The organism is Alteromonas sp. KUL17 (genome assembly GCF_006538305.1).
Lineage (GTDB): Bacteria > Pseudomonadota > Gammaproteobacteria > Enterobacterales > Alteromonadaceae > Alteromonas > Alteromonas macleodii.
On record NZ_BJKJ01000001.1, the window covers coordinates 288,357 to 403,699 of the forward strand.

Consider the following 115,343-nt stretch of genomic DNA (forward strand, 5'->3'; position numbering starts at 1 on the left):
GTGGCTATAAATATCAATTGTGTCAGAGAACAACGTCATAATAGAACGTTTATTCGCGGCTACGGCCATTCAATTTCCTCCGTCGAGAAACAAGTTTACGCTTACAAACGGTAAGCTTATTACGTTAACTCGTGCTACCTGAAGACCCTATTTACTAGGATTTTCAGATAGCACGAGTAAATACCAAAAAAGGGGGCGAGAAGCCCCCTTTTCATATTATACATAAATCTGTGCGATTAGTGCACTTCTCGCCAGTATTCTTTCTTCAGTAAGTAAACAAATACAAACAATACTGCGATAAAGATAAGTACCCACTTACCGATTTTGTGAGATTCAAGTTTAGAAGGCTCACCTGTGTACTCTAGGAAGTTCACGATATCGGCAACGGCTTGGTCGTACTCGTCAGGAGACATTGCGCCAGTACCATCTGACTTAATGCCTACATAACGCTTAACCATCTCTCCATCAACCATTTGCTCTTCATAAGTACGTGTTGGCGTACCTTGAAGAGGTTGAAGTACGTGTGGCATACCTACTTCTGGGAATACTGTGTTGTTCACACCAAATGGGCGGCTTTCGTCAACATAGAAAGAGCGCAGGTAAGTGTAAATCCAGTCTTCACCACGAACACGAGCCACTAGCGTTAGGTCTGGTGGAGCAGCACCGAACCAGCCAGCAGCGGCTTCTTCTGGCATTGCACGGGTAATGTAGTCAGACACTTTTTCACCCGTGAACTGCAGGTATTCTTGACCTAGTTCGTCAGGAATACCCAAGTCTTGGAATGAACGCTGATAGCGCTGATACTTCATTGAGTGACAGCCTAAGCAGTAGTTCATGAACAATTGTGCACCGCGCTGTAAAGACGCCTTATCGGTTAAATCGATAGGCGCTTTATCTAGGTGTACGTTCCCGCCTGCCGCAAGCGCTACGCCAGGTAGGAAGAAGGCTAAAAAGCACATCATTTTTTTCATTTAGAAATCCTCTCTGGCACAGGTTTAGTGTTTTCGTTTTTGCTGTACAAGAACAGTGCTACGAAGAAACCGAAGTACATTACCGTTGCAACTTGCGACGCAATGATTTTCCAGTTTTCTTGCGGTGTACCACCTAGGTAACCTAGGAAGATAAACACAATTGCAAACACGATAAGGTTCACTTTGTGTAGGCCACAACGATAGCGCCATGACTTAACGCGACCACGGTCTAACCAAGGCAGGGCAAATAGCGCAGCAATTGCACCGAACATTGCTAATACACCGAATAGCTTATCAGGTACCGCTTTTAGTACCGCGTAGAACGGTGTGAAGTACCAAACAGGGAAGATATGCTCTGGTGTTTTAAGTGGGTTAGCAATTTCAAAGTTAGGGTGCTCTAGGAATTTACCGCCCATTTCAGGGGCAAAGAACAGCACGTAAGTGAACAATGCTAAGAATACACAGAACGCCACAAGGTCTTTAAGTACGATGTGTGGGAAGAACGGCAATACGTCATCAGCAATGTCGTACTTGCTTGTGTAGTATTCATGAATTTCATACTTCGTCTTTTCAGACTCAGGTAGTGAACCTTTCTTGTGCTTGATAGCGATACCATCAGGGTTGTTAGAACCCACTTCGTGAAGTGCAATAATGTGAAGGAACACAAGAATAACGATAACCAACGGCAACGCAATAACGTGTAATGCGAAGAAGCGGTTTAGTGTTGCGCCAGAGATAACGTAGTCACCTTGTAGCCAGATAACAAGGTCAGGACCAACAACAGGAATAGCACCAAATAGTGATACGATTACCTGCGCACCCCAGTAAGACATTTGTCCCCAAGGTAGTACGTAACCCATGAAAGCTTCTGCCATAAGCGCTAGGTAAATAAACATACCAAACACCCATAGAAGCTCACGAGGCTTCTGATAAGAGCCGTAAATCATGCCACGGAACATGTGTAGATATACCACAATAAAGAACGCTGATGCGCCAGTACTGTGCATGTAACGAATGATCCAACCGTAGTCGATCTCACGCATGATGTATTCAACAGAAGCAAATGCGCCTTCTGAAGATGGAACGAAGTTCATGGTCAACCAAATACCAGTAACAATCTGGTTTACCAAAACAATAGTTGCTAGAAAACCGAACACATACCAGAAGTTCATGTTCTTTGGAGCAGGATATTGAAGAGCGTGCATATTCGCAACGCGCATCATTGGGATGCGTTCTTCAATCCAACCTAGGAAAGCATTCATATTACACGGCCTCCGCTTCTGAACCGATGATGATGTTATTGTCATCAACGAATTGATATGGCGGTACAACCAGGTTCAACGGTGCAGGAACGTTTTGGAATACACGTCCAGCCATGTCGAATTTCGAACCGTGGCACGGGCAGAAGAATCCATCTGGAACGCCTTCAACCACTTCTTCAAATGCACCGTCTTTAAGATGCTGTGGAGAACAACCCAGGTGAGTACAGATACCAACAAGGATAAGGTACTCTTCCTTCATTGAACGGAAACGGTTTTGAGCAAAGGCAGGCTGCTGCTCAGCTTCAGAGTTAGGATCTTTCAGCTTATCTTCGTGCGCGCCTAATTCTTCAAGAATTTCAGGCGTACGACGTACAATCCACACAGGCTTGCTTCGCCACATCACACGTACTAACTGTCCAGGCTCAATCCCGCTGATATCTACTTCAACGTCAGCACCGGCGGCTTTCGCTTTGGCGCTTGGATTCCAGGACGCAATAAAAGGCACAGCAGCACCAACGACACCTACACCACCAACTACCGACGTGGCAACGGTCAAGAACCGACGACGAGTGTTGTTTTCTGGCTGGTTTTCATTGTGTGCAGACTCTGTTGCATCTACAGATACATTGCTCATCCACATTTCTCCAGGTTTGGATAATTATGATGTGTAACCCAAGCTTATACTGGTTTTATCACGCTTGCGTCATGCATCATATGGCTTGTCATGACAGCAACGTAACAGTAAAAATTTACTGGTTTACGAGGTCACGAAAGTTTTCAAAATTTTCGACCGCAAATGATAAAAGAAAAGCCCTTATAAACACAAGGTTTTACTGATATTTAAGCGATAATTTAATTCAATTAGTGTGTTTAGGTTTAGTGAGGGAAAGGCCTAAAATCAAGGTTTTGAAGAATATTTGGTAAGATAACCCGCACAAATTAAACCTTTGTTATGAATTATAGAGGCTCGAAGACTTTACTGAATGTGGGACGCAGACAACTTGTAATAGAAAAAAGCAATAAAAAACCCGGCATAAGCCGGGTTTTTGCAATACAAAAAACGTAAAAATTAACGCTTTGAGAATTGTGGACGCTTACGCGCTTTGTGTAGACCAACTTTCTTACGTTCAACGCGACGTGCGTCACGAGTAACGAAGCCAGCTTTACGAAGTGCTGGACGTAGTGCTTCATCGTACTCCATAAGAGCACGAGTAAGACCGTGACGGATTGCACCCGCTTGACCGTTAGAACCACCACCTTTAACAGTGATGTATACGTCAAACTTTTCAGTCATTTCAACAAGTTCAAGTGGCTGACGAACAACCATGCACTCTGTTTCACGACCAAAGTACTCGTCAAGAGCGCGTTGGTTTACTTTAATGCTACCTGTGCCTGGACGTAGGAACACACGAGCAGTAGAACTTTTGCGGCGGCCTGTGCCGTAGTATTGAGTATCTGCCATGTTAATAGCTCCTTAAATGTCCAAAACTTGTGGTTGCTGTGCGGTGTGCTTGTGCTCTGCACCTGCGTAAACTTTCATTTTACGGAACATTGCGCGGCCTAGAGGGCCTTTTGGCAACATGCCTTTAACTGCTTTTTCAATAACCATTTCTGGCTTGTGAGCAATTAGTTTTTCAAAGTTTGTCTCTTTAAGACCACCTGGGTAACCAGAGTGCGCATAGTACATTTTGTCTTGCGCTTTACGGCCTGTTACCGCAACTTTCTCAGCATTGATTACTACGATGTAATCACCAGTGTCCACGTGAGGCGTGTACTCTGGCTTGTGCTTACCACGAAGGCGTAGTGCGATTTCAGAAGCCAAACGGCCTAGAGTTTTGTCTGTGGCGTCTACCACATACCAGTCACGTTGTACCGTTTCTGGCTTAGCAACAAAAGTTTTCATTTTCAAATTCACCCGAATAATATCGTCGTTACTGATTTCTGAACACCAGAAATCACCATAAAATCAACACAATGACCCCTTCGAGCCGGCTGATTCTTCCACCTTCCCAAAGGTGGGCGTAACTGGGCAGGGCGCGAATTATACAGGAATTGAAGGAAATGCGAACCCCCAAGAACAAAAAATATGGATAAAATTCCATCATCTGCCGATGACATAGAAACAGATTTAAGGTAACGTCAAAACGTTGTATTTGGAACCGTCATAAAAACAAAATGAAAATCTCTCGCTTCGTAGCTTCAATGATGATGCTACACACGCTACTTATAGCCAGTGTAAATGCTGAGGAGTTAGTATATACACGTGCGTTTGCCGATGGTGATTATGGCAATTATCATGTAGCTGTGCTTCATGCCTTATTGAACGCAACAAAGGAATATGGCGATGTAACCCTTGTCCCTCATCCTCAGCCCATGACGCAAAGTCGACAGATGCTATCCTTACTAAAGGAAGAAGCAGACGTAATGTGGAGCGTAACGAACCAAGCTCGAGAACAAAAGCTCATTCCTATTAGGCTTCCTTTACTCAAAGGTTTTGCTGGATTCAGAGTACTAGTCATTAATCCATCACGGCGAAAAGAGCTTACCAAAGGCGCCGATAGCCGAACCTTAAAAAGCCTTACGATGGTTCAAGGCAGCGATTGGCCCGATATAGACGTGTTAACGGCAAATGGGTACAAAGTTGAAGGGGAAGATTGGAGTTTGTGGTTTGACTCAATGTACTCAATGGTATCTCGCAATCTCGTCGACGCCTTTCCCCGCAATATCATCGAAGTACACCGCGATCTAGAGCGCCACAAAAATAAGGATGTCGCTTTAGAGCAGTTTCATTTATTAAAATACCCCAACTACGAATACTTCTTTGTTAGCCCGGATAACCCTGCCCTCGCGAATAGATTGAGATTAGGTCTTATCAGGATACTAGACAATGGAGAACTCGAACGCATCTTCAATAATTTCGAAGGGCACAGAAAAGCAGAAATACTTGCCAATGATAAAAATAGAAAAGTACACGAACTCGGCAACCCAACAATACCTTACAAATTAGATTACGCGCGGTGGGATAAATACAAAGATTTAGCAATACGCGCGCTCGAAAAAGAGATGTCAGAGTAAAACACTAAGCACTTAAGGTTTTCTTAAGGTCTCTCGTTTAGTGTTTTTATTTGTTTTTTATCAATGAGTTTTTTATGCGTGTACTGCTTGTAGAGGACGATAGGCCGTTGTCTGACGCCCTCGCCCTTTCACTAAAGAATGCCAACTTCACGGTAGACTGTGTTTATTCAGGCGCAGATGCCCTTGCAACGCTTCGAGCGGGCCAAAGTGACATTGTCATTCTTGATTTGGGTTTACCCGATACAGATGGCCTCGACGTACTAAAATCTATTCGAAAGAAAAACGCAACGCTTCCTGTGTTGATATTAACTGCACGGGATAAAACGCTAGACAAAATCTCTGGCTTAGATGCAGGCGCCGACGACTACTTACCTAAACCGTTTGAAATAGAAGAACTGTTAGCTAGGATTAGAGTACTTGAGCGTCGTCTGAGCACAGCATCTCACACTATTGTTAGTGTTAAGAATGTCAGCCTTGATACTGCCCATCATACGCTTACTATCGACAATCAAAACGTTCACTTACCTCGACGTGAACTCATGCTACTAAAAGCGCTTATTGAAAACGCAGGGCGCATACTGAGTAAAGATCAGCTGGAAAATAAACTTTATGAGTGGGGAGAGGAAGTGGCAAGCAACACAATAGAAGTACACGTGAGTAATTTGCGAAAGAAAATGCCTCCTGAGTTTATTAAAACTATTCGAGGCGTCGGTTATTGCATTTCAAAATCGGGGGAGTGAATTGTCTTCAATTCGCCGCTTTTTAATTCTTACACTGATCAGCGCGCTTGTTTTAGTGATATTTAGTGCAGCACTTAAAGGTTACCGCGCAACGCTGGGTATATCGAATACCTTGTTAGATAACGAGTTAGTTGAGCTATCCCGCGCAATCTCATATGTAGATAGTGGCACCCGCACACAGCAACAGACACTTTTCTTCCAGGTATGGAAACAAGGTAAGCTGGCCAGCTCATCTACTGATGCGTTAAGCACGCCATTAACCAGCTTCTCCGAGGGCTTTTCTGAAGTAAACGCACTGGGCACACGCTGGCGGGTACATACCCGGTTTAACCCGAATAATGATAGCTGGTATATGGTGGCTCAACCCGTAAGTAGTCGCTTCACTTTAACTGACTCGCTAACTGTAGCAGCCATCACCCCTTTTATAATTAGTGTGCCTATTCTTGCGCTCATTCTCTTTTTTGGCATTACTTGGGGACTATCGCCGTTAAAACACCTTTCAAAACTCCTTGCCAGCCGGCAGGGTAATGATTTTTCTACCATTGCGTTATCCCGTGAGCCCAGTGAACTTAGTCCCGTGGTCACTACGTTAAACACCATGTTCACACGACTGAATTCAGCATTCGAACGAGAGCAGCAGTTCGCATCCAATGCGGCGCATGAGCTTAGAACTCCGCTCAGCGTGATGAAGATAAACATTCACAATATAGCGAACGAGCTAGGTGAGAAAGGCCACGTGTTGGCTCCCCTCAAAGCAGACACCGACAGAATGATCCACGCGGTAAATCAATTCCTTTTACTGACTCGCACCAGTCCAGAAACGTTTGCAGATCAGCGAGAACCTGTAAATGTGCACGTGGTCGCGCAAGAGGTGATTAGTGACCTATACGGCGCTATTGAAAATAAAAACCAAGAGATAGCACTGGAAGGAGAAGAGGCTTGGTTGCTAAGTTCTCAATTTGTCCTTTACACCTTGCTTCAGAACTTAGTGAGCAATGCGAGTAAATACTCTCCTAGCGGTGCACAAATAATAATTAGGATCGAACGACGGAAAGACAAGCTTTTTTTAAGCGTCTGCGATTCTGGGCCAGGCATCCCTGCTGACCAGCGCGCTGTCGTGTTAAACCGGTTCAAAAGAGCATCTAACAGTTCCCCTCATTCGGGAAGCGGCTTGGGGCTAGCTATTGTAGAACAAATCGTTGTATTACACGGGGCTGAGCTCTCTTTAGATGAAAGTTCGCTCGGGGGATTAGAAGTTAGGGTGGCATTTTCCAATGACTGCATACTCTAAAATTTCTTTATTCTTTTTTTCAGCCCTTTGTGCTTTTTATACGCCCCTTGCGTTCGCTTTACCTGAAGTGGTGGTGGAAATTAAAGAGCACTTATTCTTTCCTCAGGAAGTGATTGTGCCTGCAGGGCAAAAAGTAAAGCTAACCTTTGTCAATTTCGATGATACTCCCGAAGAAATAGATAGCTTCTCTTTGAACAGAGAAAAAGTGATATTTGCGAAAAGCCGAGGAACCATTTTTATTGGCCCATTAAAAGCCGGTGAGTATCCTTTTTTGGCGAGTTTCATCCTAATAGCGCAGTAGGAAAGGTAATAGTTAAAAACAAAGAGGACACGCTGGATGCTAATTAATACTGTCGTTCTCTTCTTGCGTGATACCTTGCCCATATTCCTGCTCATTAGTGTATTGCTGGCGCTGCCGCGTGTGTCTACGCTTGCCGTTGCGTGGCGGGTGTTGTTGCTGGTATTGCTTGCTATATTTATATATCCCCAGCTAGGACTGGTATCGCAGCTATCAGAAGGTGCCGGATTTGAGTATCTCAAATCAATACTGTTTTTTATTGCGTGGTTGGGTATGTGCCTTGTTGTACTTTTGCCGTCACGTATCTCAAATAGGTTCAGTCTAGGCCTCACCCTGCTAGTAATAGGTATTGGCTTACCCAATTCGCTGCACTTTTTAGTTTATTTTGTTTCCGAGTTATCACGTAATAGTGATAGTACGTTATTACTCTTGGGCACTATCATTGGTCTGGGTATAAGTATTAGCATCGCTATTCTGCTTAATATTTTGCTCACCCACTTTGTAAGCATGCGAGCAACATACTTTTTTGCAACCACGTTTGTGGCAGCTCAAACCGCTAATATCGCATTATTATTGGAACAAACTGACACATTCCCATCGCCAAGGCAGCTATGGGATAGCAGCACAATAATTAGCGATAATAGCGAATATGGTCATCTTCTGAATTCTCTCGTTGGCTATGAGGCTACACCCTCGACGAGCTATTTATTGGTGTTTTTCTTCGCACTTATCGTACCTAATTTAATTGCTTTCCTTTCTTCAAAAAAGAGATTCTCTGATGAAATTCAGGAGGTCGCACAGTGAGACGTTTTCTCCTTACTGCTATCGCATTATGCGCCGTGTTTTCAAGTAACGGTTATGCCGATAATTTTACCGTAGATAAGGTTTATCACCCTTATGTATTACCCTTTGAACGTGAGTTTGAGTGGCGACTTACCTCAAGACAAAATGACGATGGCAATGTTTTAATGCAGCGCTTCTCATTCGGACATGCACTTTCAGAGTTTATGATCCTCGAGACATACCTTGTCGGTGCGCGGGATGAAAATGAAGATTTTGGCTTAGAAAGCTACGAAGTAGAGTTACGCTGGATGATGACTGAACAAGGGCGATACTGGGCTGACTGGGCAACGCTGTTTGAGCTGGAAAAGCAGCACAATAGCGATGACTGGGAAGTTAAAGCGGGGATATTAACAGAAAAAGAATTTGGCCAATTCAGTTTAACAACTAACGTTAGCTTGGTGTACGAGTGGGGTCAAACTGTTGAGAATGAATGGGAAAGCGAATTTAAAGCCAAGTATAGGTATCGCTGGATCCCTGAAGTACAACCTGGATTGGAAGTGTATGTTGCAGAGGACTTTATCGGCGTTGGTCCAGCATTCATGGGTATAAAACGCTTTGACCGACAGAAACAGTTAAAATGGGAACTGGGCTTCATTGCCGGACTAAATGGTGACAGTAAAGATCACACACTTCGCATGTCGTTGGAATACGAATTTTAATGCAAGTTTGCACTTTAGCGCCTAACTTAAGCTTTCCTTAAGCTTCAACATTTAAAGTGCACGTCATTCGATGATTTACCCAATATTCTTATGCACCAGTTTGACGTCAGTGTTGTTTTACCTGCTAAAAATGAAGCTAAAAACCTTTCTACTTTGTTGCGAGAAATTTCAGAGGTGGTTCCAAGTACAACAACAGAAATTATTGTTGTTGATGACGGTAGCAGCGATGACTCCCTAGCCTTGCTGAATAACCTTTCAAGCACCTTGCCGGTAAGTTGTCGTGTCATCGTCCACCCTATGAGCTGCGGTCAAAGCACTTCGGTTTTTCACGGCGTTTTACAGGCAAAAGGAAAGTGGATCATCACCCTTGATGCTGATGGGCAAAACGATCCTGCTGATATACCGCGACTTATTCGCGCAGCTAAAGAGACTAATGCAGCGCACTTCTGCGTTATCGGACATCGTAAAAAGCGAAAAGATACCCCGTGGAAGCGATTTCAGTCTAAAGTCGCCAACCGTGTTCGCCAGTGGATCCTTCAAGACAACACACCAGACACGGGCTGTGGCTTGAAACTCCTCCCAAGAAGTACCTTTTTACTTTTGCCCTACTTCGACCATATGCACCGATATATTCCCGCTTTAACCAAAAGGCTTGGGGGAGAAGTGGTATGTGTATCGGTCAATCATCGCGCGCGCTTAGAAGGTAAATCAAATTACACAGCGTGGAATCGTGGCTGGGCAGGGATCATCGATATGCTTGGCGTCAGATGGCTAATGTACAGAAATAAGCTTAATCACATTGCCAGCGGAATTGGTCATGAAGACTAATATTCGCCGCCTCAAAAGATTCATACAGTTTTTCATCGGGGCAGCAAGCATCGCGCTTGTCTGCTATGTGTCGCTTGAGGTCACTGGTGAAGTATGGAAGCACGGTGATGATACAGATTGGTTGAATACCTATATTTCAAATTTAAATTGGCAATCACTGTGCATGACACTGAGTGGTTGTGTTGTACTTTTAACCATGGGTTTTCCCCGTCAGGCTGTCAGGTTTTTTTTGCGGAGTGTGCTTTGGCGCATTGCAGGGGGGATTAATTGCTTTGTTGCTAACGGTGTTGTCTGCATGTATAGCCTATGCATTAGCAAATGGCCCTCTGCGCTCACTCGCCGTCCGTTTATTAGGCACAAAATTAAAGCCTGTTGAAAACAAACTGGCCAAGCGAAGTTTTCGCAATGTGCTAATTGTTCGTTTATTCCCTGTTGGCTCTAACTTAATCACAAACGCCGTCGCAGGTGTGCTAAGCGTTCCGTTTGCCCCGTTTATTGTTGCAAGTGCAATCGGCTTTGCGCCTCAAACTTTTTTGTTTACCTTGCTTGGAAGCGGTTCTCGATTTGTCAGCTCCCTCGAACAGCCTTTACAAATTGGTGGCTTAATCATTAGCCTTCTTCTACTTCTATCCTTATCAGGCATTGCTCGTAGGAGTGAGCCGTCGTGAGGCTTGTGCTTAATTCAAATAGCCATGCATCTACCCTGTTCTTTTTTGCCTGTGCTCTGATATTTGTTGGTCTGGGTTTCAGAGATGCTTGGCCCCCCGATGAGCCTCGATTCGCATTGGTCGCAAAAGAGATGGTGAACAGCGGACAGTGGCTTGTGCCCATGCGCGGTGGCGAAATTTATCCTGACAAGCCCCCTGTGTTTATGTGGTGTATTGCCTTTTTTTACCTTATAACGGGTAGCCTGAAGGTGGCTATGCTCCTGCCTAACGCTATCGCAAGCCTTGTCACTTTGGGATTAACCTACAAGCTATCGCTAAGACTTGCCAGTGAAAAAGCGGCAATGTTGAGTATGCTCGTACTTCTACTGAGCCCTCAGTTTCTTATTCAAGCCAAATTTGCTCAAATAGATGCCCTTGTCGCCTGCTTTATCTGGATTGGCGTCTACGGACTCATTCAGCACTTTTATGTGCATGTTAATTGGCGGTGGTACCTTGCAGCATGGTTCTTTATGGGGCTTGGGATCATAACCAAAGGCGTTGGCTTTTTACCTGTTCTTTTATTTATCCCCATTGCATTTTTCGCATTTACCAGCGGCTCACATCGCGGCAAGTGGTCATTGCGCATGTTGTTTGGCCCCTTAATCATGCTATCAGTTGTGGCGATGTGGCTTGCACCTCTGGTTTATCTTGGTTTGATAAAACAAGAGCCTCAAATACAACAATACTTGTCGAATATTTTGTTTAAACAAACGGCTGAGCGATATGCCAATGCCTGGCACCACATAGAGCCTTGGTATTACTATATTGTTGAAGTTATCCCTGTGTTTTGGGCAACTCCAATTGCCATACTTGTATCAAAAGCTAAGTCGTTAAAAGATGTACTTACTCACAACCCCGCTTACTCATCGCTGTTTATATGGGTAATGTTGGTTGTCATTTTCTTTAGCATCAGCCCAGGTAAACGTGGTGTTTATGTTTTACCGGCACTGCCTGCGTTGAGTATGGTTGCAGGTCTGGTACTTGCGAATTCAACTGTATCAAGAGGGTTGGTGCTTTTTGCGCGCGCAGTTACTTCGTTAATCTCTGCCGTTTTATTGATTGCTGGCTTAGCACTGCTATTTCACGAGCCCACTGCTGTTAAGCTGATGACGCACTTTGACAGCGACAGCGAAACCCTTGTTCGTTTAAGCATAGTATTACTTGTACTCGGATTCGCTGGGCTTTGTACTCATATTGTCTACTATGTTTACAATAAAAAGCGCAGCGCAGGGGGTGGAGAATTACTCGCACGCCAATTACTGGCATGGCTTTTCATTTTAACTGTAATTCCTTCCACATTCGGTGCATGGCTGCTAAACGACTACCGTACTCCCCGTATAGTCCTTCAAAATGCAGAAAGCCAAATAAGTAATATGTTGACGAAGGATTCAACTGCCTTCGAGGTAGGGATAGTCAGCTTTAAAGAACAGTATTTGCTTTATTCACCCTTTAAAATGGCTCATTTTGGTTACCATACTCCGAAAGAAGTAGAAAACGGTACAGCGTGGGCTTGGTTGACCGATACTTCCGAGCCTTCCCGCGAGCAGACAAAGGTTTCAGGCCAGCGGGTTAAACAGACAGCGCGTCAACGCTTTTTGTTAGTTCCAAGTGACTACAAATTTCAATGTGTAGACTTATCACAAGCCACTTCAATGGGTGTAGCCCACCGTGACGAATGGTTATTGCTTCCTGCCACTGCTGCGAACGCTACCTGTGATTTACCGGCTAACGGCCCAGTTTTTAATCGCTATGACGGCTAAAGCGATTAATTAGCTTGAGCGTTCTTAACATTATGGACTGACATTTAAAAAAGTTTTTCCCACTTAAGGTTCTCTTAAGGTCTCGCGTAAATACTCATAACATCGCAAAACCAATGAGCATGTTTATGAGTTACGTTTTAGCTTCAGTTCCAACCCAAGTTGCGAGTCAGCAATCTGCGATTGTCTCAAAGGAAAAGTCCGCTATAACCTTTATCGCGGCAAAACATGGACATAATGCCCGCCGCCGTATTGAAGCGTTTATAGCGAGTGGTTTTAAAGCTCGCTACAACGCAAGAGTGACTTCCTTTATGCCTATGCTGTTTGCTCTTGACGCTAAGGGAGTTAAAGCCGCCGCAGGCGCAAGATTTGCCGCCTATGATGGTCAGTATAATTCTCTTTTTATAGAGCAATACCTTAACACTTCGGTAGAAACTGCCCTCACCCTACAAGGGTTGACCGTAAACAGAGCGCATATTGCTGAAGTTGGTAACCTTTTTAGCAGTGCATCGCGCTATACCCTCCCCTTGTTATTTGCCCTGTTCTTCGTTTTAAAACGATGTGGTAGCAAATACCTGGTTTTCAGTGCGACCTCACAGCTCACCTCTTTACTCATGGGCGCGGGTATTCAACTCCTCCCCCTTGTTAAAGCCGATGTGTCAAAACTTAAAGGGAATAGCGATGATTGGGGCACCTATTATGACACCGCTCCTCAGGTTACTGCCCTGTCGCTACATCACGTAACCCAACACATTATTGGCTGCCCTGAGCTTAATGCTCATTACCAACGTGCAATTGAGCTTATTTCCGCAAATGTGGATGCGTTAACGCAAAATATCTGCACAAAAAAGGAAACAGCGTATGTTGCTTAATCAGTATATAAATGGGCACGATGATGACGTTGCGCTGAAATGCAAAGACGGCTCAATGACTTACCGTGCCCTTTTGAGCGCCGTCGAGAACCTCGCAAGCTGGATAACAAACCACAATGCCGAGAGGGTGGGCATTGCATTTGACAATAGCTTTGCATGGGTGATTGCTGATTTAGCCTGCCAACAGGCTAACGTCTGCTGCGTCCCCGTTCCGCTATTTTTTAGCGCTTCCCAACAAGAACATGTATTAAATGAGAGCCAGTGTCACTTTTTATTGACCAATCGCGGTGGTGAACTAAGTGAATGGAGTAATTCACCGACTGTTATTGATAGCGAAAACGACATTGTCGCTCATCCACTCAAACATGACACTCGTGTATACACACCTGTAGGTACTAACAAAATAACCTTTACTTCTGGCTCTACGGGCTCACCGAAAGGCGTGTGCCTGTCAACTGAATCGCAATGGAAAGTTGCCCATTCTATTGAGCGTGCTGTTCAACCAGAAATAGTGAACCACCTGTGTTTACTGCCATTGTCCACCCTACTTGAAAATATTGCAGGTGTATACGCCCCTCTGTACCACGGCGGCACGGTTTATTTAGCCACGGCATCTGAACGCGGATTTCAAGGAAGCAAACTCGTCAATCCAAACGCACTGCTGTCACTGATAGACCGCGTTCAACCAACGTCTGTGATCCTGGTGCCCGACTTGCTAATGGTGCTAGTACAGGCATGTAATCAGGGCTGGACACCACCTTCATCACTAATGTTCATTGCTGTTGGCGGTGCACATGTAGCGCCCACTTTGCTGGCGCAAGCTCAAGCGAAGGGACTACCAGTATTTGAAGGTTATGGCTTATCTGAAGCGGTATCAGTATCAACATTGAACACGCCCAATTGCAATACAATGGGCAGTGCCGGAAAAACGCTTGGTCATAATCAACTGCACATCGAAGAGGGTGAAATCGTAGTTACAGGCAACCACTTTCTGGGCTATCTGAATCAACCTTCCTCATTTTATCCGACCCAGGTCAGAACCGGCGATTTAGGCGTCTTTTCTGACAACACACTTACCCTGAATGGGCGTATAAAAAACATAATGGTGAACAGCTTTGGCAGAAACGTATCGCCAGAGTGGATTGAATCTTTATTGCTGGGAACGGGACTGTTTAGGCAGGCTTTGGTGTATTGCGAAGCTAGACCTTACTGTGTCGCGCTCCTCGTACCCGCTTCCAATACTCTTTCTAATACACAGATTCAAAGCACCGTGGCGCTTATCAATAAGCAGTTACCTGACTATGCGCAAGTTGTTAATTTCGCCACCATCGGTCTTTGTACGCCAGAAAACCAACTGCTTACCCCAACGGGAAAACTGAAGCGTGACGCAATAATTACCCGCTATGCGACTGACTTAGACATGCTCTACCAGGGCCAAGACCAACACCAGTACAGCGTTCAAAGTACAACAGCATTTTCTTCTCAATTTGTTATCAAGGAATAATTTATGAATTTCTATCAGCAACTTCAAAGCAACACCGAACATGCCAGACAGTCATTCTTACAGGCGCCGATTATACAACGCTGCTTTAACGGTGATTTTAACCTAAACGACTATATTGCCTTTCTTCAACAAGCCTATCATCACGTTAAGTTTACTGTTCCCCTGCTTATGGCTACAGGTGCCAAACTTAACGAAGATAAGGAATGGCTAAGAGAAGCAATTGGTGAATACATTGAAGAAGAAATGGGTCACCAAGAGTGGATCCTTAACGACCTTGCAGCCTGTGGCGTTGATAAAGAACAGGCGAGGAAAAGTCAGCCTGCACCCGCCACCGAATTAATGGTTGCCTATGCTTTTGATGCAATAGCGCGCAAAAGCCCACTGTATTTTTTTGGCATGGTATTCGTTTTAGAGGGCACAAGTATTGCGCTTGCCGACGCGGCTGCAAAACAAATCAAAGACAAGTTATCTCTGCCTAAATCAGCGTTTAAATACCTTACCTCTCACGGTGCGCTAGACCAAGAGCACATTGTTTTCTTTGAAGGGCTTATGAACAAAATTACTGACCCCAAAGAGCAGCAAATGATCATTCACAGCGCGAACATGTTTTATCGCTTATACGGAGATATCTTTCGCGAATTAACACCTGAACACGGCTTGGAACAGGTTGCTTGAATTCAAGGGTTTACCTCTGGTGCTTATCCCTCGAGGTAAACTGCTAACACGTTAAGGTAAATACAATGAATATTCAGTGGCGTAATCAAGTGGTACTTCTTACAGGTGCAACTGGCGGTATTGGTCAAGCAATAGCCAAGGCGCTTGATGAAAAAGGCGCGCACATTATCCTAACTGGCAGAAGTAAGGCGAAGCTCGAACAGCTGCAACAAAATTTAACCCTTCATCATACTGCCATTGTGGCTGACATTACGTCAGATGAAGGCAGAGATAGAGTAGTAAGTGCCTGCCAACGACTTCCTTTAAGTATTCTGGTTAACAATGCTGGCATTACCTATGTGGGCGAGTTTGAGGGCACCCCAATCGAGTCAATTGTGTCGACAAATATGCTGGCTCCGATGCTACTAACCCAACGCCTACTGCCGTTACTCGAACGTAGACCGTCTGCGCACGTTGTGAATGTAGGATCTGCTTTTGGAAGCATAGGATTTGCTGCGCACGGGACCTACTGCGCAACAAAATTCGCTTTGAAAGGCTGGACGGAAGCGATGCACAGAGAATTCAGCGATAGCAAAATTAAATTTCACTATCTAGCGCCACGCGCAACGCGTACCGATATAAATGACGAACGCGCTAATGCGCTAAATGAGGCATTGGGCAACCAGACAGACGAGCCTGATGCAGTAGCACAAGCATTCATTAAACAGTTAGAAAACAATTTGCCAAGGGTCGCGCTCGGACGCGCTGAACGCTTTTTTTGCCAAACTTAACGCGCTAGTTCCCAGTGTTGTTGACAAAGCGTTGGCAAAGAAACTTCCAACAATTAAACGCTATGCCTTTCAAAAAACGCAATCACAAGACAAACAGACCAGCGCTCAAAACGATACCTGCCTGGGTAACAAGCTGGTTTAACACGAGGACATTATTATGAAGAAATTAACCACGCTTAGCACCACGGTAATTCTGGGACTCGGTCTGGCATTAAGTCACACTGCTATGGCTCAAGCTAACGAAGTCACAGAAAGTACAGCGCCGACATCAGCCTTAAGCGAAACAGCTACCAGCCCTTTAAAGACACTTCAGCATCAATGGGCACATATTAACTATGAACTTGATGACGCAGAAAAGGAAAAAGCATTCGTCGCCCTTATTAATACCGCTAAATCTTTCGTAAAGGCAGAACCCAATAACCCTGAGCTATTGATTTGGCAAGGCATAATTCAATCCAGTACAGCCGGTGCCAAGGGGGGACTTGGTGCTCTGGACTACGCAAAGGATGCTCGTAAGAGTTTCGAACATGCAATGCGACTAGATGAAAATGCACTCTCGGGCTCAGCGATGACCAGTCTAGGCGTGCTGTATCATAAGCTTCCGGGTTGGCCTATTAGCTTTGGTAACGACAAAAAAGCTGAGAAATTGCTGAAGCATGCACTTGAAATAAACCCTGACGGGATAGACCCCAACTATTTCTACGCCGAGTACTTGTTCGATAACGGAAAATACGAGCAAGCGCTCAAGTTTGCCAAGAAAGCGCTCGACGCCCCAGCGCGCGCTGATCGTCCTATTGCAGATTCAGGTCGCAAAAGAGAGATAGCTTTATTGGAAGCGAAAATAGCGAGAAAAAGTTAGTCACTCCAAAGGTATACAGGGAAAGGCAATGCTCTTATTGCCTTTCCATTTTCAACAAGTATTAGATTTTCGCTGCAAATACCGTTAGATTAGCCGCCGATTCAACGATAATTCATGAAATTACTAACAATTTCGTCGAGTTATCTCGTTTATTCCTAACTACCTCTATCTTATAAAGGCGACTTTTCATGCAGAAAAAGAATTTCTTCTCTCCTTTTCTATTCATCCTTATTACTACGTTGTCGATATCTAGGGTTCATGCAAACACCCCTGATTTGCTACCGTTACAACACGCGTGGGCAAAAACGAACTATGAGCTTGAAGGTGAAGCCCAATTAGAGGCATTTTCTACACTGATAGCACAGGCGAAAGTGTTAGTCGAGCAATCAGAAAATAGCGCTGAAGCACTGACCTGGCTGGCTATCTCTCAATCCAGCGCCGCTAGTGCAAAAGGCGGTTTAGGTGCCCTAGACTTTGCTGAAAGTGCGAAGGAAAACTTAGAACGTGCCATTGAAAAAGAGGAAGCGGTATTAGAGGGGACGGCACTCACTGTATTAGCGGCACTTTATCATAAAGTACCAGGCTGGCCTGTTAGCTTTGGAAGCGATAAGAAGGCAAAACAATTATTTAAGCGTGCATTGGAAATTAACCCTGAAGGTATGGACCAAAACTTCTTTTATGCTGAGTTTCTTTTCGACGATGGTGAATACGAAGAAGCCCAAGGGTTTTTAACTCGCGCTCAAAACGCGCCTGAAAAAGCCAATCGCCCACTAGCAGATAAAAAACGCAGAGAAGAGATTGCTGCGCTTCAAGAAAAGCTAGACTCTAAAGCTTAGCTCACCTAAACAGTAAAGGTGGTCCAGTTGACCTTAACGTTCCACCTTTACTTCAAACACTTCCCTTACCAGCTTAAGCTTATCACTTTTGCCTTGTTGCCTTTTCTAGACAGCACCTTTCTTAAAAGTGGTTCTTAATTATCACTTTCTTATCAGCTTCAACTAACCACCAAATTTAATGCGTACACCTGCATTGGCAATAAAACCATCGTTGCGTGACCAGATGTCGGTTGTCCAACGTCCACTTGGCGCTTGTGACTGCAACAATAACGGGTGCTCATCGGTTTGCTGAACATCAAGCAAGTTTTCTAAGTTTAAGAACCAGCTGTAGCAACCTGTCGTTATTTGTCCGAGTAAACCTAAATGCCAATAAGGCTTGGTATGGGTTATGTACGGGTTATCGTCTACACGCTGAACGCCAGTATAGTACGCCTCAAAACCTAGCATAAACTTGCCGTGTTGCTCCCACATAGCTACAAAGCCAGCTGAATGCTGAGGTGTTAGCGCGAGCTCTCGCCTACCACTAGCATTGGGCACTTCTTCTGTCGCGTCTAAGTAAAGATAGCTTGCGGTCAACTTCAGGTCTTTCCAATAGTAGCGAAGTAAGACTTCAGAACCTCTAATTTTCGATTCACCTTCTGCGTTTACCAAGCGGACATTTGTAGACGGTGTTCCGTCGCTCGTTTCTGCAGTTTCTAAGCGAGTCACGTTATCAACGTTAGAGCCGAATAGGGTAAGACTGGTTTCAATATCATCAAAACGATAAATAATATCTAAAGATGCGGTTTGCGCCTGCTCTTCTTTTAGCCCTTCTACAGGAAGTAAGCGTAATAACCCTGCCGCCTCAATTTCCTCAACAAACGGCGTAGGGGCGAAATATCCTTCGCCATAAGAACCTCTTATGGTGACATCACTAGGGCGATATAAAAACGATACTCGTGGGCTAAATTGAGTACCGTATTCACTGTGATCGTCTAGCCTTGCACTCGCTGACGTTGTGAATTCATCGCTTATTTGATAATCCACCTGGGTAAAGATACCCGGAACCTCATAACTGTAATCAAAAGATTCAAAGGTATCCGAATCGTAAATATTAGATTGATAGGCAACTCCCACCAACCAATCACTCTTGTCTGTGTATCCAGCCAAACTAGTCTCAGCGAGGTAACTTTCGTGTTGATCACTTTCTACGCCTGATAACTCGTTGCCGAATTGATGCGTATGTTCTTGCGACATTGCTGAAAAGCGTGAATTAAGGGTAAGTGTATCGCCAAGGGGCTTTTCAAACACAAGACCACTGTCAATACGCTCTGACTCAAGCCCACGAATAAAAGAGACAGCATTTTCTCCGGCTCCTACAGTTGCGTCACCTACGGTGCCACCTTGGCGATTTTCCGTCATATAACCGGTTGTAAAATAAAGGCGCTCGCCCTCATCTCCTTCCCAGAAAATACGCGGTCTAACCGTGTAGCGCTCATAACCCGCTAAATCGGCCCAGCCGTCGTTATCGAGATCTTTCTCACTTTGATGATGCGCGCCTGCTGTTACTGAGCCGCTTACGCTGTCGATAAAAGGCGTGGCCATATATGTTGTGAAATCTTGCCCGTCACGGGTGGTGAAATTTACCAACGCTTCTCCTTCAAACTCATCTTTTGGACGACGAGAGACAAGGTTGATAACACCACCAAGCGCTGAGCCACCATAAAGAGATGAAGCAGAACCTTTGATAATTTCAACGCGCCCTAAGTCTGTAGGGGGAATTTGAAGTAAACCAATGGACGCTGATTGATTACCGTAAAGCGGCAACCCGTCAGATAAAAGCTGAGTATAACGGCCATACAGACCTTGAAGGCGAATATTTGCACTGCCTAAGGCAGGTGATGTGGTTTGCATTCTGACACCGCCAGTCTCGGCAACCAGCATTGAAATGTTACCAGGTCGCATCGCGGCTTTTTCTTGAATTTCTTCTCGGTTAATCAATTCAACCCGAACAGATTGGTTGTCTGCTATGCGGCCCGAGCGGGTGGCTTGAACTACTATCTTTTCGACACTTTCTTCTTAGTGCGCTTCATGTTCGCTATGTTTGTCTTCATGGGCGTGTAACACGGAAGAGGAAGAATAAAATGCAGTTAACGCTAAAAGGTAAAGCGAGGGTCTCAAAAACGTCTTTGGCATGACCGTCCATAAAATCCATTGTATGCAGGACGTGCATTACATCATAGTCAGCCATTAAGCTCACACCAATTTGCCTTGTGAAATCATACATTCAAAGAATCCCCCTTTATATTCGCTGGTATTCTTTTACTAGCGTATACCCTTTTTAATTCCAAAGTCCTTTTTATAGGCTTCGTTTATCCGCATGTATAAATTGCAAACAGTTCTCATTCGGTAACAGCACTCCTATTATGAAAGAAAAAAGGAGTGGCCCAATGCCTAAGATCCCGCGTTCCTCAGACAACGACTATACCCATAATATGAGCCAGACCCGCCGCAAATTTATTTCCCGCGAAACCGGTACTCAACTCAAACACTTAGCTCACTATTCCATACCGCCCGACTCACTGTCAGGTAATATCGAGAATTTCACCGGTGTTGCACAGGTACCTATTGGCTTTGCTGGCCCAATTTTGATAAATGGAGAGTACGCCAAAGGCGAATTCTATGTTCCGATGGCAACAACAGAAGGTACGCTAACAGCCAGCTACAGCAGAGGTATGCGTTTAACAAGAGAAGCAGGAGGCGTAACCACCACAGTCATTGACGATGCCATGCAGCGAGCGCCTATGTTCGCGTTTTCTAACGCAAGAGAAGCCCTCGAATTTGGCAAATGGGTTGAGCAAAACTTTGAAGCCATCAAACGCGCCAGTGATAACACCACCAGCGTGGGCAAACTAAGGGATATCGAGCAGTACGCTGCGTCTAAGCTTCGCTGGCTCAGATTCAATTTCACCTGCGGCGATGCGGCTGGTCAGAACATGGTAAGCAAAGCCACTAAAGCGGGTTGTGAGTGGATACAAGCGAACTACCCACGTCCTATCGAGCACTTTGTACTAGCCGCTAATCTTGATACCGATAAAAAGCACTCTCACTTAAACTCTCTGCATACCCGCGGAAAGCGCGTTGTAGCAGAAATAACCCTGCCAAAACAACTTATGACGGAGATTATGCATTGCCCACCAGAGGCTTTATTTAAACAGCGCCAATACTCAAATATGGGCGCATTGATGGCAGGTAGCGTTAACAATGGTGCGCATTTCGCTAACGGCATTACCGCCATGTTTATCGCTTGCGGGCAAGATGTTGCCAATGTGGCAGAGTCGTCTGCAGGGTTTACCTACGCTGAGATTACGCCAAGTGGAGATTACTACTTCTCTGTTACGATTCCATCATTAATTGTTGCTACGTACGGTGGTGGAACTGGTTTAGCTACACAAAACGAATGTTTAAGCGTACTTGGCTGTACAGAAAAAGGTAGCGTTAACAAGTTTGCCGAGATTGTTGCAGCGACCGTATTGTGTGGGGAGCTATCTCTGGGTTCTGCAGTCGTCGCAGACGAATGGGTAAGCAGTCACGAGCGACTGGGTAGAAACCGTTAAAGGTTTTTGAACCTGTCACCTAACGCTTAGCAATGTAGTTCGAATAAACTGTGCGCTACTGCCGAAGGTAAGTAAATTCTGTATAGAGAATTTATACAGCAGGCATGCTGGGGCGCGTAACAACAAAGTACGCGCCTATTCCCATGAATAGACCTATGCCTATGTACGCTGGAATAGGCATTGAGGCGAACAGGCAAACCAGAATAAAGCTCACCAACATACTGCAGCACGCTATGCATTTCACTTTTTTCGAAATTGCACCATGTTTTCGCCACGCAACAAGACTGGGGCCATATTTAGGGTGTTGAAGTAACCAGTTTTCAAGGCGCGGTGAAGATTGAGTAAAACAAAAAAGCGCACCTATCAAAAAAACAGTTGTTGGCATTACCGGCAAGAATGCGCCAATAATACCTAGAAGGGTAAAAAACAACCCAAGTGATAAATACAGTACTTTTTTCATGAAGTAGTAACGCCCAATTCAGTCCAACTCCTTGGTAAGTGTCATGACTTAACACCAGCGACACACCCTTCCAATATGCCAATTTTATACTCAGATATTAGATAAAGTGGATCTACATTGCTTTGTCGTAAATCGAACCTACTCTATAACCATACGCCAAAATAATGAAGTTTCCATCTACATTGGTCTAATTTACTTTGATGCGAATTGACACCTATCCATCTACGTTGCTGCACACCATAACTCTCGCTTACTGATATTGATTACAACACGACAAATGGCATACAACTATAGATAAACGATAATAAAAACTGTTATCATTTACACTAAAGTATTGGCTTTTCATCACGCTCCTTTTATCACACAACACTTGGATTTTTTTGCAATGAAATATTTAGCCGCGTTAATAGCTGCTTCGTTGACCTCCCCTGCTTTATCACAAGACATTGAAACCTCTTCGGATACACGTGAAATATCACCCGCGAAATCCGATCAAGTAGAGCGTGTGGTAGTGACTAGTAGAGCGATCAATCTATATCGCAATGGTAACTCATCTACAGGTAAGTTAAGTGTTGACCCACTTAATTCGACCCAACAAATCACTACAATCAACGAAAGCTTGATACGCGATCAGGGTGCGCGCAATGCAAAAGATATTTATCGTAACATTGCTGGTGTTAGCCAATTTAGCTATGCCGGTGTAACCGCCAGGGGTTTCAGACAAGAGGAAATCTTCTTCGATGGCTTACGCGGAGACCCTTATGTAGGTTTTAACGTACCTCAACTATTTAATATCGAGCGCGTAGACTTTTTAAAGGGCCCTGCCGGAATGCTCTATGGGCCGGGGGCGCCAGGTGGCTTGTTCAACTACGTCACAAAAAAACCTACGTCAGAATTCGACGCCAACGCTAGAATAATTGCTGGTTCGCATGCTCGCTTTGGAGGCTCAGCAGAAATAAATGGGGCAATTAATGACGACCAAAACGCCCGTGCAGGTGTTTTTTATGAGCAGCAAGATACTTATCGAGACAACAGCGACAGTGAAGTATTTATCTTCGATTCTGGCTATACATACGACCTTCAAGGCCACCTACTAACGCTTCAGTACACTCATTACTCACAGGATTTGGGCGCTAATCGACTGCGCGGCGTGCCCGTCGACGACAGCGGTAACTTTCTCACAAATCCAGACTGGAATCATAATGAAGCCAGTGACTTCCTAAATTTGCGCTCTGACTCTGTTCAGCTCTCTCTAGAAGGACAGCTTAACGATGCAGTAAGCTACAATACACGTTTGCGCTACATAGATAATGAACAAGAGCAGAACTACCATGAGCCACGTGCTCTTATTGATAGCGATGGAGGTGGGAACATAGACCTTGTCGGCCGTGAATTTAGAGATCAGTTACGCGAACAAGAGCAACTTAGCTTTGGCGCCAACTTTGTATATTCAGGTGAGTGGTTGGGTGCAGACCATAGAACGGCGTTCGGCATTGACCTTTATAAAGGAAAAGAGGACGCACTTTTAGGTGCTGCGGCTTTTCAGCAGGATTTCGTTCTTCGTTATCTAAGCGGGACTTCACTTGAATCAGATATCATTCCACTAACGCTTACTAACCCTAACTACGGTATAACGCAGCCTGAAAACTACAATGTACAATTCAGACCATTGAGCACAACCAAGCAGACGCGAAAAGGTGCCTATATACTGAATGAACTTGCTTGGGAGCAGTTTACCTTTGTTGCTGGTTTGCGCTACGACCAGTTTGAAGATGAAACGTCTAGTGCCATTTTCGACGATTCAAACGTAAGCTTCAGGGTTGGTGGTATTTATAAAATTAACGCTAATGTTTCACTTTATGGTCAATGGGCAGATTCATACGAACCACAGTCGGTAAGTAGTCAGCAAGTTCAGGCGGGCGGACCATTTGAACCAACGACCGGAGATATTATTGAAGGTGGTGTGAATGCAGAGTTGTTCGATGAAACCACCTTACTGCGATTGGCTGTGTATCAAATCACTAGGCAAAACCTCCTTCAGTCTACCGGCGAAGACCCTGAAGGCGACGGCATTGATAATGTCGCGCCCGTGGGTGAGGTGACCAGTGACGGATTTGAAGTTGAGGTTATCACTGACATAACACCAAATTGGATCTTGAGCGTAGCTTATGGCTATAACGACGCAAGAATCACCGCTGATAATGGCGGTGGCGGTATTAGCAATAGTGTCGGCGACCGCTTCGCTAATGCGCCTCAGAATCAATTTGGTTTCTGGACGCGTTACCAAATACCTGAGTGGGATCTTGCCTTTGCCTTTGGTGGAAACTATGTTGACGACCGACTGAGCCTGTCAGGTCAGAACGTGAAGTCATATTTCATTGCAGATGCTTCGATAACTTGGGAAGTAGACAACTACAGCGTACTATTTAGAATAGATAACCTATTTGATAAAGAGTATGCAGAATCAGGCTTTATAGAGCGCACAGGTCACTTCCCCGGAAACCCAAGAAACGGTTTTGTAGAATTCACCTACAAGTGGTAACCACTGCGTTTTTTAAAATTCGGGATTGGCTATGCGCATGAATTCTGCTTAGAGTTCTGTTTATAAGTAGCGCTTTTGAGTTAAATGCTTGCGCTTAGCCCTTCTTTCTTTCAATTATACGCCATGCTTTTTACTATGTTCCCTGCACCATGCAGGGCTTGTCTTTTACCTTACACAAGTATTTCATGACTAACGATAAAACCGCGCAAAGAAAGTACCTAAAGAAGTTATATAACTTGCACGCGTGGGTAGGTTTTCAGCTCTCACTTGTGCTTTTTATTATTGTTGCAACGGGCACTATTGCTACGGTATCCAATGAAATTGATTGGCTTGTATTTGAGGAAATGCGCACGTTTAATACGCCTTCTAGCAGCCTAGACAACGCCGATGATGAAATTGTTAAGTGGAACAGTATCTATGAGGCTACGCTTAACTATGCAGAACAAGCTAAGATAAAATCAATCTCGACCATGGGTCATGAAAATTTCACTTACCGTGTCAGAGCAGAATTCCCCGATGGTCATGACCGCTTTATCCACGTGGATCAGTACACCTATGAAGTGACAGGCGATATTCCTATTTTAACGATTCAGCGGTTCTTCCGAGACTTTCACCGCTATCTGTTTATGCCTAACTATCTTGGCTTACCAACGGTTACCTTTTTCGCATTCATTCTTGCTATCTCGCTGTATACGGGCCTAAAAACAACCCGAAACTGGAAAACCGCCATTACTCGACTTCGCCTAAACCAAGGCCCAAGAATACTACTGAGCGACCTTCATAAACTACTTGGGTTGTGGAGCCTCTGGTTTTTCGTTGTCATTGTTATAACCAGTTGGTGGTATTTATTTGAATTCGGCGCCGCTGTTACAGGCAATCGATTTGAACCCCGCGCACCTAAGGCCACTGTCATTTCAAATTATGAGCAAGTTAACCCTGTATCAACCACGCAGTTTTCCAGTGCGTTTCAGAAGGCATCGCAAGCCATTGAGGACTGGCAGATCACCAGTGTACTATTTCCTAACTCAGACACAGCAACACTGCGATTCACAGGTATAGGCAATAACCCTTTGCTGCGTGAGCGCGCGCATAAAGTAGATATTGATATAACCAATCAGCGTATTGTTGGTGTACAAGAGCCCAAAAGTATGGCCTGGACTAACTACCTGAATGAATACGCAGACCCGCTGCACTTTGGATACTTCGGTGGGCTTTTAACTAAGCTAATTTGGTTTGTATTTGGTGTTGGTTTAACAACGCTTTCTGCAACAGGGGTGATGATGACATGGAAGCGTACGAAATCATCTGCTCTAACCAAAACACAAAAGCGTACTCTGCTCATCTTACTTCTGGCACTTGTCTATTTTGCTTTTTGGCTGCAGCGGTATTTGCAATTCGTTCTAACTTAAGACTCACATACCTCTACACCAGCGCGGCATTCACGTTATCAGTCTACGCAGCGCTTTTAGTATGCTGCTACGTACAATTACTTAGTGTTAGACGACTGCTTGACCTGCTGCCACAGCGCTTCCATTTCATCGAGCGTCAATGCGTCAAGCTTCTTGCCCTGTTCAGCCGCTAAGCGCTCTACGCCTTTAAAACGGTTAGCAAACTTGTTACTGGCGTTTCTAAGTGCGGTATCAGCATCTACCTTGCAATGTCTTGCCAAGTTAACCATGGCAAAAAGTGCATCACCAATTTCTTCTTCAATTGCTTGTTGGTTGTCGGGCACGCCACTGTTTAAAGGTGCAACACCCGCATTCAGTGCCCCTTGTGCTCGCTGTTTGAAATCCAGCTCTTGCTGAATCTCTTCCACTTCCTCGCGCACTTTATCTATGACAGGTGCGGTATCAGGCCAATCAAACCCTACCTTTGCGCAGGCTTTCTGCAGCTTTTGCGCGTACATGAGTGCCGGCATACCTTTAGGCACATTATCTAAAATACTGTTTTCTATTGCTTCGTTGTCTTGCTTTAAACGCTGCTTTTTAAGCTGCTTTTCCTGGGCTTTGATAGCATCCCACTGCGCGTTTAAAGCACTGTCGTTCAATTGGGTACGCTCGACTGTGACGTTTTCATTTGTATCGCCAGAACCCTCAGATGCAAGCGCATTCGCAAACACATGAGGGTGACGACGCACCAGCTTATCGCTAATGCTTTGCGCTACATCGTCAAAAGAAAATGCACGCGATTCACTGGCTATCTGCGCGTAAAACACCACTTGAAACAGCAAATCACCCAATTCATCTTTGATATCGTGCATATCACCCGTGGCAATAGCATCAGCCACTTCGTAGGCTTCTTCTATGGTGTAGCGAGTTAGGCTTTCCATGGTTTGTTTTACATCCCACGGGCACCCAGATTGCGGGTCGCGCAGCTGCGTCATAATGTCTAACAGCCGCTGCATTTCGCTAAGCTTAGCTTTGTTTGCGTTTTGCATCTGTCACGCCTTTAAGCTGTCGCAATCGGGTTAACACTTTAGACACCGTATCGAGGTCCTGAACCTCTATCGAAATAGTGATAAGCGCCGTCTGCCTATTTTTATCACTTAGGCTGTTCACGCCTAAAAGCGGCACGTTTTCATTCGCCAATACCGTAGTAATATCGCGCAACAGGCCAGTTCTATCGTGACAAAATATATCAATACCCGTCTCAAAACCTACTTTAAGCTCTTGTGACCAATTCACTTCTATCTGACGCTCAGGGTGCTGTGACAACAAGTGTTGCAGCTGGTCGCAGCTTTCTTTATGAACGCTTACACCACGGCCTTGTGTGATATAGCCTAAAATCGCTTCGCCGGGAACCGGCTTACAGCAGTTCGCCAGCTGGCTCATTAAGTGACCCACGCCCTGCACCACCACTGCATCTTTTTTGCCTGATCCGGCAGCAGTTTTGCGCGTTTTAACCTTAGGGCTAATTTCGGGTTCTGGGGCTGGGGGCTCCTGCAAGTGATGAATAAAGTTAATCACCTGCATAACGCGTACATCACCGGCACCTACCGCAGTGTACAGGTCATCAAGGGTTTGTAAGTTAAACTTCTCAAATGCCTCATTAGGTACTTTAGCGGGCAAGTGGGCACGCTGAAGTTCACGTTCTAGCAGCTCTTTACCAGCAGCAAGGTTTTTGTCTCTGTCCTGCTTTTTTAAAGAAGGAATGGATAGTGGCACGGGCCCGTGATGAATGCACATAGCCAAGACCTGGATGCATCCAGTCGCGGCTTGGGTTTGGCTCTTTTCCGGTGAGTACTTCTATCTGATCGCCACTTTGCAGTAAATAAGTGAAAGGCACTATTCGCCCATTCACTTTTGCGCCAATACAGCGATGTCCCACGTTACTGTGAATGTAGTAAGCAAAATCAAGCGGCGTAGCGCCTTGGGGAAGGTCAATAACATCGCCTTTTGGTGTGAACACATACACCCTATCGTCAAACACCTGGCTGCGAAGTTCTTCAACCAAATCGCCAGACTCAGCCACTTCCTCTTGCCACGCTAATATGCGACGAAGCCAGTTTATACGCTCGTCATAGCCTGACTGCTTGCCCGTACTGCCCTCTTTATATTTCCAGTGAGCAGCCACACCCAGTTCTGCATCCTGATGCATTTTCTGCGTGCGAATTTGAATCTCAACCGACTTCCCTTCAGGCCCCACAATAACGGTGTGAATAGACTGGTAACCATTAGGTTTGGGGGTTGCAATATAGTCGTCGAACTCATTAGGTAAGTGCTTATAGCTGGCGTGAACCGTGCCAAGCGCGGCGTAACAATCTTGAAGTCGCTCGGCAATAATACGCACTGCACGAATATCAAAAAGCTGCTCAAACGTAAGGCGCTTTTTCTGCATTTTCTTCCAAATGCTGAATATGTGCTTGGGACGGCCGTAGACCTCTGCGCGAATTTCTTCGCTATCAAGCAAGCCTTGCAAGTCGCCTACTATGGTTTCTATGTACTCGGCGCGCTCTCTGCGCTTACCATCTAATTGTTTTGCAATTTGTTTATAGGTGATGGGATGCAGATAGCGAAACGCGAGATCTTCAAGTTCCCATTTTAACTGGCCTATACCCAAGCGGTTTGCCAATGGCGCATAAATGCTGGCACACTCGCGGGCCACCATAACGCGGGTTTCTTCATCGGCTTTCTTAACCTGTTGCAATGCACAAATGCGCTCTGCCATTTTGATCACAACGGCACGCACGTCTTCCACCATCGCAAGCAGCATGCGGCGAATACTGTCGATATGCTGTTCGTCTGACCTTTCGGCAAAGCCGGAGCCGTTCACTTTACGCGCATGTAAAGACTTAATGGCATCCATTCGGCGTACGCCAACGATTAGGTCGCGTATTTCTTTGCCAAACTCATCAACTATATCCTCTTCACTTAAAGCGTGCTGTTCGCAATAAGGGAAAACAAGGGCTGCCTGAAGCGTTGCATCATCCATATTAAGCTGGCACAAAATTTCGACCATTTCCTGGCCGACCAATAACCGTTCAGGAATGGCTGATACTGCACTTAGCTTTTCTTTTGTTTCTTCACTCAGCTCAAGGCTATCTAACCAGGCTTCAAAGGGGGGCCGGTCTGCTTCGTGGACCTTTCTTGTTGATACCATATCCTTTACTCGTTACTGCTGCTTTCGCGTAAACAAGGCCATCATTTCCATGTGATGGGTGAAGGGGAACATTTCTGCTACGCCCGCTTTTTCCATTTCATAACCTCCGTCTATCAACACCTTTGCGTCTCTAGTAAACGTACTTGGGTTGCAAGAAACATACACTATCGTTTTTGGTAGTGCTTTTACAAGCGCATGACAAACGGTCAACGCCCCTTCTCTTGAGGGGTCTAGTAATACCTTATCAAAGCCCTGCTGTAATGAAGCCTCGACATTGTTCTTATCAGACAAATCTAAATGCAACCACTCTACATTTTCAATGCCCTGTCGCTGTGCATTATCTTTGGCGCGGCGCACCATCTCTGCCACACCTTCTACCGCCTGAACCTTTGCACCTAACTTAGCAATAGGTAAAGTAAAATTACCCAGCCCGCTAAACCAGTCGGCGATACGCTCGTTAGGCTTCGGGTTTAGCCAACCTATTGCCTGATTAATCATTTTTTCGTTAACCACTTTATTTATTTGAATAAAGTCGTTAGCACTTGGGGAAATTGAGCAGCCATTTACTGTGTTAATAATTATGTCAGTGTCATGGCCCACACTGCGAATTTGCCCCTGCTTATTTTCAAGCTTTAATTCAATACCGAAGCCGTTAGCCGATGTACTCTTGTTCACCAATTCGCTCACTGCATCAATAAGCTCAGCCTCGAGGGCTTTGGTGTGTTTAATCACAAGGTGCGAGATATTGTCGCCCGCAATAAGGCTAATATGTCCAATATGGCGTGCTGACTCAAACCCTGTAAGCGCATCACGTAAAGGGCCAATAAGTTTAGATAGCGGGTCGACCAGTATTGGGCAGGTTTCTACATTGATAACGTTACTGCTATTTGCTTCACGAAAGCCCAACTTAATTTGATTGGGGTTGCGGGCATCTATAGCCAGTCTTGCTTTCCTGCGATATTGAGGGCGCGGCCCTGCTAAAGGTGCTTGCCAAACATTTGGCTTCATTGCAAGGTGACGTTCCATCATCACTTTAAGAGCACGGTCACGTTGCTCAAGGGCAGCGTCAGGCTTTATGTGCTGTAGCTGACACCCACCACATGCATCAAACACAGGGCAAAAAGGCGCTTGTCTTTCATCACTTGGCGAATGAATATTTGTCGCCTTGGCGTTAATGACTTTCTTTTTGCTAGATAGCACCTCTATGTCGCAGGTTTCTCCTACAAGGGCACCTTCAACAAATACCATCGGATTGCCGCGCACTACGCCATTGCCCATCCAGTCCAAATCTTCAATGGTGATCGTGTTAGGCTTTTGACTTTCACTGGTATCCGCTGCTTTTTTGCTTTTCCCAAATCGAAGTCCTGCGACCTGCGCGTTGGCTCTGGCATTCCCTTTTTTTGAAGCGCCACGCTCAGTAAGCGACGTTTTGCCTTTTTGCTTGCTACGAGATTGTTTAAAAAGGTTTGCCAAGTGTGACTCCGGTTACTTGCTTTACGTGGTTTGATGTTAGTAGAGGTTTTTGCGCGCGCTCACCAAATAGAAGTCGCCTGCGTGGGTTAGGGGCAGTTACTCTATTCAGACTCTAGTATAACGGTGGCGACAGCATAATGCTGCTCATCTGAAATACTGACCACGCTTCGCGTGATACCTCGGTTTTTGCACATTGCAGCAAACTCGCCAGAAAAATGAAGCTCTGGCGCACCTAAATCGTTATTGCGCACTTCTATATGCTGCCAGCTGATCCCGTTTCCAATCCCTGTACCAAGGGCCTTCACTGCCGCTTCCTTGGCGGCAAAACGTTTGGCTAAGAAGCGAACCGGCGTACCGTGTTCGCTGAACTGCTGCCACTCGGCAGGCGTAAGTACTCGCTTGGCTAAGCGTTCATTAGCGCCATCGCCTTTACCAAGTCGCGCTATCTCTACAATGTCAGTACCTAGCCCTGCAATCGCCACGTTATCTACACTCTTTTGAATCTAAGGTTAAATGCCTGCTCGTGCTTCTAGCATAAGTTTACGCATATCAGCTACAGCCGCATGAAGGCCATCAAACGCGGCGCGAGCAATGATAGCGTGGCCAATATTAAGTTCGATTAACTGAGGGATAGCCGCAATAGGCTTAACATTGTGATAGTGCAAGCCATGACCGGCATTCACTTTAAGCCCTAAGCTATCGGCGTACTCGATACCTTCAACTAAACGCGCTAGCTCTTTATGCTGCTCTTCTTCGCTGGTGGCTTCTGCATATTGGCCTGTATGAATTTCGATGTAAGGAGCGTTACATGCTGCGGCCGCGTCAATTTGCGCTTTGTCGGCATCAATGAACAACGACACCAAAATGTTCGCATTAGCGAGTCGCTCGCACGCCGCTTTGATGTTTTCAAAATTCCCTGCCACATCAAGACCACCTTCGGTAGTCAGCTCTTCGCGCTTTTCAGGTACTAAGCAACAAAAAACAGGCTTCACTTCTTCGGCAATTGCCAGCATTTCATCGGTTACCGCCATTTCCAAATTAAGTCGGGTATTAATGGTTTGCGCTAAAATGCGTACATCGCGGTCTTTAATGTGACGGCGGTCTTCACGCAAATGAACCGTAATGCCGTCTGCACCTGCACGCTCGGCAATATCCGCTGCGTGCACTGGATCTGGGTAATGCGTACCGCGCGCATTGCGTAGCGTTGCAATATGGTCGATGTTAACGCCTAATAAAATCGTGCTCATTTCACCACCTAACCTGTAAGAGCGATAGAAGAGGCCAGCTCTTCCTGATTAATACGTTGCTTTGAGGGTAAAAATACCCTTTTAAGGAAAGTCGCAATTGTAGCAAATTTTTTTGTAGAACGTGCTTATTAAGCGTTTGAGTTAAGAGAAAATAATTTAATGCTATTACCGCGGCTTGGGCATAAAAAGCTCGCGGCTTTTAAGTGGCTTGTCACCAATTAGCGGTTTCAGCAAGTCCCGGCAAAGCACCTTAGCCACCTTTTTACTGAGCGGCGTAAATTCCCCCTGTGATAAGCTAAGCAGCGCTTGTCCAGGAAAGCCTCGCATTCCGCGGGTTCCCGCCATATCGTCAGGCAGGCGCACAAAGCCCGCGTCTATCTGAAAATGATAGCTACCGGTTTCTTCTATGGGCAATTCGTATTCGACGTCGGTGGTGAAGTCGGGTAACAGCCCCATTTCATCAAGTAATGCAAATTCAAACTGACGTAAGGTCACTTCTATGTCGCTTTCATCTCGAAGAGACAGCAGCGCATTTTCATAAGCATTGTGAACGCCATCGCTGGCAAGCCCCGCCGGCATAACACGATTAGTTAGTTCGTTAACGTACATGGCGCAAAATAACGCCGTTCCCACAAGATTGATGGAGGGTGAAACACTTTCAACGTGACGTAAATTTTTTAACTCCGACTTTCCGCTTAACTGTAAGCGAAGATGCTGAAAAGGTTGAAGCAGGCTTTTCTTATCTGATTTGCTGTTTTTTACCCCTTTCGCCACGGCACTAACACGCCCTTCTTCTAGGGTAAAAAAGTCAACAATATAGCTGGTCTCCCTGTAAGGGCGTCTATGCAGTACATAGGCATTTAACCATTCATTATTCATTGTTGTTCACTGTGTTTTGATTGTGGCCAAAGTGTTACCGCTGGCAACGTTAATATCAGCTGCGCTTAATTCGTACCACTTTCATGGTTTCAAACTCAATGCCAGCCACCTCTTCAACGTGGCGATAGTAGGTTACGTTCACTCGCGCGCCTTTTAAGCTTTGGTATTGCTGTTTACGCCGATAGATAAAAGGGACATCAATACCTTCTAGCATAATGGTGTGGCGAATCCAGTCGCTGTCTTTCTCTTCTCGCTGAACGTGGGAAATCACTTTTGCATTGTCGGTTTGATTCAGCTGACTATGCTTATCCACCAGCTTTTGTCTTTCGCTTTTCACCTTTGTCCCTTCTTTCCACAACTTTACGCTTATTGCTCGTTAGGCTGACTGGCCATCCGTCTGCGTGTGAACTCGCTCCTGCTAACGCGCTTCTATTTGCTCTACAATAAGTTGCACGGTTTCCTGACCGCGAAATACGTTGATATCAAGTCGATAGGCAATATGCACGCGTTTGACCATGGCATTCGGCCATGATTTTAAATCAACGTTAAACGCAATAGCATCGACCTCGTTAGCACCGTCACTTTTTAACACCATTTTTAAGTGCTTTTGGCCAACTAAGCGCTGGTCAAGTAGTGCAAATTCACCATCGAATAGCGGTGATTCAAAGCCCTGTCCAAACGGACCTGCTTGACGCAGTAAATGCGCAAAGGGTAAACACAGCTCTTTCGATGACAAGTCACCGTCGGAAAGTAAAGCATGATTTCCATCAAGCTTTGCCATGTGCGCTCGCGCAATATCAACAAAAGCCCGCTCGAAGTCTTGAAGCTTAGCTACGGGCAAGCTTAATCCAGCGGCCATGGCATGCCCGCCAAATTTTTCGATAACGCCAGGGTAGCGCGTATTAACTTCATCAAGTACATCGCGAATGTGCACGCCAGGAATTGAGCGTGCCGAACCTTTAATGATCTCGTCGTCTTGATGGGCAAAAGCGATAACAGGCTTAAGATATTTCTCTTTCAAACGCCCTGCCACAATACCAATAACCCCTTGGTGAAAGTCTTCGCGATAAACCACCAGTGCGCTTGGCATATCGCCTTCATCCAGCGCCATTTGCTCTAGTACGGTTTCCGCTTGTGCTTTCATGCCGGTCTCAATTTCACGGCGTTCTTTATTAAGCGCATCGAGTTCCGCAGCGATCATTCGCGCTTGAATGGTTTCATCTTCTAATAAGCACGCAATGCCTTGTGACATGTCGTCTAATCGACCCGCGGCATTAAGCCTTGGCCCAACCACAAAGCCTAAGTCAGTTGAGGTTAAGTGAGCGCAATCGCGATTCGCTACTTCGACCAATGCTTTAATGCCAGGTCGACACTTACCCGCCCGAATCCGCTGAAGGCCTTGATGAACTAAAATTCGGTTGTTTTTATCAAGCACTACTACATCGGCCACGGTGCCAACCGCAACAATATCAAGTAGCGACGCTAGGTTTGGTGGCGCTACTCCCGCTTTTTCAAAATGCCCTTGCTGCTGTAGCTCGGCTTTAAGTGCTAGCATGATGTAAAAGGCAACGCCAACCCCAGCCAAATTTTTAGAAGGAAATTCACAGCCAGGTTGGTTAGGGTTTACTATCGCATCAGCGGGAGGTAGAACATCACCTGGCAAATGGTGATCGGTAACAACAACCTGCATTCCCAACGACTTTGCATGGGTTACACCGTCAATACAGGAAATGCCATTATCCACTGTAACAATAACCTCTGCCCCCTGTTTGGCAGCTTCATCCACAATAGGCACGCTAAGTCCGTAACCAAAGTCAAAGCGGTTAGGTACAAGAAAATCAACGTTGTGATAGCCCATGGCTCGAAGCGCCAATATACATACCGATGTACTGGTTGCTCCGTCGGCATCAAAATCGCCCACAATAATAATACGTTTATTTTGCACAACAGCATTGGCGAGAATTTGCGCGGCCTGCGGCATCCCCTTCAAGACATTGAAGTGTGTTAGCCCTTTTAGACCATTCTCCAAGTCATCTAAATTCGCAATATTACGACCGCGATAAATTCTATCGATAACAGGATGTAAGTCGGAACTAAGCGAGGCGCCGGTAACCTCACGGCGAACAATAGGCAAAATCATGAAATACCACTAACCAATACTGTAAATGCAGTTGTCGATGCCAGTTCAAATAGGCTTTAAATAAAAAGACTGGAGTCGGGACACTTGATAATTAGTGCAGATTCCAAGTAAACGCTCGTGTGAACTGCAAAGCAAAACTGTACGAAAAAACGCTAGAAAATATGAGGACGAATCATACCGCAGAAAACAAAAAACGCACAAAGCGTGCGTTTTTATCATATTTAAGGTTAAGGACTGAATGGCTATTCAGCTTCCTCCAATGCTTTAGCAAGCAACGCAGCTGGCTGATAACCAGGAATCAATGAACCGTCTGGCAGTACGATATTTGGCGTGCCATTCACGCCTAATTTTTGACCTAACATGTACTGCTCTGCCACTTTATTTTTACAGCTTGCGCTAGCTACGTCGTTACCCGCTTTAGCTTTAGTTAACGCTTTTTGCGGGTCTTTCGCACACCACACCGACACCATATCGTTGTAGTTTTCACTGTTTAACCCAGAACGTGGAAACGCAAGGTAGTGTACGGTGATGCCCGCATCGTTGAGTTCATCAATCTCGTTGTGAAATTTACGGCAATAGCCACACGTAATATCAGTAAATACGCTTATTTCATGCTTTTCGTTTTTGGCCTTAAACGTAATAGACGATGATTCCATCTCTTTTACGCCTTCTTTGCGCAGCCCAGAAAGTGCCAGCTCTGTTTCGTTACGCATCTCTTCATCAATGTTAAAAACACGAGCCTGAAGCAGATACTGCCCGTTTTCACTTACGTAAAATAAACCGCGGTTTGTTGATACCTGAACCAGCCCTGATACTGGAGAGTCAGCAATAGTTTCTACATCTAACCCTAGCATTGAGGTTAATTTATCACGGATAGCCGCTTCATCAGCCGCTTGCGCACTAAGCCCTAATAGAGAACCTGCCGCAACTACACTGGCTAACAATACTTTCTTTACTGCTTTCACTAAATACTCTCCATTTTGCCATTTAAGTTCTCTTGTACTTATTGGCTTAACATGCAACTGCTTGAATCGGTATCTTCCATTTAAAGCAATTGCTAAAAATTTTTACATTCATAACGTTCAGACCGTAAAACTTAGCAAAAAATTGCACGTTAAACGCTAATTTTCTTTTAACCTCAGTACATTTAACGTCATCATTTAAATTCAGCCGCGTTAAAGCACTAACGGAAAATGTATTTTCTAAACGTTTTGCATGGCTCGTATCCTATCATAGACCTTTTTATTTTATATACGTCGTCACTGAGCCTCGTCGTACACAGCCCCCAATTTATAGCATTCTTTATTTGTATATTTAGCCAATTTAGCCACGTGGGTGATGACTGTGGATTAAAGTTTGAAGTCGCTCTGTCGCTACATGGGTGTATATTTGAGTCGTTGACAAATCGCTGTGCCCCAACAGCATTTGTACAACACGTAAATCAGCACCGTGATTCAAAAGGTGTGTCGCAAAGGCATGACGCAACGTGTGGGGAGAAAGGTGCTGCTCAATTCCCGCTTTCACCGCATAGTATTTAATGCGATGCCAAAATGTTTGGCGCGTCATTTTCTGTCCACGCTTGCTTAGAAATACCACATCAGAAGCCTTACTGGCGAGTATCGGTCTTGCTGTTTTAATATAGGTCAGCAGCCATTCTATTGCATCTTCACCAAGGGGCACTAAGCGCTCTTTATTCCCTTTACCCACAACCCTAACTACGCCTTGCTGAAGGCTTATTTGATCCATTGTTAACCCAATAAGTTCACTTACACGAAGGCCGGTTGCGTAAAGCACTTCAAGCATGCTCTTGTCCCGACATTCAATAGGGTCGTCGGTAAGGGGGGCATTTAGCAAATCTTCAACTTGTTGCTCACTGAGTGAAGAAGGCAAAGCTTTGGGTGTTTTCGGATTAGACAGCGCGGAAACTGGGCTATCAACGCGAACCTGCTTACTAATTAGGAATACGAAAAACGCCCGGATAGCGCTAAGCGCACGTTGGGTGCTGCGTGTGGACAGCCCCTTGTCGTGTCGATAGGCTAAATAATCCTGAAGCTGCTCAGTGGTCAGCACAGCGATATCTTTTACGCCTTGATTGTTGCTGAAGATAGCAAGCTTAGTAAGGTCGGTGCGATAGCTCTGCTGAGTATGATCAGACAATCCTTTCTCAAGCCAAAGCATCTCGATAAAACCATCGATATGCGCCTGACTCGCTGCCGGCACATAAGTTAACTCACGTTGAGTTTTTGCCATCTAAAAGCCACGCTTTTGCTTAATCAGCTCGTAGGCTGATTGAATATCTTGCGCTTTCTTTTTCGCAATTTCCATTGCCTGTTCAGGTAGCCCTTTAGACACCAGCTTATCGGGGTGATGCTCAGACATGCGCTTCCTATAGGCACGTTTTATTGTCTTTTCATCGTCAGATGCCGCCACACCTAATATGTGATAGGCATCATCTAAACTTTGCTGTTCTGAATAGGCTGATTTGCTGTGCTGACGTTGACCTGAATGAGTGCGTTGTCCTGAGCCAGAGTTAGACCGCTGCCTAAAGCGTATTTCAGCTTCATACATTGAAATTAGATAATCTAAATCACGACGCCTAAAGCCTAGTGGCTTCGCTACTTTTTCAAGTACGTTGTATTCTTCCTGTGAAAGCTGACCGTCGGCGAAAGCGGCTTGAATAAGGATCTCTAAGAATACTTGAAGAATATCCCGTCTACCGTGGCTGGCGTCGTAAAAACCTTTCAAGGTATCGACTAGAGGAAAGTCTCGTGCTTTGCCTTCTCTAAATGCATCCTGAGCTTCACGACGGGCATCCCCAGTTAAACGCATCTCGTCCATTAATGCTGTGGCGATTTGAATTTCTCTGTCCGTTACTTTGCCGTCAGACTTAGCAAGATGGCCTAACGCACTAAACAAACTATGAAAGAAAATAGCTTGCTGCTTCAGATTGTCCTGATCGGTAAAAAAGCGCCCAAAGCCACCTAGCTGATTGAAGTCTTGGCGATAGGCTTTATCAAAAAAGTGCCCGACTAACAGCCCTAAGATCGCCCCAGGTATTTTAAGAAACATAAAGCCGAACAAGGCGCCGAGGATTTTTCCCCAAATTGACATCGCGTCATACTCCGTTGGTGCACTGTTTAGAAAGTTGATGTTACTGTAGTGAAATCACGCCGTGCAGAGCGCGTTATACCAATCATCATATCAAATACATAAGTTAATTAACTAGGGCTTGTGCAGCTTGAAATCAAGCTTACTGCCACTAATTGCCTCCGTCTTTGATGTGTTGTGCATATAAAAGTGCATTTTTTTGTCTGAATGGTTGGTAATTACGACAGAAGTGCTTAGAATTGAGCGCTTATATAAATAGTAATAGCGAGTGAAAGCTACATTAACTCTTTGCCAAGAAGTAATGTGCATTATCACTGTTTTTTTAAACGTTATGTCGAACTAACCGAGACGGACGTCGTCTTACTTGGGTTTAAAAGCAACATACAACAAAACAGGCCGCCCATTAACGCATGAAAAACACCTGCGCCATGCTTGTTTCCGCGACTCTTTTGCCTACAGTCGCGTTTGCACAGGAAACGACAGCTTCAAATTCTAAACCAACGTCAGATGCAGCCCCTCTTGCATTCTGCTCAGTCGAACCTGTTACTTTCAGTAGCCAAGCATTAATGCCCAAAGGCCACGTTAAAGTTGAAGCTAACCGTACTGAAATTATCCAAGATACCGTAGCGCTGTTTTCTGGTAATGTTGATATCACGTCAGATACTGCGGTAATTAGTGCATCTCAAGCACAAATTAACGGAAGTGGCAGAGACCTTATTGCGAAAGGCGACGTAACGTATCAAGACTCGCAGTTAAAAGTAGAAAGTGATGCTGTGACCCTTCGCTCTGAAGAAGAGCGCTTAGAAATGCAAAATACCCGCTATCAGCTGACGGGTTTTGTGGGTCAGGGAGCCGCAAAAGATATTGTATTAGATACAGACACGGGAATTGTGCTCAAAGAAGTTAGCTTCACTACGTGTCCTGAAGGCGATGAAGACTGGCTAATACGCGCCAGTGAAATTAGTTTGGAAAAAGGGACCGTATGGGGCCAAGCCAAACACACACGCTTCTACATTGCCGATGTTCCAGTGTTTTATTTACCGTATTTTGCGTTCCCTGTTAGCAACGAGCGCCAAACGGGCTTATTGTTTCCAGAGTTAACCAGTTCAAGCAGAACGGGCGTCGACTATACGCAGCCTTTTTACTGGAATATTGCCCCCAACTATGACATGACCATCTCACCGCGATTGATGACCCTTCGCGGTCTTCAGCTGAATACTGAGTTCCGTTATCTAACGGAGCGTAGCCAAGGCAAAGCGTACGTGGAGTACTTGCCGAGCGACTCAGATATTAGTGGGAACCCTGACCGATATTTTTATCGCTTGGAGCATCAAGGGCTTATAGCTGACAACTGGTTACTAAACGTTGATTTCAACGGATTAAGTGACGACAACTATTTAGTTGACCTTGGTTCAGATTATTATAGTCGCGCTGACACCCACCTATATCGTAGCGTTGGATTAAGTTACTACTCGCAAAATCTATCCGTAAATATGCAGATAAAAGATTTTGAAGTACTGGGTAATACTGCAGATAGCTATCGCGCCGTACCTGAGATCAAAATCAACTACAACAAAGCGTTAGGTGAATATCTAGAGTTCAACCTAGACTCAGAAGTCGCACACTTTGACAATACTCTCGATACCGCTCCAACGGCTACTCGTTTTCACGTTGCACCTACTTTAGCGGTGCCGCTTCGCGCAGCATGGGGTGAACTTGTCGCAGAAACCACGCTTTTTCAAACGGTTTATCAACAAGACAATGTTGAAGGAACTGACTTAAAAGAAGATGTTGAACGCACATTAGGACAAGCTCGCCTTTATGGCGCATTATATTTTGAAAGGGATAAATCGTGGTTCAGCGACGATATGTCGATGACTTTAGAGCCAAAGATTCAATATCTTTATACATCGTATGAAGACCAAACTGCGATTGGATTCTATGACTCAACGCCGCTGTTAACCGACGTTGAAGGATTGTTTAGAGGTCAGGAATTTACTGGCCTTGATAGAATAAGCGATAACAACCAAATCACCCTTGGCGCGACCACACGCATGTTGGATAAAAACAATCGGGAACAATTTGTTCTTAGTGTGGGTCAGATATTCTACCTTGAAGATAACAAAGTCATTGCGGCAACCAAGAATCAAGATCGTTCAGCGCTCGCCGCTGAAGTGGATTGGCGCTTTAATAAAAACTGGTTCTTCCATTCTGATGTGCAAGTGACCACTGACACAGACAAAGTTGACTTAAGCAGCGTGGGTATTGAATACCGCAAAGATGATTCGCGCTTTATTCAATTAAGTCATCGCTATGTTCGCGATCTCAGTGGTGAAACCATAGATCAAATTGGTATTTCGGCAAGCTGGCCTATTTCTGAAAATTGGCAGTGGGTTGGCCGTACTTACCGAGATCTTGAACGCAATAGAAGTGTAGAAACCTATGCAGGTATCCAGTATGAATCATGCTGTTGGGCGGTGCGATTAGTTGCGCAGCGCAGTCTGAACAACCGTTACAATGCTAGCGGCGAACAGACAACAGACGATTTTGATTCTGGAATATCGCTACAATTTATTTTCAAAGGCATCGGGTCATCTGGTACCCAAAAAAGCATGCTTCAAGACGGTATGTTTGGCTATCGTCAGCCTTATAGTTTAAATTAACCCGCAGTTGAGCGCTTACAGCGCTTAAATGCAATCAACCAATAATAAAAGAGTGTGTATGAAGTTCATTATCCGTGCATTGATGTTAGGTGCCCTACTCTCGTTTAACAGTGTTGCGCAAGAGGTCATGCTTGACCGCGTGGCCGTAATTGTTGACCAAGGTGTTGTGCTTGAAAGCGAAATTGATGCCCTTGTACAAGACGTTAAACGCAACGCAGAAGCTAATAATCAACAGCTACCGTCAGATCGTGCGCTTCGTACACAGGCAATTGAGCGTTTAATCACTAAGAGCCTTCAGCTTCAAATGGCAGAGCGTATGGGTATTCGCATTAGCGATCCACAGCTAGAGCAAACCATTAGCAACATTGCAGCGAATCAAAATGCAACGATTGAAGAACTTCGTGCCCAATTAGCGGCAGAAGGTATTGCATACGATGATTACCGCGAAGACATTCGCGAAGAAGTTATCATGGGTGAAGTTCGCCGTGCTAACGTACGTCGCCGTGTTTATATTACACCTCAAGAAATTGAAACCTTGATTGACCTGATGGAACAGCAAGGCGCTACTCAAGCTGAATATCGCTTAGGTCACATTCTTATTGGTTTCCCGCCAGAGCCTACAGATGAAGATATTCAATCGGCACGTGAGCGTGCAGACAAAGTCATTTCACTATTAGAGTCAGGCTCTGATTTTGCTAAAATCGCCATTGCGTCATCATCAGGTAACGAAGCGCTCGAAGGCGGTGACATGGGCTGGCTTAACATTAACGCCATGCCGACGCTTTTTGCTGAAGCTATTCAAAACAAAGACAAAGATGCTCTTGTTGGACCTATTCGAAGCGGTGCAGGCTTTCATATCCTAAAAGTATTAGATACGCGCGGTATTGAGAAAGTCACGGTGGAAGAAGTAAACTCTCGCCACATTCTTGTTAAGCCGTCAATCATTCTTAGCGAAGACAAAGCTAAAGCCATGCTAAACCGCTTCAAGGAAGAGGTGAAAAATGGTGAAGCTGATTTTGCAGAGCTAGCTAAAGAGCATTCAGAAGATCCTGGTTCAGCCCTTCGCGGTGGCGAGCTTGGCTGGTCGGATCCAAATAATTACGTGCCTGAGTTTAAAGACGCACTTGCACAGCTTGAGCCTGGAGAATTTAGTGAACCTGTTCGTACCGTGCACGGCTGGCATTTAATTCAGCTTATTGAACGTCGTATTGATGACGCTACCGATAAGCGCAAAGAAGATAAAGCTTACCAGCTTATCTTCAACCGTAAATTTTCAGAGGAAACCGAGAACTGGTTACGTGAGATGCGTGATGCCGCTTACGTAGAAGTTGTCGACTCGTAACAATAAGTTATTCATGAGTACACCAATTAAAATAGCAATAACGCCGGGAGAACCGGCAGGTATCGGGCCAGATTTGATCATAAAACTGGCCCAGGAAGCATGGCAAGCGCAGCTTGTCGTGTTTGCCGATGGCGAAATGCTCAAAGCACGAGCAAGCGCCTTGGGGCTGCCATTAACGCTAATCGATTACGATGCCACTAACCCGCAAATTCAAGATGCGGGTTCGTTGTTTATAAAGCAAATAGATAAATCCGTTGACGTTACGCCAGGCGAGCTTGATAGCGAAAACGGGTTATACGTAGTAGAAACTCTGCGCCAGGCGTGTCAGGCAAATATGGATGGCGACTTCGACGCCGTCGTTACCGGCCCCGTACACAAAGGCATTATCAACAAAGCAGGGGTATCATTCAGCGGTCATACTGAGTTTTTTGCGTATCAGTCCAATACCATTGATGTGGTTATGCTTCTGGCAACTGAAGGTCTTAATGTAGCGCTTGCCACCACGCATATTCCCCTTGAGTATGTAGCGAAAGCTATCACCCGAGAGCGTCTTCATAAGGTCATTCATATCATCAACACCGACCTTAAATTGAAGTTTGGCGTTAAAGAACCTCACATTTATGTGTGTGGCTTGAACCCTCACGCGGGTGAAGATGGTCACATTGGCACTGAAGAAATTCATACCATCATTCCGGCGCTTAACGAACTAAGAGAAGAAGGCTTAAAGATCACAGGCCCTCTACCTGCAGACACCATATTTCAACCCAAATATCTGGAAAATGCTGACGTAGTGCTGGCTATGTATCACGACCAAGGCTTACCCGTGCTAAAATATAAGGGTTTTGGGGCTTCAGTGAATATCACGCTAGGGTTACCTTTCGTTCGTACATCGGTAGATCACGGTACTGCATTAGACTTAGCAGGAACAGGTGAAGCCGACGCCGGTAGTTTCAGAAAAGCATTGGAAAAAGCCATCGAGCTTGCACATCATCAACAATGAGTAAAACACACTTAGGCCATACGGCCAGAAAGCGATTCGGACAAAACTTCCTTCACGATGATTACGTGATAGGCAAGATTGTTGCGGCTATCGCGCCAAAAAATGAACAAAACCTGGTAGAAATTGGACCCGGTTTAGGCGCATTAACAGATCCTGTTTGTGAAGAAGTAGATGCACTCACAGTCATTGAGCTAGACAGAGATCTTGCTAAGCGGTTGAGACACCATCCATTTAACGGCAATAAGCTAACGGTTATTGAACAAGATGCAATGACCATGGACTTTGGCGCCCTTTCTAAAGAAATGCCAGTCAAAGACAAAAAGCTTCGCGTATTTGGTAACTTGCCCTACAACATTTCGACACCACTAATGTTTCACCTTTTTGATCATGCTCACTGCATAGAAGATATGCATTTTATGCTTCAAAAAGAAGTGGTAAACCGCTTGGCAGCAGGACCAGGTTCTAAGAATTACGGCAGGCTTTCCGTTATGGCGCAGTATTACTGCCACGTCATTCCGGTACTCAATGTTCCGCCGGGTGCCTTTAAGCCACCCCCGAAGGTTGATTCTGCAGTAGTGAAGCTAGTGCCGCATCAGGCTCCGCCAGTAGACGTTGAGTCTGTAAATACGCTTGAGCGCGTCTGTGCGCAAGCGTTCAACCAGCGCCGAAAAACCATTCGCAACTCGCTGAAAGACAGTTTAAGTGAAGAGGAGATCCGTGAGCTAGGTATCGATCCTACCTCTCGCGCAGAAGTATTATCACTTAACGATTTTGCCACAATAGCAAACGCTGTGTCGGCAAAAGAGCACCAACAAGAGCAGTAAGTTCTCTATGGATGTACTTGATATTAAGGTGCGGGTGAAAACCCGTCACCTTCCCGACCACCTTCCGTCAGATTCAAAGCAATTTGCCTTCGCGTACCACATTACGATTGAGAACAATAGCGACCATACGGTGCAATTACTCAGTCGCTACTGGAAAATTACCGATGCAAATGGCAAGACATCAGAAGTTGAAGGTGATGGGGTTGTAGGCAAGCAACCTATCATGAAAGCGGGCGAGCATTTTGACTATACCAGTGGCGCTGTCATTGACACACCGGTTGGGAATATGGAAGGCTACTATGTAATGGAATTAGAGAGCGGCGAGCGTTTTCGCGTTCCTATCGACGTTTTCCGATTAGCCATTCCAAGTATTCTTCATTAAGGTTTCTATGTCGCAAGGTAACACGTACGTCATTGGTGATATACAAGGCTGTTACGAGGGTCTTCGTCGCGCGTTAGATAAAGTAAAATTCGACGAAGAAAACGATACGCTACTCGCAGTAGGTGATTTAGTTGCTCGAGGAGAAGATTCTTTGAGCACATTGCGCTTTTTAAAGTCTCTCGGCAGCCAGTTTAGCAGTGTTTTAGGAAACCACGACCTTCACTTACTTGCCGTTGTAAACGGTATTCGCAAAGCAAAAAAATCCGACAAATTAGAGCCTCTACTTAATGCTTCAGACTTGACCGAACTTATTGACTGGTTGCGTCAGTTCCCGTTGGCAATGAAGTTAGATGAGCAATCAGTAATGGTGCATGCTGGACTCTATCCTAAATGGTCTATCGATGAGTGCGTTTCACTTAGTGACGAAGTTAGCAACATCCTAAAATCCGACAATTACGCTGCTTTTCTTTCAGAAATGTATGGTAATAAACCCAACAACTGGTCAGATAAACTTAAGGGTGATGAGCGACTGCGTTTTATTGTGAATGCGTGTACGCGCATGCGTTTTGTTCATACCGATGGCACACTCGATTTTGATAACAAATCTCATCCCAGCGCAGTATCCCACAGCACTAGTTGCACGTTAAAACCATGGTTTGAAGTAGAGAATAAAAAGCTCGGTGACGATCAACGAGTGGTATTTGGGCATTGGGCAGCTCTGTCGGGCCAAACAAACAGCCATCAATTTATCGGCTTAGATACAGGCTATGTTTGGGGGCAAAGCATGACTTTGCTAAACCTGAACTTCGCTTCGCTTGTGAGTGTTTCTGCCTAAAACCAGAGTTTACTGGCTCCGCAATTATCCAATTCGCACATATTTACGTGTATAATTTTACACATCAACTGGTATTACCAGTTAAACTTTCTACACTTAAGTGCTAAATAAAATAAACATTAAGTTATTGTAGCCGATACACTTACTTACGATAGTAACGATAATGTCTCATTATCTACTCAGTAATTAAGCAAACTAGCTTCTTTAATCGCTATATTTTGTTTGCTGAGACGGGTAATATCGTTAGGGATAAAAATAAAAAACACTCATCCAGGAGTTCCGATGAAAATAACGGTAGCCACACGCGTAATCGGGGGATTTGTAGCGATTAGCGCACTTCTGATCGTCATTAGTGTTGTTTCACTTTATAACCTCAACTCAATAGGCTCAGCAACGGAAGAAGTAAATGACGTTGCATTACCCACAGTAGCAGGCAGCAATGCACTTAAAGCCAGCTTTCTCAATATGGGACGACTTACCTTCGAGAGCTACATCGAAGAAGATCTAAATGGCTTAAAAGACAAACGAGCGTCTTTTAACTCTGCCAAAGACACCTTTGAGAGTGAATATAAGAAACTGGCGCAGGCCGTTAATAACGAGCCTGAACTAAAGAGCACGCTGAATACTGTACGTGAATCATATGAAGCATATATCACCAATGTTGAAGCGATGTACAAAAATCACCAAATGTACCTTGATATACGCAACACAATTCAAGACAGACTGGGTGACGCCGAAGACAACGCAGACGATGCATCTACCTACCTTCTAGACTTCTCAGACTTAGACGCAGTTCAGCGCGACTCTAACCTACGACGTGCGGCAGAAATCGGCGGCCAACTTGAGACGTCGCTGCTTTCTTTGCTAACGGTTTCATACGAGTACATTAAAACAGAGACACTGGTTCGTTCGCAGACGCTAGGCAACGAAGTTGATTTGGTTGTCGAGAAAGTGGTCACTCAATTAAGCGACATGATGCAAACTGCGGGCGGCCGCGATGATTCTGGTACTCTTGATGACATTAACGACTTGGTTAACAATGCAATCAATGCGATTAAAGCTAGCGATGGCGTGGTTCAGCTTCATGTTGATCGTCTAGAGCGTAGAAATGATGCTGAAAAAGCGCTTAACGCTTCAGACTCAAATATCGCGCAAGCGGTTGTCGCTCTTGAAAACCTGCTCAACCTTGCAGACAAGAAAGCGACACATGTAGAAAATCAGGTTAATGGCGCGATTGCGACAGGCAACACGTTCGTTATTGTGGTCGTTATCATCTCGATTGCAGTAGCAGCATTCATTGGCTACGTGACCGTTCGCGCAATCACACGTCCGCTTTATCGTGTAAATGAACTTCTGACGGTGGCTTCATCGGGTGACCTTACGCACCGCTTAGACGATTCGGCGCAAGACGAATTTGGTCTTTTAGCTCGAAACTGTAATACGCTAATTGGAAACCTGAAGGAGCTCATTACAGCCATTAACGTTCGTGCTGAACAGCTGGCAGCCGCCTCAGAACAAACGTCTGCAGTGACGGCGCAAACGACGCATTCAATTCAGGATCAGAAATCACAAATTGGCCAAGTAGCAACAGCAACCACAGAAATGCACTCTACGTCGCAGCTGGTTGTGCAAAACGCTGAAGATACACTAAGTCAAATTCGCCATGCGGATGCTGAGGCTGAGAACGTGCGCCAAATCTCACTAGAGAATAAGAACACCATTGAGATCTTATCTCGTGACGTTCAAGAAGCGGCAGACGTTATCAATAAGCTTCATCAAGACAGCGCAAGCATTGGTGGCATCTTAGACGTTATCCGTGGTGTTGCAGATCAAACCAACCTGCTCGCCTTGAATGCTGCTATTGAGGCAGCGCGTGCTGGTGAACAAGGTCGAGGCTTTGCGGTTGTTGCTGATGAAGTAAGAACCCTCGCCAGCCGAACTCAAGAATCGACACAAGAAATCAACGCAATGATTGAAGTGCTTCAAGCGGGTGCTGAAAAAGCGGTATCGGTGATGAATCAAGGTAAAGAGCAAACTGCGGCGTGTGTGGCACAAACTGAAAAAGCTACACAGGCATTGGATATCATCTCTGACGCCGTTCACAAAGCCCATGACGTGAGCTCTCAAATTGAGCAGTCTGCCCGTGAACAGAATACGGTATCACAAGAGATCAGCGAAAAGCTTGAAACTATTGTGGGTATCGCTGAAGAGACGACAGCTGGAGCACAGCAAACGTCTGAGTCTAGCCATGAAGTGGCTCGACTTGCTGAAGAGTTACAACAGTCTATCAGACAGTTTAAAGTGTAACGCTTTTTACAAACCTGTTTTAAGAAGGGGCTTTTAGCCCCTTTTTTGTGTCTAACAATTAATCTGGGACACTTTAGGAATGCATAGATAGTTACTTAAGAACAGTTTAACTGAGCATTAATCGGCTTTAATTCGTATAAGGACTATTCGTAACAAACCACTAAAAAAGAATGATATTTTCCCGTTTTCGCTTGCCTCTTTTCATTACTACTTTATTGGCGTCAACAATGATCCAGGCTGAGCCATCATATTACAAAGATACAGAAACCCTTCCCTATTCCATTATCGAGACCCTTGATGAAGATATTGAAGTGAGGCATTACAATGAAGCGTTAGGCGTAATGTCTAGTGGGAATGAAGATAACGGAGCATTTCAACTACTCTTTAATTATATCTCTGGTGAGAATACATCCAGTAGCAATGTGTCAATGACGTCCCCCGTAGAAGTTGGAAAGCGCTCTCAAGAAATTGCAATGACCTCTCCTGTCGAAGTCTCATCTTCAGAAACAATGATGTTTTTCTTGCCCAGCAAATATGACATTAAAAGCGCTCCTGTGCCTACGCACAAAGATGTATCGCTGGTTACTGTACCAGCGAGAACGGTAGCCGCTATTCGTTATTCAGGTTTCAACAAGGACAGCGATAAGAAGCAGTATACGAATAAACTGCTTAAAGCCCTTAGGGACAATAATATTGAGCTTGATGGTGAACCTAGCTATATGGGCTACGACTCGCCTTTCACCCTACCGTGGAATAAACGTCACGAAATCATTGTACCGGTCGACATTTTGAAATCATCTACAAACTGATGTGAAATAAAAACGGCCGCCTTTAAGGCGACCGTTTTTTGGGGTCATTCAGCACAGTAGGTGCTTATTCAAATAACGCCGTGTGAAGCTTGCGAACCACGTCGTCACTGTCGGTCTCGTTAACCAAGAACGATAGGTTGTGCGGGTTGGCGCCAAAGCAAATCATACGCAGGTTGAAATCTGAAACCGCAGCTAAAATCTTGCTAGAAACACCAACAGCGGTTTGCATGTTGTTACCTACAACCGTGACTAGGTCGTAACCTTTTTCTACTTTCACATCACAGATAGTTTCAAGTTCAGCAATGGTTTCTTTGTTTAGTCGCTGAGCCACAGAGTTTGCAGGGTTATCAAGGGTAAAAGATACCGAGATTTCTGACGTGGTAACCAAATCAACACTTAGCTTGTGCTTAGCGATGATGGCAAATACCTGCTGTAGGAAGCCTTGCGCATACATCATCTTCGGTGTTTTCACTGTCACCATTACCTGCTCTTTACGGCGAGTAATAGCGCGATACGGTGGTTCGTGCTCACAATCACGCACAATCCAAGTACCGCCCTTTTCTGGCTCCTTACTAGAGCCTACAAACACCTTTATGTCCTTGCGAAGCGCAGGCTCCATAGTGGCAGGATGTAGTACCTTGGCACCAAAGGTGGCCATTTCCGCCGCTTCTTCAAAGCTGAGTTCAGGTAACGGATGAGCAGCTGGCGTGATGCGCGGGTCAGTTGTGTACACCCCTGTTACGTCAGTCCAAATCTCACACGATTCGGCATCAAGCGCTTCAGCAAGTAGCGCCGCCGTAAAATCAGAACCACCACGACCTAGCGTTGTAGTACGGCCTTCCTCATCGGCTCCAACAAAGCCTTGAGTAACCACTATCGCGTCTTTAATTTCAGGTGCCAGCAATTGTTTAGACAGCTTTTCGATTTCTTCGATTTGCGGCGCACCTTCTCCAAACTCACTGTCCGTACGTAACACCTTACGTACGTCAAAGTTCATGGTTTTTACGCCCTGCTCTGCAAGCACTGAAGAGAACATCAGCGATGACATCCGCTCACCCATTGAAAGCAGCTGATCTTTTAAATCATCACGGTGAAGGATTTCTTCATGAAACGCTAAGCTTCGCATTTCATCTAACAAGTCGTTGAGTTTTGGCTCAACCGCGTCTTTATCTTTCAACTTGTTAAGAATGGCAAGCTCAATATTGATAATGGCCTGACAAGTCTCTTCAATTTGCTGTTGCGTCATAGGTGTGTGCGCTAAGCTTACCAGGTGATTGGTTACACCTGCCGCAGCGCTCACTACCACAATGCGCGTTTTGTCATTACCGGCAACAATTCGGGCGCAGTTTTGCATTACTTCGTAATTCGCAACGCTAGTTCCACCGAACTTAGCTATCGATAAGGCATTTGTCACTATATTTAACTCCAGAATAAAACTAGCATTTCGCTAGCAGCAACCGCGCCTTTTGCGCGGTTAATCAATCGTTATTTGGTCGCCTACTTTAATATTATTCTCGGCAAACCACCCTTGGTTCATTTCCAACGCGTAAAGTACCTCTTTCGATGATCCGACCGACTCCAAACTATGCGGAGTGAGAGGTTTTATATCCGTTATTACGCCTTTTCTGTCGATAAATGCTACGTCTAGAGGAACAAAGGTATTTTTCATCCACATGCCCGCAAACTTTGGGCTAGAAAACTTAAAAAACATACCGCAGTCTTCACACAAGGCTTTGCGAAACATAAGGCCCTGTGCGCGTTGTTCAAAGGTTTTGGCATACTCAACTTCATAGTGCTTGCCGCCAATCTCAAGTGTAATGGATTCAAAGTCCACTGAATTCAGCGACGATACAGGGTCAACCTGCGCTTTTGCACACCCTAAGGTTAATACAAGTGCAGCAACAATAAAGAAAGATTTTCCCATTAGACATTCCTTTTCGCCATAAAAAAAGCCGGTCACCTTAACGGTCACCGGCTTTGTAGTTTATACACTATTTTAAGCAACATTCAATGTTGGAATAATGCGCGCTTTTGCTTCTTCCTCAGCCTTTTTAAAGCTAGGCATTTTGTCGAAGTTTAAGTAGCGGAATACTTCACCCGACATTGCGTTAATTTTGCTAGCGTATTCCATGTACTCTTCAGCAGTTGGAATGCGCCCAACAATGGCACCCACTGCAGCAAGCTCGGCTGAAGTCAAATAAACATTCGCCCCATCGCCCAAGCGGTTAGGGAAGTTTCGAGTAGACGTGGAAAGCACCGTTGTGCCCGCATCCACCCGTGCTTGGTTACCCATACATAGTGAGCAACCGGGCATTTCTGTACGTACGCCTACGCGACCATAAATGTTGTAATAGCCCTCTTCCATTAACTGGGCTTTGTCCATCTTAGTCGGTGGCGACATCCATAAACGGGTTGGCAGTGTTTTGTTGTACTGCTCAAGTAGCTTACCCGCTGCACGGAAGTGACCAATGTTTGTCATACATGAACCAATGAAGACCTCGTCTACCTTATCACCTGCAACGTCAGATAAGGTTTTCGCATCGTCAGGATCGTTAGGGCAGCACACAATTGGCTCTTTAATTTCGTTAAGATCGATTTCGATAACCTCAGCGTATTCAGCGTCTGCATCGGCGCGCATCAACTCTGGGTTAGCTAACCATTCTTCCATTTTTTGCGCTCGACGCTCTAGCGTACGAGGGTCGCCATAACCTTCGTTAATCATCCAGCGAAGCATGGTAATGTTTGAACGCAGGTATTCAGCAATCGACGCTTCAGATAGATTGATAGTACAACCTGCTGCTGAACGCTCCGCCGACGCGTCAGAAAGCTCGAACGCCTGTTCTACGGTTAAGTTCTCTAGTCCTTCGATTTCTAAAATACGGCCAGAGAAGGCGTTGATCTTGCCGTTTTTTCTCGACCGTTAATAGGCCTTGTTTGATGGCGTACAGCGGAATGGCGTGTACTAGGTCGCGTAGCGTAATGCCCGGCTGCATTTCTCCCTTAAATCGTACTAGTACCGACTCGGGCATATCTAGCGGCATAACGCCAGTAGCCGCAGCGAACGCGACCAGACCTGAACCCGCAGGGAATGAAATACCTAATGGGAAACGAGTATGCGAGTCACCACCCGTGCCTACTGTGTCTGGCAGCAGCATGCGGTTTAACCAGCTGTGAATAATGCCATCGCCAGGACGCAGCGATACACCACCGCGATTCATTATAAAATCAGGTAGCGTGTGCTGCGTTTCTATATCCACCGGCTTTGGATAAGCGGCAGTGTGACAGAATGATTGCATGGTTAAATCGGCAGTAAAGCCAAGACAGGCTAGGTCTTTGAGTTCATCGCGAGTCATAGGGCCTGTAGTATCTTGTGAACCCACGGTAGTCATTTTAGGTTCGCAGTAGGTACCTGGACGAATACCGTCAACACCGCACGCCTTACCCACCATTTTCTGCGCTAACGAGAAACCCGCGCCGCTGTCTTTTGGTTGTTCAGGTTTTCTGAATAAGTCCGTCGGGCCTAAGCCTAGTGTCTCACGCGCCTTCTCGGTAAGGCCACGGCCAATAATCAGGTTGATACGTCCACCTGCGCGCACTTCATCCAGAATCACCTTCGACTTATAGCTGTATTCTGCAAGAAGTTCACCGGTTTCATGGTTGGTGATTTTGCCTTCAAACGGATAGATGTCTATCACATCACCCATGTTCATTTTTTCCACATCGGCTTCAAACACCAACGCACCGGCGTCTTCCATTGTGTTAAAGAAGATAGGCGCAACTTTTGAACCAATGCACACACCGCCGCCACGCTTATTAGGCACACCCGGTAAGTCTTCACCAAAGAACCACAATACAGAGTTAGTTGCCGACTTGCGTGACGAGCCGGTTCCAACTACATCACCGACAAACGCTACGGGATACCCTTTACTTTTGACTTCTTCTATTTGCGCCATTGGGCCTTTAACACCTGGCTCTTCTGGCTCTAAACCTTCGCGGGGCATCTTGTAAGCTGCCAGGGCGTGCAGAGGAATATCTGGGCGAGACCATGCGTCTGGGGCTGGCGACAAATCATCAGTGTTAGTTTCACCTGTTACTTTAAACACGGTGTAAGTGATTTTATCGTCCATTAACTTACGCGACGTAAACCACTCACCTTCAGCCCAAGATTTAATGATGTCAGTGGCATGCTCGTTACCCGCTTTGTGCTTTTCTTCCACATCGTGATAAGCGTCAAACATTAAAAGAGTATGTTTCAGCTCTTTCGCTGCCAACGGCGCAAGCGCTTTATCATCAAGTAGCTCCACTAAAGTGGCAATGTTGTAGCCACCGTGCATATTTCCTAGCAGTTCAACGGCTTTCTCTTTAGAGATAAGCTCACAACTGTCTTCACCTTTTGCGATTGCACTTAAGAACCCAGCTTTAACGTAAGCTGCCTCATCAACCCCAGGCGGTACACGTTCTGACAGCAGTTCTAAAAGAAAGTCCCCTTCGCCTGCTGGCGGGTTCTTTAATAAATCAACCAGGCCAGCTACCTGTTCAGCGTTAAGCGGTTTAGGTGGAATATTTTGAGCGGCACGCTCTTCAACGTGATTGCGATAGTCTTGTAACACTGTCTCTTCCTCTAAGTTAGCTTGCGCAATGGGAGTAAACGGTCTTGTACGCACTTGACGCAAGGTGTGTTTAATAAATCATCAACAGTATAACTTCACGGGCTCATTTTTTAAATTTAGCGCCCTTTTAATTCACTTGTAATCGCTATTCATACCATTACTTTTAAATGACAAAAGCGATTAGAAAGAAATAAGCAAAGTCACTTTAGCAATTAACATGTAGTAAAGTTATAGGGCTTTATGATTTAAAGACAAGGGGTTAGCTGTACACGATGATTCTTCAATTGAAGCAAACCGTAAACGATTAATACCAGTAAGTTCATTGTGACTATACTGGCAGTAAATAATTGTTAATTGGGCAAGTCTGTCTGAGGTCTGGTGCGAAGATAGCTTGCAAACTTTGGCTTTCCATTTTTGGTTAAGCCGTAGTACTTAAAGGTTACCCAGCTGCCGATAGCGGGCGGAGATTGGCGCTCATTTTCTGAAAAGCCCGTTCCTAATTTAAATTGAATGCCTTCTCGCGTTTCTACAAGAAGCGAGCCCATCATTCCCTTAAATCGTCCTTTTCCCGGAAGCAATGCCAGTACTTTCCCTTCTGCATCTTCAAAGCGTTTTACTTTGAGCAACATGTCACTTCGCCCGGATGTGTACAGCGCTTGTTCATGATGAAGCATTAACCCTTCTCCGCCTTCCTGGGTTACTTGCTCCAGCTTTTCATCAAGTGAAGCAATAGACGTAAGCTTAAATTGAGGGATAACTGCAAACGTTGGATTAGGTGTAGATTTACTTAGGCTGTTAAGCCTGTTGAGTCGCCGACCAAAGGGCTCACCCATCATAGGCATGTCAAAGGCCATAAATCTAACTTTGGCCCAGCGTTTTGCAGATAGAGAATTGGCTGCGGCAATAGTGTCTGCTGAAGACACTTTGCTAGATGAAGCGTTAGCGACAGAATGCGGCTCGATGTTTGTCAGCGTTGAAAGCACAATAGAAGCTGTACGTTCAAACTCCCCTCTTCCTATCCAAAGTTCGCCGTCAATAGTGGTTTCTGGCCAGTTAGCGGTGAACCATGTTGGCGCGAATATCTTGTTCCCATTACGGGTAAGTAGTTCAGTACCGTCCCACCTTGCGCGAATACCGTCTAGCTTCTCACTAACCCAATAGTCAGCTACGTTGATATCAGTGCGACTTTGATCGTATTGCTTAGCAAGCTGCAGCCCTTCGACAGTATCGAACTTAGGCTTAGCACTAACGTTAGCAATAGCAGTGATTAAAAATACACTTACAGCAGTCAGAAAATATCGCATTGAAGCTTCCTCAAAATCGTTAAACCTTGCTTTAACGCTTTTAGAAAAGAAGCGAAAACAAAGAAGGCAGAGTAAATTACTCTGCCTTCAACGCTTTTTTAACTGAACAAAAGAACGTATTTGGTGAGGGGGAAACGGTATTAGTCAGTAACAATATCGAGAATGGCAAAAATTACATCTTCAACAATGGCTTCACCTGTAGTCCTTTCATTGTCACGTTGTAATTGGTAATTTTCCAAGCAAGCATTTAGCTCCTCATTGGGAGTATTAACTCTATGTACATCTGTGCTGTTGGCTTGCTTAATGCAGTGTTCAGTTTGCTTGTCAGTAAACGTACTGCAGCCGCTTATACTTGCAGTAATTACAACAATTACAGCCGCATTTACGAACCAGATTAGCTGTTCAAATACGCGCTTTTGCTTCACTTAAACTATTCCTTAAGCAACGATTGAAGGCGTTGTTGCCTATTTACATAAACCTGATGGCCATCGTGCTCAGACGTGGAAAGTGCTAAAGCTTGGTTCACGCTTTCCAGCGCTTTTTTGTACTCGCCCATCTGCTCATAACCATAAGCTAAGCCATTATAAGCGTCTGGCGTTTGAGGATATTCAGCAATATCGTATTTAAACAAGGCGATGGCTTTGTCGTAATTTTGTTTACCCACATAGTGATAACCCAATTCGCGAATAACCCATTCCGGCGCGTCGAGTCTCTCGCCTCGCTGCTTTGAAACACGGGCGTAATAGTCTTTAATACTTTTAATATCTCCACTGAACTGCTGTGGCCTTAAATAAGCTGATAAGAACAAATGATGGTAAGCGCTGAAAGTTGACGCAGCTGAGACCAAATTGTGGGTAACCCCCTCGTAGGCTTCGTTCTCCCATCTTAACCCGACAGGTTGATTTGCCCGCATTCCAGAAATCATATCGTTATAATACGGGCGCATGGGCGCGCCTTCATTGCCGATAGACGTGTAAATGAAGTGGTCTAATTGATTGGCAGATTTTAAGAATGCAACCGTACTTTTTGCAGATGCGCCATAGTTCCACCACACCGCAGCACTGTAAGTCAGCGCGGCGTTAAAAAGCTCAGGCTTCTGGGAAAGTGCGTACAACGCGAATACACCTCCGGCTGATGCACCCTCTATCACTCGAAAGTCATGCACGCGATATTTCTTCTCTACCATCGGCATAAGCTCAGTGGTTATAAAGGAAAGAAAGTTTGCACCGCCACCGCCATAGCCTACAGGCCCGTTTGGATCTTCATTTGCCGTGGGATATAAATCGCGAAGTCGGTCGGTATTTTCAATGGCGACTATGATGACTTCCGGAGCAGCATTCTGAGATTGCAGCGATTCTAGCACTGCATTCATCATAGTAAGATTTCCCGCACCATCTAGACGATAAATAACGGGGTATTTCTTGTCGGGGTTTTCGGCGTAGCCTTTTGGAAGCTGAACAACCACTTCTCGTTGCTCGTTTAGCACTTTAGATTGGAGTTTCTCTACCTTCAATTCGTAACGCTGGCTGTCGCTGCCTGTTTCGCTGTTAGCCGGAAGGCTCGTGAAAGCAAGAAATAGCAGGGCAATTATAATATGTATTTGTGACTTCAAACTTAAATCCTTTTATAAGACGCTTTGCTTTTCGCAGTAATACTATTTACTTGATTGGGCCAAGCGAGCTTTTATTATTATCTATTGTATAACAGGGGTTTATTCGGATTAATGACAATTTCTTAGCCACATTACTCTGTATATTCCCCTTTAGCAATACAGGAACTTTCTGTAGACATTTCTCCGCCCAAATATTTAGTTAGCACAGCGTGTAGTTCCGTTTTATTGACTGGTTTTGTGAGATATCCATTCATCCCGGATGCTAACGCTTTATCTATTTCTTCGGCAACCACCGCAGCAGTGAACGCGATAATAGGAATAGTGATGTTAGCTTTTCGCAACGCTAAAGCGGCTTCAGAGCCGTTCATTTCAGGCATGTGTAAGTCCATCAATATAAGGTCGAAATGCTGCTTTAGTGCAATATCTACTGCTTCTTTACCGTTATTAGCAAGCGCAACTTTCAATCCTGTGTCTTCTAACAATGATTTTGCTACGACCTGGTTAATGTCGTTATCTTCTGCCACCAAAACAGTAAGGTTTGAGAACGACGGTGTGCTTTCCTGTTCTCTAGCGCCAATTACACTATCTGCAATTTCAAACGGTAGCTCGAAATAAAATTCACTCCCCTGACCTACCGCGCTTTTTAGATAAACCGTGCCGCCCATAGCTTCAACCAAGCTTTTTACTATCTGTAAACCAAGTCCCGTTCCCCCGTGCATTCGATTAATGCTGCTGTTGGCTTGTGTAAATGCATCGAATACGCGCTCTTGTTCAGAAGCATCAATCCCGTCCCCCGTATCCTTAACTGAAAATCTGACAAATTGATGGGTCTTTGACGCTTCACCTTTCGATAGCCCTAAAGTGACACTGCCCTGATGCGTAAACTTTATCGCGTTGCTCACTAGGTTGTTTAACACTTGAGAAAGGCGCGTTGCGTCCCCTACAACACAAGTATTTAGTGTTTTATCTACTTCTATTCTCAGTGAGATACCTTTGTTCTGCGCCAATTGTGCATAAAACGCCACGCAATCTTTGGCAGTACTTTTTAGGTCAAAGGGAATGATCTCCAGCGCAAGTTTTCCCGCATTCAATTTGGAGAGATCTAATATGTCGTTCAAAATGCGGTTTAGCGAGAGTCCTGAACGCTGAATCTTCTCGAGGTTAGGCCGTGCACTTTCCGAAATATCATGAGAAAGCACTACATCGGTCAATCCCAAAATACCGTTTAATGGCGTGCGAATCTCGTGTGACATAGTGGCGAGGAATCGTGATTGTGCAGCCGACGCTTGCTTCTCGCTCGCAAGCGCCCTGTTTAGCTCAAGAGTTTTGTTTTTACTCTCTACAAGGGCTTTCTCTAATTGGCTCGCTAGAGCATAGATAAGAAGGGACACAACAAGGTTGGTCACACAAAGCCTTAGCCAAAGGCCCTTGTCATAATCCCCTTCGTAAAACGGCACAAGAAAAGTACAGCATGCGAGTACTACCATTGCACTTATTCGCCAACCATTAGAAAGCAGTAAAATGGGAAAAATAGTAGCAATTGGAACTAAGGTTGCGGGCATGAGCCCATTGCTTATTACAAGGTAAGGCGCGACGGGAATGGTGAGTATTGCCCACAATTTCGCCAAAGGTTCTTTGTAGTTAGAAAAGATAATTCCCGCTATCGAAATTGCACACCAAGACAGGCCGAAAAATACTGCCACATACACATTTTGGGGTTGTGCTATGACGATTACCGCTAAGATGAGTAAAGAAAAAACCAGCAGAATTTTGAAGCCAGCTTTTTGCAAGGCCGATGTAACTTCGCCAAATGATTCAGGCTTTGTAGAGTACTGCTTTGGCATTAGAGTTTCTAAGTATTATTAAATGACTAATAACTCAGTATAAGTGCCAAACAACAACTCTGCATAAAAATAATGGGGTACAAAAAAGCCCCAACCGAGGTTGGGGCTTTTAAATGCGTTTAAAAGCGTTAAGTACTTATACGCGCTTAACGGCTACATCTGCTTCGAACTTAGGCTTAACTGCCAAGTCTTCAGAAGGTGGAGCAAACTTAGTTAGGTCAATGCCTGCAACTGCTTGCTTGTACTCTTCTGTCGTTGGGAAACGACCAAGAACAGTTGAAAGTACTACTAGCGGCGTAGAGCCTAGTAGTGATTCACCTTTCTTCTCAGCAGAGTCAGCTACAACACGACCTTGGAAAAGACGTGTAGATGTCGCGATAACTGTGTCGCCTGGCTCAGCCTTTTCTTGGTTACCCATACATAGGTTACATCCAGGACGCTCTAGGTAAAGAATGTTGTCGTACTTAGTACGCGCCGCTTCTTTAGGCTTAGCATCATCGAACTGGAAGCCTGCATATTTCGCTAGAACGTCCCAATCGCCTTCCGCTTTAAGCTCGTCAACGATGTTATATGTAGGTGGAGCTACAACTAGTGGTGCTTTGAATTCAACAGAACCGTTAAGCTTTTCTAGGTTACGCAGCATTTGCGCGATGATTTGCATGTCGCCTTTGTGCACCATACAAGAACCAACGAAACCTAGGTCTACTGGCTTACCATCATAGTAAGAAACTGGACGGATAACGTCGTGGGTATAACGCTTAGATACGTCTTCGTTGTTTACGTCTGGGTCAGCAATCATTGGCTCGTCAATTTGATCAAGATCGATAACCACTTCTGCGTAGTACTTAGCGTTGTCATCTGGCGCAAGCGCTGGCTCTTCACCAGACTTGATTTCAGCAATACGCTTATCAGCTAGGTCAATTAGGCCTTGAAGCATGTTCGCTTCGTTGTCCATGCCCTTGTCGATCATGATTTGGATACGGCTCTTAGCAAGTTCAAGCGACGCAATCATTGTCTCGTCATTTGAGATACAGATTGATGCTTTCGCCTTCATTTCTGCAGACCAGTCAGTGAATGTGAATGCTTGGTCAGCCAATAGAGTACCGATTTGAACTTCAATTACACGACCTTGGAACACGTTCTCGCCAGAGAATTGCTTAAGCATTTGCGCTTGAGTCGCGTGAACCACGTCACGGAAGTCCATGTGCTCTTTCATGCTACCTTTAAAAGTAACTTTCACAGACTCAGGGATTGGCATTGCCGCTTCACCCGTTGCAAGTGCTAGTGCTACCGTACCTGAGTCCGCACCGAATGCTACACCTTTAGACATACGCGTGTGCGAGTCACCACCGATGATAATGGCACGATCGTCTACTGTAATGTCGTTAAGCACTTTGTGAATAACGTCAGTCATTGCATGGTAAACGCCTTTAGGATCACGTGCAGTGATTACACCAAAGTTGTTCATGAACGACATAAGCTTAGGAATGTTAGCTTGTGCTTTTTTGTCCCATACTGATGCCGTGTGACAACCAGACTGGTAAGCACCATCTACAACAGGAGAAATCGTTGAAGCGGCCATTGACTCAAGCTCTTGGCACGTCATTGGGCCAGTCGTATCCTGAGAACCTACAATGTTTACTTTAACGCGCACGTCAGAACCAGCGTGAAGCGGAGCATCTGAATTTACGCCAACTGCATTACGGTTAAAGATTTTTTCAACCGCTGTTAGGCCTTGGCCTTCGTGAGACACTTCTTTCGACGCTGCATATACGGCTGGCGCTTTTGTACCTAGAGTACGTGCTGCGAAAGACTGTAGCTGCTTACCGAATACAACTGCGTAAGAACCACCGGCTTTCATGAACTCCATTTTTTGAGGAGTAAATGATGCAGATACGTCAGCAAGTTCTTCTGAACCGTTGTAAAGCTTCTTCGCCTTAGTATCGATAGTTAGTACGGTACCAGTTGCTACTGAGTACGCTTCTTCAAGTACTGGGTCACCGTTTGCATCGCGAACAATTTCACCATTTTCATCAGTTTTCTTAACCCAGTTCTTAAGGTCAAGACCAATACCACCGGTTACGTCAACAGTAGTAAGGAAGATTGGCGCAATACCGTTAGTACCAGCAACAATTGGCGCTTTGTTTACAAATGGAATGTAAGGGCTTGTTGGCTCACCTGCCCATAGTGCAACGTTGTTCACACCAGACATACGAGATGAACCTACACCCATTGTACCTTTTTCAGCGATAAGCATCACTTTAGCATTCGGGTGCTTCTTACCAAGTTCAACAATTTCTTGCTGCGCTTCAGGAGAGATCATGCACTGGCCGTGAAGTTCACGGTCGGCACGTGAGTGCGCTTGGTTACCTGGAGAAAGAAGGTCAGTTGAGATATCACCTTCAGCGGCGATGTAAGTCACAACTTCAATTTTCTCTGGAACATCAGGAAGCTTGGTAAAGAATTCAGCTTTTGCGTAGCTTTCTAGTACGTCTTTAGCAATAGCATTGCCAGCTTTGAATGCATTTTCAAGACGCTCAGTGTCAGCTTCGTATAGATAAACTTGAGTCTTCAATACTTCTGCCGCAGGCTTAGCAACCGCTTCGTCATCAGAAAGTGCTAGGTCTAGTAGTACTTCTACAGACGGACCACCTTTCATGTGTGAAAGTAGTTCAAGCGCAAACTCAGGGGTAATTTCTTCTACTTTTTCTTCGCCAAGTACAATTTCTTTTAGGAATTGTGCTTTAACACCCGCCGCAGGTGTAGTACCTGGAAGCGTGTTATAGATAAAGAATTTTAGAGAGTCTTCGCGATGCTCGTTTGTTGTATCTTTAATTTGAGCAATAATTTCAGACAGCAGATCTGCACTGTCGATTGGCTTAGGGTTAAGACCTAGTTCCGTTTTACGGGTTTCGATCTCTGCCAGATATTCTGAATACAAACTCATATAGTTCTCTCGGTCTTAGTTTTACTTGGGCGTAGTGTTAAGTCGGTCTTAGCTATACGCATATAAAAATGAGGGATATTTTAACCGATTTTTAGCGGTTACGTAATGACTGAAAGTAAACAGTTAGGTATTCACCCGCCTAAACTGTCGTTATGTTAAAGCACTTACATTTTTACTAGAAAAACGCTTTTTAATTAAAATAAAAATTAAGCCAATTATTTCATACAGTTAGAAGCAAACCGTCTGAAATCAATGACGATATTCAGCTTGAATGGTTTGACCAATAAAGATAAATAATAGTGTTGCACTTATGACAGACATTCATTTTATTTATGGTGCTACCAGTACAAATCACCATCAATTTTGAAACAAAATTTCATTTATTAATGTTTTCTGTGCCTAATTTCCTCTTGGCGATACTTCGATCACTCTTCCATTTTCACCATCGGTCAAAAGAAGCAGGTTACCTTGATGCTCAAGCGCAATATCCCGCAGCCGTTCCCCAGGTCCCTCAAAAATTTTTGTAGAGATATATTCGTTCGATACGGCTCTAACTGCATACAAAGCTTTGGCTTTCAAGCTGGTAACAAGTAACGTATTAGCTAGCATCGGGAAACGCCCATGGGAATAGTAGATCATGGAGGATGGCGCTATAGAAGGTGTCCAGTCTACAATGGGGCCCGTCATACCCGGATAGGTCGAAAAAGGCGAAATTCTAGCGCCGGAATAGTCTTTGCCTAGTGTAACAACTGGCCAACCATAATTTGCGCCTTGTTGTAAAAGGTTTACTTCATCACCGCCATCTGGGCCGTGCTCATGCAAAAATAGGTTGCCGTCACTCCCCTCTACAAGTCCTTGGGGATTGCGGTGTCCAATACTAAAAATAAAGGGGTTATCAGGAAAAGGAGGGTTGGCCAACGGCTTGCCGTCTATTGTGAACCCTAGCACTTTTCCTAGTTGTGAACTGATAACTTGCGCTTGCTCGCGATAATCAAAGCCATCTCCTGTCGTAACCAAAAAGCCCTGTTTTGTGTTTAAAGCACTGCCCTCTAGTTGAAGCAGTTTCCCACCGTAGTGCACAGGCGTGTCTTTGGCTTGTGCCAGTGCTAACACTGGCTGAATGTTAGTAATGCCAGAAGTAAGGGAAAGCTGTCCTTTTACTATGGCAAGACGGTTTGCACTATCGCTCCCCTTGGAATAACTCAGCAACACGGTTCTGTCTTCAGGGAATTGCGAGGGTATAAGAAGATCGAGTACGCCTCCTTGCCCTTTAGTGTACAAGTCATCGAGCATTAAAGAAAACCGCGCACTTTCCCCCTTATTGTCAATAATTACCAGCTCACCATCTCGCGTTACTATCAATATATGGGTGCTTGCCTGAGCCTTATCGATAACCGTCGTTAAGGCCTTGGGAAACGCCAGTGAGGTAGCGATATCTTTTGTCACGACATGCTGGTCAAAATTTTCATAAGCCGTTAGATTTGAGCTACCTGCTTCATGTTGCTCAGAATTAGATGCGTGCTTTTGAGTGAGTTCAGTGGCAGTAGTTACGGCAAAAGCAGGAGCTAAAGCAGCTCCCAATAAAGAAAAAGCCAGTAAACCGATCATCGTACGCCATAACTTCATTGTGATTGTCCTCTTTTACTTAACATACTATGGTATACCCTATTGCCACGCTCAAACCATTTGAGGCCTGTTGAGTTTTGTTCTAATGCACTGTGCGACAAATCTTGGACTACAAAAATGAACAACCTAATACGACGCACTATTTTCCATTTTTTACCATCATGGGCCGTCGGCTTTCTACTAGCAAGTACGTTTCACTCGTGTGCCGTTTTAATCGGACTCTTTCGAATTGATGTCGATATGAATCCAAGCGATTGGTTTTTCATGATATGGCAAGATGCACTAGGCCTTTTGCCTACTTACGGCGTGATTATTGCCGTTACCTTATTGTTGGCATTCTTGGCGACACATTTCATTGTTAGACGTCTTAATCAAAATGCTAGTGGCTCTACCAACCGTACCCGATTTATTCTTTTCACAATAGCGGGAGGCCTGTCGTTCTTATTAATGCTCATTGCCATGCAGCCCATATTGAATGTGACCCTAATTGCAGGCGCTCGCACTACCTTAGGACTTGCCGCACAATGCATGGCAGGCATCTGTGCTGGTGGGCTATATAGTTACTTAAGTAATAGTTCTACAAACAATTGATAACTAAAAATTATAATACTAAATAACCCAACCCTGATGTAAATGAAAAGTTAAGTTTGCTACTGTAAGGCATAAACACCCTACTTACTTTGCCCTACTAGGAACAAGCAACATGATAACTTATCCTGATAACGTGACCTGCTTAGCCGATTATATTGAAAGCGTTTTGCAAAAATTTGCCGACAGGCCAGCGTATACGGCGCTTGGACAAACACTTACATTTGCCGAGATAGACCGTAAGTCATCAGCGTTAGCCCGCTACTTTGTTCACGAAGCTAAATTGTCTCCTGGTACCAAAGTCGCCATACAACTTCCTAATTTAATTCAAAACCCTATTGTTGTTTATGCTGCCTTACGCGCAGGCCTTGTTGTAGTAAATACAAACCCGCTTTATACCGAACGCGAGATGAAGCACCAGTTCACTGATAGTGGCGCGAAAGCTCTGGTTATTCTGGGTGATTTGCTCCCCAAATTCACAAGCATAAAAGATGATACTAGTATCGAAACCGTTATCACCACATCGGCAACAGAGCTTTTAGACCCTAACACTGCACCAAATCTCGATGGTACGGTTTCATTCACACAAGCAGTGGAGCTAGGCAATACACTGCCTGCATTTGAACGTCCTTCTATTGCTCTAGATGAACTCGCCATGTTGCAATACACCGGTGGTACTACAGGGGTATCGAAGGGCGCAGCCTTAAGTAATAAAAACGTTTTAGCTAACTGCATCCAAATGCTCGACCGTATTGGTGAGGGCTTCAAAGATGGTGAAGAAGTGTTGGTATGCCCATTACCGCTTTATCATATTTATGCATTTACGGTTGGAATGATGGCGCTCTTTGCCAAAGGTACTCAGATAATTCTTATACCCAATCCACGGGATATCGACGGATTCATTCAAACACTCAAGCCCCATAAAATTTCAGCATTCATGGGGATCAACACCTTGTTTGTTGGTCTTGGGAGACACCCTGAATTTGCAAAGTTAGACTTTTCTAAATTACACCTCACAATGTCTGGCGGCACCGCACTTACTCAAGCCGCAGTATCTATTTGGCGAGACGTAACCGGGAACACCATCACCGAGGGCTATGGGCTATCAGAAACTGCGCCAGTTGTATCTTTTAACATTCCAGGTAAAGAAGAGATCGGCACGGTGGGGCACGAACTAGAAGGCACTGAAGTTGCGTTACTGGATAGCCATGATAAGCCGGTGGCCGATGGTGAGTCAGGGCAAATTGCAGTTCGCGGACCTCAGGTTATGCTGGGTTATTGGAACCGAGACGACGAAACTGCCAAAGTCATGACCCAAGATGGCTTCTTTAAAACCGGGGACATTGGCATTCGCACCGAATCTGGGGCAATTAAAATTGTAGATCGTTTAAAAGATATGATTATTGTCTCTGGCTTTAATGTCTATCCAAACGAGATTGAAGATGTACTTACAACTCACCCTAGCGTGATGGAAGCCGCTGTTGTGGGTAAACCCGATGAAAAGACCGGTGAACGAGTATGTGCATTTATTACTGTTTCAAGCGATGTATCGACACAAGACGTCATTGATTTTTGTAGACAGCACCTCACAAATTACAAGATCCCTAAGTCGATCACGATACTTGACGAGCTACCAAAATCTACCGTCGGAAAAATTCTACGTAGAGAGCTTCGTTCGGCTTAATGACTCCCCCACTTGCGCCGCACATTCAGCGCGGCGCTTAATACCTAGTTTTACGCGTTTTCCATTGAAAAATCAGGTTATTGCTACCAAAGGATAATCTGATTTCATTGGAAATAAGCGCGGTACAGACTATAACTTATCTATACCCCATTCACTTTTGTTGCACATATGCAATTTATGACATTGTCTGTCAAAACTAGCCGTCGTTCTGTCCTGCAATTCAACATTGTTGTAGGAGAGTTCACATGAGCGCGCAGCTTTTACAGCGGCAGGCCATGGATAAACACGGCATTGTTGCGACAATGGACGTAAACGGTAAAATTCTAAGCGCTAATGACAAGTGCAGCCAACTATCTGGTTTTTCAATTGACGAGATAATTGGGGAAAATATCTCTGCATTCGATATTACCAATATGTCCGAGCAGGAAAAATCAGATATTTTTGTTTCGCTATCTCAAGGCCAAACCTGGCAAGGCGAAGTACATAGTCTGACTAAGTTGGGCGAACCTTGGTACGTATTTGCCACTCTGGTTCCCGTCATTAAGTCACCGCCGCGGGTAGACCACCTAATTGCTATTGCCACCGATATATCAGAACAAAAGCGATTAGAGAGGAGACTTTCCGAAGGGCGCGCGTTCTATCGAAGTATCACTGATAGTATCGGCGAGGGTGTGTATGCCGTAAACGGTGAAGGTACAACACAGTTTCTCAATCCCGCTGCCTCGCGATTATTAGGGTGGTCGCTTGACGAATTACAAGGCCGACGTTTCCACGACACGGTCCATTATCAAAAAGGGGATGGAACTCTCCTTCCTAGAGAGCAATGTCCAGTTAACCTCACTATCCGAAGCGGTCAGTCTTACACGTCTTATGAAGACTTCTTCACCGATAAACGGGGCCGCCTTTTTCCCATATCTATTGTTGCGGTTCCTCTGCTCGATAAAGAAGGAAAGCCCGATGGACACGTGGGCGTATTCAACGACATAAGCGGCCAAAAAGCCATTGAACAAAAACTCCAAAAGGCTTATGACGAAGCCCAAAGTGCTAACAAGGCAAAAAGCGACTTCCTTGCCACAATGAGCCATGAAATAAGAACACCGATGAACGCCATTATCGGCCTCACTCACCTTGCCCTAGAATCCACCGACAATGAGCAACGTCAGCAATATTTAGAAAAAGTGCAGCGTAGCTCTACAGCATTGTTAGACCTGATGAATAGCATTCTCGATTTTTCTAAAGTGGAAGCAGATAAAATAGAGATAGTTGATGAGCCCTTCACCTTAACAAAAACCATCGATAAACTCGCTCAAGTCTTTCAAGTAAAGGCGCAACAAAAACAGCTTCAGTTGCTTTTTGATATTCGGTGCCATACTAATTTGCAATGCCGTGGCGACAGCGAAAAGATATACCAAGTACTGCTCAACCTTTTAAGTAATGCTATAAAATTTACCGCCAGCGGCCACATAATACTGACGGTTGAAAAGCGCGAAAATCAATTAGCATTCAGTGTTTCCGATACCGGTATGGGTATCAGTGAGCATGTAAAATCAAAACTTTTCAAAGCCTTTGTTCAGGCTGATGCATCCATTTCCAGAGAGTATGGGGGAACCGGCCTTGGCCTTGCGATATGTAAGCGTCTGGTTGAACTAATGGGTGGTGACTTAACCTTGGAAAGCGAGGTAGACAAGGGAAGCTGTTTTTCCTTTGCATTGCCTGTCTGTTCTGATGAAGGCCCTGGTACAGGCCCTCAACTTCCCGTATCGGTTCCCGACAATGTACTGTGCATTCAAACACACGAAAGCGTGAGCCAAGGATGCGAAATACTTGCGGCAACATTGAACAGACATAACATTCACTGCCAAATAATCGACCAAGTTGAAGGGCTATTGCCGAGTAAAGCCTCTCAAACTATCGCATTTCTACCAGATGATGAGCAAAGCTGGAATAGCTTCATTAAATACATGCAGTTTGGTGAATATCAGTCGCTAAACCTTACTACATTAATCAGTCCCCTCAACAAGCAAGACGTACAAAAGCGAATGGGAAGTGCCCTTGTTCAAAATATAAATATCATTGAGCTTCCGTTTACCGACACAGAACTTATTTCAACACTATCTCCAGCTCAACTATCACTCAGTAAGCGGACAATAGAAGGCCTTGAAAGTCGAAAATGGCGAACCAGGCGCCTTTTAAACAAACATGTGCTTGTGGTAGATGACGACGCAATTAGTGTAGAGATTAGCCAGCAAATACTTTCTGATCTAGGTATTAATGTTGCTGTTGCTTCATCGGGTGAGCAGGCACTTGCGTTATGCGAAATGAGCAAATTTGACGCTATACTCTTGGATTGCTACTTACCCGGCGTATCGGGCTATGAAGTTGCAGAACAACTTACCCAGAAAAAAGACTGGTATACGCCAATTATTGCGCTTAGTGCCGATGAGTCTCAGGAGGCTTCTGAAAGCGCGCTTACCGCCGGTATGTGTCAGCACTTGGTTAAGCCCGCTACTGCGGATGAAATCGTTCATACCATCGATATTCACATACATTCAGGCTACATTGAAATAAACCCTCCGGACGAAATGAGCCAGTTTATCTCGTCGCTGCTAACATTTTATAAAACCTACAGCCAGCGTGGTGTTATGTCTGACTTGCTCGATATTTTTCATACACAGACGAACACGTCGAAATTGTTAACCTCTCTGCTTGAAGATGCTCAGCTTATTGGCGCCACAACGCTTGAGCAAAGCCTGGTTCCTCTTATAGAAGCACAAGAGAGAAATGAAGCTGTTAATGCAAGACACGTAACAAACTTATCGTTTCAGCTAGATGCAACGCTACGCCTAATTGCTCACACTATCGATAAAAACGACACCGACAACATGCATCAAAGCGGTACGAACTTCGATAAATCCTCCATGCTATCGACCCTACGCAACGTTGAGCAGGCGCTTCAATCTTATGACGCGAAAGCGGTTGAATACATCAACGTATTGGCAGCCAATTACAGCGAGTCGGTCTATGCACATAAGATTAACCGATTGAAACAGCTTGCTACCATTTACGATTTCGAAAGTGCTCAAGCGGTTATTACGCAACTGATAGGCGATATTACCGATGAATAATCAACGTAATGAAGCACATAGGTTTAGCATATTAGTGGTTGATGATGAGCCCGCAAATATCGATATTCTATTAGGCATTTTAGGCCCTTACTATGATGTAAAGGTTGCGCCTTCGGGAACAATAGCACTTAAGATTACCCAGCAGTTTACTCCCGACCTTATATTGTTAGATATAATGATGCCCGGTATGGACGGGTTTGAGGTATGTAAAAAACTCAAAGCTAACGAGGCGCTTAGCCATATACCTGTTATTTTCGTTACAGCCTTAACTCAAGGAGAGGACGAAGAAAAAGGTTTCAAACTTGGTGCAGTAGACTACATAACCAAACCCGTATCACCTAGTATCACCCTCGCTCGCGTTAAAACCCACATTAGTTTAGCCCATCAAATGCGGACGGCTGAAAACCTTGTAGCGGCGCGTACTAAGGAACTAAGTAAAAGCCAACAAAGCGCAATCAGCATGCTAGCTGCCGCTGGTCATTACAATGATACCGATACCGGTCATCATATTTGGCGGATGGCAGCTTACAGCCAATGTCTTGCTCTGGCTCACGGTTGGCCTTTCGAAAAAGCGTGCCTGCTCGCGCAAGCTGCTCCAATGCATGACACAGGCAAAATAGGTATTGCAGACGCAATATTAAAAGCACCTCGGCGATTGTCATTGAGCGAAATGGAGGTTATGCGCTCTCATGCTGAAATAGGGCACAGAATACTGTCTCAATGTGATACCCCGCTCTTTAACCTCGCAGCCGAGATTGCTTTATGTCATCACGAAAAGTGGGATGGCACAGGCTATCCAAGAGGATTAAGGGAAGAGGCGATACCTGAAAGTGCACGTATCGTAGCTATCGCCGATGTTTTCGACGCCCTTACAATGAAAAGGCCTTATAAAAAAGCGTGGGCTGACGATGATGCTTTTGATCATCTTAAGCGAGGCTCAGGCCAGCACTTTGATCCCGTATTGGTCGACTGCTTTCTTTCAATAAAGGAAGAGGTTTTAGAAACCAAACGCTATTGGAACCAGTTAGAGGCAGAAGGAAAGATGGCCTCGGTGTCTGACTTATTGCCTCAAGTACTTTTCCCTAGCGCATAAAAAAGGGTCGAATATTATTCGACCCTTTTAAATGATGTATTAACGAAAGTACGATACTTAACTTGTACCTAGCTCAGCTGCAATGGCGTCTGCCTGACGCTTTTCGCCCTGCACAAACTGCTTCCATTGCTGTGCCATGGCTCGACTTTTCTGATGCTTTTCTGCTTCAGCTAGCTGATTAAGCGCAAGGGCATATTGTTTCTTGTTGTAAAGTGCCATGCCTTTAATCAGGTAAACCAAACCAGGGTTTCTCAAATCGCCCTTTTCAACGGCTCGGTCTGCTGCAGCAATTGCATCGTCGAAACGCTCTTCATTAAGAAGAATTTGCGCTAACTGTGCATCTAACTCACCGTCTTCAGACAGTTCAGCCGCTTGCATCATAACGGGAATGGCTTTGTCTTGCTCTTTAGCAAGTGACCAGCTTTGGCCTAAGAACTTAAGGTTGCGCAAGTTTTTCTCTAGCACGCCGTCGTTCATCGCCTGCTCCATCAACTTAGCACCTTTGTAAGGTACGCGATGATAGTAATAAAGCTGCGCCATGTTAAACACATCAGCGGATGTATTAACGAACCCGCGCTGATAAGCGGTTTCCATAATAGCCAACTGCTTGCGCTCTTCGCCTAGCTCACCGTACATACCCGCTAGCTGGATCCAATACTTAGGCTCGTCAAATAGCTTCACCATTTTAACCAGAACGTCTTTAACCTTTTTAGGCTGCTTGAGTTCATAGAAAATAGCACGCTGAAGAATTAACCACCCTTCATCGGGGATCATGCCTTCTGCTTCGTGGTCGGCAACGGCTTCAGAAATCCACGTTGCGGCTTGCTCGTACTGCTTATTCTGATAGTACGCTTGGGCCTTGATGACTTTGTTTTTCACCGGCACAGGGCCCGCATTAAGACTTTCCCAACGCTCTAAGTAAGTGATGGTATCGTCGTAATTACCTTGCATAAGGTTAAGCTGCGCCAAACTGAAAAGTGTAGTCATTTCGAACTTTTCAGGAATAGGCTGTTGCTCTACTACCTTGGCGAACGACTCCAACGCTTTTGCATAGTCTTCGTTGTTGTAATAAATGAAGCCGAAAAAGTTGTACATCATGGCTTTTTCGTAGGCGTTCATGGAGTCAGCCTTATCTTCTACTTCTTTCAAAATAGAAATGGCCTCTTCTACATCGCCAGCTTCATCCGCTGCCGTTTGCGCGCGGGCTAGCTGCTCGTAAACCTTGCCGCGTAACGTAGGCACGCGGCGAGTTTTCTTCTCGCTCGCTTTTTGCTCTTGCGCAACAGCGTCACCAGCAACCAACATAGTAGGTACAGATACTGTGGCCGATGCAAATGCAAACGCCAGTGCACTAAGCAATGTATTCGTCTGTTTTCTCATCATGTTCTGTTACCCGTCAATTTGGAACGTAATACGGTTTTGTACACCAGACACTTCCGTTGCTTCGCCATTTACCACTCGAGGCTTATATTTGAACTTCATTGCCGCATCAATAGCCGCTTGTTCAAAAATACCTGAAGGGTTAGCTTCAACAACAATTGGGTCGCGTACTGCACCTTGTTTAGTTACTGTAAATTCAACAATAACGAAACCTTCAATACCCCGTTGAAGTGCACGTCGTGGATACACTGGCGCAACCTTAACAATAGGAAGATATTCACCGTCACCGGATTCGAGGGCCAACCCGCCTTCTAGCGAGATGTCGTCTCCGACTTCAGCACCAAAGTCCATCGACGTACCTTCTGCATCTGGAGAAGGCGAGTCCATTTGAGGCTGCTCCATTTGCGGTGGCGGCTCTTCAGGCTTAGGTGGCTTCTTCGGCTTACGATCTTTTTTCTCAACCTGTTCATCCTGCTTAACCCTTACGAAGTCAAGCACGCTTCCCTTAGGCGGCTCAGTTAGTGCGCTGCCACCCATCTTGATAAGCGATTGCATCAAGAAGAACAGGCCTAACGTGATCGCAAGGGAAATAACAAATGCGATTAAATATCGTGGCATGATTTATTGCTCTTGGGCTGCAATCGAAACATCGTAAACGCCAGCGGCTCGCGACGCGTCCATAACCTTAATCAGTGTTTCTGTTGTGGCTTTTTTGTCAGCCTGAATTACAACAGAACCCTGTGGGTTTTCTGCGCGAAGACGCTCAATGTTCGCTTGTACTGCGCGAACGTCGATACGGCGTTTGTTAATCCAAATTTCGCCTTTATCTGAAATAGCGATAAGGATATTAGCGCGGTCCTTTTTCACAGCAGTTGCTGCTTCTGGACGGTTAACATCGATACCCGCTTCTTTCACAAATGACGCAGTCACAATGAAGAAGATCAACATGATAAATACAACGTCCAGCATGGGCGTCATGTCGATGGCTGCTTCTTCTTCATCGACTAAGTTTTGAAAGTGCTGCTTCATAATAAATACCTTACCTTAACGCTTAGCTAGCATTAACGTTGAATAATCAATGCATCCTCAAGATGCGTGCGTTCTGATTTCACCATACGAGTTAACCAGGTAGCGGCGAATACGCCTGAAAGTGCGCCAACCATGCCCGCCATTGTGGGGATAGTGGCTTTCGATACACCTGAGGCCATTGAACGAGCATTACCTGAACCCGCAATCGCCATTACATCGAACACTTCAATCATACCGGTAACCGTTCCCATCAAGCCTAGCAGCGGACAAAGCGCAACCAGTGACTGGATAATTGGGATGCTGCCGTTTAGGCGCATGGTTAACTGTGAAATTGTTTTCTGACGAACCTGCTCTGCGAACCAAGAAGAGCGATCGGCACGTGCTGTCCACATTGCTATCGCTTCTTTCTTGGCTTGCTTGTGCCAAACCATCAGATACATCGCACGCTCGAGGATCAAAAGCCACATAACGAATATCAGCAGACCGATGACCAGGAGAACCTGGCCACCTGTTTCTGTGAAATCGCGAATTGCTTCTAGAAACTCGATCATGATTAGCCTCGCTCAGCGCGCTCTGCAATTACGCCAGACGCCTGTTCTTGTAGGATGTACACAATGTTCTTAGAACGTGTGTTAAGCATTGCATAAAGCAGTGTCATTGGAATCGCTACAACTAGACCTAGTACTGTTGTTACAAGTGCTGTTGAAATACCACCTGCCATCAGTTTCGGGTCACCCGTACCAAACAACGTGATAGCCTGGAAGGTGTTGATCATACCGGTTACGGTACCTAGTAGACCCATAAGCGGTGCTACAACAGAGATAATCTTAATGATAGTTAGGTTACGACCTAACTTAGGCACTTCGCCCAAAATCGCTTCTGTAAGGTGAAGTTCAAGTGCTTCAACATCTGCGTTTGGATGCTCGTCACGTACTTTAAGTACACGGCCAAGTGGGTTGTTTGTGTTAACTTCTTTGCTCTTAAGTTGCTTATTAACCTTCATACGGATAAGCGACAGTGATACAAGACGCTCAAGAGCTAGTAGTAGACCAAACGCACCAACGATAAGAATGATGTAACCTACAACACCACCTTGCTCTACACGCTCTTGAAGGTTAGGTGCTTGAACAAGAAGACCTAGGATTGAACCACCCGTTGGGTCGATACCGAACTGCACTAATTCACCGCTTGATGCTTGTAGTTCAGCAGCAGAATCCATGTAACGGTCAGCAGGCTGACGTACAAGTTCAGATACTGTACCTGTTACACCGTTGTACTCTAGGTATTTACCATCAGCAACAAGTGCAAAAGGACCTACGCGAACAACAGACTTATTCACTTTTTCACCGCCCGCTTCAACAACGTCTGTCTTGAACGTAGTGACTTTGCCGGCTTCAGTCATTTCACGCTGCATTTCAAACCAAACGCGCTCAATTTCTTCAATTGATGCAAGTTTTGAGCTTGAACCCATGTCCTGTGCCATCTTATCAAGGAAGTCAGCACGGCCAGGGATTTGTGCAGAAACCACTGAGTTATAGAATTTGTTTTTGGTGTCGCCAGCGATTTGCTGAAGCACACCGAATAGCTCTTTAAGTGAACCAAGACGTGTGTCTAGTGCACCGTTTAAGTCAGCCAGTTTGAATTCGTTTTCTTCGAACTGAGTTTCAAGCTGCTCTGATTGTGCAAGCATTTGGTCGCGCTTTTCACGAGTTTCGCGAAGAATGCGATCTTGCTCTGCACGTTGCGCTTGGAAATCACGCTCGCGCTGTTTGTTTTGCTGAGACTGTGCGAACTGACCTTCTTCTAGTTGCTTAAGAAGTGCGTCTAAGTCCATGGCACGGTCGCTTTGTGCGAAAGCACCAACGCTGATGCTAAGGGCTGCTAGACCAACAGCGATACGTTTTACTGTGTTAAACATTCTCATCAACCTCTTAGTCTGTAATTGCCACTGGCAGCATTAGCAAGTCTGGTGCAAGTTGCTTCTTCGCCATGCGCAGACCTTTTGTAATTTGTGTACGGTAGCTGCTATCAAGCTCTTCCCACTGACGAGTTTGCTTGTTCCAAACACCCTGCATGCTTGCGTCACGTGTTTGATAAATTAGCGCTGTGCGACCAAGGCGTAGGAATTCAACGTCACGCTCTTGACCGTTAATTGAATGAATACCGCTGTACGCTTCCATAGTGCGGCCGTAGTCCATCTCTACTTGATACGCTTCCATTACGCGGCGGAATTTTTCAGACGCAGCAACGTCGGCACGGTCCATCATAGCGCGAAGGTCAGCAACGCGATTTGCGCGCTCTTCTGGAAGGAATGGTACGTCTAGCGCAACAAACTGCTCTAGGCCGTCAATCATGCGCATCATTAGTGGCGTGATTTGACGCTCAACAACAGACACTTCATCGATAGCAGCATTTAGGTCTGCCATTTCTTGTTCTTGGTTATTGATTTGCTTACGAAGCTGAGTGTTATAAACCTCAAGGCCTTCGATTTCTTTCATCAATGTTTTGAACTGTTGAAGTTTGCTGTCGATTTGATCGGTAATACCGTTAATCTTTTCTTGCGATTTCGCCGCTGACTCGTTTATTTTCGCTGCCTCATCGACAACGGGTTTTAAGACTTCATCGTCTTGTGCAAGCACGGGTGTCGCTGCTAGCGCACCTGCTACAAGCAAAGCATTGATAAGCTTCATACATTCAAACCTTTAAAGTTAAAAGAAATCGGTTTTGTCCGACTATAAATTTCTGCGCGTAGGATAGGAGTTTTCTGTGACAGTTTTATTACGAAACTGTCATAAATAGACCAAAAGTGTCATCTATTGCACATAAAAAAAGGCCGCTGGTTAGCGGCCTTTGTAATAAGTTAAGGTTTAGAAGTCATATTTATATGACAACCTAATACCTGTACCCCTTGTCTCCGACCTAAGCAACGTATCATTGAACTCAATTTCACGATCTTCACCTAGGATATTTTGAACGCGTAATGTGACAGTGCTATTAAAGTCTGGGTAATACTTGTACACCATATCAAGTGAATGGAATGGTTGTTCGAAGTTATCGTCGAAACCGTCGATACCCGGAATTAGAATACGCTCACCAAATACGTTGTAGACGAGTGAGGCAGAGTGTTCACCATTATCTGAGTCATAACCCAACTGCATGTTAAGTACATACTGAGAGTGACCCGTCATACGACGTTCAACATTAGTAATCGCCGCAGAAACACCGGTTTGCTCAACAATATTCTGACGATCTAATACGATTTCAGAATCACTGACAGTGATGTTACCTGTAGTAAACAAGTTGTCCCAGATACCGTCACCAATAAAGGCCAAATCTTGTAGGAATTCAACTTCGACACCATAAACCTCACCAGATTCTGCGTTAGCAATACGAATTAGCGGTGGACCATCCTGAGCTGGAGATTGTACCGATTCAATTGGCGCTTCCATGTCTTTGTAGAATAAGCCTACCGATACGTTGTTGCCTGCTTCACGGTACCATTCCCAACGTAAATCATAGTTAATGATATCTGTTGTGCTTACACCAGGTGTACCCGCAATCGGGAAGTTAGTTAATGGGTCTAGGTAAGTTGCTGATGACACTTCACGAAGATCAGGACGCACAACTGTTTGACCGATGCTCGCTCTTAACTGCATATCGTCTTCTAAGAAGTAAGTTACAGCAAGCGCTGGATAAAACCCGTCTTCTTGAAACGCTAGCTGTGAACGATCCGCTTCGTCACTCAAGTCAAATTGGTTTGTTCGCGGATCCAATGGCGCCACTACCTGACGGAAGTCTTCATAACGAGCACCACCAGTGAAACGCCATTTGTTGTCATAGAAGAAATCAGCTTCTAGATAGTACGCATCAATTTTCTGACCCGCTACATAGTCATCACCAGCAATCGTCGTATCACGAATGATAGGTCGGCTAGACAAAGACAGGGTGTCTAAAACGCTGTCGCTGAAGATTTCGCTAAAGTCGTTACCATCTAATATTGAACGGTCTTCAACACCTAACGTATTGATATCGAAACGGCGGTTTTCTGCTGTACGAGTTTTGGTTACAAAGCTTGCACCCACTTTGTACTCAGTTTCCCACTTACCCATTGTCATCGGGTAAGTCACGTTATAGCCAAAGTTCTCCAAGCGGTCGTGAAGATTTTGGAAAGTATAACGAGCAGCAGTTTGTGCATCAGATAAGAAGATTTCGTTTTCATCGTCAAAAATACCATCTTCATTCACATCTTCCATAACGAAGCGTGCATTGAAGTTACCTGGCGCATAGCGTACCGAGCGGCCTAATGAGTATGTCCAGTCAATACCCATGAAGTTTAGCTCTGGGATTGTATGCTGGCCTTTAAGCTGATTGGTATATAGCGAGCGTTCTTCGTACTGAACATCAATATCTCTAATACGCAAGCCTTCTGCTTGGTTTAAGTTTTCAGTATTACCGAACATCTCGCGGATTTCGTCGCGCGTATCGTTTAGCACGATAAGGCTATAATCAATACGATGTTGACGGTTATAGTCTACACCTAGTGTTAATAGTGAAGACCAAGTCACCGTTTGCTCTGTACCTTGGATATCATCAAAGAAGCGTACATTGATAATTTCATCGCCGACTAAGTCAGGGTCTTGTAGCTCGTATTCTTCTGATGAACGGGTTTGCGCTGAATATCGCGAAGTTACCAAAAAGCCAAAGCGCCAGTCTTCATCGTAATCATAGCTGTCACCATAAGTGATATTAACGCGCATGTCAGGATCGGCAGACTCTCTTTCTAGCCCGTATTCTCTATTAACACCTTTGAACAGTTCTAATGCTTCTTCTGGCTCAAGATCGTCTAAGAAATTTTTTGAATCCCAACGTTCTTGAATAGCCGCTGAAACGCCACGAGTACCGTCGTCTTCACCTGTCCAATCGCGCCCACCACCAGCATAATTTAACACATCACCAGAGTTTTCCGTATCGATACCAACCGCAGCTGATACGTTGAAAACACGCTGTGTAGGTATAGATTTCAATCGGATATTTACGTTACCACCACCGAATGCCGCGGGCATAGATGGTGAATACGACTTCTGAACCGCAAGGCTTTCGATAATGCTCGACGGGAACAAGTCGAGAGGGATTACGTTACGCGTTGGATCTGGGCTTGGCACGATTGCGCCGTTTAATTGTGTTGATGAGTAACGCTCACCAAGGCCACGAACATAGATGAAACGACCATCTACAAGTGTTAGACCAGTTACACGGCGAAGTGCGCCCGCAGCATCACTGTCACCAGTACGAGCGATCTGCTCAGCACCCATGATGTCAGCTACGAAGGCTTGATTTTTACGTTCTTCCATTACTGCTGTCGCGGTACCTTTTAAGCGCGTACCGGTAGCGACAACTTCCTCAATCACTTCTTCTTCGTTTGATTGAGCGTTGGCTATAGTCGTTGGAAACAAAATGCTTGCTGCAACGGCTAAGCTAATGGGCTTTAGAAGAAACCTGTTAGCAGGTCTGTTCATGATGAACCTCTTTAGAAAGGAATACTTTCACGAAAGTTATTCGTGTTTTACAAACTTAAAAGCAAGTGCGCCACATTTGCAACGCACTTGCTTGTTTTTAGCTATGCGAACTGAGTCTTATTCAAGACCAACAGTCCATCCCGCAGTCCAGTCGTTATCAGCGTCTTTAACTGCGCCGATAAAGTCTACTGAAGAGAAGAAGCTGTCTAGCGTCGATACGTCAGTCGCTACTGTTGCATCAACTGTGTAGATACCGTTAAGTACTGTCGCAGTGTTGTCTAGTAACGTGTTACCAGATTGTGCAGTGAACCACGCTTCTTGGTCGAAATCACCAGAGTTGTTGATGTTTTCAGCACACGCTAAAACAGACGTTTCGAAAGTAAGCTGAGGCGTGTTCGTGCCATCCATGTTAGCCAGTAGCGTAGTATCGCCATCGCTAAGGTCAGCTTCGAAACACTCGCCCATTCCCGCAGGACCAGTTACAACAAAGTTGTAAAGTTGTGCATTCGTTTGGTCGCGAAGTAAAACACCTTCAGAGTCTGCATCAGCAGTGTCGAACTCGTTACCAATGATAGTCATGTTAGCAACCATTGGGTTAGAGAACGCTGTGCCGTCGCCGCCGTCACCGTCGCCTTCAATTGCGCGGTTAGCATCAGAGTTATCTTCAGCGTGCTTAACAAGTACAAACTGAAGCTTACCTACGTAGCCGTTGTCCCAGTCTACTGAGTCATCTTGAATGCCTGTTAGCGTAAGATACTTAACGTTTACTGCACCACCGAAGAACTCAACACCGTCGTCTGCGTTTTTGTGAACTTGTACATACTCAACAGTAGTACCAGAACCCACACCGCCAAACGTAATACCGTTTAGTTCGTTATCTGGTGCAATTTCAAAACCACCGTGCATTACGCGAACGTAGCGAAGTGTACCAGAGCTATCTGTGTTGTCAGTTCCTCCGAAAACTGCACCTTCTTGTGCACCTTCAACTTGAAGTGAACAATCGGTACCGTCTTGAGGACACTTAGTTGATTCGCCGTTACCTAGAACGATCATACCGCCCCATTGTCCCGCTTCACCCGCCTCAAGGCCGCCAACAACGTGGTCACGTGAAGTGAATGTAATTGGGTTTTCAGCAGTACCGTTTGCATTGATTTCTGAATCACGGCTAATTACTAGGTAGTCATTACCAGATGCACCGTAAACGGTAACGCCTGGCTCAACAGTAAGGGTTGCGCTGTTTTCTTTGTCACCACCTACGAATACTGCACCTGAAAGCGCGTAGAAGTTACCTTCTGTAAGCGTCAGGTCAGACGTGATAGTGCCAGACACTTCGCACGTAGTGGTTGAACCGTCTACTGGCGTGATAGAAGTCGTACCTGATGGACAGCCAGAAGCTGATTGTACTAGTTCGATGTTACCGCCACCGAAACCAAATGCCCAACCTTGACGCCAGTCGTCTTCACCAATCGCACCAATGAATGTGTTTGCTTCAAAGAATGTATCAAGCAATGTTGACGCATCGCCACCAGCTGTTAGAAGTTCACTTTGCGCTGTAAGCGTGCCGTCGGGGTTAAGACCAAGGTTTGCACGGTCTTCAAACGCGATTAGCTGATTGCCTTCTTGACCTGTAAACCAAGCTTCTAGATCAACTGCACCTTCAGGTGTGTTGAACGGCTCAGAACAGGCAATAGCTGAGTAAGTCATAGTTAGGTCACCGTCAGAAAGGTTAGCTTGAACCGTTTCGTCTGTGTCCATTTCTAAACACTCGCCCATTGCTTCTGGACCAGTGATTAGGAAGTTCATTAGGTTTGCGCCAGTTTGGTCGCGAAGTAGAAGACCTTCAGAGTCAGCGTCAGCTGTGTCGAAAGTGTTACCGATAACTGTCATGTTAGCGATCATTGGCTTAGAGAATTCTAGACCGTCACCACCGTCGCCGTCACCTTCAATACCGCGGTTTGCGTCAGAGTTGTCAGCAGCGTGCTGAACGTAAACGTACTGAAGCTTACCTTTGTAACCGTTGTCCCAGTCTACTGAGTCATCTTGGTTAGCTGTTAAAACTAAGTGTTTCGCGTTTACCGCGCCACCGAAGAATTCTACACCGTCATCAGCGTTGCTGTGTACTTGTACATAGTCAACTTCTGTACCTGAACCAACACCACCAAATGTAATACCGTTAAGTTCGTTGTCTGGCGCAATTTCAAAACCAGCGTATTTCACTACTACGTATTTAAGGATACCAGAACTGTCTGTATCGTCTGTACCACCGAATACCGCACCTTCTTCTGCACCTTCTACCTGAAGCGCACAGTCAGAGCCGTCTTGCGGGCATTTAGTTGAAGTACCGTTACCAAGGATAACCACACCACCCCATTGGCCTGCTCCAACTTCATCACCTACAACGTCGTTGAAAGATGTCATGATGATTGGAGAAGATGCTGTGCCTTCTGCTTCAATTTGAGAGTCACGGCTAACTACAAGGTAATCTGCACCAGTGCGACCAAAGATGATTGTACCTTCTTCGATTGCTAGCGTTACGCTGTCTGCTTTGTCGTTACCAATAAATACTGGACCTTCAAGTGCCCACACTGTGTCATTAGTTAGCGTGATAACGCCTTGATCGTCAGCATCATCAGCTGTTAAACGACCAGAAAGAACGCGTACTTCAACCGACTGGCCGAATGCATCAGAAACTTCACCACTTAGGAAAGAGCTTACTTCACCTGGAGCTGTATCATCTGAACCAGTATCGCCACCAGTATCGCCACCAGTGTTTCCACCGTTATTATTAGTTACGCTGTTATCAATATCACCTTCACTGATATTAATATCGCCGCCACAGCCTGCTAGAACTAGTGCAGTAGCAATAGCTGAAGCCTTGAAAAGTTGCTTAAGTTCCATGTGTTTCTCCAGGTACGGTATAGTTATGGATTTTGAAAACGCGGAAACTTTAACTGAGGTAGATGACACATTTGTTACATTAAGTCGCTGTAACAAAAGTTTCATAGAAAAAGTTCAATTTTGGGCTAAAAAAACGTTTAGAAGACTCACTTTGGCAACCAGGAATTTGTTTTTTGTATATTTTTCTAAAACTTAATTGGTAAAAATCTGAAACTTTTGACCGAACGTAGACATTATTTATTATCAACCGCCCCCTTTTTTTAATCGCAATTAGTCAGTTATTCGTCAATATACCTTCTTGATTTGTGACGTAATTATGACATGAAGGTAGGGTGAAGTAGACTTTAAAGAGGCTTCCACCTAAAAAACTTGTTGATTTGTTCAGCTGCATTAGAGCGGTTAACGTTGCTCTGAATGGCACTTATTATTCGTCAAGCAATCGGCGTTGGCGTACCAGTACGTCTTCACGAATGGGGAAATATCCGTCTCTTAACACCTGCTGCTGCCCTTCCTGTGACAAGATATAGCGCAAAAACTCCCTTTCCAGAGTAGGTAAAGGCTCACCAGGCTTTTTATTTATCACTAAATAAAGAAAACGGGCAAACGGATACGTTTCGTTGCGCACCGTATCAATAGAAAGAGGGATTAAGCTATCTAGCGACTCACCTAAAGGCAGAGCGCGAACTCCTGCGGTTTTATAGCCGTAAGCGGCATAGCCAATCGCGCCTGTACCGCTGGCCACGGACAATACTACAGATGCAGAGCCAGGTTGTTCGTTTACCGTATTCTTAAAGTCACCATCGCACAGCGCCATCACTTTAAACAAGCCGTAAGTACCCGATACTGAATTTCGACCGTACAGCCTGATAGGAGAACGATAGCCTATATCGTCAACGCCGAGCTGAGACCAATTGGTAATGGCTGTATTGCTGCCACAAAACTGGGTTTCAGAAAACACCGCGTCAACTTGCTCAAGGGTCATACCCGGCAGCGGATTGCGTCTATCCACAAAAATGGCGATGGCATCCATTGCCACTTTTAATACTGTAGGCGGGTAACCGTGGGTTCGCGTAAAATCCCGTATTTCACTGGGCTTTAATTCCCGGCTCATAGGGCCAATGGTAGCTGTACCTTCAATAAGTGCCGGCGGAGCGGTGGATGAACCAGACGCCTGTATTTGAAAGCCGACCTGGGGATAAAGAGTTTTAAATTCCTGTGACCAAAAGGTCATTAAGTTTGCCAGCGTGTCTGAGCCAACAGAGGATATTTTTCCTGCCACCCCAGGCTTACGTTCATAGGCAGGTACTTGATAGCTACCAGAAGCAGATGACGAGCTTTGAGTATTTTGAGAATCAGCCAGGGTTCCAAATGGTAACAGTAAGCCTATTACTAAAAGTAACATTGAAAGGCGATAGCGTTGCCCTTTCATCTTGTCATGCTTTTTGCTCACCAACACTTCTCGCCTCTTAGGGTTACAGTTGCTCTGCAATCAACTCGTTATCCAGTACAAACGAGAAATTGCTGCCCTCACCCAATGTACTGGTTATATCTAAACGAGAATTATGATGACTTAGTACATGTTTTACAATGGAAAGACCTAAGCCAGAGCCACCGGTTTTGCGAGAGCGCGCTTTATCCACGCGATAAAAACGCTCGGTAAGACGGTTTAGATGATTTGGCTCAATACCATCACCGTTATCTACCACAGAAAATTGCGCGCCATTGGGTTTACGTCGCCAGTACACATTAATTTCGCCACCAGCAGGTGTGTAGTGCACCGCATTAAACACTAGGTTTGAGCAAGCACTTCGAAGCTCGGTCTCAACGCCGAAAACATAGAGTTCTTTGTCGATGTGGAAGTTTATTGTGTGGTTTTTCTCTTTATTAAGCGCCTGCGCTTCTCTTTCCACTTGCGCAAGGACCACAGGAATATTCACAACATTTTCGTAGATGCGTTCCGAACTTGCTTCAATGCGCGACAACACCAGCAAGTCTTCTATCAAGTTTTGCATACGGTGGGTTTGCGATGTCATTTCTTTCATCGCTTTTTGCATGAATGGATCGGAGTCTTCATCAATAGGAAGAATTTCAAGGTATCCGTTAATGACCGTTAGCGGTGTACGCAATTCATGAGACACATTTGCCACAAAGTCCTTACGCATTTCTTCAAGCTGGGACACCCGCGTTATGTCACGGGCAATCAGCAACAAATGCTCATCGCCATACGGCATAATCCGGTATTCAAAGGTTTTGTTGGGGTTCGTAGGCGACGGTACTTCAATGGGGTATTTATAATTCCCTGCATGAAAGTACTGAATAAACTCCGGATGGCGCAACAAGTTGTCGATTCGACGCCCAGAGTCTTGCGGCCATTTAAGCCCTAAATCCAAGCGAGCAAGGCGGTTACACCAAATAATGCAGGCCTTAGCATCAACCACTACCGCCGCATCAGGCAAGGCTTCAGAACCCTCTCTAAAGCGCTTTACCAATTCACCAAGCTCTTTACGCTTATTGCGGTTACGACGCTGAAGGTAATAAATACCTTCATAAATATGTTCCCACACGCCACGCACGGTAGGTGGAGACATTTTACGACTATGCCATAACCAGCGATTTAGCTTGTAAAGATGCCAGTAGTTAAATAGCAGTAGCAGGGTTGCGCCAATAGCAACGGCGAATAACATATCATCTAGATACCACCCGACTAGCGCAAAAACCACAAGGAATAGCACTAAGCGCAATGTACTTCTCAACCAAGAGAACGGGTAATACATGAAATAGCTCGCGTTGTTAAAGGTAGAATTGGGCGCATGCCCAGATGGCGCAGCGGCATCAAGGGAATAACACTATGTTACTCCCTAAACACTACATTTATTACAGCTTAGTAGAAAAACGGTAACCCGCGCCGCGTACTGTTTGGATCATAGCATCATGTCCGTGGCGAGAGATAGCTTTGCGTAGACGTCGAATATGTACATCTACCGTTCTGTCTTCTACATAAACATTGGTTCCCCAAACATTATCTAGCAGTAGCTCTCGGCTATAGACACGTTCTGGGTGCGTCATAAAGAAGTGCAACAATTTAAATTCAGTCGGCCCCATGTCTAACGGTTCTTCATTCGCCATTACGCGATGTGATACCGGTTCAAGTTTAAGACCATTAAATTCAATGGGCTCCTCGCTTGATGTAGGCGTTACTCTTCGCATCACTGCTTTTATTCTTGCCACAAGCTCTTTCGGCGAGAATGGTTTAGTAACGTAGTCATCAGCACCTGCATCCAGGCCGCGAATTTTGTCTTCTTCCTCGCCACGGGCTGTAAGCATGATGACGGGAATGTCACGAGTAAACTCGTGCTGCTTTAAACTTTTAGCTAGCTGTACACCGCTTCCTCCCGGCAACATCCAATCTAATAAGATTAAATCTGGGTAAGGTTCGCAAATTTTTTCTTGCGCGATGTCGAAATCTTCGGCTTCAATAATGTTAAAACCAGATTGCTCAAGCACAAACTTAAGCATTTCACGGATAGGCGCTTCGTCCTCAACCACCAACACTGTACGAGACATCGTAATATTCCTGCTCATTTTTAAACGCCGTTATTATTAATGTGGTCTGTGACAGTTTTATTAAAACGATTACATTTATGTGTCAAGTTTAATACAAGCTTGTTCCAAAGTTTAAATACATAATCTTGTTTATTCATACGATTACGCATATTCTTGAAATTACATAAAACCGACTGTTATTGTTGCAAAGGTGAGCAACTACCAAGCGTTGTCGGTGATTTAAAAGGTCTGATGTAACAGGGGTGTGTTTATCGATGGCTGCGGTCAAGACAGGGTTATCAAGGAAACTCTTAGCCAGAGTGTTGTCAGTGTACTTTTCTCTCACGCTGCTAGTGACGGTAGGACAGATCTTTACAGAATACCTCAGCACGAAAAATCACGTTGAAGGCGAGCTTCAAACGCTAAAAAACACCTTTTCTTCTAGCCTGACCCGCGCTTTGTGGGAACTTAACCACGACCAAGTGCGTGCCATCGCCGAAGGCCTTATGTCATTGCCTATTGTTGAAGGGCTTCAGGTTCGTGGTGAAAACGGTAACTACATTGCCGAGTACGGCATCCGTGCTCAGCGCTCTCCTGCTCCGGTTGACCGTGAAATAATTGAAGATCATCCCGGCGGCGTATTTAGCTACAGCTTCCCACTAGTATTTAAATTCTCAGGTCGCGAATCTACGGTTGGCGACGTTACCTTGTATTCTAGCTTTGATACTATTTTTAGCCGTATTGAAGTAGGCGTATTTTTTCTTATCGGTAATGCGTTAGTAAAAACCACCTTTCTGGTCTTCTTGTTCATGACCGCATTTCGCACCATGCTTTCTGAACCGCTGCAAACCATTACCGAGCAAATGGGTAATTTCGATCCTCAACACCCAGAAGAGAGCAAACTCAGCATAAAGCTCGATGATGACAACGAGCTATTACAGCTTAAGGAATCTTACAACCACGTTATTGACGACCTGATTATTTCAAACAATAAGCTGAAAGACGCGCAGAATGAACTCACTCTTGCCAACAAGAAGCTAGACGACCAAAACCTGATTTTAGAACAAGAAGTGGCAAAGAAAACAGCGTCGTTGTCTCAGATCATGCTCGACTTAGAGCAGCAAAAAGACGAGCTTATTGCCCACCAGCGAGAGCTTCGCCAAGAAAACGAAAATCGTCAGTATATAGAAGCCGAACTGCGCAAACGTAACCAAGAGCTAGCCAGTTCGATGGATACACTTCATCAAGCGCAAGAGCAATTAGTCGAGTCGGAGCGCATGGCGTCGCTTGGCGGTCTGGTGGCCGGTATCGCGCATGACGTAAACACGCCATTGGGCGTGAGTGTGACCGCAGCCAGCTTTCTACAAGAGCGACTGAACAATTTAAAGACCGACTTCGAAGATAAAAGCCTGACCAGTAAGAACATGGCAAGCTTCATCGATGAAGCAGAACAAACTGCGCTATTACTTTTAAGTAACCTAGAACGCGCATCTGATCTTATCGCCAGCTTTAAACAGGTGGCCGTTGACCAGACCAGTGAAACCGAGCGCGAATTTGTGTTGGGCGACTATATTAACGAAATTATTCAGTCACTTAAGCCAAGTTTTAAGCATACTGAACATCAAATTAACGTATCCTGCCCCGACAATTTAGTTGTGACCTGTGCACCCGGCGCCATCGCTCAAATCGTTACCAATATGGTGGTTAACTCAATTACGCACGGCTTTGAAGGCAAAGCGGCCGGCTCTGTAACACTAGATGTAAAGGAAGATGGTAATAATGTTGTGATCCACTACCAAGATGACGGAAAAGGTTTAAGCGAAGAAGAGCTCAGTAAGTTGTTTGATGCCTTCTTTACTACCAAACGCGGAGAAGGTGGTAGCGGTCTAGGCACACATATTATGTACAACTTGGTTACACAGTCACTGCATGGGCATATAGAGGCCGACAGTACGCTTGGCAACGGCTTACAGTACACCATTCGTTTTCCGAAAAAGAGTGCTTAACCTTTCTTGCCACTATCAATCTAAGGTGCCCGCTGTCTAGGGCCTTTTATTCAATTGCACCGCGAGTCTTACGTTGGTAGGCTTGCGCCCTATTTTTATCAAGAGAATGCTTACACTATGTGGTTTAAAAATGTAAAAGCCTATCAAATTACTCAGCCGTTATCGCTAGACGAGGGCGATTTAGAACGTGCCCTTAACGAACACGCTTTTCGCCCGTGCGGTAGCCAGGACTTAGCAACCATGGGGTTCGCCTCTCCGTTTTCTCAGGCGGGTAAGCAAGGCACCATGTTCCATGTTGTTCAACAGCGTTTTTGGATAACCCTAAAGAAACAAGAAAAGATCTTGCCCGGCGCAGTGGTAAATGCCGAGCTTGACGAAATGGTGGCCAAAATTGAAATGGAAACCGGTTCGCCGGTTGGTAAAAAAAGCCAAGGCAGATCTTAAACAAGAAATTCAAACCCGCTTGCTGCCCCAGGCATTTACGAAAAACACCTACACTCACGGCTTTATTTCGCTCGCTGACAACTTAGTCGTAGTTGACGCATCATCTGATGGCAAAGCCGAAGCCTTTTTGGCCATGGTAAGAAAAGCCATAGGCTCACTTCCAGTAGTGCCATTTACGCGCAGAAGCCTTCAAAGCGAGCTTACGCACTGGGTTACTGAGTCAACACCAGAAGGTGTAGGTCTACTTGAAGAAGCTGAGCTTAAATCTACCGATGACACTGGCAGCGTTATTCGTTGTAAGAACCAGCCGCTAGACAGCGAAGAAATTAGTATTCATCTGGATGCCGGTAAGCTGGTTCAAAAGGTTGCATTCGAATATGCAGAGACGTTGACGGCTATTATGTGTGAGGATGGCGCCATTAAACGTGTTAAGTTCACCGATCGCATAAAAGAAGAAACTGACGATGTGCCAAAAGATCAGGTTGAAGCGCGCCTTGATGCAGAGTTCGCGCTTATGTCAGCCGAAATTTGTACACTGCTTAACTTCCTTCGTGGTGCGCTTAATCTTAACGACGATAGTTTATAAACTTATGGCAAATAAATATTAAGCCGATGAAAAAGATAGCCTAGCGCTATCGAAAAGCCTAATTACCTAGGGGTAGTTAGGCTTTTTATTAGGTCCTGTTAATTAACTTGCTTGTTTGAACTGGCAACCGTCATTTAGCGCAAATACTTCTTAGCTTTTTTCCTAGCCTTTTTCCTAGCCTTTCTCCTAGCTTTTGCAAGGAAGTTGCCCAACCGCTTTAAGTGGGATAGTGAATAACCACAATAAAGCGCGTTTCTCCTACTTCATCTCGATAACCGTGGGGCTGGTCTGCGCGTAATATACACTGCTCTTGCGCTTGATAGGTTTCCCATTGACCATCTTGCAAAACCCCTAACTTTCCTTGTAGTACGTGAATATGTTCGGTGACGCCTATTTGATGCGCCGAAGAGTGCTGCTCATGAAAGTCCGTTAAGCATAGTTCAAACATTTCAAACTGGGTGGCTGAGTTAAACGGAAATAGCGTTTTTATGGTTACGTTTGGGTCGTTAGCGAACTTGTTGTCGGCATGTTGGGACGTAGGTGCGGTTTCATCACCTGACAAGAAAGAAGAAAAAGAACACGCGAGACCGGTTGCTATCTTCCACAAGGTAGCGATTGTGGGGCTAGACTCGCCTCGTTCTATTTGCCCCAACATGGCTTTAGACACTCCCGTCAACTGCGCGGTTTTATCAAGGGAAAGCCCCCGAGCTTTACGAACAGACTGCAGGTGGTGTGCAATACTTCTTGAAATAGCAGAAGGCTGCGCATTTGCTTTTGTCATGTAATGAAGGCCTTTTATTTTGACGCTGAGTTTAATAAACCAGTTGTGCGCTATAACGCACAGATGTTAAGTTAACTATTGTACGTTATAGCGCACAAAAAGGTAGAGTAGCACATTCGATAGACACTAAAAGCGTGTTTCATCGCTCGGTCGATTACAAATCGAAATTCCATCACGAGGGTTTTCATGAGCAAGTGGAAGTTAAGTCATATCAGCGCAGGGCTAACCGCGGTTACAGTAGGTTACAGTAGTTCTGTTGTCATTATCATTGATGTAGCGCGTAAAGCCGGCGCCAGCGACGACATGGTAGTGAGTTGGTTGTTGGCGCTTGGGCTCGGTATGGGCATTACCTGCATTCTGTTTTCGTGGCTATCCAAACTGCCCGTTGTTACCGCTTGGTCTACCCCTGGCGCGGCTTTTTTGTTAACCAGTATCGGTGACTACCGTTTAAGTGAAGCCATTGGTGCATTTATACTATGTGCCTTGCTTTCTCTTGTAACTGCGCAAAGCCGTAGCCTGCTCAAACAAATAAGTCGGATTCCCCCTGCAATCTCATCGGCGCTTTTGGCCGGCATTCTCTTACCTATATGCCTTGCGATATTCAGTGATGTTAATGACGCACCGTACTTAGTTGCGTTATTTATCGCGGCTTATTTAGTAGGAAGTCGACTATTTCCCCGCTATCTTATGCTGTTGTTGCTGATCATGTCGGTGACCATTAGCTTGTTTATGAGTAGTGCAGATGGTGTGGTTGCTCTATCAAGCGACTCACCAGGGCTGCCATCAATATTCACCCTGCCCGAGCCTATTTGGGTAACGCCCACTTTCTCACTGAGTGCTGCCATTGGATTAGCATTTCCCCTTTTTCTTATCACCACGCTTTCTCAAAACTTGCCAGGCATAGCTATTCATCACGCCCATGGCTATACGCCCGACCACAAACCCATTTTGTCAGGCATTGCCATTGTTCAAGCCCTATTAGCACCTTTCGGTGGTTTCACCTTTAACTTAGCGGCGATAACGGCAGCGCTATGCATGGGCGAGCAAGCGGATGATGAAAAGTCGCAGCGCTATAAAGCCGCTATAGCAGCGGGGGTGGCGTATTTGTTCATGGGGTTATTAGCGTCTGTGGTCGTTGCGCTATTTGTGAGTATGCCCAGTATCATTATTCATCTGCTTGCTGGACTAGCCCTATTAGCTACGCTGCAAGGAGCGGTGGTTCGCGCCATGGAAGTAGAGCACCACAGGGCTCCTGCGTTGCTTACCATGCTGTGTACGGCGTCAGGATTTAGTTTATATTCTATGACTTCAGCGGTATGGGGATTAGGATTAGGTTTATTGCTACTTTACGTTCAAAAGAAGCCTGTTAGCGCGTAGCAGCATTTGTTTGCTTTATGCTGTTTCATTGTCAGCTTTCCATTTTTCAGCTTTTCATAACGAAAAGGCCGGTACTGAAGTTATGCTTCAGTACCGGCCTTTGCAGTATTTTTTAGCTTAAAACACTTACAAGAAGATCTGCTTCGCTGCGCTTGCAAGCTCTTCAAACTCATCAGAATGAAGCTCGCCCATATCTTCAACCACACCGCGCTGAATAGCTAAGTTTAAGATCGCATCTTTTTGACTGTCTACCGCACCTGAAACTGCAGCGCCAACACGAACGAAATCAATGTAGGTTAACTCTTCTGGCATGTAGCTTAGGTCTTTCCAATTTTTTGAAACATTAACGAAGGTTTCTCCGAAGCCCCACTCTGTCATAATGCTTGCACCAATACGGCCAGCTAATTTATCGATTGCCACTTCAAGGAATGAAGGGTTCGCAAAGACTTCAGGGTGACGCTCAGCCTCGGTCAAAATAGGCAGAACACCAATGTTGTGAACCAGTGCCGCTAGTGTCATGGTATCCATGCTCATTTCACGCTTTTTGGTACGCGCTATGTAAAGCTGAAGCACCGCCATAGAGTTAGCCACGATATTAACTGTATTTGCCCACTCTTGTTGTAAATAGCGTGCAACTACATCGTTTTTAGAAACGAATAATTGCTCCATAGCGAGTGCAGTAGAGATGTTTTTAATTTGGCGTAAACCAATTCGTGTAACCGCTTGGCTGATAGAAGTAACTTTTACGCTACGTCCCATATAAGCACTGTTCGCAATTTTGATCATTCTTGCGCTAAGTGATGGATCTTGACCAATCACATCTCCCATCGCGTTTAAATTAATGTCGGGATCGTCTGCCGCTTTGCGGACTTTCAATGCAATAGCAGGAAGCGTAGGAAGGACGAGTGTGTCATTGTTAATTTTTTCAACCAAAATGGTTGAAAGCGCGTTCTGTGTAGACATATTTCTACCCTTAGAAAGTTCCAAATAGCCTCGTGAAGGCGATAGGTTGCTTTACCAGTTAATCATCTTGACCACCAGCAAAACTGATGACTGAAATAGATTCGATGTTTGTGCGTTGCATTCCGTACGTTAACTTACATAGGCCTCTATGCTTCACGCTAAAATACAAACCGTTTATTGTTTTATTATGGTATTTCTATCACCATACTATAGTAGCTCTTTAGTTTCGACCAACTAAAAAAATACAGTGTCGATGCGAATTATTAGCAACGGCAGAACCACCAGAGCTTTTTTAAAGTATAGTCAACTGGTAGCAAACCACTATTGATATTAAGCAAATATTTTTCATACTTTTGTATTAAATCAAAAGCATAGCTATAGTGAGCTATCTATTCACCGCCCGCATACTGTAAATCAATGCGGTTAAACCACACGGTAAGAGTCATTATGAAAAAAACAATTACAACTTATTCTCCTATTGCAGCTGCAATAGCGGGTTTATTTATGCTGACCGCGTGCAGCAAAAGCGCCGATACAACACCAACTCAGACAGCAAAGCCTGAAACCGCTTCCGAGCAAACCTTACTTGTTGATGAGTCTCGCTTGTCTATTTATCACGGCGTAGATCTTACCAGCGATTTGTCACACCTTAGTGACAATCAACACAAAATGCTTTCACTGTTAATTGATGCATCGAAAATCATGGACGACTTGTTCTGGAAACAAGCGTTCTTTGAAGATAAAGATGCATTTCTTTCGTCAATTAGTGACGAAAAAGTTCGCCACTTTGCAGCGATAAACTATGGACCTTGGGATCGCTTAAATGGCGATACACCTTTCTTAAGTGGCTATGAAGACAAAGCGCTGGGCGCTGAGTTCTACCCCCATGATATGGAAAAAGAGGAATTTGCCACGGCAGATTTTGGCGACAAACAAGGCCTTTATTCCATGGTGAAGCGCGATGAAGCGGGCAACCTTTATTCGGTGCCTTATTCTGAAGCCTTTAAAAGCGAATTAATGAAGGCGTCTGACTTACTTAAAAAAGCGTCAGAGCTTGCTGAAGATGAAAGCTTTAAACAATATTTGCAGCTGCGTTCTGAAGCCCTACTATCAAACGACTACCTGGCTTCTGACATGGCGTGGATGGATATGAAAACCAACCCTGTTGAGCTGGTTATCGGTCCTATTGAAAGCTACGAAGATCAACTCTTTGGCTATCGCGCAGCGTTTGAAGCCTATGTACTTATTAAAGACTTAGCATGGAGTGAAAAGCTAGCTAAATACGCGGCCTTCTTACCTGAATTACAGCAAGGTCTTCCGGTTGCTGAGGCATATAAAGCGGAAATGCCAGGTTCTGATGCAGACCTTAACGCTTATGATGTTATTTATTATGCCGGCCACTCTAATGCAGGCAGTAAGACTATTGCGATTAACTTGCCCAATGATGAGCGAGTACAGCTAGAAAAAGGTACCCGCCGCCTTCAGCTTAAAAACGCAATGCGTGCAAAGTTCGATACTATTTTGGTGCCTATTGCGGATACGTTAATTGTACCAGAGCAACGTGAACACATTACGTTTGACGCCTTTTTCGCGAACACCATGTTTCATGAAGTGGCACACGGTTTAGGGATTAAGAATACTCTAGATGGTTCAGGGACTGTGCGCGGAGCACTTAAAGAGCATGCGTCGGCTCTTGAAGAAGGCAAAGCGGATATTCTAGGTTTGTACATGGTACAAAGTCTTCTTGAAAAAGGTGAAATCACTGAAGGTACACTAGAAGATTATTACGTTACCTTTATGGCTGGCATTTTCCGTTCTGTGCGCTTCGGCGCAAGCTCTGCACACGGAAAAGCGAACATGATCCGCTTTAACTTCTTTGCCCAGCAAGGCGCCTTCGAGAAAACAGAAGACGGCATGTATCGCGTAAATATGGAGAAGATGGGCGCCGCAGTAGAAGCACTATCTGAACTAATCCTTACGTTACAAGGTGATGGTGATTACGATGGCGTAGCGAAGCTAGTAGAAACTATGGGTGTAATTAAACCCGATCTTGCTTCAGATTTAGCGCGCCTAGAGGCAGCGAGCATTCCAGTTGATATTCACTTCAACCAAGGTAAGAAAGTACTGGGGCTTGCTAACTAAGTAAGTACTGTACTCATAAAATAAAAATGCCGCCCTGAGATAACTATCAAGGGCGGCATTTTTGTATTCCTATCTTTCCACGCTACTCTACGTGTTGCTTCATATTTTCAGTGTAAGGAGGCCAGCCTAGCGGTTTGCCTGCCAACACGTGAAGGTGAATGTGATATACCGTTTGACCACCGTATTCATTACAGTTCATTACCGTACGAAAGCCTTGGTCAGCAAACCCTTGCTCCTTTGCAATTTTTGCTGCAACAAATGACAAGTGCCCCACCACTTCGCGATCTTCTTCGGCTATATCATTTACCGTTGCAATTTGCTTTTTCGGAATAACCAGAAAGTGAGTCGGTGCCTGAGGGTTTATATCTTTAAACGCCAGCGCCAATTCATCTTCGTACAATATGTCCGCTGGAATTTCCTTGCTGATGATTTTGTCAAATATTGTTTCTGCCATATCTCACTTCCCTTACCAATTAGGTGATTACCAATTATGTTAGCAGTGTTAAAACATTTGCCTGCGAACATAATTAAAAATTAAGTGCTATTGCGCGGCGCAGGGGCATCTCATGCGAATAGCACCTTCATACGAAGCACCCTCATACGAAGCCCCCTCATACGAAGGACAACGCCCTTTTTCTTTACTTAAGCGAAAACAAACCACAGTAGTATTACGCCCAACGCCAAGCGATAGATAACAAAAGGCAGCATGCCGATACGCGATATCCAGCTTAGGAACAAATAGATACAAAGGTAGGCGCTTACGAATGAAAACGCCGCGCCATAAAGCAGCGCATACCAGTCTACCGCTTCGTTGGCATTAAGCAGGTCGAGAGTGGCCAAAAGCCCCGCGCCTAAAATAACTGGAATAGACAGCAAAAAGGAAAAGCGTGCACACGCTTCGCGCTTAAGGCCTAACATCAAACCTGCGGTCATCGTAATACCTGAGCGAGATGTACCAGGAATGAGTGCCAATACTTGGGCTAACCCGATATAGATGGCTTGCTTAAGTGTCAGTCCTTCTAGCTCTTGTTCGCGTTTTGCAGTGGCATCGGCGTACCATAGCAGCAAACCAAAAATAATAGTGGTACCTGCTATTACCAGCGCCGTACGTGCGTTTTCTTCTATCCAGCCTTTCATTAAAAAGCCAATAATAACCGCTGGAATAGTTGCCACAATAACGTACCAAGCAAGCTTACTGTCGGTAGATTGTTGCTTGCTAAACCCTTGTGTTACCCAAGCTACGGTCATCTGAGCGATTTCTTGACGAAAATAAATCATAACCGCAAGCAGGCTTCCCACATGAACGGCGACATCAAACGCTAAGCCCTGACTTACCCAACCAAAAAGTTCAGCGGGCAACAACAAGTGTCCAGAGCTGCTGATAGGAAGAAATTCAGTAACGCCCTGAATAATTGCTAAAATAATAATTTCAAAAAGTGTCATTCCTTTGCTTAACTCCAAGTAAAGTCAATCGGCCATAATTGCTGTTTCTGTTTATCAAAGTTTTGCCACATTTTGGCATAGGTTTCTTGCGTTTCAGGGTGAATGTCGTTGGGAACAAGTTCAGCTAACGGCCAAAGCACAAACGCGTTGTAGCAAATCTCTTCGCGAGGTAAAACCACAGGGGTTGTGGTCACCTTACTATCATAGGTAAGCAAGTCGAGATCAAGGGTTCTGGCACAGAATTTTTTGTCTGTATGCACCCTGCCATTGTCTTTTTCAATGGCTTTAAGAATTGCGCACACTTCCACAATACTTTTTGACGTCGTCGCCCGAGCAGCGGCGTTATAAAAAGGGCTGCCGTTAAAGCCCACCGCTTCGCTTTCGTAAACCGAAGACACTGTAACATCAGAGAAGTGTTGTTTTAGGGCAACCAAAGATTGCTTGGTGTAATGCTCACGTTCAATATTAGAGCCAATGCTGATTAAGATGGTGTGTTGTGACATTAATTGCGCTCTTTACGCATCTCAACAGCAACCGTTTGCGCATTGGGAAGGATATTAGGCTTAACAATTTTAAGCGTTATTGACGCAACGGTGAAATTATCAAGAACGGCGTCCATCACTTTATTACCTAAAGCTTCAAGTAGCTCAAATGTGCTTTCTTTGCCTACTTCTACAATACACTCTGCCACTTTTGCATAGTCTACAGTGTCTGCAACATCGTCGCTTTGCATCGCAGCGCTTAAATCAACATCAAGTGTTACATCAAGAAGTAGCTGGGTGGTTCTTACTCGCTCCCAATCATAAACACCAATCAGGGTGTCTACTTCAAGCCCTGTTATATAAATTTTTCCCATGGAATTTTTCATCTTGTACTGTTATCAAACCAGTTTATCGCCGTTTTTATTAGCCCTACTACTGGTCTTACTACTGCGCTTTCACCCACATATTGCTGGTAAACGGTGGTATATCGCGTTTGGATGGAGTAGCTTTACGCTTGTGTGGCACAACTATACCGCTGTATGACAACTGGGAGCAACCAAGGTTTCACAATTTAATGCGACTAAAGCCCATTGAACTTTCACACACCAAATTTAACGTAATAAAAGGCAATATTTTTAATAATTAGAATGACAAAATGATTTCGCTAACTCTTTTGATGATCGCTGTTGCCTATCTTTTCGGTTCACTTTCAAGTGCTGTGGTTATAAGCCAGCTGTTTGGTTTACCAGACCCAAGAACCGCCGGCTCTAAAAACCCAGGTGCTACCAATGTGTATCGACTGGGCGGTCGTGTTCCAGCACTCCTCGTGCTTGTCATGGATATACTAAAAGGCACTATTCCCGTTTACGGCAGTTACTTTCTGGGCATAGAGCCAATCATGTTAGGCGTCATTGCTATTTTCGCGTGCTTGGGGCATATCTTTCCGCTCTATTTTGGTTTCAAAGGTGGAAAAGCCGTCGCCACTGCGTTTGGCGCTATGCTCCCTATAGGCCTCGATTTAGCAGGTTTGCTTATTTTGAGTTGGGTAGTAGTGGTGTTTCTTACGGGCTATTCTTCATTAGGCGCGCTTATCGCAGTATCTCTTGCGCCGTTATTTACATTTTTGATTAAGCCTTTATATACCGTGCCCGTGGCAATGCTTTCGCTGCTTATCATTCTACGCCACAAAGACAACATTGCCCGTCTTTTAGCGGGCAATGAAAGTAAAGTATGGGATAAGGGAAAAGTTAAAGAGTAAGCGCCTTTTCCAGCACATCTAACTTACCATCTATCGGCGTAACCGGCGCAATGCCAAGTATTTTGGCCAACGCAGGATAAACCTCCAGGTTGCTAAACACAGGTAGGGTGGTATTCGTTTTAAACGCAGGTCCCACTGCTACAAACGTCGCCCCCATATCAGGCAGCGTGTTCATGTAGCCATGCCCACCTTTACTAATATGCATGCTGTTGGCGTTTTTAAAGCGTGCTGGCGGGGCTATCTCAATAATAATATCGCCGGTTCTATTTCCCACTTCCATATGTCGCTCAGCGCGCTGGGTATCGTTAAGCACAATGTAACGGTTTTCGGCTATATGGGTAAGACGCTCTATTTCTTCGGTGATTTGTTTATCGTTCACGCCCACTTTGGCGTAAAGATGAACTTGCGCTCCCTCATTTTCAATAATGAAGCTATCAGGTATAGATAAAGACTCAACTTCTATAAGCTGACTTTCATCAATGGGTGTCATGCCGTGATCCGACACCACTACCAAGTTTACCGGAAAATCTAATGCGTTAATGCGTTCATAAAGTTGACCAATAAGCGCATCCACTTCCTGCACCGCATCATTGGTTTTGTCGGCAAAAGGTCCTTCATCATGTCCAACCGAATCGGTAAGCGAGAAATAACCCGCAATAAAGCGAGGGCGCGACACCTCAGGCAGTTTCAACCAAGTTATAATTTGATCTACCCGCTGCTGGTAATCGGCGTATTTAGAGTAGTGATAGAAGTAGCTAGGCAAGGTACCTGATATGCGTGAATCAGACTCTGGCCAGAAGAAGGTAGCTGCCTTCATGCCATGATATTCCACTAAGTTCCATAGCGGCGTTGCCGTAATCCACGTGCTGTCCATGCCGCCGTAACCCAGCTTGTACTGCGCGTAGCCTTCTTTCGTTGGGCGAGACTTATCAAAAAATCGATTGTTCACGATGCCGTGGTGTTTAGGTAATAACCCAGTGATAAGTGAAATATGGTTGGGAAAGGTATTTGAAGGATAAACAGGGGTCATAGACGACGCTCTTACCCCTTTCTTTGCAATAGCACCAAGGTGTTGCGCGTTGTGTAATTCGATATAGTCGTGGCGAAATCCATCAAGAGAAATGAGCACGACATACTGATCTTGCTGCTCTTGCTTCAGGCCTTTTACAAAGTCATTCAAGGGTGCTTTGCTTGATGCAAATGCATTGGACGCAGTGAGCGCTGCAAAGGTAAGCGAAATAAATAACGACAATGCTAAATAGAATAGCGGTGCATTTTGTTTTGTTCCGTCTGTTGCTAAGCGCATGGTGTTTAACGTCCTTACTCAATGTTCATTTTAGTAAAACAAAAGGCAATGGAATGCGCTCCCATTGCCTTTTATTTATGCTTTTTTATTTTACCTGCTTGCTATGCTCAATATTTCCCCAGTGAACTTAGGGAAGACATAGTAGCGTTTACAACTAGGTGTGGCGCCTAATTACCGGTTTTTTATGAATACCTAAATCGCCGATAAAGTATCAAGGGGCCAGCGCGGCTTGGCTTGTGAGGATAACGCCAAGGTTTCCCCAGCTTTCAAACGCTGCATGCCCGCATAGGCAATCATGGCACCATTGTCTGTACAATACGCTAAGCTAGGATAAAACACCTCACCTTTTAGCTCTTGCATCAGGGCTTTCATCTCACTGCGCAACATTGTATTTGCACTTACGCCGCCAGCAATAACCAAACGCTTCATTCCCGTCTGCTTTAATGCTCGCTTACATTTTATAATAAGCGTATCAACGACTGCTTCTTGAAACGCGTAGGCAATATTGGCTTTAATTTGCTCAGCATCACCACCAGTTAGGTCAGCATCGCGAATGGTGTTCGCCGCAAAGGTCTTTAAACCACTGAAACTGAAATCTAGTCCAGGTCTGTCGGTCATCGGGCGAGGAAACTTATAGTGTCCCGCTTCTCCCTTTTCAGCCAATTTTGCTAAAAGAGGGCCGCCTGGGTAATCAAGGCCAAGTAACTTGGCGGTTTTATCAAAGGCTTCACCAGCGGCATCATCAATAGACTCACCAAGTACTTCATATTGACCAATGCTTTCGACTTTAACTAGCATTGAGTGGCCACCTGAAACCAATAAAGCAACGAAAGGAAATTCAGGTGCGTCGTCTTCAAGCATAGGCGCTAATAAATGCCCTTCCATATGATGAACGCCCACTGCTGGCACATTCCACGCGTAGGCCAATGAACGCCCGACAGACGAACCCACTAACAATGCGCCCACTAAACCGGGGCCTTGGGTAAAAGCAACGCCGTCGATCTCTGATGGTTGGGTGTTAGCGTCTTCCATAGCCTTTTCAATTAAAGGAATGATCTTTCTCACGTGGTCCCGTGACGCAAGTTCAGGCACAACACCACCATAGTCTGCGTGCAGCTTTACTTGGCTATATAGTTCGTGCGACAGCAACCCTTTTTCATCGTCGTAAACGGCGATGCCAGTTTCGTCACAAGATGTTTCTATTCCTAAAATACGCATGGGGAGTAACCCTTTTACTACTAACTTCAATGCTTCGTTTTTGGATTTGCTGTCGTCTTTTTATCACAACACGTGTTCACACAATTGTTGAGAGCCATAATGACTAAGCAAATATCAAAACTGAGAAAATAATTCTGGCGATCTGATGCGATCATCTTTATGATCCCGCCGCGATCATAACACTACCCTAGTCAGGATCATCTGATTCCACACTTTTGATCACCATTTTTCAAAAGGGAATTAAGCAAGAGAACATTCTGAAAAGGGCGCTTATACAAGCCGAGTTAAACAACACGGTGCTTAACGAGCGCAGAGTTTACCTTTAATCCTGCATTCATGGAATGCCAGTGAACAGGTAAATGAACGGTAAATGCACAATATTGGCTATTTTTTGGCAATTCATCCTTTACTTTCTCTGTAGATATGATTAGAATTTCGCACCATTTTTAACCCGGGTGGCCTTTTTAGCGCACAATTTTACCCGGATTTACACAGTAAAAGTTTTGAGGTGAGTGTTTAATGCCTATCGTTAAAGTTAGAGAAAACGAGCCGTTTGATGTGGCGCTGCGTCGTTTTAAGCGTTCTTGTGAAAAAGCAGGTGTTCTTTCTGAAGTTCGTCGTCGTGAATTCTTCGAAAAGCCAACTTGGGAACGCAAGCGCAAGAAAGCTGCCGCTAAGAAGCGTCATCTTAAGAAGCTAGCTCGTGAAAACGCACGTCGCGTAAAACTCTACTAATATAGGGTTAAGTAACGAGTCTGAAAGGTGTTGCAATTGCAGCACCTTTCGCGTTTCTGGGCCTCTATTTTTTGGCCTTATTCTTATCGACTCCATTTTTTCCTTTTCAAATGGTTGCATTTGATTTTCAACCTGGGGCTTAATAATACCAGTCCGCATAGATGATTATCCACTCAGCGAGATTTAAAATGTTCGTAATCGCGGCGTGTTACCGCAGGTATAGTGGTTCTACATCAAGGTGACACAACAAAGAGTACGGACATTTTAAACTCTTCCTTCGAGAAGGTCTGGCAAGCTTCCTAGCTTCATTCTGGGAATTTGAAAGGGAACACATTCCTGCATTCCCACGCTTCGCTAGGAAACTTGCCAGCGCCTTCTGAGTGGGCAATGATCTATGCGGATTGGTATAAACTCTACTAATAAAAAATCAGGAAACATCATGGCACTAATTGATGATTTAAAAGCAGCGCAAAAAGATGCGATGCGTGCAAAAGAAAAAGTACGTCTTGGTACTATTCGCATGGCAATGGCTGCCATTAAACAAAAAGAAATCGATGAACAAATTACGCTAGACGACAGCGCAATCTTAGCGGTACTGACCAAAATGGTTAAGCAGCGCCAAGACGCGGCTGCACAATATGACGCAGCAAACCGCGACGACCTAGCTAGCAAAGAGCGTGAAGAAATCACTTACATTGAAGATTTCTTACCTCAGCCTTTGACTGACGATGAGCTAAATGCACTTATCGACGAAACCATGGCTGCGACCGGAGCATCGGGTATGCAGGATATGGGTAAAGTCATGGGCGCCTTGAAACCTAAGGTTCAAGGCCGCACCGACATGGGTGCTTTGAGTGCAAAAATTAAGGCGCGTTTGAACGCTTAAACTCTGACCTTTCGTAAAAGAGAAGCGTGTAGAAGGTGTGCATTGTCACACCTTCATTGTTCTCATTTTTACACTTCCCTGTTAAAGTAGATTACTGTTTTCATAATGTTGTAGCCTGTCGCTTGAAGCGCAGTTACGACTTGTGCTTTTCTCATTCTTTTTGAACTAGATCTTTTTTAACTAACCCTTTTTGAAAGTACCCTCATGGCTGGAAAGATACCTCGCGATTTTATAGACGACCTGCTGTCACGTACCGATGTGGTAGAAGTGGTAGATAGCCGAGTTAAACTTAAAAAAGCAGGTAAAAACTACCAAGCGTGCTGCCCTTTTCATAACGAAAAGTCGCCATCTTTCACTGTTAGTCAAGACAAACAGTTTTACCACTGTTTCGGCTGTGGCGCTCACGGTAACGCTATCTCGTTTATTATGGAATTCGACCGCTTAGAATTTGTCGAGGCGATAGAAGAGCTAGCGCGCTATCACGGGCTTGAAGTCCCCCGTGAAAAGGGCAGTCGCCCTGCCATGAGCGAAGAGAAAAAGCAGCAACAGCAAGACGATTACGCAGTAATGGAGCAAGTTGCACGCTTTTTCCAGCATCAGTTACGCCAAAATGGTAATAGCAAAAAAGCCATCGACTATTTGAAAAACCGTGGATTAAGCGGCGATATCGTTAAGCAATGGGAAATTGGCTACGCGCCAGACAGTTGGGACGCGTTGCTAAATACCTTTGGCAAAGATCAACAGCGCATCAAGCAACTGGTCGATTTAAAACTGGTCAATAAAAACGACCAAGGACGTACCTACGACTTCTTCCGCGACCGCATTATGTTTCCTATCAGGGACAAACGGGGTCGTGTGGTGGGTTTCGGCGGCCGAGTATTAGATGACGGCGGCCCTAAATACTTAAACTCGCCAGAAACCCGCATTTTCCACAAAGGCAGTGAGCTCTTTGGCTTTTATTCTGCCAGACAAAAAAATCGTAGCCTAGATACCGTCGTTATTGTAGAAGGCTATATGGACGTAGTGGCGCTAAGTCAATTCGACATTAATATTGCTACTGCTGCGCTAGGTACAGCTACCACACCTGAACATATTCAAATGCTGGTTCGCGCTACGTCTCACATTGTATGCTGTTATGACGGTGACCGCGCAGGGCGTGAAGCTGCATGGCGCGCGTTAGAAAACGCCCTGCCCGCGTTAAAAGACGGCGTACGTATTTCGTTTTTATTCTTACCCGACGGCGAGGATCCTGACACTATGGTGCGTCAGGTGGGGAAAGATGCGTTCATGGAAATGCTAGATGACGCTATGCCGTTATCCCGCTTCTTCTTTGAAAACTTATTAAAGACGCACAATGTGGGCACGCCAGAAGGTAAAATTGCCCTTAAGAAAGCGGCAATGCCGCTTATCGAAAGCACATTAGGTGATGATCAAAAGCAAATGCTGCTGGAAGAACTAGCCAAGCACACTGGCGAGTTCGATCGGTTTAAACTTCAGCAAGATATCACCAAAGCCAATCAAGGTTCGAAGCAAGCTTATTCTCCGAATCGCAATCAAGTAAACAAGCCTAAACTATCACCGCTTCGCATGCTGATACGCTTGCTGCTTGATAAACCTGAATTAGCCACACTATGTGAAGACGTTCAAATTGATATTTTTGCGGGCAGCAATGCTGCTGGCATGGATTTATTACGCGATGTGCATCGCTATTGCGTGAGTCACCCTCAAGCAAAAACCGCGCAGCTTGTTGAAAATTTCCGCGACCATCCCCATTCTTCTACTATCGCGAAATTATTGTTACAAGAACACTTGGTTAAAGACGAGGATGCTGAACGGGTTTACAACGACAGCTTCGCTCGCTTACTGGACGGGCATTTCGATAGCCGCATTGAAACCTTAATTTCACGCTCGCGGGTTCAGCCGCTGACACAGGCGGAAAAACAGGAACTGAACCTACTTATGAGGGAAAGACAGAAGAGTTAACCTTGGGCAAACTGACCTAGAGGTTAGCCTGTTCTTCTGTAGGCTTTTGCATAAGGCTTTTTTTAAACGCTTATGTTAGTGAGATTGAGTTAACGAGATTATTTTAGCAAGAATACGCGCTGTAAGTATGCGCTGTTTTATAGCTTAAAAACACTGGCTAAAAAATCGGCCATCAATCTGGTAACACCACCGTTTATTCTGCTATACTGGCTAATTCGCTGTGGGCACAGATAAACGTGTCTCATTCACTATAAAGTGAACAAAAATACAGCAGCACGAGTAGCAAAGATATAGCCGAACATAACGGGCAGATCCGAACCCGAGCTGATGTGCATCGCAACATAATGGTATAGACCAGCGTGGCATCGAGCATTAACGGCCTTGATACAAAAGCAGTACTACAGCAGAACGGGGAACATACCTTTGTGTATGTTGTCTTTTCTATTGCAAACTAATTGAATGTGAGAAGTGTAGGTTATATGGCGCAAAGCAAGCAGTCTCAGATTAAACTCCTGATTGCAAAAGGTAAAGAGCAAGGTTACTTAACCTTTGCAGAAGTAAACGACCACCTGCCGCAAGATATTGTCGATTCTGATCAAATCGAAGACATAATCCGCATGATTAACGACATGGGAATTCAAGTTTCTGAATCAGCTCCTGATGCAGACGAACTTCTCATGCAAGAAGCGAATGCTGATGAAGATGCTGCAGAAGCGGCAGCTCAGGCACTAGCTACTGTAGAAAGTGAAATTGGCCGTACGACTGACCCAGTTCGCATGTACATGCGTGAAATGGGTACGGTTGAACTTCTTACTCGTGAAGGCGAAATTGAAATCGCTAAACGAATTGAAGATGGTATCAACCAGGTACAATGTTCAGTTGCTGAATACCCAGAAGCTATCACTTATCTATTAGACCAGTGGGATCTTTACGAAGCAGAAGAAATTCGCTTGAGCGACATCATCTCTGGCTTTGTTGATCCTAACGATGAGCAAGACCTTGCTCCAACGGCTACTCACGTTGGTTCTGAATTATCTGAGGAAGAGTTAGATGATGAAGACGACGATGAAGATGATGACGATAGCGACGAAGACGATAGCGGTGTTGACCCAGAGTTAGCCCGTGAGCGTTTCACTGAGCTTCGTGAGCAATACCTTAAAACTCGTGAAGTTATCGAGAAGAAAGGCCGAGCTCATGCTGACTCTCGCACGCAAATCAATGCATTAAGCGATGTTTTCAAAGAATTCCGCCTAGTTCCAAAACAGTTCGATCGCATGGTTAAGAACATGCGTGAGATGATGGACAAAGTGCGTATTCAAGAGCGCCTAGTAATGAAGTTCTGCGTGGTTAACGCAAAAATGCCGAAGAAAGACTTCATCAAAGCATTTGCGGGTAACGAGACGTCTAACGCGTGGTTACACGAAGCAGTTAAATCAGGTGCACCATACGCCGCTGAACTTGCTGTAAATCAGGAAGAAATTGAGCGCTGTATTAGCAAGATGAACCAAGTTGAACAGGAAACTGGCTTGGTGATCGCAGATATCAAAGACATCAACCGTCGCATGTCAATCGGTGAAGCGAAAGCACGCCGCGCGAAGAAAGAAATGGTTGAAGCTAACTTACGTCTTGTTATCTCAATTGCTAAGAAGTACACCAACCGTGGTCTTCAATTCCTAGACCTTATTCAAGAAGGTAACATTGGTCTAATGAAGGCGGTGGATAAGTTCGAATACCGTCGTGGTTATAAGTTCTCAACTTATGCAACGTGGTGGATTCGTCAGGCGATTACTCGCTCTATTGCTGACCAGGCGCGTACTATCCGTATCCCTGTTCACATGATTGAGACGATCAACAAGCTTAACCGTATCTCTCGTCAAATGCTTCAGGAAATGGGTCGTGAGCCTACCCCTGAAGAGTTGTCAGAGCGCATGTTAATGCCTGAAGACAAAATTCGTAAGGTACTTAAAATTGCTAAAGAGCCAATTTCGATGGAAACCCCTATCGGTGATGATGAAGATTCACATCTTGGCGACTTTATCGAGGACAGCACGATTATTCAGCCCCTCGATTCAGCAACTGGCGGTAGCTTAAAGGATGCAACGCAGGAAGTACTAGCAGGCCTAACCGCCCGTGAAGCAAAGGTACTTCGCATGCGCTTCGGTATCGACATGAATACCGACCACACCCTTGAAGAAGTAGGTAAGCAGTTTGACGTAACCCGTGAGCGTATTCGTCAAATTGAAGCGAAAGCACTTCGCAAGCTTCGCCACCCTAGCCGCTCTGAGCAGCTACGCAGCTTCTTAGACGAATAGAAAAAGCATTACTTAAAATAAAAATCCCCGGCTTTAGCTGGGGATTTTTTATGCCTTTCTTCTATCTTCAGGTAACAGAAAACACAGCCTTTGATCTGTTAGCTAAACCCACAAAAAAGCCTCCATACGGAGGCTTTCAATTCATGTTTATTGATAAGCTATCGCTTACACTCTAAATTGCTTAGCAATGGATTCAAGGTGCTGCGCAAGGTCGGCAAGTTCATTACACATGGTGCCTAGTTCACCTGAACGGCTTGCGGTTTGTTCGGTACGCTCATGAATCTCATCAACATGACGTACGATATCAACCGCCACTGTGCGTTGATCTTCAGTATTGTGCGCGATTTGCTCGTTCATTTGGTTTATGCGCCCAATCGTACTGGTAATGGTTTCTAAGCTACTTCCCGCTTTGTTGGCTGTTTCAACGCTGCTTGTTGCTTGCTCAGTACCACGCGACATCACCTCTACTGCTGAGTGTGCTGCGCTTTGAAGCTGTTCGATGGTGCTTTGAATTTCTTCCGTAGACTGCTGTGTGCGCGATGCTAGCGTTCTCACTTCATCTGCGACTACCGCAAAGCCTCTACCCTGCTCACCCGCTCTTGCGGCTTCAATGGCGGCATTTAGTGCTAACAGGTTGGTCTGCTCTGCAATACCTTTGATCACATCCAGCACCGAGCCAACTTTATTAGAATCAGACTCTAAACGAGCTATAACGTCAGCGGTTTCGCGTACGTTCTCAGCAAGCTGCTGAATACTGGTAACGGTTTGCTGTACAATTTGACGTCCTTCACTGGCCGCTGTTGTCGCTTCGTTAGCGTCGCTTGCCGCCTGCGCTGCGCTATGTGCAACACCGTCAACAGAGCCACTCATCGTATCTACCGCACGCTTAGCATTGGTTGCAGACTTTTGCTGTACATCAATGGTGCGCTGGGTTTCTTCCGTTACACCGCGTAAGTTCTGCGCTAGGTTTGATAGCGGTAAACTCGCTTCTACCACATCACGCACTACGCCTTGCAGTTTGTCCATGAATTGGTTGAACCAATATACCAACTCGCCAATTTCATCTTCGCTTTTGGTTTCTATGCGAACCGTTAGGTCACCGTTTTCTTGAGCAATATCTTTAAGGGAACGAACCACGTCATCAATACTTTGCTTAATGCCGCGAACAATAGGTACCGCTGTTCCAAACAGCAATATAGTCACAACCACGGCTAAAATGACGCCTGTGCTAATTAACGAGGTATTGGCACTGTCTGTGTTTTTAAATGCTTCTTCAAATGCCGCCTGTTGAGCATCACGAAATTGAGACATCGCAGCGATGGCACCATCGTATGACTGATTCATTTGGGCTGAGAGTTCGCCTAAACGACTGAAGTCGGCAGTGCCGTTGACCATAGACTGTGATACGTCGTAGGCAACATCGAAATAATTATCAAAGCCTGAGGAGATGCGAGAAATTTCACTACGAAACTCAGGGCTAATAGAAGCAATTTGGTTTAAGCCGCTTTTTGCTTCTTCGGCGAGCTCTTGCGCCATAGTAAGGGTGTCTTGATCACCAGTGGTCACTGCGCTCGCAAGGGTATCGCGCACCTTTTGCATATCAACTAAGGTCGATGCTGATAGTTGAAGGGCAGGAAATTGAACTTTCTGAACTTTTTCTAGCGTTGCACCATTATTGAGTGCGGTATAGACAGTGATAAGCAAGTAAATAATAAAACTTAGCGCTGCGATCCCCGGAATGAGGAAAATCTTTGTCGCAATTGGCATTTTTTTTAGAAAGTTCATCAGCTATCCCACTGTTTTTTATAATTGCTTAACTACGTTTCAGTTTTACCTGAAAAAACATCATAACTAATTTATCTACCCAATAGCTAAAATCTTTAATGAAATTATGGCCTCGCACCAAAATGCAAGGCCATAACGAGTAGTTAGAACGTATAGTTTACGCCTACTTTGAGCAGTGTTGCATCATTTAGATCGTTTAGATCATCTGAATACCAAGTTACGTCAGTTTTAAGTGCAAAACCTGGTTCAACGTCGTAACGAAGACCCACAGTAACCGCAGATACATCTAGCTCTTGTAGCGCAGCGATACCTGCAGCTGTTTGGTAAATACCCAAAGAGTCTTCAGAACCGTTCCACGCAGCATCGAAATTTTCATTCCCAGTTGCAATTGTTGATGGAAGTGCTGCTACAAGACCAAGCTGAGTGCCGTTATCCGCCTCTTCAACTTCATAAGTAATGTGCGGTGTAAACTTACCGAAGCGCATACCTGCCGTAACGTACCAGGCTTTATTATCGGCAATTACAGAGCCATCTACTTCAGTCTGAGTGAATTCTGCACCTACAAACCAATCATACTTGTCGATATCAACTGCTACCTCAAAAAAGGTACCAGTATCATCATTAACACTGAAACCTTCAGCCGCAGCCGTCGCATTTGGTATCGCTGCACCGAACGCCGACATTCCTTCTACAAATGTGTCAAAATCTTCGTTCACAGCACTGGTCGTTCCACGCGCAAGCAAGGTACGAGCACTGAACCAGTCACGAGTCGCTTCAAAAGAAACCGCCACTACATTTTTCAGTTCTAGCGCTGCAGGCGTTCCTGAAATAGTCGTATCTGTTTCAACGCGACCCATTGTAAGCTGAGCGCCATACTCCCAGTCACCTGAGTAGTTCATGTAGTCAACGCGAACACCGTCAATATTATTGAAGTCGATGCCATAAATTGCATCCGGTGGAGTCAACCAGTGGTAAGAATAACCAATATCAAGTGATGCCGAGTATTTGAAAAGAGGCATACGTAGACGACCGGCGCTGATGTTGAAGTTATTGTTCAACACATAGGTCATGTACGCCCACTCAAAATCAGCGTCGTAATCTTCACTACCACGGCCAACAAGCTGGGCGGTCGCAGAGAGTTTGTCGCTTACATCACCACGTACCTGAAGACCAAAAACACTGGCAGGGTCGAAGTTAAAATCGCTGTCGTAGCCATACACTGACTCATCATCGTCCAGTGTCATACCGCCAATCAGGTTTGCGAAGCCGTTAATTTGAATGTCGGCTATTGCTGGAGTAGCCAAAAGGCCTGCCATAGTTAATATAGCTAATTTGGTTTTCATGCGTGTTCCTTAAATTCTTTGTATTAACGGTAAGTTAAAAAGTCGCGACGACACGTACGCTATCGTTCACAGCGCCAGCGTCTACATAACCTATAGCGCTTGGATTTCCTGCTACCGCAGATATCACATCTGCGTCACTACCCAACGCTTTCGGCGGTTGCCCTTTACCGGTAAACACAAGTTTTGACCAAAACGCAGTAAGTTGTGCTGCGGTTTTGTTTAACACTTTGCCGTTAAATTCATCGGTAGCCGATTGCCCTTCAGCTAGCGCAACAGGTTGTGCTGGTGTACCGCTCGGAAATGCTTTCGCTTTATTTAAGAAAAGTCGGCTAATGCTGTCTTTGTCTAGCGCATCGCCGTTGCTGGGATGCACGATGACTGCAACATCAGCAATCGCAACGTTGCAGCACAGTCCTGCTGCAAGTATCCATTTTTTCATCATATGTCCTCTGGAGTCTTTGTGAATGCTAGCTCATCGCTCTTTACTATTTTGAAGGCGCTAAAAACGACATTTGCGTATTTGAGCGATATGAAACAAACATGTGCTTGTATGTCCAAACATTTACAACGAAGTAAGTATTGGTCACAAATACAATATTCGCCACTTTAAGCTTTAAATTTTTACCTTATATAAATTAATAACTTATATAAGCATTCGGGAATGGCGCGCAGTGTAGTGAAAGTAGAAAGTTAAACAACTATACAATTGTCTAATGCATACCTTTGAAGCTTATAGTTGCTTATAAAAAAGTTAAATAGACCACATATTTTGGATTATAAGCATTTAAAATCAACAACTTGAAATTAGTAAGACAGGCATCGCAAGTGATAGAAACCTATATTGCAGTATGAAAATGCATACCTTAAGGTTATCCAGTTTGCGCCAACGAATGTTGGCGACTGAGTGAAATTCAAACAACAAACAGTGGGGCGAGCCGTTAAGACTCGCCTTTTTTATAGGGGATCGCTTTCTCCAGCTCGTCAATTTTATTGGTTCGCTGCATTGGAGAGCCTGTATTTCTTGCTAGCCAACTGTACGCAGTTGGAACCACGTAGAGGGTCATAAATGTTGATAGAAGCACACCCGAAAAAATAACCATACCGATCACCATTCTGCTCTCAGCGCCAGGCCCGGAGGCAAGTACAAGAGGCAGTGAGCTAAATACCGTGGTAAAGCCTGTCATCACTATGGGTCTTAAACGCTGGGCGGCGGCTCGTTTAAGTGCTTGTTCAAACTCCATACCTGCGTCGCGTAGTTGATTAGCAAACTCCACAATCAGAATACCGTTTTTAGCAGCAAGTCCAATGAGCATAACCAAACCAATTTGACTGTAAATATTGATAGTCATATTGCTGAAAAACAGCCCAATGTAGGCACCAACCAAGGCCAACGGCACGGTGAGCATAATAACCAACGGGTGTACCCAGCTTTCAAACTGCGCTGCTAATATTAAATAAGTCACAGCAAGCGCCAACATGAAAACATAAACAAATGAGTTACCCGCCTCTTGATAAAGTTGAGACTCGCCTTTGTAATCAATAGACACATTGTCTGGCAATTCCGTGGCGACAATATCTTCCAAGTAGGCTAGCGCTTCACCCAAGGTGTAACCGTCTGCTAAATTTGCTGATATTGTCACAGCGCGCATTCGGTTATAACGATTCAGCTGCGCAGACGTTGCCTGCTCTTCGAATGTTAATAAGTTATCCATGGGAATGAGTTCACCAGTGCGAGATGAGCGAACGTATAAATTTTCTATGCTGTTAGGGCTTCTGAAGTCTTCCTCTATGCCTTCCATGATGACATCGTATTCCTCACCTCTATCGAGGAAAGTCGACACCCTACGCTGTCCTAGCATCACTTCTAACGTACTACCAATATCACTAATTGATACGCCCAGGTCTGCTGCCCTGTCGCGATTTATATTTACTAACAGCTGTGGAGAGGTTTCTTTATAGTCAGAGTCTAGCCTAATCAGTCCAGGGTTTTGCGCGGCCTTTTGTATTACTGTGTCGCGCCATTCAACCAGGTTCTCGTAGGTGTCACCTTGTAATACAAACTGAACAGGACGACCTAGCCCACCTCCCGAAATACCGCTACGCATAATCGCAAAAGCACGAACGTCAGGCACACTGTTGAGTTTGGCGCTAATTTCGTCCATTAAAGAGAATGTACTAAAATCTCGTTCATCCCAGTCTGCCGAGCCAACTATCGCAATCCCTGCATTTCCTCCGAAACCAGGTGTTCTAACCAACAGACGATTAATTTTACCGCTTTCGCGATAGGGCATTAGAACGCTCTCAATTTGCTCTAGGTTCCTAGCATTACTTTCAAAACTCGCGCCTTCTTGTGCATTCATTAAGATAAAAAAGTTGCCTCTATCTTCTTTCGGAACGAACTCACTGGGCACTTTGTGAGAAAGTTGGACCAAAGCTATCACCGCAATAACCAGCAAAAGTAGCATCAAAATGGGTTGGTGGAGTGTTTTGCCTAACGTATTAAAATAGCCTGTTTCTAGCTGTGTAAACCGCTTATCCATCCAACTACCAAAGCCAGAAGAACGGGGGCGCTTTTTGAGTATTTTTGACGCCATCATAGGGGATAGCGTGAGAGCCGTGAAACTTGAAAATGCCACTGCTGCAGCTATGGCCAATGCGAACTCCGTAAATAGCCTTCCAATGTTGCCCTCAAGGAAAACCAACGGTACAAACACAGAAATAAGCACCAGCGTTGTTGCAATAACCGCAAACCCAACTTCTTTAGCGCCGCGGTAGGCGGCCAAAATAGGTGGTTCGCCCATTTCTATGCGTCGGTAGATGTTCTCAAGCACAACTATGGCGTCATCCACCACCAAACCGATGGCTAGCACCATAGCAAGCAGGGTAAGAAGGTTGATCGAAAACCCCAGTGCATACATCACGATAAAAGCGGCAATAATAGAAACGGGTACGGTAACTGCCGGAATCAACGTGGCGCGAATATTACCTAGGAAAAGGTAAATAACGATCACCACCATTAGCATCGCTATACCTAAAGTCTCATATACTTCATCAATCGACGCCTCAATAAATACCGACGAATCATAGCTGGGTACAATAAAAATATTATCAGGAAGGGTGGCTTCTATTCTTTCAATTTGCGCTTTCGCTGCACGGGCTACGTCTAAGGTGTTGGCTTTGGACTGCTTAATAATACCGAGTCCAATCATATTGACGCCATCACCACGAAACTCGGTTTCGTCATCTTCTGCGGTTAATTCAACATGGGCTATTTCGCCAAGCCGCACAAGATAACCGTTGTCGCCTATCGCAACTGTCAGCGCGGCAAAGTCGTCAGGTGTAAGAAAGGTTCGCGCAACCCGTACTTCAAAGTTACGGTCAGTACTTTCCACTTCCCCCGCCGGCAACTCCACATTCTCGGCGCGAATGACTTGCTCTACATCGTTTACCGTAATACCTCTTGCCGCCATTGCATTGCGGTCTAAGAACACTTTCATGGCATAGCGCCTGCCTCCCCCAATTTGAACTCGGGCGACACCATCGACAATTGAAAGCCTATCCACTAATACGCGCTCGGCGTAGTCAGTTAGCTCCATGGTATTTAGGTTTGTGCTTCGCAGGTTGTACCATACCACGGCGCTTTCATCGGAATTTGCTTTAGACACCTCTGGAGGATCAGCTTGGTCAGGCAAGTTATTGAGTGCGCGACTTACTCGCTCGCGCACGTCATTCGCGGCAGCATCAATGTCACGAGAGAGCTTAAATTCAATGGTAATGTCTGAACGACCATTACGAGAGGTCGAGGTAACGTTTTTTATCCCCTCAATACCCGATATTCTATCTTCCAATAGCTGGGTAATTCGGGTTTCCACTATATTCGCAGATGCACCTGTGTAGGTGGTACTTACCGAGACAATAGGTGGGTCGATATCAGGGTATTCACGCAAACTCAACATGGTAAAAGCGACAATACCGAAAATGATCAGCAGTAAATTGATAACCGTTGCGAAAACAGGGCGCTTTACTGAAACGTCTGACAATAACATGACGATATGCTCCCTTAGCGGTTTAACACATTAACCGGAGATTGGTCGCGTACCCGAAGCGTACCTTCGGTAATGACCTCATCGCCTTCGTTTAACCCACTAACAATTTGCACCAGCCCGGGACGACGCTCACCAATTACCACTTCGGTTTGATGTGCAACGTTATCTTTAACGACATACACATACTGCTTGTCTTGAACGGGAACCAACGCCTTTTCCGGCAATACCAAAGTATTCAGCACGCGCTTTTCAACAATTACGGTAAGCAGCATACCTGGGCGTAGACGATTATCTTGGTTGTCTATCGTCGCACGTACCCGAATAGAGCGGCTAATCGGGTCGAGTCGCGTGTCAATGTTAGAGATTTCCCCTGTAAACTCTTCTCCGGGGTAAGCCACCGAGGATGCACTTAATGCCTGCCCTTTAGCCACGCTTGCAAGATGGTTTTCAGCGATACTGAAATCGACCTTAATTAGACTGATGTCATCTAAAGTCGTGATAGTGTCACCAGGTTGCACCAAAGAGCCGATACTGATTTCGCGATTACCTAATAGTCCGCTAAATGGCGCGCGTATCTGCAAGTCATTTAGCTGAGCTAGCGCAATATCTAGCTGAGCTTGTAAGGCTTTAACCCGTGCTTGCTGCTCGTCAAGAAGTTGTTCAGAGGTAGCGTTTGACTGACGCAAGTCAGAAATTCGCGTGAATTGGCGTTTGGCCTCATCAATATTCGCCTTAAGTTCCTCTACCCTGGCGCGTTCTTCCGTATTGTTTAGCTGAACCAGTAACTCGCCTTCGGTGGCTTTATCGCCGTCTTCAAAATTAATTGTTTTTACGGTATCGGTGACTTGTGCGGTAATATTTACCGACTCGTTGGCGGTAGCAGTACCTAATGACTCAATCGTAATGGGGAATGCCTGTGATGATACCAAGGCTGTTTTTACCGGCGTCGCCCGCACGCTACTATTACTCGCGCTCTCTTCTTCGGGCATATTCAAATACACTACAACACCTGCAAGTAGTACTACGCCAAGCAACAAAGGCGATAAAGATAATCGTGAAGACATAACCTTTCCTATAGGTAAAAAAGTATCCCATCACGTATTTTTGAAAACGTTTAGGATACTCAAGTACACAAAATCCGCTTACGATTCTTCGCAAGCGCCGCTATACGTAAAGATTGTGTACCGCGTTATTATTTTTATACCAATCCGCATAGATCATTGCCCTCTCAGAAGGCGCTGGCAAGCTTCCTAGCAAAGCGTGGGAATGCAGGAATGGTGTTCCCTTTCAAATTCCCAGAATGAAGCTAGGAAGCTTGCCAGACCTTCCCGAAGGGCGAGTTTAAAATGTCCGTACTCTTTGTTGTGTCACCTTGATGTAGAGCCACTACACCTGCGGTAACACGCCGCGATTCCGAACATTTTAAATCTCGCTGAGTGGGTAATGATCTACGCGGACTGGTATTAGTTGTGTTATTTTTATTTTTGCGTAGAGTCTGTCATTTAATATTGATTATTTTTAAAACAATCACAAACAGCTTCTAGAGTATTTTACCCAAATCGATGGTCATCTTATTTCGCTTATCAGCTATATTCGCTGTTTTAACGCTTTTCGCATGTTCACAGTCTTCACCCAACGCGCCGGTTTGTCGCGTTTCCGATAGGCTTTTATCTCAACAAAACCAAATTGGAGAAAACAGTCCAGCCCCTTTGATTGCTGCCGCGTGCCTAGTCAAAACAAAAAATAAGGTACTGTTAGTAGAACACCGTCTTTCAGGTAAATTGGATTTTCCTGGTGGAGGGGTGCTTGAAAATGAATCGGTCGCCTGTACTGCACACAGAGAAACGTGGGAAGAAACTGGGTTCAATGTTGAAGTTACCCAATATTTATCCACCACACCTAATGGATTGGCTATATTTGGTTGTGATTTAGATGCTGGTATTGAGACCCTTCCAGACGCCTTCGATGCGCCTCCTTGGGCCAAATTAGAGATAAAAAAACTCGTAAAAGCCGACCCCTTTACCCTTGACCACGACGCAATGCGTTTCGCTGACGATCTTATTCCCTTGCGCGATGGCTACACCCAATTCGATATAACGCAGCACTGACAAAGCATTGTTCATTGTTGCGGGTATTGGTAAATTGTCACCATGAAAAGAATAGGAGAAGTGGCTTGTTTTCACTGCCAACCTTAAGCCTTAAAGGCAAAGTTTCTGAACAAGAATGGCAAACTCGTGTCGATTTAGCAGCATGCTATCGGTTAGTGGCAGATATGCGATGGGGCGACCTTATTTACACGCATATCTCAGCTAAGGTACCGGGCACTGATCATTACTTGGTTAACGCCTTTGGCCTGACGTTTGACGAGGTTACCGCCTCTAACCTGGTTAAGGTCGATTTAGAGGGTAACATCCTTGACGATACACCTTACGGCATAAACCCCGCTGGCTTCACCATTCACAGTGCTATCCACGAAGTGCGTCACGATGCCCAATGCGTTATTCACCTGCATACACTAGCCACAATCTCAGTCGCATCTGTCAAAGGCGGGCTTAAGCCCTGGAGCCAGTATTCAATGTTTTCGCTACCTTCACTTTCTTATCACAGCTACGAAGGTTTAGCCGTTGATGATAGTGAAAAGAAACGTTTGCAGGACGACCTTGGCGACACTAATCACATGCTTTTGCCTAATCACGGCGGTCTAACCCTTGGTCCCACCGTTGGCGACGCCTTTATGCGCTTTTACGATTTGCAGCGTGCGTGCGAAATTCAGCTTGCCCTGATGCAGTCTGATGAAGAGGTTATCGAGATACCGCAAAGCATTATTGATGGCATATACGCACAGGCTAATGTGGTTCACAGCGGCGAAACAGGCGGCCAAAAAGCATGGCCTGCCATGCTTCGCAAAGCTTACAAACTAGACCCGGGCTTCTGCGAATAATTTAGCTTAGCCAGCTAAACGCCAACTTATTTCAAACAGGAATTGTTTATACATTATGAAAGTCACCAAAGTAGAAATTTTTGATATCGAATGCCCTAAGCGCCCTCAGTGGAACCCGGTTTTCGTACGCGTTTACACCGACGAAGGTATTACCGGTGTGGGCGAAGCAGGACTGGCTTATGATTGGGGTCACAGCGCCGCTGCACACATGATTAAAGAAATTGCCGAAGCCATGCTGATTGGCTTTAATCCTTTTCACACTGAACTGCTTTGGTCGAGAATGCTGCGCGAAGGCTTTTGGGGATTAGGCGGCGGCCCGGTTATTTATGCTGCGATGAGCGCTATTGATACTGCACTTTGGGACATTAAAGGCAAAGCGCTTGGCTTACCGGTTTACGAATTACTGGGTGGCAAAACTAATGGCAAGCTCCGTAGCTACGCTAGCCAGCTACAGTTTGATTGGGACAAAGAAGTAACCAAGCTTAACGACCCCGCTGACTATGCTCGCGCCACTGAAAAAGCACTTAAAGATGGTTACGATGCGGTTAAAGTTGACCCCATCGTTTACGATAAAGACGGCAACACCCATTTCGACAGAACCAAACTATTTACTAAGCCCGAGCTTAAACTTTTCAAAGCCCGTCTTCAGGCGATTAGAGACACAATGGGCGAAGATGGCGACATCATCTTTGAATGTCACAGCTTATTAGGCGCATCAACGGCTATCCAGCTGGGTGACACCGTAGAAGAAATTGGCTGTCTATACTACGAAGAGCCAGTGAATTACCTTAACTCGAAGCTTCACGACAAAGTAGCGAAGAACGTGAACGTGCCTATTGCGGGCGGTGAGCGCTTGTACCACCGCTGGGATGTACGCCCTTACCTTGAAGACCAATCTATTGATGTACTTCAGCCTGACGTTGGCCTTTGTGGTGGTTTCACCGAAGCGAAAAAGGTGTGTGACTATGCCGACATTTACGATGTACGTATTCAGGCTCACGTTTGCGGAGGCCCTGTAGCGACAGCGGCAAGCCTACATTTAGAAACGGCCATTCCAAACTTCTTAATTCACGAGCACCATACCTACGCTATTAAAGACTGGAACCGTGAACTTTGCATTCAAGATCCTCAGCCAGTAAACGGCTTCATTGAAGCGCCTGACACACCGGGAATTGGTATCGATCTAAACGATGAGGTGGTTTATCGCTCGCCGCACATGACGGTAACTGCGCTTAAATAAAGCTGAAATCCAACGGGTTTATTGAAGGCAATAAACCCTAGGCTAGTTCAGCAGCTTAACTAAGCTAGCTTTATGCGATGTCGTACCATCGCTTCGCATTTTCGTACAGCAGCGCCGCTTTTTGAGTTACAGAAAGCGGCGTTGTAATGTCAACGAACCCGTGCCAAAGCGCGGCATACGGCATTCGCCACTGACATAGCGGAAAATTGCTGGCAAACATCATGTGATCTGTGCCAACGGTGTCCAGCAAGGTTTCAAAAACATAAGACGCACGTTGCCACAACCAACGGCGATCTTGCATTTCTAATCCTGAGAACTTAAACACAACTTGCTGCGTTTCATTCAAGTCGCGAATATTCTGCCGCCATGTTTTAAACGCAAAGCTATTTACATCAATCGGCGCTATTGCGGCATGGTTTATAGCCACTTTTAGCGAGGGTGTTTGTTCTAGTACCGTTAGCAGCGCATGCACAGCATTGCTATCTGTAAGATTTAAATGCGCTTCAAAAGACAAGCCTTGCGACGCCATATGATGAAGCCCCCATTTAACTTTAGGGGTGCGTAAAAGTGCTTTAGCATCGTCATCTAATATGTGACGAAGCCCACGTATTGAGTGGTATCGCTTTAGCTTATCGATATGACTACCGACATTATTTCCTGTTAAATCGATACACCCAACTGAACGGAATGGCAGCGTACAATGACGCTCCAAGAACGCAATTTCACGCCAGGGTCTTTCGTTATCGTAACCCGCTTCAATGTGAACAAAACCGCCTAACTGCCCTAACGACACGCGATAGAGCATTTGCTCTGTAGTATGTTTTGCAATCGCTTTTTTATCTGGCCAAAAAGGGGCATTGGCTGGTTTCAGCCAATTATAGTGCCCTTCGTTTAAGGCAAAGAAGTGAATATGAGGGTCTATCCAAGTGATTGAAGGCTTGCTCATCTTTGTTTATAAAACCTTGGTTTATGCTATTGCTGATAAGGCATTTCGCGTTGCTTTTCTGTTCAGCTCTTTCTATTGCGCTGTGTAGCCCCCATCCACCGCATACAAGCTACCCGTGATGAACGACGCTTTGTTGCTGCATAGGAAATAAGTCAATTCAGCTACGTC

General features: G+C 45.1%; 91 protein-coding genes and 5 pseudogenes (2 of these 96 cut by a window edge). 42 read left to right on the forward strand and 54 right to left on the reverse strand.

The window, feature by feature from the left end; all coding sequences use genetic code 11:
• The 6 genes from sspA to rplM form a co-directional block, all read right to left on the reverse strand.
• Window positions 1-69, reverse strand: partial view of a stringent starvation protein SspA gene (gene sspA, locus KUL49_RS01200; protein ID WP_012517332.1) — the start only. 564 nt of this gene lie to the left of the window's left edge; only the first 69 of its 633 coding nucleotides appear in the window; the start codon lies at window positions 67-69; its stop codon lies beyond the left edge, outside the window.
• Between the two features lie 167 nt (window positions 70-236).
• Window positions 237-971: a cytochrome c1 gene (locus tag KUL49_RS01205; RefSeq protein WP_014948333.1), complete on the reverse strand. Its 735-nt coding sequence runs from the start codon at window positions 969-971 to the stop codon at window positions 237-239.
• Window positions 968-2,233: a cytochrome bc complex cytochrome b subunit gene (locus KUL49_RS01210; RefSeq protein ID WP_014948332.1), complete on the reverse strand. Its 1,266-nt coding sequence runs from the start codon at window positions 2,231-2,233 to the stop codon at window positions 968-970. The genes KUL49_RS01205 and KUL49_RS01210 overlap by 4 nt, the downstream gene beginning before the upstream one ends.
• Before the next feature lies 1 nt (window position 2,234).
• On the reverse strand, window positions 2,235-2,867 hold the full coding sequence (petA, locus tag KUL49_RS01215) for a ubiquinol-cytochrome c reductase iron-sulfur subunit (RefSeq protein WP_014948331.1): 633 nt from the start codon (window positions 2,865-2,867) through the stop codon (window positions 2,235-2,237).
• A gap of 435 nt (window positions 2,868-3,302) precedes the next feature.
• Window positions 3,303-3,695 carry a 30S ribosomal protein S9 gene (gene rpsI, locus KUL49_RS01220; protein WP_014948330.1) on the reverse strand — a complete coding sequence of 131 codons (393 nt, stop codon included), beginning with the start codon at window positions 3,693-3,695 and terminating at the stop codon, window positions 3,303-3,305.
• A 12-nt stretch (window positions 3,696-3,707) separates the two neighbouring features.
• Window positions 3,708-4,136 (reverse strand): 50S ribosomal protein L13, encoded by a 429-nt coding sequence (rplM, locus tag KUL49_RS01225; protein ID WP_014948329.1) that lies wholly within the window; start codon window positions 4,134-4,136, stop codon window positions 3,708-3,710.
• A 272-nt stretch (window positions 4,137-4,408) separates the two neighbouring features.
• On the opposite strand from rplM, the gene KUL49_RS01230 reads away from it, so the two are divergent.
• The 15 genes and pseudogenes from KUL49_RS01230 to KUL49_RS01300 all read left to right on the forward strand — a co-directional run bounded on the left by KUL49_RS01230 (window position 4,409) and on the right by KUL49_RS01300 (window position 17,947).
• On the forward strand, window positions 4,409-5,308 hold the full coding sequence (locus tag KUL49_RS01230) for an ABC transporter substrate-binding protein (protein ID WP_131136031.1): 900 nt from the start codon (window positions 4,409-4,411) through the stop codon (window positions 5,306-5,308).
• A gap of 74 nt (window positions 5,309-5,382) precedes the next feature.
• The gene (locus KUL49_RS01235) at window positions 5,383-6,048 is read left to right on the forward strand and encodes a response regulator transcription factor (protein WP_014975721.1); all 666 of its coding nucleotides are present in this window, start codon (window positions 5,383-5,385) and stop codon (window positions 6,046-6,048) included.
• Between the two features lies 1 nt (window position 6,049).
• Window positions 6,050-7,339, forward strand: coding sequence for a HAMP domain-containing sensor histidine kinase (locus KUL49_RS01240; protein ID WP_131136032.1), 1,290 nt, complete (start codon window positions 6,050-6,052; stop codon window positions 7,337-7,339).
• Window positions 7,323-7,687, forward strand: a pseudogene (locus tag KUL49_RS01245) (cupredoxin domain-containing protein). The gene KUL49_RS01240 and the pseudogene KUL49_RS01245 overlap by 17 nt, the downstream one beginning before the upstream one ends.
• Window positions 7,677-8,441 carry an FTR1 family iron permease gene (locus tag KUL49_RS01250; RefSeq protein WP_131136033.1) on the forward strand — a complete coding sequence of 255 codons (765 nt, stop codon included), beginning with the start codon at window positions 7,677-7,679 and terminating at the stop codon, window positions 8,439-8,441. The pseudogene KUL49_RS01245 and the gene KUL49_RS01250 overlap by 11 nt, the downstream one beginning before the upstream one ends.
• Complete coding sequence (locus KUL49_RS01255) at window positions 8,438-9,139, forward strand: hypothetical protein (RefSeq protein ID WP_131136034.1); 702 nt, start codon at window positions 8,438-8,440, stop codon at window positions 9,137-9,139. Before KUL49_RS01250 ends, KUL49_RS01255 begins: the two co-directional genes overlap by 4 nt.
• 90 nt (window positions 9,140-9,229) lie before the next feature.
• On the forward strand, window positions 9,230-9,967 hold the full coding sequence (locus KUL49_RS01260) for a glycosyltransferase family 2 protein (RefSeq protein ID WP_131136035.1): 738 nt from the start codon (window positions 9,230-9,232) through the stop codon (window positions 9,965-9,967).
• A 272-nt stretch (window positions 9,968-10,239) separates the two neighbouring features.
• Window positions 10,240-10,635, forward strand: a complete 396-nt coding sequence (locus KUL49_RS21010; RefSeq protein WP_242633688.1) for a TVP38/TMEM64 family protein — start codon at window positions 10,240-10,242, stop codon at window positions 10,633-10,635.
• Entirely contained in the window at window positions 10,632-12,434 is a 1,803-nt protein-coding gene (locus tag KUL49_RS01270; protein WP_131136036.1) for a glycosyltransferase family 39 protein, read from the forward strand. Before KUL49_RS21010 ends, KUL49_RS01270 begins: the two co-directional genes overlap by 4 nt.
• A 125-nt stretch (window positions 12,435-12,559) precedes the next feature.
• Window positions 12,560-13,303 carry a thermostable hemolysin gene (locus tag KUL49_RS01275; RefSeq protein WP_131136037.1) on the forward strand — a complete coding sequence of 248 codons (744 nt, stop codon included), beginning with the start codon at window positions 12,560-12,562 and terminating at the stop codon, window positions 13,301-13,303.
• Entirely contained in the window at window positions 13,293-14,807 is a 1,515-nt protein-coding gene (locus KUL49_RS01280) for an AMP-binding protein (RefSeq protein ID WP_131136038.1), read from the forward strand. The genes KUL49_RS01275 and KUL49_RS01280 overlap by 11 nt, the downstream gene beginning before the upstream one ends.
• A gap of 3 nt (window positions 14,808-14,810) precedes the next feature.
• A complete protein-coding gene (locus KUL49_RS01285; RefSeq protein ID WP_039219691.1) occupies window positions 14,811-15,482 on the forward strand; it encodes a TenA family transcriptional regulator in 672 nt (223 codons plus the stop codon).
• Between the two features lie 65 nt (window positions 15,483-15,547).
• Window positions 15,548-16,252, forward strand: a complete 705-nt coding sequence (locus KUL49_RS01290) for an SDR family oxidoreductase (RefSeq protein ID WP_242633689.1) — start codon at window positions 15,548-15,550, stop codon at window positions 16,250-16,252.
• Between the two features lie 157 nt (window positions 16,253-16,409).
• On the forward strand, window positions 16,410-17,111 hold the full coding sequence (locus KUL49_RS01295; protein ID WP_131136039.1) for a tetratricopeptide repeat protein: 702 nt from the start codon (window positions 16,410-16,412) through the stop codon (window positions 17,109-17,111).
• A 188-nt stretch (window positions 17,112-17,299) separates the two neighbouring features.
• On the forward strand, window positions 17,300-17,947 hold the full coding sequence (locus tag KUL49_RS01300) for a tetratricopeptide repeat protein (RefSeq protein ID WP_131136040.1): 648 nt from the start codon (window positions 17,300-17,302) through the stop codon (window positions 17,945-17,947).
• Between the two features lie 162 nt (window positions 17,948-18,109).
• Here the strand turns inward: KUL49_RS01300 and KUL49_RS01305 are convergent.
• Window positions 18,110-20,122 (reverse strand): annotated as a pseudogene (locus tag KUL49_RS01305) (TonB-dependent receptor plug domain-containing protein).
• Between the two features lie 254 nt (window positions 20,123-20,376).
• Here KUL49_RS01305 and KUL49_RS01310 point away from each other — a divergent pair.
• Window positions 20,377-21,543 carry a hydroxymethylglutaryl-CoA reductase gene (locus KUL49_RS01310; protein WP_131136041.1) on the forward strand — a complete coding sequence of 389 codons (1,167 nt, stop codon included), beginning with the start codon at window positions 20,377-20,379 and terminating at the stop codon, window positions 21,541-21,543.
• 91 nt (window positions 21,544-21,634) lie between these two features.
• Here the strand turns inward: KUL49_RS01310 and KUL49_RS01315 are convergent, their stop codons facing one another.
• Complete coding sequence (locus KUL49_RS01315; protein ID WP_061094246.1) at window positions 21,635-22,003, reverse strand: YbaN family protein; 369 nt, start codon at window positions 22,001-22,003, stop codon at window positions 21,635-21,637.
• 385 nt (window positions 22,004-22,388) lie between these two features.
• Between KUL49_RS01315 and KUL49_RS01320 the strand changes: the two genes are divergently transcribed.
• Window positions 22,389-24,545, forward strand: coding sequence for a TonB-dependent siderophore receptor (locus KUL49_RS01320; RefSeq protein WP_131136042.1), 2,157 nt, complete (start codon window positions 22,389-22,391; stop codon window positions 24,543-24,545).
• A gap of 185 nt (window positions 24,546-24,730) precedes the next feature.
• Window positions 24,731-25,954 carry a PepSY domain-containing protein gene (locus tag KUL49_RS01325; protein WP_131136043.1) on the forward strand — a complete coding sequence of 408 codons (1,224 nt, stop codon included), beginning with the start codon at window positions 24,731-24,733 and terminating at the stop codon, window positions 25,952-25,954.
• 77 nt (window positions 25,955-26,031) lie between these two features.
• Here KUL49_RS01325 and mazG read toward each other — a convergent pair whose 3' ends face one another.
• From mazG to djlA, 11 genes and pseudogenes are all read right to left on the reverse strand, one after another.
• On the reverse strand, window positions 26,032-26,982 hold the full coding sequence (mazG, locus tag KUL49_RS01330; protein ID WP_131136044.1) for a nucleoside triphosphate pyrophosphohydrolase: 951 nt from the start codon (window positions 26,980-26,982) through the stop codon (window positions 26,032-26,034).
• Window positions 26,960-29,144, reverse strand: a pseudogene (gene relA, locus KUL49_RS01335) (GTP diphosphokinase). Before relA ends, mazG begins: the two are co-directional and overlap by 23 nt.
• A 12-nt stretch (window positions 29,145-29,156) precedes the next feature.
• Window positions 29,157-30,617, reverse strand: coding sequence for a 23S rRNA (uracil(1939)-C(5))-methyltransferase RlmD (gene rlmD, locus KUL49_RS01340; protein ID WP_131136045.1), 1,461 nt, complete (start codon window positions 30,615-30,617; stop codon window positions 29,157-29,159).
• Between the two features lie 101 nt (window positions 30,618-30,718).
• Complete coding sequence (acpS, locus tag KUL49_RS01345; protein ID WP_014948318.1) at window positions 30,719-31,099, reverse strand: holo-ACP synthase; 381 nt, start codon at window positions 31,097-31,099, stop codon at window positions 30,719-30,721.
• A gap of 27 nt (window positions 31,100-31,126) precedes the next feature.
• Window positions 31,127-31,864 (reverse strand): pyridoxine 5'-phosphate synthase, encoded by a 738-nt coding sequence (gene pdxJ, locus KUL49_RS01350; RefSeq protein ID WP_131136046.1) that lies wholly within the window; start codon window positions 31,862-31,864, stop codon window positions 31,127-31,129.
• A gap of 165 nt (window positions 31,865-32,029) precedes the next feature.
• Window positions 32,030-32,743, reverse strand: coding sequence for a DNA repair protein RecO (recO, locus tag KUL49_RS01355; protein WP_131136047.1), 714 nt, complete (start codon window positions 32,741-32,743; stop codon window positions 32,030-32,032).
• 55 nt (window positions 32,744-32,798) lie between these two features.
• Window positions 32,799-33,080, reverse strand: a complete 282-nt coding sequence (locus KUL49_RS01360) for a hypothetical protein (RefSeq protein WP_014975700.1) — start codon at window positions 33,078-33,080, stop codon at window positions 32,799-32,801.
• A gap of 81 nt (window positions 33,081-33,161) precedes the next feature.
• A complete protein-coding gene (recJ, locus tag KUL49_RS01365; RefSeq protein WP_084081830.1) occupies window positions 33,162-34,883 on the reverse strand; it encodes a single-stranded-DNA-specific exonuclease RecJ in 1,722 nt (573 codons plus the stop codon).
• A 242-nt stretch (window positions 34,884-35,125) separates the two neighbouring features.
• Window positions 35,126-35,848 carry a bifunctional protein-disulfide isomerase/oxidoreductase DsbC gene (gene dsbC / locus KUL49_RS01370; RefSeq protein WP_014948313.1) on the reverse strand — a complete coding sequence of 241 codons (723 nt, stop codon included), beginning with the start codon at window positions 35,846-35,848 and terminating at the stop codon, window positions 35,126-35,128.
• Between the two features lie 358 nt (window positions 35,849-36,206).
• Window positions 36,207-37,133 (reverse strand): site-specific tyrosine recombinase XerD, encoded by a 927-nt coding sequence (xerD, locus tag KUL49_RS01375; protein ID WP_014975697.1) that lies wholly within the window; start codon window positions 37,131-37,133, stop codon window positions 36,207-36,209.
• Entirely contained in the window at window positions 37,134-37,994 is an 861-nt protein-coding gene (djlA, locus tag KUL49_RS01380; RefSeq protein WP_131136048.1) for a co-chaperone DjlA, read from the reverse strand.
• 407 nt (window positions 37,995-38,401) lie between these two features.
• Here djlA and lptD point away from each other — a divergent pair, with 407 nt between their 5' ends.
• The 8 genes from lptD to KUL49_RS01420 all read left to right on the forward strand — a co-directional run bounded on the left by lptD (window position 38,402) and on the right by KUL49_RS01420 (window position 48,153).
• The gene (gene lptD, locus KUL49_RS01385; RefSeq protein ID WP_131136049.1) at window positions 38,402-40,654 is read left to right on the forward strand and encodes an LPS assembly protein LptD; all 2,253 of its coding nucleotides are present in this window, start codon (window positions 38,402-38,404) and stop codon (window positions 40,652-40,654) included.
• Between the two features lie 28 nt (window positions 40,655-40,682).
• A complete protein-coding gene (gene surA, locus KUL49_RS01390; RefSeq protein ID WP_258312597.1) occupies window positions 40,683-41,996 on the forward strand; it encodes a peptidylprolyl isomerase SurA in 1,314 nt (437 codons plus the stop codon).
• Window positions 41,997-42,009: 13 nt separating this feature from the next.
• The gene (gene pdxA, locus KUL49_RS01395) at window positions 42,010-42,996 is read left to right on the forward strand and encodes a 4-hydroxythreonine-4-phosphate dehydrogenase PdxA (RefSeq protein ID WP_014975694.1); all 987 of its coding nucleotides are present in this window, start codon (window positions 42,010-42,012) and stop codon (window positions 42,994-42,996) included.
• Window positions 42,993-43,820, forward strand: coding sequence for a 16S rRNA (adenine(1518)-N(6)/adenine(1519)-N(6))-dimethyltransferase RsmA (rsmA, locus tag KUL49_RS01400; protein ID WP_014948308.1), 828 nt, complete (start codon window positions 42,993-42,995; stop codon window positions 43,818-43,820). Before pdxA ends, rsmA begins: the two co-directional genes overlap by 4 nt.
• A 7-nt stretch (window positions 43,821-43,827) precedes the next feature.
• Window positions 43,828-44,202, forward strand: coding sequence for a Co2+/Mg2+ efflux protein ApaG (gene apaG, locus KUL49_RS01405; protein WP_014948307.1), 375 nt, complete (start codon window positions 43,828-43,830; stop codon window positions 44,200-44,202).
• Window positions 44,203-44,209: 7 nt separating this feature from the next.
• Entirely contained in the window at window positions 44,210-45,037 is an 828-nt protein-coding gene (locus KUL49_RS01410) for a symmetrical bis(5'-nucleosyl)-tetraphosphatase (protein WP_131136050.1), read from the forward strand.
• Window positions 45,038-45,319: 282 nt separating this feature from the next.
• Entirely contained in the window at window positions 45,320-47,344 is a 2,025-nt protein-coding gene (locus tag KUL49_RS01415) for a methyl-accepting chemotaxis protein (protein ID WP_131136051.1), read from the forward strand.
• Between the two features lie 227 nt (window positions 47,345-47,571).
• Window positions 47,572-48,153, forward strand: coding sequence for a heme-binding protein (locus KUL49_RS01420; RefSeq protein ID WP_014975692.1), 582 nt, complete (start codon window positions 47,572-47,574; stop codon window positions 48,151-48,153).
• A 64-nt stretch (window positions 48,154-48,217) separates the two neighbouring features.
• Here the strand turns inward: KUL49_RS01420 and lysC are convergent, their stop codons facing one another.
• The 9 genes and pseudogenes from lysC to KUL49_RS01465 all read right to left on the reverse strand — a co-directional run bounded on the left by lysC (window position 48,218) and on the right by KUL49_RS01465 (window position 62,096).
• Complete coding sequence (lysC, locus tag KUL49_RS01425; RefSeq protein WP_014948303.1) at window positions 48,218-49,567, reverse strand: lysine-sensitive aspartokinase 3; 1,350 nt, start codon at window positions 49,565-49,567, stop codon at window positions 48,218-48,220.
• A 60-nt stretch (window positions 49,568-49,627) separates the two neighbouring features.
• The gene (locus KUL49_RS01430; protein WP_014948302.1) at window positions 49,628-50,077 is read right to left on the reverse strand and encodes a DUF192 domain-containing protein; all 450 of its coding nucleotides are present in this window, start codon (window positions 50,075-50,077) and stop codon (window positions 49,628-49,630) included.
• A gap of 72 nt (window positions 50,078-50,149) precedes the next feature.
• A pseudogene (gene acnB, locus KUL49_RS01435) lies at window positions 50,150-52,763 on the reverse strand (bifunctional aconitate hydratase 2/2-methylisocitrate dehydratase).
• Window positions 52,764-53,113: 350 nt separating this feature from the next.
• Window positions 53,114-54,067, reverse strand: coding sequence for a DNA ligase (locus KUL49_RS01440; RefSeq protein WP_131136052.1), 954 nt, complete (start codon window positions 54,065-54,067; stop codon window positions 53,114-53,116).
• A 140-nt stretch (window positions 54,068-54,207) separates the two neighbouring features.
• Entirely contained in the window at window positions 54,208-54,492 is a 285-nt protein-coding gene (locus tag KUL49_RS01445; RefSeq protein ID WP_131136053.1) for a DNA ligase, read from the reverse strand.
• Window positions 54,493-54,497: 5 nt separating this feature from the next.
• Window positions 54,498-55,679 (reverse strand): alpha/beta hydrolase-fold protein, encoded by a 1,182-nt coding sequence (locus KUL49_RS01450; RefSeq protein WP_131136054.1) that lies wholly within the window; start codon window positions 55,677-55,679, stop codon window positions 54,498-54,500.
• 131 nt (window positions 55,680-55,810) lie between these two features.
• Complete coding sequence (locus KUL49_RS01455) at window positions 55,811-57,523, reverse strand: ATP-binding protein (RefSeq protein WP_131136055.1); 1,713 nt, start codon at window positions 57,521-57,523, stop codon at window positions 55,811-55,813.
• 136 nt (window positions 57,524-57,659) lie between these two features.
• Window positions 57,660-60,470, reverse strand: coding sequence for a bifunctional aconitate hydratase 2/2-methylisocitrate dehydratase (locus tag KUL49_RS01460; protein WP_014948296.1), 2,811 nt, complete (start codon window positions 60,468-60,470; stop codon window positions 57,660-57,662).
• 399 nt (window positions 60,471-60,869) lie between these two features.
• Window positions 60,870-62,096 (reverse strand): PQQ-dependent sugar dehydrogenase, encoded by a 1,227-nt coding sequence (locus tag KUL49_RS01465; RefSeq protein WP_131136056.1) that lies wholly within the window; start codon window positions 62,094-62,096, stop codon window positions 60,870-60,872.
• 117 nt (window positions 62,097-62,213) lie between these two features.
• Between KUL49_RS01465 and KUL49_RS01470 the strand changes: the two genes are divergently transcribed.
• From KUL49_RS01470 to KUL49_RS01485, 4 genes are all read left to right on the forward strand, one after another.
• Complete coding sequence (locus KUL49_RS01470; protein ID WP_242633690.1) at window positions 62,214-62,687, forward strand: hypothetical protein; 474 nt, start codon at window positions 62,214-62,216, stop codon at window positions 62,685-62,687.
• 112 nt (window positions 62,688-62,799) lie between these two features.
• A complete protein-coding gene (locus tag KUL49_RS01475) occupies window positions 62,800-64,368 on the forward strand; it encodes an AMP-binding protein (RefSeq protein WP_131136057.1) in 1,569 nt (522 codons plus the stop codon).
• Window positions 64,369-64,613: 245 nt separating this feature from the next.
• Window positions 64,614-67,493, forward strand: coding sequence for a PAS domain-containing hybrid sensor histidine kinase/response regulator (locus tag KUL49_RS01480; protein WP_131136058.1), 2,880 nt, complete (start codon window positions 64,614-64,616; stop codon window positions 67,491-67,493).
• Window positions 67,486-68,586 carry a two-component system response regulator gene (locus KUL49_RS01485; protein WP_039224527.1) on the forward strand — a complete coding sequence of 367 codons (1,101 nt, stop codon included), beginning with the start codon at window positions 67,486-67,488 and terminating at the stop codon, window positions 68,584-68,586. The genes KUL49_RS01480 and KUL49_RS01485 overlap by 8 nt, the downstream gene beginning before the upstream one ends.
• A gap of 57 nt (window positions 68,587-68,643) precedes the next feature.
• Here the strand turns inward: KUL49_RS01485 and KUL49_RS01490 are convergent, their stop codons facing one another.
• The 11 genes from KUL49_RS01490 to phoB form a co-directional block, all read right to left on the reverse strand.
• Window positions 68,644-69,969, reverse strand: a complete 1,326-nt coding sequence (locus KUL49_RS01490) for a lipopolysaccharide assembly protein LapB (protein ID WP_131136059.1) — start codon at window positions 69,967-69,969, stop codon at window positions 68,644-68,646.
• A gap of 6 nt (window positions 69,970-69,975) precedes the next feature.
• Window positions 69,976-70,584, reverse strand: coding sequence for an energy transducer TonB (locus KUL49_RS01495; RefSeq protein WP_014948290.1), 609 nt, complete (start codon window positions 70,582-70,584; stop codon window positions 69,976-69,978).
• A gap of 3 nt (window positions 70,585-70,587) precedes the next feature.
• Window positions 70,588-70,995, reverse strand: coding sequence for a biopolymer transporter ExbD (locus tag KUL49_RS01500; RefSeq protein WP_014948289.1), 408 nt, complete (start codon window positions 70,993-70,995; stop codon window positions 70,588-70,590).
• Between the two features lie 32 nt (window positions 70,996-71,027).
• A complete protein-coding gene (locus tag KUL49_RS01505) occupies window positions 71,028-71,546 on the reverse strand; it encodes a MotA/TolQ/ExbB proton channel family protein (RefSeq protein ID WP_012517279.1) in 519 nt (172 codons plus the stop codon).
• 2 nt (window positions 71,547-71,548) lie between these two features.
• Window positions 71,549-72,913 carry a MotA/TolQ/ExbB proton channel family protein gene (locus KUL49_RS01510; RefSeq protein WP_131136060.1) on the reverse strand — a complete coding sequence of 455 codons (1,365 nt, stop codon included), beginning with the start codon at window positions 72,911-72,913 and terminating at the stop codon, window positions 71,549-71,551.
• Between the two features lie 13 nt (window positions 72,914-72,926).
• Window positions 72,927-73,685, reverse strand: coding sequence for a DUF3450 domain-containing protein (locus KUL49_RS01515; RefSeq protein ID WP_014948287.1), 759 nt, complete (start codon window positions 73,683-73,685; stop codon window positions 72,927-72,929).
• Between the two features lie 177 nt (window positions 73,686-73,862).
• Entirely contained in the window at window positions 73,863-76,511 is a 2,649-nt protein-coding gene (locus KUL49_RS01520; RefSeq protein WP_131136061.1) for a TonB-dependent receptor domain-containing protein, read from the reverse strand.
• A gap of 117 nt (window positions 76,512-76,628) precedes the next feature.
• Window positions 76,629-79,409, reverse strand: a complete 2,781-nt coding sequence (locus KUL49_RS01525; RefSeq protein ID WP_131136062.1) for a hypothetical protein — start codon at window positions 79,407-79,409, stop codon at window positions 76,629-76,631.
• Between the two features lie 424 nt (window positions 79,410-79,833).
• A complete protein-coding gene (locus KUL49_RS01530; RefSeq protein ID WP_131136063.1) occupies window positions 79,834-80,865 on the reverse strand; it encodes a PstS family phosphate ABC transporter substrate-binding protein in 1,032 nt (343 codons plus the stop codon).
• A 16-nt stretch (window positions 80,866-80,881) separates the two neighbouring features.
• Entirely contained in the window at window positions 80,882-82,183 is a 1,302-nt protein-coding gene (phoR, locus tag KUL49_RS01535; RefSeq protein WP_014948282.1) for a phosphate regulon sensor histidine kinase PhoR, read from the reverse strand.
• 100 nt (window positions 82,184-82,283) lie between these two features.
• The gene (phoB, locus tag KUL49_RS01540; RefSeq protein ID WP_014948281.1) at window positions 82,284-82,973 is read right to left on the reverse strand and encodes a phosphate regulon transcriptional regulator PhoB; all 690 of its coding nucleotides are present in this window, start codon (window positions 82,971-82,973) and stop codon (window positions 82,284-82,286) included.
• Window positions 82,974-83,227: 254 nt separating this feature from the next.
• Here phoB and KUL49_RS01545 point away from each other — a divergent pair, with 254 nt between their 5' ends.
• Together KUL49_RS01545 and rdgC are read left to right on the forward strand one after the other, a co-directional pair.
• Entirely contained in the window at window positions 83,228-84,958 is a 1,731-nt protein-coding gene (locus tag KUL49_RS01545) for a HAMP domain-containing sensor histidine kinase (protein ID WP_041449809.1), read from the forward strand.
• Between the two features lie 117 nt (window positions 84,959-85,075).
• Window positions 85,076-85,988: pseudogene (gene rdgC / locus KUL49_RS01550) on the forward strand (recombination-associated protein RdgC).
• A gap of 217 nt (window positions 85,989-86,205) precedes the next feature.
• Here rdgC and KUL49_RS01555 read toward each other — a convergent pair.
• Entirely contained in the window at window positions 86,206-86,769 is a 564-nt protein-coding gene (locus tag KUL49_RS01555) for a helix-turn-helix domain-containing protein (protein ID WP_131136064.1), read from the reverse strand.
• A gap of 186 nt (window positions 86,770-86,955) precedes the next feature.
• Between KUL49_RS01555 and KUL49_RS01560 the strand changes: the two genes are divergently transcribed.
• Window positions 86,956-88,146, forward strand: coding sequence for a benzoate/H(+) symporter BenE family transporter (locus tag KUL49_RS01560; RefSeq protein ID WP_014975686.1), 1,191 nt, complete (start codon window positions 86,956-86,958; stop codon window positions 88,144-88,146).
• Between the two features lie 126 nt (window positions 88,147-88,272).
• On the opposite strand, the gene KUL49_RS01565 is transcribed toward KUL49_RS01560, so the two are convergent.
• Window positions 88,273-89,109, reverse strand: a complete 837-nt coding sequence (locus KUL49_RS01565; protein ID WP_014948276.1) for an HDOD domain-containing protein — start codon at window positions 89,107-89,109, stop codon at window positions 88,273-88,275.
• 447 nt (window positions 89,110-89,556) lie between these two features.
• Here KUL49_RS01565 and KUL49_RS01570 point away from each other — a divergent pair, with 447 nt between their 5' ends.
• Entirely contained in the window at window positions 89,557-91,251 is a 1,695-nt protein-coding gene (locus KUL49_RS01570; RefSeq protein WP_131136065.1) for a Zn-dependent hydrolase, read from the forward strand.
• An 82-nt stretch (window positions 91,252-91,333) separates the two neighbouring features.
• On the opposite strand, the gene KUL49_RS01575 is transcribed toward KUL49_RS01570, so the two are convergent.
• From KUL49_RS01575 to folB, 4 genes are all read right to left on the reverse strand, one after another.
• The gene (locus KUL49_RS01575; protein WP_014948274.1) at window positions 91,334-91,705 is read right to left on the reverse strand and encodes a histidine triad nucleotide-binding protein; all 372 of its coding nucleotides are present in this window, start codon (window positions 91,703-91,705) and stop codon (window positions 91,334-91,336) included.
• Window positions 91,706-91,893: 188 nt separating this feature from the next.
• Window positions 91,894-92,694 (reverse strand): undecaprenyl-diphosphate phosphatase, encoded by an 801-nt coding sequence (locus KUL49_RS01580; RefSeq protein ID WP_014948273.1) that lies wholly within the window; start codon window positions 92,692-92,694, stop codon window positions 91,894-91,896.
• Between the two features lie 8 nt (window positions 92,695-92,702).
• Window positions 92,703-93,197 carry a 2-amino-4-hydroxy-6-hydroxymethyldihydropteridine diphosphokinase gene (folK, locus tag KUL49_RS01585; RefSeq protein ID WP_131136066.1) on the reverse strand — a complete coding sequence of 165 codons (495 nt, stop codon included), beginning with the start codon at window positions 93,195-93,197 and terminating at the stop codon, window positions 92,703-92,705.
• Window positions 93,197-93,550, reverse strand: a complete 354-nt coding sequence (folB, locus tag KUL49_RS01590) for a dihydroneopterin aldolase (protein ID WP_014948271.1) — start codon at window positions 93,548-93,550, stop codon at window positions 93,197-93,199. Before folB ends, folK begins: the two co-directional genes overlap by 1 nt.
• A 281-nt stretch (window positions 93,551-93,831) precedes the next feature.
• Between folB and plsY the strand changes: the two genes are divergently transcribed.
• Window positions 93,832-94,434 (forward strand): glycerol-3-phosphate 1-O-acyltransferase PlsY, encoded by a 603-nt coding sequence (gene plsY / locus KUL49_RS01595; protein WP_014948270.1) that lies wholly within the window; start codon window positions 93,832-93,834, stop codon window positions 94,432-94,434.
• Here plsY and KUL49_RS01600 read toward each other — a convergent pair.
• Both KUL49_RS01600 and tsaD read right to left on the reverse strand, forming a co-directional pair.
• Window positions 94,424-95,740 carry an ectonucleotide pyrophosphatase/phosphodiesterase gene (locus KUL49_RS01600; RefSeq protein WP_131136067.1) on the reverse strand — a complete coding sequence of 439 codons (1,317 nt, stop codon included), beginning with the start codon at window positions 95,738-95,740 and terminating at the stop codon, window positions 94,424-94,426. The genes plsY and KUL49_RS01600 overlap by 11 nt on opposite strands.
• Window positions 95,741-95,932: 192 nt before the next feature.
• Window positions 95,933-96,958, reverse strand: a complete 1,026-nt coding sequence (gene tsaD, locus KUL49_RS01605) for a tRNA (adenosine(37)-N6)-threonylcarbamoyltransferase complex transferase subunit TsaD (RefSeq protein WP_131136110.1) — start codon at window positions 96,956-96,958, stop codon at window positions 95,933-95,935.
• 519 nt (window positions 96,959-97,477) lie between these two features.
• Here tsaD and rpsU point away from each other — a divergent pair.
• The 4 genes from rpsU (at window position 97,478) to rpoD (ending at window position 102,874) form a co-directional block, all read left to right on the forward strand.
• Window positions 97,478-97,693 carry a 30S ribosomal protein S21 gene (rpsU, locus tag KUL49_RS01610; protein WP_012517258.1) on the forward strand — a complete coding sequence of 72 codons (216 nt, stop codon included), beginning with the start codon at window positions 97,478-97,480 and terminating at the stop codon, window positions 97,691-97,693.
• A gap of 439 nt (window positions 97,694-98,132) precedes the next feature.
• On the forward strand, window positions 98,133-98,579 hold the full coding sequence (locus KUL49_RS01620; protein ID WP_012517256.1) for a GatB/YqeY domain-containing protein: 447 nt from the start codon (window positions 98,133-98,135) through the stop codon (window positions 98,577-98,579).
• Window positions 98,580-98,783: 204 nt separating this feature from the next.
• Window positions 98,784-100,562, forward strand: a complete 1,779-nt coding sequence (dnaG, locus tag KUL49_RS01625) for a DNA primase (protein ID WP_014975683.1) — start codon at window positions 98,784-98,786, stop codon at window positions 100,560-100,562.
• Window positions 100,563-101,041: 479 nt separating this feature from the next.
• On the forward strand, window positions 101,042-102,874 hold the full coding sequence (gene rpoD / locus KUL49_RS01630; RefSeq protein ID WP_039231764.1) for an RNA polymerase sigma factor RpoD: 1,833 nt from the start codon (window positions 101,042-101,044) through the stop codon (window positions 102,872-102,874).
• Window positions 102,875-103,039: 165 nt separating this feature from the next.
• Here the strand turns inward: rpoD and KUL49_RS01635 are convergent, their stop codons facing one another.
• The 5 genes from KUL49_RS01635 to KUL49_RS01655 form a co-directional block, all read right to left on the reverse strand.
• Window positions 103,040-104,659 carry a methyl-accepting chemotaxis protein gene (locus tag KUL49_RS01635; RefSeq protein ID WP_131136068.1) on the reverse strand — a complete coding sequence of 540 codons (1,620 nt, stop codon included), beginning with the start codon at window positions 104,657-104,659 and terminating at the stop codon, window positions 103,040-103,042.
• Window positions 104,660-104,802: 143 nt separating this feature from the next.
• Window positions 104,803-106,002 (reverse strand): topoisomerase IV, encoded by a 1,200-nt coding sequence (locus KUL49_RS01640; protein ID WP_131136069.1) that lies wholly within the window; start codon window positions 106,000-106,002, stop codon window positions 104,803-104,805.
• Between the two features lie 34 nt (window positions 106,003-106,036).
• Window positions 106,037-106,441, reverse strand: a complete 405-nt coding sequence (locus KUL49_RS01645) for a phosphate ABC transporter substrate-binding protein (RefSeq protein WP_131136070.1) — start codon at window positions 106,439-106,441, stop codon at window positions 106,037-106,039.
• 499 nt (window positions 106,442-106,940) lie between these two features.
• On the reverse strand, window positions 106,941-110,048 hold the full coding sequence (locus tag KUL49_RS01650) for an efflux RND transporter permease subunit (protein ID WP_131136071.1): 3,108 nt from the start codon (window positions 110,046-110,048) through the stop codon (window positions 106,941-106,943).
• 14 nt (window positions 110,049-110,062) lie between these two features.
• Entirely contained in the window at window positions 110,063-111,112 is a 1,050-nt protein-coding gene (locus tag KUL49_RS01655; protein ID WP_131136072.1) for an efflux RND transporter periplasmic adaptor subunit, read from the reverse strand.
• A 498-nt stretch (window positions 111,113-111,610) separates the two neighbouring features.
• Between KUL49_RS01655 and KUL49_RS01660 the strand changes: the two genes are divergently transcribed.
• From KUL49_RS01660 to KUL49_RS01670, 3 genes are all read left to right on the forward strand, one after another.
• Window positions 111,611-112,156 (forward strand): NUDIX hydrolase, encoded by a 546-nt coding sequence (locus KUL49_RS01660; protein WP_131136073.1) that lies wholly within the window; start codon window positions 111,611-111,613, stop codon window positions 112,154-112,156.
• Between the two features lie 65 nt (window positions 112,157-112,221).
• Window positions 112,222-112,989, forward strand: a complete 768-nt coding sequence (locus KUL49_RS01665; protein ID WP_049587025.1) for a class II aldolase/adducin family protein — start codon at window positions 112,222-112,224, stop codon at window positions 112,987-112,989.
• A gap of 55 nt (window positions 112,990-113,044) precedes the next feature.
• Window positions 113,045-114,229: a mandelate racemase/muconate lactonizing enzyme family protein gene (locus KUL49_RS01670; protein WP_131136074.1), complete on the forward strand. Its 1,185-nt coding sequence runs from the start codon at window positions 113,045-113,047 to the stop codon at window positions 114,227-114,229.
• A gap of 70 nt (window positions 114,230-114,299) precedes the next feature.
• Here the strand turns inward: KUL49_RS01670 and KUL49_RS01675 are convergent, their stop codons facing one another.
• A complete protein-coding gene (locus KUL49_RS01675) occupies window positions 114,300-115,175 on the reverse strand; it encodes an amidohydrolase (RefSeq protein ID WP_131136075.1) in 876 nt (291 codons plus the stop codon).
• 72 nt (window positions 115,176-115,247) lie between these two features.
• Window positions 115,248-115,343, reverse strand: the end of a protein-coding gene (locus KUL49_RS01680) for an SDR family NAD(P)-dependent oxidoreductase (RefSeq protein ID WP_131136076.1). The gene runs 696 nt beyond the window's last position; the window shows 96 of its 792 coding nt (coding positions 697-792); the start codon falls outside the window, past its right edge — the gene reads right to left on this strand; the stop codon is at window positions 115,248-115,250.

What these genes read in the sequence shown, in the direction of transcription:
- KUL49_RS01205 (WP_014948333.1), bottom strand. Translation starts at nt 971, where the DNA reads ATGAAAAAAATGATGTGCTTTTTAGCCTTCTTCCTACCTGGCGTAGCG.
- KUL49_RS01210 (WP_014948332.1), bottom strand. Translation starts at nt 2,233, where the DNA reads ATGAATGCTTTCCTAGGTTGGATTGAAGAACGCATCCCAATGATGCGC.
- petA (WP_014948331.1), bottom strand. Translation starts at nt 2,867, where the DNA reads ATGAGCAATGTATCTGTAGATGCAACAGAGTCTGCACACAATGAAAAC.
- rpsI (WP_014948330.1), bottom strand. Translation starts at nt 3,695, where the DNA reads ATGGCAGATACTCAATACTACGGCACAGGCCGCCGCAAAAGTTCTACT.
- rplM (WP_014948329.1), bottom strand. Translation starts at nt 4,136, where the DNA reads ATGAAAACTTTTGTTGCTAAGCCAGAAACGGTACAACGTGACTGGTAT.
- KUL49_RS01230 (WP_131136031.1), top strand. Translation starts at nt 4,409, where the DNA reads ATGAAAATCTCTCGCTTCGTAGCTTCAATGATGATGCTACACACGCTA.
- KUL49_RS01235 (WP_014975721.1), top strand. Translation starts at nt 5,383, where the DNA reads ATGCGTGTACTGCTTGTAGAGGACGATAGGCCGTTGTCTGACGCCCTC.
- KUL49_RS01250 (WP_131136033.1), top strand. Translation starts at nt 7,677, where the DNA reads ATGCTAATTAATACTGTCGTTCTCTTCTTGCGTGATACCTTGCCCATA.
- KUL49_RS01260 (WP_131136035.1), top strand. Translation starts at nt 9,230, where the DNA reads ATGCACCAGTTTGACGTCAGTGTTGTTTTACCTGCTAAAAATGAAGCT.
- KUL49_RS01275 (WP_131136037.1), top strand. Translation starts at nt 12,560, where the DNA reads ATGAGTTACGTTTTAGCTTCAGTTCCAACCCAAGTTGCGAGTCAGCAA.
- KUL49_RS01280 (WP_131136038.1), top strand. Translation starts at nt 13,293, where the DNA reads ATGTTGCTTAATCAGTATATAAATGGGCACGATGATGACGTTGCGCTG.
- KUL49_RS01285 (WP_039219691.1), top strand. Translation starts at nt 14,811, where the DNA reads ATGAATTTCTATCAGCAACTTCAAAGCAACACCGAACATGCCAGACAG.
- KUL49_RS01290 (WP_242633689.1), top strand. Translation starts at nt 15,548, where the DNA reads ATGAATATTCAGTGGCGTAATCAAGTGGTACTTCTTACAGGTGCAACT.
- KUL49_RS01295 (WP_131136039.1), top strand. Translation starts at nt 16,410, where the DNA reads ATGAAGAAATTAACCACGCTTAGCACCACGGTAATTCTGGGACTCGGT.
- KUL49_RS01300 (WP_131136040.1), top strand. Translation starts at nt 17,300, where the DNA reads ATGCAGAAAAAGAATTTCTTCTCTCCTTTTCTATTCATCCTTATTACT.
- KUL49_RS01310 (WP_131136041.1), top strand. Translation starts at nt 20,377, where the DNA reads ATGCCTAAGATCCCGCGTTCCTCAGACAACGACTATACCCATAATATG.
- KUL49_RS01315 (WP_061094246.1), bottom strand. Translation starts at nt 22,003, where the DNA reads ATGAAAAAAGTACTGTATTTATCACTTGGGTTGTTTTTTACCCTTCTA.
- KUL49_RS01320 (WP_131136042.1), top strand. Translation starts at nt 22,389, where the DNA reads ATGAAATATTTAGCCGCGTTAATAGCTGCTTCGTTGACCTCCCCTGCT.
- KUL49_RS01325 (WP_131136043.1), top strand. Translation starts at nt 24,731, where the DNA reads ATGACTAACGATAAAACCGCGCAAAGAAAGTACCTAAAGAAGTTATAT.
- mazG (WP_131136044.1), bottom strand. Translation starts at nt 26,982, where the DNA reads ATGCAAAACGCAAACAAAGCTAAGCTTAGCGAAATGCAGCGGCTGTTA.
- pdxJ (WP_131136046.1), bottom strand. Translation starts at nt 31,864, where the DNA reads ATGAGCACGATTTTATTAGGCGTTAACATCGACCATATTGCAACGCTA.
- recO (WP_131136047.1), bottom strand. Translation starts at nt 32,743, where the DNA reads ATGAATAATGAATGGTTAAATGCCTATGTACTGCATAGACGCCCTTAC.
- recJ (WP_084081830.1), bottom strand. Translation starts at nt 34,883, where the DNA reads ATGATTTTGCCTATTGTTCGCCGTGAGGTTACCGGCGCCTCGCTTAGT.
- xerD (WP_014975697.1), bottom strand. Translation starts at nt 37,133, where the DNA reads ATGGCAAAAACTCAACGTGAGTTAACTTATGTGCCGGCAGCGAGTCAG.
- djlA (WP_131136048.1), bottom strand. Translation starts at nt 37,994, where the DNA reads ATGTCAATTTGGGGAAAAATCCTCGGCGCCTTGTTCGGCTTTATGTTT.
- lptD (WP_131136049.1), top strand. Translation starts at nt 38,402, where the DNA reads ATGAAAAACACCTGCGCCATGCTTGTTTCCGCGACTCTTTTGCCTACA.
- surA (WP_258312597.1), top strand. Translation starts at nt 40,683, where the DNA reads ATGCAATCAACCAATAATAAAAGAGTGTGTATGAAGTTCATTATCCGT.
- pdxA (WP_014975694.1), top strand. Translation starts at nt 42,010, where the DNA reads ATGAGTACACCAATTAAAATAGCAATAACGCCGGGAGAACCGGCAGGT.
- rsmA (WP_014948308.1), top strand. Translation starts at nt 42,993, where the DNA reads ATGAGTAAAACACACTTAGGCCATACGGCCAGAAAGCGATTCGGACAA.
- apaG (WP_014948307.1), top strand. Translation starts at nt 43,828, where the DNA reads ATGGATGTACTTGATATTAAGGTGCGGGTGAAAACCCGTCACCTTCCC.
- KUL49_RS01410 (WP_131136050.1), top strand. Translation starts at nt 44,210, where the DNA reads ATGTCGCAAGGTAACACGTACGTCATTGGTGATATACAAGGCTGTTAC.
- KUL49_RS01415 (WP_131136051.1), top strand. Translation starts at nt 45,320, where the DNA reads ATGAAAATAACGGTAGCCACACGCGTAATCGGGGGATTTGTAGCGATT.
- KUL49_RS01420 (WP_014975692.1), top strand. Translation starts at nt 47,572, where the DNA reads ATGATCCAGGCTGAGCCATCATATTACAAAGATACAGAAACCCTTCCC.
- KUL49_RS01430 (WP_014948302.1), bottom strand. Translation starts at nt 50,077, where the DNA reads ATGGGAAAATCTTTCTTTATTGTTGCTGCACTTGTATTAACCTTAGGG.
- KUL49_RS01440 (WP_131136052.1), bottom strand. Translation starts at nt 54,067, where the DNA reads ATGCGATATTTTCTGACTGCTGTAAGTGTATTTTTAATCACTGCTATT.
- KUL49_RS01455 (WP_131136055.1), bottom strand. Translation starts at nt 57,523, where the DNA reads ATGCCAAAGCAGTACTCTACAAAGCCTGAATCATTTGGCGAAGTTACA.
- KUL49_RS01460 (WP_014948296.1), bottom strand. Translation starts at nt 60,470, where the DNA reads ATGAGTTTGTATTCAGAATATCTGGCAGAGATCGAAACCCGTAAAACG.
- KUL49_RS01465 (WP_131136056.1), bottom strand. Translation starts at nt 62,096, where the DNA reads ATGAAGTTATGGCGTACGATGATCGGTTTACTGGCTTTTTCTTTATTG.
- KUL49_RS01470 (WP_242633690.1), top strand. Translation starts at nt 62,214, where the DNA reads ATGAACAACCTAATACGACGCACTATTTTCCATTTTTTACCATCATGG.
- KUL49_RS01475 (WP_131136057.1), top strand. Translation starts at nt 62,800, where the DNA reads ATGATAACTTATCCTGATAACGTGACCTGCTTAGCCGATTATATTGAA.
- KUL49_RS01480 (WP_131136058.1), top strand. Translation starts at nt 64,614, where the DNA reads ATGAGCGCGCAGCTTTTACAGCGGCAGGCCATGGATAAACACGGCATT.
- KUL49_RS01485 (WP_039224527.1), top strand. Translation starts at nt 67,486, where the DNA reads ATGAATAATCAACGTAATGAAGCACATAGGTTTAGCATATTAGTGGTT.
- KUL49_RS01490 (WP_131136059.1), bottom strand. Translation starts at nt 69,969, where the DNA reads ATGATGAGAAAACAGACGAATACATTGCTTAGTGCACTGGCGTTTGCA.
- KUL49_RS01495 (WP_014948290.1), bottom strand. Translation starts at nt 70,584, where the DNA reads ATGCCACGATATTTAATCGCATTTGTTATTTCCCTTGCGATCACGTTA.
- KUL49_RS01500 (WP_014948289.1), bottom strand. Translation starts at nt 70,995, where the DNA reads ATGAAGCAGCACTTTCAAAACTTAGTCGATGAAGAAGAAGCAGCCATC.
- KUL49_RS01505 (WP_012517279.1), bottom strand. Translation starts at nt 71,546, where the DNA reads ATGATCGAGTTTCTAGAAGCAATTCGCGATTTCACAGAAACAGGTGGC.
- KUL49_RS01510 (WP_131136060.1), bottom strand. Translation starts at nt 72,913, where the DNA reads ATGTTTAACACAGTAAAACGTATCGCTGTTGGTCTAGCAGCCCTTAGC.
- KUL49_RS01515 (WP_014948287.1), bottom strand. Translation starts at nt 73,685, where the DNA reads ATGAAGCTTATCAATGCTTTGCTTGTAGCAGGTGCGCTAGCAGCGACA.
- KUL49_RS01520 (WP_131136061.1), bottom strand. Translation starts at nt 76,511, where the DNA reads ATGAACAGACCTGCTAACAGGTTTCTTCTAAAGCCCATTAGCTTAGCC.
- KUL49_RS01525 (WP_131136062.1), bottom strand. Translation starts at nt 79,409, where the DNA reads ATGGAACTTAAGCAACTTTTCAAGGCTTCAGCTATTGCTACTGCACTA.
- phoR (WP_014948282.1), bottom strand. Translation starts at nt 82,183, where the DNA reads ATGTATTACCCGTTCTCTTGGTTGAGAAGTACATTGCGCTTAGTGCTA.
- phoB (WP_014948281.1), bottom strand. Translation starts at nt 82,973, where the DNA reads ATGTCTCGTACAGTGTTGGTGGTTGAGGACGAAGCGCCTATCCGTGAA.
- KUL49_RS01545 (WP_041449809.1), top strand. Translation starts at nt 83,228, where the DNA reads ATGGCTGCGGTCAAGACAGGGTTATCAAGGAAACTCTTAGCCAGAGTG.
- KUL49_RS01555 (WP_131136064.1), bottom strand. Translation starts at nt 86,769, where the DNA reads ATGACAAAAGCAAATGCGCAGCCTTCTGCTATTTCAAGAAGTATTGCA.
- KUL49_RS01560 (WP_014975686.1), top strand. Translation starts at nt 86,956, where the DNA reads ATGAGCAAGTGGAAGTTAAGTCATATCAGCGCAGGGCTAACCGCGGTT.
- KUL49_RS01565 (WP_014948276.1), bottom strand. Translation starts at nt 89,109, where the DNA reads ATGTCTACACAGAACGCGCTTTCAACCATTTTGGTTGAAAAAATTAAC.
- KUL49_RS01570 (WP_131136065.1), top strand. Translation starts at nt 89,557, where the DNA reads ATGAAAAAAACAATTACAACTTATTCTCCTATTGCAGCTGCAATAGCG.
- KUL49_RS01575 (WP_014948274.1), bottom strand. Translation starts at nt 91,705, where the DNA reads ATGGCAGAAACAATATTTGACAAAATCATCAGCAAGGAAATTCCAGCG.
- KUL49_RS01580 (WP_014948273.1), bottom strand. Translation starts at nt 92,694, where the DNA reads ATGACACTTTTTGAAATTATTATTTTAGCAATTATTCAGGGCGTTACT.
- folK (WP_131136066.1), bottom strand. Translation starts at nt 93,197, where the DNA reads ATGTCACAACACACCATCTTAATCAGCATTGGCTCTAATATTGAACGT.
- folB (WP_014948271.1), bottom strand. Translation starts at nt 93,550, where the DNA reads ATGGGAAAAATTTATATAACAGGGCTTGAAGTAGACACCCTGATTGGT.
- plsY (WP_014948270.1), top strand. Translation starts at nt 93,832, where the DNA reads ATGATTTCGCTAACTCTTTTGATGATCGCTGTTGCCTATCTTTTCGGT.
- KUL49_RS01600 (WP_131136067.1), bottom strand. Translation starts at nt 95,740, where the DNA reads ATGCGCTTAGCAACAGACGGAACAAAACAAAATGCACCGCTATTCTAT.
- tsaD (WP_131136110.1), bottom strand. Translation starts at nt 96,958, where the DNA reads ATGCGTATTTTAGGAATAGAAACATCTTGTGACGAAACTGGCATCGCC.
- rpsU (WP_012517258.1), top strand. Translation starts at nt 97,478, where the DNA reads ATGCCTATCGTTAAAGTTAGAGAAAACGAGCCGTTTGATGTGGCGCTG.
- KUL49_RS01620 (WP_012517256.1), top strand. Translation starts at nt 98,133, where the DNA reads ATGGCACTAATTGATGATTTAAAAGCAGCGCAAAAAGATGCGATGCGT.
- dnaG (WP_014975683.1), top strand. Translation starts at nt 98,784, where the DNA reads ATGGCTGGAAAGATACCTCGCGATTTTATAGACGACCTGCTGTCACGT.
- rpoD (WP_039231764.1), top strand. Translation starts at nt 101,042, where the DNA reads ATGGCGCAAAGCAAGCAGTCTCAGATTAAACTCCTGATTGCAAAAGGT.
- KUL49_RS01635 (WP_131136068.1), bottom strand. Translation starts at nt 104,659, where the DNA reads ATGAACTTTCTAAAAAAAATGCCAATTGCGACAAAGATTTTCCTCATT.
- KUL49_RS01640 (WP_131136069.1), bottom strand. Translation starts at nt 106,002, where the DNA reads ATGAAAACCAAATTAGCTATATTAACTATGGCAGGCCTTTTGGCTACT.
- KUL49_RS01645 (WP_131136070.1), bottom strand. Translation starts at nt 106,441, where the DNA reads ATGAAAAAATGGATACTTGCAGCAGGACTGTGCTGCAACGTTGCGATT.
- KUL49_RS01650 (WP_131136071.1), bottom strand. Translation starts at nt 110,048, where the DNA reads ATGTTATTGTCAGACGTTTCAGTAAAGCGCCCTGTTTTCGCAACGGTT.
- KUL49_RS01655 (WP_131136072.1), bottom strand. Translation starts at nt 111,112, where the DNA reads ATGTCTTCACGATTATCTTTATCGCCTTTGTTGCTTGGCGTAGTACTA.
- KUL49_RS01660 (WP_131136073.1), top strand. Translation starts at nt 111,611, where the DNA reads ATGGTCATCTTATTTCGCTTATCAGCTATATTCGCTGTTTTAACGCTT.
- KUL49_RS01670 (WP_131136074.1), top strand. Translation starts at nt 113,045, where the DNA reads ATGAAAGTCACCAAAGTAGAAATTTTTGATATCGAATGCCCTAAGCGC.
- KUL49_RS01675 (WP_131136075.1), bottom strand. Translation starts at nt 115,175, where the DNA reads ATGAGCAAGCCTTCAATCACTTGGATAGACCCTCATATTCACTTCTTT.